General features: G+C 62.7%; 103 protein-coding genes and 2 pseudogenes (2 of these 105 cut by a window edge). 41 read left to right on the forward strand and 64 right to left on the reverse strand.

The window, feature by feature from the left end; all coding sequences use genetic code 11:
* Positions 1-1835, forward strand: the 3' portion of a protein-coding gene (rep, locus tag H0I86_RS30600) for a DNA helicase Rep (protein ID WP_009046172.1). 175 nt of this gene lie to the left of the window's left edge; the window shows 1835 of its 2010 coding nt (coding positions 176-2010); the start codon falls outside the window, past its left edge; its stop codon occupies positions 1833-1835.
* Positions 1836-1937: 102 nt separating this feature from the next.
* A complete protein-coding gene (locus tag H0I86_RS30605) occupies positions 1938-2507 on the forward strand; it encodes a xanthine phosphoribosyltransferase (protein ID WP_009051549.1) in 570 nt (189 codons plus the stop codon).
* A gap of 104 nt (positions 2508-2611) precedes the next feature.
* Here the strand turns inward: H0I86_RS30605 and H0I86_RS30610 are convergent, their stop codons facing one another.
* The 6 genes from H0I86_RS30610 to dadA all read right to left on the reverse strand — a co-directional run bounded on the left by H0I86_RS30610 (position 2612) and on the right by dadA (position 8740).
* Positions 2612-4537 carry an acetyl-CoA hydrolase/transferase C-terminal domain-containing protein gene (locus H0I86_RS30610; RefSeq protein WP_180923255.1) on the reverse strand — a complete coding sequence of 642 codons (1926 nt, stop codon included), beginning with the start codon at positions 4535-4537 and terminating at the stop codon, positions 2612-2614.
* Between the two features lie 134 nt (positions 4538-4671).
* Positions 4672-5085 (reverse strand): c-type cytochrome, encoded by a 414-nt coding sequence (locus H0I86_RS30615; protein WP_180923256.1) that lies wholly within the window; start codon positions 5083-5085, stop codon positions 4672-4674.
* Positions 5086-5268: 183 nt separating this feature from the next.
* Positions 5269-5817: a cupin domain-containing protein gene (locus H0I86_RS30620; protein ID WP_007932420.1), complete on the reverse strand. Its 549-nt coding sequence runs from the start codon at positions 5815-5817 to the stop codon at positions 5269-5271.
* Between the two features lie 128 nt (positions 5818-5945).
* Positions 5946-7022, reverse strand: a complete 1077-nt coding sequence (gene alr, locus H0I86_RS30625) for an alanine racemase (RefSeq protein ID WP_180923257.1) — start codon at positions 7020-7022, stop codon at positions 5946-5948.
* Positions 7023-7113: 91 nt separating this feature from the next.
* The gene (locus H0I86_RS30630; protein ID WP_009046176.1) at positions 7114-7467 is read right to left on the reverse strand and encodes a RidA family protein; all 354 of its coding nucleotides are present in this window, start codon (positions 7465-7467) and stop codon (positions 7114-7116) included.
* Positions 7439-8740 (reverse strand): D-amino acid dehydrogenase, encoded by a 1302-nt coding sequence (gene dadA / locus H0I86_RS30635; protein WP_023967834.1) that lies wholly within the window; start codon positions 8738-8740, stop codon positions 7439-7441. Before dadA ends, H0I86_RS30630 begins: the two co-directional genes overlap by 29 nt.
* A 156-nt stretch (positions 8741-8896) precedes the next feature.
* On the opposite strand from dadA, the gene H0I86_RS30640 reads away from it, so the two are divergent.
* Complete coding sequence (locus H0I86_RS30640) at positions 8897-9385, forward strand: Lrp/AsnC ligand binding domain-containing protein (protein ID WP_017125528.1); 489 nt, start codon at positions 8897-8899, stop codon at positions 9383-9385.
* An 80-nt stretch (positions 9386-9465) separates the two neighbouring features.
* Here the strand turns inward: H0I86_RS30640 and H0I86_RS30645 are convergent, their stop codons facing one another.
* A complete protein-coding gene (locus tag H0I86_RS30645) occupies positions 9466-9819 on the reverse strand; it encodes a YkgJ family cysteine cluster protein (protein WP_009051553.1) in 354 nt (117 codons plus the stop codon).
* Positions 9820-9967: 148 nt separating this feature from the next.
* Between H0I86_RS30645 and H0I86_RS30650 the strand changes: the two genes are divergently transcribed.
* Positions 9968-11281: an NAD(P)/FAD-dependent oxidoreductase gene (locus H0I86_RS30650; protein WP_180923258.1), complete on the forward strand. Its 1314-nt coding sequence runs from the start codon at positions 9968-9970 to the stop codon at positions 11279-11281.
* A gap of 125 nt (positions 11282-11406) precedes the next feature.
* Here H0I86_RS30650 and H0I86_RS30655 read toward each other — a convergent pair whose 3' ends face one another.
* Positions 11407-11652: a DUF1127 domain-containing protein gene (locus H0I86_RS30655; protein WP_016703163.1), complete on the reverse strand. Its 246-nt coding sequence runs from the start codon at positions 11650-11652 to the stop codon at positions 11407-11409.
* A gap of 180 nt (positions 11653-11832) precedes the next feature.
* Here H0I86_RS30655 and H0I86_RS30660 point away from each other — a divergent pair, with 180 nt between their 5' ends.
* Positions 11833-13263, forward strand: coding sequence for an aminotransferase-like domain-containing protein (locus H0I86_RS30660; protein ID WP_180923259.1), 1431 nt, complete (start codon positions 11833-11835; stop codon positions 13261-13263).
* Between the two features lie 90 nt (positions 13264-13353).
* Positions 13354-14892: a phospholipase D family protein gene (locus H0I86_RS30665; RefSeq protein ID WP_373369394.1), complete on the forward strand. Its 1539-nt coding sequence runs from the start codon at positions 13354-13356 to the stop codon at positions 14890-14892.
* A 97-nt stretch (positions 14893-14989) separates the two neighbouring features.
* On the opposite strand, the gene H0I86_RS30670 is transcribed toward H0I86_RS30665, so the two are convergent.
* Both H0I86_RS30670 and H0I86_RS30675 read right to left on the reverse strand, forming a co-directional pair.
* Positions 14990-16138, reverse strand: a complete 1149-nt coding sequence (locus tag H0I86_RS30670; RefSeq protein ID WP_180923261.1) for an MFS transporter — start codon at positions 16136-16138, stop codon at positions 14990-14992.
* Positions 16139-16279: 141 nt separating this feature from the next.
* A complete protein-coding gene (locus H0I86_RS30675; protein WP_180923262.1) occupies positions 16280-17773 on the reverse strand; it encodes an aldehyde dehydrogenase in 1494 nt (497 codons plus the stop codon).
* A 235-nt stretch (positions 17774-18008) separates the two neighbouring features.
* Here H0I86_RS30675 and H0I86_RS30680 point away from each other — a divergent pair, with 235 nt between their 5' ends.
* A complete protein-coding gene (locus H0I86_RS30680; RefSeq protein ID WP_180923263.1) occupies positions 18009-18371 on the forward strand; it encodes a cupin domain-containing protein in 363 nt (120 codons plus the stop codon).
* A gap of 58 nt (positions 18372-18429) precedes the next feature.
* Here H0I86_RS30680 and rpmG read toward each other — a convergent pair whose 3' ends face one another.
* Together rpmG and rpmB are read right to left on the reverse strand one after the other, a co-directional pair.
* A complete protein-coding gene (gene rpmG / locus H0I86_RS30685; RefSeq protein ID WP_003177274.1) occupies positions 18430-18585 on the reverse strand; it encodes a 50S ribosomal protein L33 in 156 nt (51 codons plus the stop codon).
* Positions 18586-18596: 11 nt separating this feature from the next.
* A complete protein-coding gene (rpmB, locus tag H0I86_RS30690) occupies positions 18597-18830 on the reverse strand; it encodes a 50S ribosomal protein L28 (RefSeq protein ID WP_007921114.1) in 234 nt (77 codons plus the stop codon).
* Positions 18831-19375: 545 nt separating this feature from the next.
* On the opposite strand from rpmB, the gene H0I86_RS30695 reads away from it, so the two are divergent.
* A complete protein-coding gene (locus H0I86_RS30695; RefSeq protein WP_180923264.1) occupies positions 19376-20965 on the forward strand; it encodes an ABC transporter substrate-binding protein in 1590 nt (529 codons plus the stop codon).
* Between the two features lie 6 nt (positions 20966-20971).
* On the opposite strand, the gene radC is transcribed toward H0I86_RS30695, so the two are convergent.
* Positions 20972-21646, reverse strand: a complete 675-nt coding sequence (radC, locus tag H0I86_RS30700) for a RadC family protein (RefSeq protein WP_007921116.1) — start codon at positions 21644-21646, stop codon at positions 20972-20974.
* Positions 21647-21777: 131 nt separating this feature from the next.
* On the opposite strand from radC, the gene coaBC reads away from it, so the two are divergent.
* The 4 genes and pseudogenes from coaBC (at position 21778) to argB (ending at position 26047) form a co-directional block, all read left to right on the forward strand.
* Entirely contained in the window at positions 21778-22986 is a 1209-nt protein-coding gene (gene coaBC, locus H0I86_RS30705; RefSeq protein WP_016703156.1) for a bifunctional phosphopantothenoylcysteine decarboxylase/phosphopantothenate--cysteine ligase CoaBC, read from the forward strand.
* A gap of 5 nt (positions 22987-22991) precedes the next feature.
* Positions 22992-23447 (forward strand): dUTP diphosphatase, encoded by a 456-nt coding sequence (gene dut / locus H0I86_RS30710; protein WP_180923265.1) that lies wholly within the window; start codon positions 22992-22994, stop codon positions 23445-23447.
* 251 nt (positions 23448-23698) lie between these two features.
* A pseudogene (locus H0I86_RS30715) lies at positions 23699-25102 on the forward strand (phosphomannomutase/phosphoglucomutase); the annotation flags it as partial.
* Between the two features lie 39 nt (positions 25103-25141).
* Positions 25142-26047 carry an acetylglutamate kinase gene (argB, locus tag H0I86_RS30720; RefSeq protein WP_007921120.1) on the forward strand — a complete coding sequence of 302 codons (906 nt, stop codon included), beginning with the start codon at positions 25142-25144 and terminating at the stop codon, positions 26045-26047.
* Positions 26048-26140: 93 nt separating this feature from the next.
* On the opposite strand, the gene pyrE is transcribed toward argB, so the two are convergent.
* Positions 26141-26785 (reverse strand): orotate phosphoribosyltransferase, encoded by a 645-nt coding sequence (pyrE, locus tag H0I86_RS30725; RefSeq protein WP_007921122.1) that lies wholly within the window; start codon positions 26783-26785, stop codon positions 26141-26143.
* 81 nt (positions 26786-26866) lie between these two features.
* Here pyrE and crc point away from each other — a divergent pair, with 81 nt between their 5' ends.
* Entirely contained in the window at positions 26867-27646 is a 780-nt protein-coding gene (gene crc / locus H0I86_RS30730; protein WP_003176915.1) for a catabolite repression control protein Crc, read from the forward strand.
* A gap of 61 nt (positions 27647-27707) precedes the next feature.
* Here the strand turns inward: crc and H0I86_RS30735 are convergent, their stop codons facing one another.
* Positions 27708-28076, reverse strand: a complete 369-nt coding sequence (locus tag H0I86_RS30735) for a DUF4870 domain-containing protein (protein ID WP_007921123.1) — start codon at positions 28074-28076, stop codon at positions 27708-27710.
* A gap of 31 nt (positions 28077-28107) precedes the next feature.
* Positions 28108-28830 (reverse strand): ribonuclease PH, encoded by a 723-nt coding sequence (rph, locus tag H0I86_RS30740; RefSeq protein WP_007921124.1) that lies wholly within the window; start codon positions 28828-28830, stop codon positions 28108-28110.
* A 269-nt stretch (positions 28831-29099) separates the two neighbouring features.
* Between rph and H0I86_RS30745 the strand changes: the two genes are divergently transcribed.
* The 6 genes from H0I86_RS30745 (at position 29100) to H0I86_RS30770 (ending at position 34403) form a co-directional block, all read left to right on the forward strand.
* Positions 29100-29963 (forward strand): YicC/YloC family endoribonuclease, encoded by an 864-nt coding sequence (locus tag H0I86_RS30745; protein ID WP_180923266.1) that lies wholly within the window; start codon positions 29100-29102, stop codon positions 29961-29963.
* A 12-nt stretch (positions 29964-29975) separates the two neighbouring features.
* On the forward strand, positions 29976-30596 hold the full coding sequence (gmk, locus tag H0I86_RS30750; RefSeq protein WP_009051568.1) for a guanylate kinase: 621 nt from the start codon (positions 29976-29978) through the stop codon (positions 30594-30596).
* A 167-nt stretch (positions 30597-30763) separates the two neighbouring features.
* The gene (gene rpoZ / locus H0I86_RS30755; protein ID WP_007921129.1) at positions 30764-31027 is read left to right on the forward strand and encodes a DNA-directed RNA polymerase subunit omega; all 264 of its coding nucleotides are present in this window, start codon (positions 30764-30766) and stop codon (positions 31025-31027) included.
* A 57-nt stretch (positions 31028-31084) separates the two neighbouring features.
* Complete coding sequence (spoT, locus tag H0I86_RS30760; protein WP_007921131.1) at positions 31085-33190, forward strand: bifunctional GTP diphosphokinase/guanosine-3',5'-bis pyrophosphate 3'-pyrophosphohydrolase; 2106 nt, start codon at positions 31085-31087, stop codon at positions 33188-33190.
* A gap of 36 nt (positions 33191-33226) precedes the next feature.
* Entirely contained in the window at positions 33227-33607 is a 381-nt protein-coding gene (gene ridA, locus H0I86_RS30765; RefSeq protein WP_007921133.1) for a deaminase RidA, read from the forward strand.
* Positions 33608-33662: 55 nt separating this feature from the next.
* A complete protein-coding gene (locus H0I86_RS30770; protein ID WP_009051569.1) occupies positions 33663-34403 on the forward strand; it encodes a putative periplasmic lipoprotein in 741 nt (246 codons plus the stop codon).
* A gap of 49 nt (positions 34404-34452) precedes the next feature.
* On the opposite strand, the gene H0I86_RS30775 is transcribed toward H0I86_RS30770, so the two are convergent.
* Positions 34453-35310: an SDR family oxidoreductase gene (locus tag H0I86_RS30775; RefSeq protein WP_180923267.1), complete on the reverse strand. Its 858-nt coding sequence runs from the start codon at positions 35308-35310 to the stop codon at positions 34453-34455.
* Positions 35311-35497: 187 nt separating this feature from the next.
* On the opposite strand from H0I86_RS30775, the gene exbB reads away from it, so the two are divergent.
* The 6 genes from exbB (at position 35498) to H0I86_RS30805 (ending at position 42289) form a co-directional block, all read left to right on the forward strand.
* On the forward strand, positions 35498-36457 hold the full coding sequence (exbB, locus tag H0I86_RS30780; RefSeq protein WP_180923268.1) for a tonB-system energizer ExbB: 960 nt from the start codon (positions 35498-35500) through the stop codon (positions 36455-36457).
* Between the two features lie 6 nt (positions 36458-36463).
* On the forward strand, positions 36464-36892 hold the full coding sequence (gene exbD / locus H0I86_RS30785) for a TonB system transport protein ExbD (RefSeq protein ID WP_007921142.1): 429 nt from the start codon (positions 36464-36466) through the stop codon (positions 36890-36892).
* On the forward strand, positions 36889-37635 hold the full coding sequence (locus H0I86_RS30790) for an energy transducer TonB family protein (RefSeq protein WP_009051572.1): 747 nt from the start codon (positions 36889-36891) through the stop codon (positions 37633-37635). Before exbD ends, H0I86_RS30790 begins: the two co-directional genes overlap by 4 nt.
* Before the next feature lie 169 nt (positions 37636-37804).
* Positions 37805-38725: a hydrogen peroxide-inducible genes activator gene (locus tag H0I86_RS30795; protein ID WP_009051573.1), complete on the forward strand. Its 921-nt coding sequence runs from the start codon at positions 37805-37807 to the stop codon at positions 38723-38725.
* A 9-nt stretch (positions 38726-38734) separates the two neighbouring features.
* Positions 38735-40810 carry an ATP-dependent DNA helicase RecG gene (gene recG / locus H0I86_RS30800; protein ID WP_023967816.1) on the forward strand — a complete coding sequence of 692 codons (2076 nt, stop codon included), beginning with the start codon at positions 38735-38737 and terminating at the stop codon, positions 40808-40810.
* Between the two features lie 78 nt (positions 40811-40888).
* Positions 40889-42289, forward strand: a complete 1401-nt coding sequence (locus H0I86_RS30805; protein ID WP_124300755.1) for an aminoacyl-tRNA deacylase and HDOD domain-containing protein — start codon at positions 40889-40891, stop codon at positions 42287-42289.
* A gap of 76 nt (positions 42290-42365) precedes the next feature.
* Here the strand turns inward: H0I86_RS30805 and H0I86_RS30810 are convergent, their stop codons facing one another.
* The 29 genes from H0I86_RS30810 to H0I86_RS30950 form a co-directional block, all read right to left on the reverse strand.
* On the reverse strand, positions 42366-42749 hold the full coding sequence (locus tag H0I86_RS30810; protein WP_009051576.1) for a hypothetical protein: 384 nt from the start codon (positions 42747-42749) through the stop codon (positions 42366-42368).
* Between the two features lie 204 nt (positions 42750-42953).
* Positions 42954-43163 (reverse strand): hypothetical protein, encoded by a 210-nt coding sequence (locus H0I86_RS30815; protein ID WP_180923269.1) that lies wholly within the window; start codon positions 43161-43163, stop codon positions 42954-42956.
* A 103-nt stretch (positions 43164-43266) separates the two neighbouring features.
* Entirely contained in the window at positions 43267-44133 is an 867-nt protein-coding gene (locus H0I86_RS30820) for a tetratricopeptide repeat protein (RefSeq protein WP_180925936.1), read from the reverse strand.
* Positions 44120-44992, reverse strand: coding sequence for a tetratricopeptide repeat protein (locus tag H0I86_RS30825; RefSeq protein WP_258019375.1), 873 nt, complete (start codon positions 44990-44992; stop codon positions 44120-44122). Before H0I86_RS30825 ends, H0I86_RS30820 begins: the two co-directional genes overlap by 14 nt.
* Positions 44973-47159 (reverse strand): phospholipase D-like domain-containing protein, encoded by a 2187-nt coding sequence (locus H0I86_RS30830; RefSeq protein ID WP_180923270.1) that lies wholly within the window; start codon positions 47157-47159, stop codon positions 44973-44975. The genes H0I86_RS30825 and H0I86_RS30830 overlap by 20 nt, the downstream gene beginning before the upstream one ends.
* A gap of 12 nt (positions 47160-47171) precedes the next feature.
* Positions 47172-49532 carry a type VI secretion system Vgr family protein gene (locus H0I86_RS30835; RefSeq protein WP_180923271.1) on the reverse strand — a complete coding sequence of 787 codons (2361 nt, stop codon included), beginning with the start codon at positions 49530-49532 and terminating at the stop codon, positions 47172-47174.
* A 21-nt stretch (positions 49533-49553) separates the two neighbouring features.
* A complete protein-coding gene (locus H0I86_RS30840) occupies positions 49554-50624 on the reverse strand; it encodes a serine/threonine-protein kinase (RefSeq protein ID WP_180923272.1) in 1071 nt (356 codons plus the stop codon).
* Entirely contained in the window at positions 50621-51349 is a 729-nt protein-coding gene (locus tag H0I86_RS30845; protein WP_102676130.1) for a PP2C family protein-serine/threonine phosphatase, read from the reverse strand. The genes H0I86_RS30840 and H0I86_RS30845 overlap by 4 nt, the downstream gene beginning before the upstream one ends.
* Positions 51349-54876 carry a type VI secretion system membrane subunit TssM gene (gene tssM / locus H0I86_RS30850; protein WP_180923273.1) on the reverse strand — a complete coding sequence of 1176 codons (3528 nt, stop codon included), beginning with the start codon at positions 54874-54876 and terminating at the stop codon, positions 51349-51351. Before tssM ends, H0I86_RS30845 begins: the two co-directional genes overlap by 1 nt.
* Positions 54877-54890: 14 nt before the next feature.
* Positions 54891-55760 (reverse strand): type IVB secretion system protein IcmH/DotU, encoded by an 870-nt coding sequence (icmH, locus tag H0I86_RS30855; protein WP_007930266.1) that lies wholly within the window; start codon positions 55758-55760, stop codon positions 54891-54893.
* A gap of 5 nt (positions 55761-55765) precedes the next feature.
* Positions 55766-57097, reverse strand: a complete 1332-nt coding sequence (gene tssK / locus H0I86_RS30860) for a type VI secretion system baseplate subunit TssK (protein WP_009051584.1) — start codon at positions 57095-57097, stop codon at positions 55766-55768.
* 2 nt (positions 57098-57099) lie between these two features.
* Positions 57100-57600: a type VI secretion system lipoprotein TssJ gene (gene tssJ, locus H0I86_RS30865; RefSeq protein ID WP_009051585.1), complete on the reverse strand. Its 501-nt coding sequence runs from the start codon at positions 57598-57600 to the stop codon at positions 57100-57102.
* Positions 57601-57605: 5 nt separating this feature from the next.
* Positions 57606-58799 carry a type VI secretion system-associated FHA domain protein TagH gene (gene tagH, locus H0I86_RS30870; RefSeq protein ID WP_180923274.1) on the reverse strand — a complete coding sequence of 398 codons (1194 nt, stop codon included), beginning with the start codon at positions 58797-58799 and terminating at the stop codon, positions 57606-57608.
* 17 nt (positions 58800-58816) lie between these two features.
* Positions 58817-58957 carry a hypothetical protein gene (locus H0I86_RS30875; protein WP_007930271.1) on the reverse strand — a complete coding sequence of 47 codons (141 nt, stop codon included), beginning with the start codon at positions 58955-58957 and terminating at the stop codon, positions 58817-58819.
* A gap of 95 nt (positions 58958-59052) precedes the next feature.
* A complete protein-coding gene (locus H0I86_RS30880) occupies positions 59053-60570 on the reverse strand; it encodes a sigma-54 interaction domain-containing protein (RefSeq protein ID WP_180923275.1) in 1518 nt (505 codons plus the stop codon).
* Between the two features lie 10 nt (positions 60571-60580).
* Positions 60581-63235 (reverse strand): type VI secretion system ATPase TssH, encoded by a 2655-nt coding sequence (gene tssH, locus H0I86_RS30885; RefSeq protein ID WP_180923276.1) that lies wholly within the window; start codon positions 63233-63235, stop codon positions 60581-60583.
* Positions 63236-63246: 11 nt separating this feature from the next.
* On the reverse strand, positions 63247-64254 hold the full coding sequence (gene tssG / locus H0I86_RS30890) for a type VI secretion system baseplate subunit TssG (RefSeq protein WP_007930277.1): 1008 nt from the start codon (positions 64252-64254) through the stop codon (positions 63247-63249).
* Complete coding sequence (gene tssF, locus H0I86_RS30895; protein ID WP_007930278.1) at positions 64218-66005, reverse strand: type VI secretion system baseplate subunit TssF; 1788 nt, start codon at positions 66003-66005, stop codon at positions 64218-64220. The genes tssG and tssF overlap by 37 nt, the downstream gene beginning before the upstream one ends.
* Positions 66006-66070: 65 nt before the next feature.
* A complete protein-coding gene (locus H0I86_RS30900; RefSeq protein WP_180923277.1) occupies positions 66071-66454 on the reverse strand; it encodes a hypothetical protein in 384 nt (127 codons plus the stop codon).
* A 341-nt stretch (positions 66455-66795) separates the two neighbouring features.
* Positions 66796-67635, reverse strand: a complete 840-nt coding sequence (locus tag H0I86_RS30905; protein WP_180923278.1) for an alpha/beta fold hydrolase — start codon at positions 67633-67635, stop codon at positions 66796-66798.
* Positions 67636-67638: 3 nt separating this feature from the next.
* Complete coding sequence (locus H0I86_RS30910; protein ID WP_180923279.1) at positions 67639-68145, reverse strand: PAAR domain-containing protein; 507 nt, start codon at positions 68143-68145, stop codon at positions 67639-67641.
* A complete protein-coding gene (locus H0I86_RS30915; protein WP_180923280.1) occupies positions 68135-68503 on the reverse strand; it encodes a hypothetical protein in 369 nt (122 codons plus the stop codon). The genes H0I86_RS30910 and H0I86_RS30915 overlap by 11 nt, the downstream gene beginning before the upstream one ends.
* 2 nt (positions 68504-68505) lie before the next feature.
* Positions 68506-68913 carry a type VI secretion system baseplate subunit TssE gene (gene tssE / locus H0I86_RS30920; protein WP_016703136.1) on the reverse strand — a complete coding sequence of 136 codons (408 nt, stop codon included), beginning with the start codon at positions 68911-68913 and terminating at the stop codon, positions 68506-68508.
* Positions 68914-68927: 14 nt separating this feature from the next.
* The gene (gene tssC, locus H0I86_RS30925) at positions 68928-70403 is read right to left on the reverse strand and encodes a type VI secretion system contractile sheath large subunit (protein ID WP_009051592.1); all 1476 of its coding nucleotides are present in this window, start codon (positions 70401-70403) and stop codon (positions 68928-68930) included.
* Between the two features lie 29 nt (positions 70404-70432).
* On the reverse strand, positions 70433-70936 hold the full coding sequence (tssB, locus tag H0I86_RS30930) for a type VI secretion system contractile sheath small subunit (protein ID WP_007930286.1): 504 nt from the start codon (positions 70934-70936) through the stop codon (positions 70433-70435).
* 33 nt (positions 70937-70969) lie between these two features.
* The gene (tssA, locus tag H0I86_RS30935; protein WP_180923281.1) at positions 70970-72526 is read right to left on the reverse strand and encodes a type VI secretion system protein TssA; all 1557 of its coding nucleotides are present in this window, start codon (positions 72524-72526) and stop codon (positions 70970-70972) included.
* Between the two features lie 625 nt (positions 72527-73151).
* Positions 73152-73427 carry an HU family DNA-binding protein gene (locus H0I86_RS30940; protein ID WP_003213368.1) on the reverse strand — a complete coding sequence of 92 codons (276 nt, stop codon included), beginning with the start codon at positions 73425-73427 and terminating at the stop codon, positions 73152-73154.
* Positions 73428-73615: 188 nt separating this feature from the next.
* The gene (locus H0I86_RS30945; protein ID WP_180923282.1) at positions 73616-74764 is read right to left on the reverse strand and encodes an NAD(P)/FAD-dependent oxidoreductase; all 1149 of its coding nucleotides are present in this window, start codon (positions 74762-74764) and stop codon (positions 73616-73618) included.
* Positions 74765-74803: 39 nt separating this feature from the next.
* On the reverse strand, positions 74804-74971 hold the full coding sequence (locus H0I86_RS30950) for a rubredoxin (RefSeq protein WP_007930291.1): 168 nt from the start codon (positions 74969-74971) through the stop codon (positions 74804-74806).
* A 216-nt stretch (positions 74972-75187) separates the two neighbouring features.
* On the opposite strand from H0I86_RS30950, the gene H0I86_RS30955 reads away from it, so the two are divergent.
* Both H0I86_RS30955 and ubiA read left to right on the forward strand, forming a co-directional pair.
* Positions 75188-75751 carry a chorismate--pyruvate lyase family protein gene (locus H0I86_RS30955; protein WP_180923283.1) on the forward strand — a complete coding sequence of 188 codons (564 nt, stop codon included), beginning with the start codon at positions 75188-75190 and terminating at the stop codon, positions 75749-75751.
* Complete coding sequence (gene ubiA / locus H0I86_RS30960) at positions 75751-76641, forward strand: 4-hydroxybenzoate octaprenyltransferase (RefSeq protein WP_180923284.1); 891 nt, start codon at positions 75751-75753, stop codon at positions 76639-76641. The genes H0I86_RS30955 and ubiA overlap by 1 nt, the downstream gene beginning before the upstream one ends.
* A 69-nt stretch (positions 76642-76710) precedes the next feature.
* On the opposite strand, the gene H0I86_RS30965 is transcribed toward ubiA, so the two are convergent.
* On the reverse strand, positions 76711-77094 hold the full coding sequence (locus tag H0I86_RS30965) for a COG4315 family predicted lipoprotein (protein WP_180923285.1): 384 nt from the start codon (positions 77092-77094) through the stop codon (positions 76711-76713).
* A gap of 151 nt (positions 77095-77245) precedes the next feature.
* Between H0I86_RS30965 and phoB the strand changes: the two genes are divergently transcribed.
* The 3 genes from phoB to H0I86_RS30980 all read left to right on the forward strand — a co-directional run bounded on the left by phoB (position 77246) and on the right by H0I86_RS30980 (position 80765).
* Positions 77246-77935 carry a phosphate regulon transcriptional regulator PhoB gene (gene phoB, locus H0I86_RS30970; protein ID WP_007896474.1) on the forward strand — a complete coding sequence of 230 codons (690 nt, stop codon included), beginning with the start codon at positions 77246-77248 and terminating at the stop codon, positions 77933-77935.
* An 80-nt stretch (positions 77936-78015) separates the two neighbouring features.
* Entirely contained in the window at positions 78016-79308 is a 1293-nt protein-coding gene (gene phoR, locus H0I86_RS30975) for a phosphate regulon sensor histidine kinase PhoR (protein ID WP_258019478.1), read from the forward strand.
* Positions 79309-79424: 116 nt separating this feature from the next.
* A complete protein-coding gene (locus H0I86_RS30980; protein ID WP_009051600.1) occupies positions 79425-80765 on the forward strand; it encodes a hemolysin family protein in 1341 nt (446 codons plus the stop codon).
* A gap of 210 nt (positions 80766-80975) precedes the next feature.
* On the opposite strand, the gene H0I86_RS30985 is transcribed toward H0I86_RS30980, so the two are convergent.
* The 10 genes and pseudogenes from H0I86_RS30985 to H0I86_RS31030 form a co-directional block, all read right to left on the reverse strand.
* Positions 80976-81872 (reverse strand): peptidoglycan DD-metalloendopeptidase family protein, encoded by an 897-nt coding sequence (locus H0I86_RS30985; protein ID WP_180923287.1) that lies wholly within the window; start codon positions 81870-81872, stop codon positions 80976-80978.
* 61 nt (positions 81873-81933) lie between these two features.
* Positions 81934-82248 carry a helix-turn-helix domain-containing protein gene (locus H0I86_RS30990; RefSeq protein WP_180923288.1) on the reverse strand — a complete coding sequence of 105 codons (315 nt, stop codon included), beginning with the start codon at positions 82246-82248 and terminating at the stop codon, positions 81934-81936.
* 7 nt (positions 82249-82255) lie between these two features.
* Positions 82256-82576, reverse strand: a pseudogene (locus H0I86_RS30995) (type II toxin-antitoxin system RelE/ParE family toxin); the annotation flags it as partial.
* 566 nt (positions 82577-83142) lie between these two features.
* Positions 83143-84099: a response regulator gene (locus tag H0I86_RS31000; RefSeq protein ID WP_180923289.1), complete on the reverse strand. Its 957-nt coding sequence runs from the start codon at positions 84097-84099 to the stop codon at positions 83143-83145.
* A 168-nt stretch (positions 84100-84267) separates the two neighbouring features.
* Positions 84268-85029, reverse strand: a complete 762-nt coding sequence (gene phoU, locus H0I86_RS31005; protein ID WP_009041366.1) for a phosphate signaling complex protein PhoU — start codon at positions 85027-85029, stop codon at positions 84268-84270.
* Positions 85030-85147: 118 nt separating this feature from the next.
* Positions 85148-85981 (reverse strand): phosphate ABC transporter ATP-binding protein PstB, encoded by an 834-nt coding sequence (pstB, locus tag H0I86_RS31010; protein ID WP_009051604.1) that lies wholly within the window; start codon positions 85979-85981, stop codon positions 85148-85150.
* A 90-nt stretch (positions 85982-86071) separates the two neighbouring features.
* Positions 86072-87742 carry a phosphate ABC transporter permease PstA gene (pstA, locus tag H0I86_RS31015; protein WP_180923290.1) on the reverse strand — a complete coding sequence of 557 codons (1671 nt, stop codon included), beginning with the start codon at positions 87740-87742 and terminating at the stop codon, positions 86072-86074.
* Between the two features lie 15 nt (positions 87743-87757).
* The gene (locus H0I86_RS31020; protein ID WP_180923291.1) at positions 87758-90043 is read right to left on the reverse strand and encodes an ABC transporter permease family protein; all 2286 of its coding nucleotides are present in this window, start codon (positions 90041-90043) and stop codon (positions 87758-87760) included.
* 156 nt (positions 90044-90199) lie between these two features.
* Positions 90200-91198 (reverse strand): phosphate ABC transporter substrate-binding protein PstS family protein, encoded by a 999-nt coding sequence (locus H0I86_RS31025; RefSeq protein ID WP_016703125.1) that lies wholly within the window; start codon positions 91196-91198, stop codon positions 90200-90202.
* Positions 91199-91380: 182 nt separating this feature from the next.
* Positions 91381-92679 (reverse strand): MFS transporter, encoded by a 1299-nt coding sequence (locus tag H0I86_RS31030; RefSeq protein ID WP_028683641.1) that lies wholly within the window; start codon positions 92677-92679, stop codon positions 91381-91383.
* 389 nt (positions 92680-93068) lie between these two features.
* Between H0I86_RS31030 and H0I86_RS31035 the strand changes: the two genes are divergently transcribed.
* The gene (locus H0I86_RS31035) at positions 93069-93473 is read left to right on the forward strand and encodes an acyl-CoA thioesterase (RefSeq protein WP_003229628.1); all 405 of its coding nucleotides are present in this window, start codon (positions 93069-93071) and stop codon (positions 93471-93473) included.
* 72 nt (positions 93474-93545) lie between these two features.
* Positions 93546-94445 carry a D-hexose-6-phosphate mutarotase gene (locus H0I86_RS31040; protein ID WP_180923292.1) on the forward strand — a complete coding sequence of 300 codons (900 nt, stop codon included), beginning with the start codon at positions 93546-93548 and terminating at the stop codon, positions 94443-94445.
* A gap of 140 nt (positions 94446-94585) precedes the next feature.
* Here H0I86_RS31040 and H0I86_RS31045 read toward each other — a convergent pair whose 3' ends face one another.
* The 5 genes from H0I86_RS31045 to H0I86_RS31065 form a co-directional block, all read right to left on the reverse strand.
* The gene (locus tag H0I86_RS31045; RefSeq protein WP_023967784.1) at positions 94586-95122 is read right to left on the reverse strand and encodes a DUF3299 domain-containing protein; all 537 of its coding nucleotides are present in this window, start codon (positions 95120-95122) and stop codon (positions 94586-94588) included.
* An 86-nt stretch (positions 95123-95208) separates the two neighbouring features.
* Positions 95209-95454, reverse strand: a complete 246-nt coding sequence (locus H0I86_RS31050) for a GlsB/YeaQ/YmgE family stress response membrane protein (protein ID WP_007928514.1) — start codon at positions 95452-95454, stop codon at positions 95209-95211.
* A gap of 107 nt (positions 95455-95561) precedes the next feature.
* Positions 95562-96644: a 5-(carboxyamino)imidazole ribonucleotide synthase gene (locus H0I86_RS31055; protein ID WP_180923293.1), complete on the reverse strand. Its 1083-nt coding sequence runs from the start codon at positions 96642-96644 to the stop codon at positions 95562-95564.
* Between the two features lie 11 nt (positions 96645-96655).
* Positions 96656-97147 (reverse strand): 5-(carboxyamino)imidazole ribonucleotide mutase, encoded by a 492-nt coding sequence (gene purE / locus H0I86_RS31060; protein ID WP_020298262.1) that lies wholly within the window; start codon positions 97145-97147, stop codon positions 96656-96658.
* A 539-nt stretch (positions 97148-97686) separates the two neighbouring features.
* Positions 97687-98604 carry a LysR substrate-binding domain-containing protein gene (locus H0I86_RS31065; RefSeq protein WP_180923294.1) on the reverse strand — a complete coding sequence of 306 codons (918 nt, stop codon included), beginning with the start codon at positions 98602-98604 and terminating at the stop codon, positions 97687-97689.
* Between the two features lie 181 nt (positions 98605-98785).
* Between H0I86_RS31065 and aspA the strand changes: the two genes are divergently transcribed.
* From aspA to H0I86_RS31110, 9 genes are all read left to right on the forward strand, one after another.
* Complete coding sequence (gene aspA / locus H0I86_RS31070; RefSeq protein WP_007928510.1) at positions 98786-100210, forward strand: aspartate ammonia-lyase; 1425 nt, start codon at positions 98786-98788, stop codon at positions 100208-100210.
* Positions 100211-100673: 463 nt separating this feature from the next.
* Positions 100674-101399, forward strand: coding sequence for a hypothetical protein (locus tag H0I86_RS31075; RefSeq protein WP_180923295.1), 726 nt, complete (start codon positions 100674-100676; stop codon positions 101397-101399).
* A 75-nt stretch (positions 101400-101474) separates the two neighbouring features.
* Positions 101475-102134 (forward strand): hypothetical protein, encoded by a 660-nt coding sequence (locus tag H0I86_RS31080; protein ID WP_180923296.1) that lies wholly within the window; start codon positions 101475-101477, stop codon positions 102132-102134.
* 710 nt (positions 102135-102844) lie between these two features.
* On the forward strand, positions 102845-104290 hold the full coding sequence (locus tag H0I86_RS31085) for an alanine/glycine:cation symporter family protein (RefSeq protein ID WP_180923297.1): 1446 nt from the start codon (positions 102845-102847) through the stop codon (positions 104288-104290).
* Between the two features lie 99 nt (positions 104291-104389).
* Positions 104390-105391, forward strand: coding sequence for an asparaginase (locus H0I86_RS31090; RefSeq protein WP_180923298.1), 1002 nt, complete (start codon positions 104390-104392; stop codon positions 105389-105391).
* Between the two features lie 211 nt (positions 105392-105602).
* Positions 105603-106595, forward strand: a complete 993-nt coding sequence (locus tag H0I86_RS31095) for an AraC family transcriptional regulator (RefSeq protein ID WP_180923299.1) — start codon at positions 105603-105605, stop codon at positions 106593-106595.
* A 71-nt stretch (positions 106596-106666) separates the two neighbouring features.
* A complete protein-coding gene (locus tag H0I86_RS31100; protein ID WP_180923300.1) occupies positions 106667-108586 on the forward strand; it encodes an ankyrin repeat domain-containing protein in 1920 nt (639 codons plus the stop codon).
* 161 nt (positions 108587-108747) lie between these two features.
* Positions 108748-109779, forward strand: a complete 1032-nt coding sequence (locus H0I86_RS31105; RefSeq protein ID WP_180923301.1) for a histone deacetylase family protein — start codon at positions 108748-108750, stop codon at positions 109777-109779.
* A gap of 14 nt (positions 109780-109793) precedes the next feature.
* A complete protein-coding gene (locus H0I86_RS31110) occupies positions 109794-110894 on the forward strand; it encodes a polyamine ABC transporter substrate-binding protein (RefSeq protein WP_180923302.1) in 1101 nt (366 codons plus the stop codon).
* A gap of 40 nt (positions 110895-110934) precedes the next feature.
* Here the strand turns inward: H0I86_RS31110 and H0I86_RS31115 are convergent, their stop codons facing one another.
* Both H0I86_RS31115 and pdxR read right to left on the reverse strand, forming a co-directional pair.
* Complete coding sequence (locus H0I86_RS31115) at positions 110935-112146, reverse strand: YeeE/YedE family protein (RefSeq protein ID WP_180923303.1); 1212 nt, start codon at positions 112144-112146, stop codon at positions 110935-110937.
* 39 nt (positions 112147-112185) lie between these two features.
* On the reverse strand, positions 112186-112826 hold the 3' portion of the coding sequence (gene pdxR / locus H0I86_RS31120) for a MocR-like pyridoxine biosynthesis transcription factor PdxR (protein ID WP_180923304.1). The gene runs 922 nt beyond the window's last position; only the last 641 of its 1563 coding nucleotides appear in the window; its start codon lies off the right edge, out of view; its stop codon occupies positions 112186-112188.

Here is a 112826-nt window from a genome sequence, read left to right on the forward strand (position 1 = left end):
AGGCCGCGCGGGAGATGAAGGAGCGGGTCGGCACCCTGCTGCGCAGTGGCGAAGGCCGCGGCCTGACCGTGTCGACCTTCCACAACCTGGGGCTGAACATCATCCGCAAGGAGCATGTGCGGCTGGGCTACAAGCCGGGCTTCTCGATCTTCGACGAGACCGACGTCAAGGCCCTGATGACCGACATCATGCAAAAGGAATACTCGGGCGACGATGGCGTCGACGAGATCAAGAACATGATCGGCGCCTGGAAGAACGACCTGATCCTGCCGGCCCAGGCCCTGGAGAATGCGCGCAATCCCAAGGAACAGACCGCGGCCATCGTCTACACCCACTACCAGCGCACGCTCAAGGCGTTCAACGCGGTGGACTTCGACGACCTGATCCTGCTGCCGGTGAAGCTGTTCGAGGAACACGCCGACATCCTGGAGAAGTGGCAGAACAAGGTGCGCTACCTGCTGGTGGACGAATACCAGGACACCAACGCCAGCCAGTACCTGCTGGTGAAAATGCTCATCGGCAAGCGCAACCAGTTCACCGTGGTGGGCGACGACGACCAGTCGATCTACGCCTGGCGCGGCGCCCGCCCGGAAAACCTGATGCTGCTCAAGGAGGACTACCCGTCCTTGAAGGTGGTGATGCTCGAGCAGAACTACCGCTCCACCAGCCGCATCCTGCGTTGCGCCAACGTGCTGATCTCCAACAATCCCCACGAGTTCGAGAAACAGCTGTGGAGTGAGATGGGCCATGGCGACGAGATCCGCGTGATCCGCTGCCGCAACGAGGACGCCGAGGCCGAGCGGGTGGCCATGGAAATTCTCAGCCTGCACTTGCGCACCGACCGCCCCTACAGCGATTTCGCGATCCTCTATCGCGGCAACTACCAGGCCAAGCTGATCGAGCTGAAGCTGCAGCATCACCAGATTCCCTATCGCCTGTCCGGCGGCAACAGCTTCTTCGGGCGCCAGGAAGTGAAGGACCTGATGGCCTACTTCCGCCTGATCGTGAACCCGGACGACGACAACGCCTTCCTGCGGGTGATCAACGTGCCGCGCCGGGAAATCGGCTCCACCACCCTGGAAAAGCTCGGCAACTACGCCACCGAACGCAAGATCTCGATGTACGCCGCCACCGACGAGATCGGCCTGGGCGAGCATTTGGACAGCCGCTTCACCGACCGCCTGGCGCGCTTCAAGCGCTTCATGGACAAGGTGCGCGAGCAGTGCGCCGGCGAAGACCCGATCTCCGCCCTGCGCAGCATGGTCATGGACATCGACTACGAGAACTGGCTGCGCACCAACAGCTCCAGCGACAAGGCCGCCGACTACCGCATGGGTAACGTGTGGTTCCTGATCGAGGCGCTGAAGAACACCCTGGAAAAAGACGAAGACGGCGAAATGACCGTCGAAGACGCCATCGGCAAGCTGGTATTGCGCGACATGCTGGAGCGTCAGCAGGAAGAGGAAGACGGTGCCGAGGGCGTGCAGATGATGACCCTGCATGCCTCCAAGGGCCTGGAATTCCCCTATGTATTCATCATGGGCATGGAGGAGGAAATCCTCCCCCACCGCTCCAGTATCGAAGCCGACACCATCGAGGAAGAACGCCGCCTGGCCTACGTGGGCATCACCCGCGCGCGCCAGACCCTGGCCTTCACCTTCGCCGCCAAGCGCAAGCAGTACGGTGAAATCATCGACTGCGCCCCCAGCCGCTTCCTTGACGAACTGCCGCCGGACGACCTGGCGTGGGAAGGCAACGACGACACCCCGACCGAGGTCAAAGCCGTTCGCGGCAATAACGCGCTGGCGGATATACGGGCGATGTTAAAACGCTAGAATTGAACACTTTTTAGCCGCAGCATTTTCAACCCAAGCATTTTTAACCGAACATCTTTTATCAGAGCTCAGGCGCACAAGGCGTCAAAAGAGGAAAGCTTCATGGAAGCACTGCACAAGAAAATTCGCGAAGAAGGCATCGTGCTTTCCGACCAGGTCCTGAAAGTCGACGCCTTTCTGAACCACCAGATCGACCCGGCCTTGATGAAGCTGATCGGCGACGAATTCGCCACGCTGTTCAAGGATTCGGGCATCACCAAGATCGTCACCATCGAAGCCTCGGGCATCGCTCCGGCGATCATGACCGGCCTGAACCTGGGCGTACCGGTGATCTTCGCGCGCAAGCACCAGTCCCTGACCCTGACCGAAAACCTGCTGTCGGCGACCGTGTATTCGTTCACCAAGCAGACCGAAAGCACCGTGGCGATTTCCCCGCGTCACCTGACCAGCAGCGACCGCGTGCTGATCATCGATGACTTCCTGGCCAACGGTAAGGCGTCCCAGGCGCTGATCTCGATCATCAAGCAGGCGGGCGCCACCGTGGCCGGCCTGGGTATCGTGATCGAGAAGTCATTCCAGGGCGGCCGCGCCGAACTGGACGCGCAAGGCTATCGCGTGGAATCCCTGGCCCGGGTCAAGTCCCTGGCCGGTGGCGTGGTGAGCTTTATCTAAAGAGGCGTTGCCTCTTCAATCGCAAGCAAGCCTCGCACCCACAGACGTCGCCCGCTTCTGCAGGAGCGAGGCTTGCCCGCGATGACGCTGCCCAGGCGTCTACCTTATACCTGCGCCGTCTCGCGTAAGGCGGCCAGCAGCAAACGCTGATAGATCTCCTCGCGCCAGCCATCGGGCTTCACCAACTGCATCCGCTGCAGATGCGCCGGGAAAGCCTCGGGCGGCGGCGCATCCAGCGCAGCCTTGCCCAATTCGAGAATCTCGCTGAGCTTGAACTTGCTCTTCAGCCAGTTCAGCGCCCGCAGCAAATCCCGCTCCTCTGCACTGAAGTCGCTGCCCAACGGGTACTCCGGGAACAGGTGCCGGTGCTGCGCCTGGATCGCCAGCAGGCGTTGTGGGTGGTTGTCGGTGAAGCGCGGATCGAGGCGGAAATCCTTGGGCAGCTTGCCGGCCTTCTGTGCCTGTTCGATCAGGCCCGGCTGAAACCGCGAGTCGCTGATATTGAGCAGCGCTTCGATCACCTTCGCATCGGTCTTGCCACGCAGATCGGCGATGCCGTACTCGGTGACCACGATGTCCCGCAGGTGTCGCGGGATGGTGCAGTGGCCGTATTCCCAAACGATATTGGAACTGACCAGGCCCGCGGATTCGCGCCAGCTGCGCAGGATCAGGATCGAGCGCGCGCCTCGCAGCGCATGGCCCTGGGCGACAAAGTTGTATTGCCCGCCGACGCCACTGAGCACCCGGCCGTCTTCCAACTGATCCGCGACCCCGGCACCCAGCAAGGTGACCATGATCGAGCTGTTGATGAACCGCGCGTCCTGGCGCTGCAGGCGCTTGAGCTCTTCCTGGCCATACAGCTCGTTGATGTAGCTGATGGCGGTCATGTTGAACTCGCCGAGCTTGCTCTTGGGCAGGTCCCTGAGACGCTGGTAGAAACTGCGCGGCCCGAGGAAAAAGCCGCCATGCACCGACACCCCGCCCAGCGCCTGGTCTTCATCCAGGGTCCCGGCGTTGGCCTGTTGCTGCAGGGCCACCGAGGGATAGACCTTGCGCCGCACGATGCCAGCATCGGCCAGGGCCAGCAGGCCGTTGACGAACATCTCGCTGCAGCCATACAGGCCCTTGGCGAAAGGCTCCACCCCGCCTTCGCGCTCGATCAGCGGCTTCCAGCACTGGATCTCCAGGTCCGCCAGCAGCGCCCGATAACCGTCGTTATCCGCCTGGCGCGCCAGTAACGCCGCCGTCAGCGCATCGCCCATGGCGCCGATGCCGATCTGCAGGGTGCCGCCGTCGCGCACCAGGGTGCTGGCGTGCAGGCCGATAAAATGATCCTGGAACCCCACCGGCATGTTCGGCGTGGAAAACAGTGTACTGCTCTCCTCTTCGTCGATCAGCAGGTCGAAGGTGGCGGCGTCGATCTCGGCGTCGCCCGGCATGTAAGGCAGGTCGCGATGCACCTGGCCCAGCAGCAGGATGGTTTCGCCGGCGGCACGTCGCTCGGCGATCATCGGCAGCAGGTCGAGGGTGATGTCCGGGTTGCAACTCAGGCTCAGGCGGTCGGCCTGTTGCGGGTCCCGGGCCACCAGTTGCGCGACCAGGTTCAGGCCGGCTGCATTGATGTCGCGCGCGGCGTGGCTGTAGTTGCTGCAGACGTAATCCTGCTGCGCCGTTGCGCTGTTGAGCAGGCTACCGGGCTGCATGAAGAACTGTTCGATATGGATATTGGCCGGCACCTGGTTGCGGTGCAGGTCGGCGAGGAATTCCAGCTCGGGGTAGTCGCCGAAGACCTGCTCGATAAAGGGCTCGAGGAAGCGCCGTTGCAGGCCATCGCCCAGTGGCGGACGGCCCAGGCTCAGGGCGGTGTAAATGGTCAGTTGGCGTTCGGGCAACTGCGCGACCCGACGATACAGGGCATTGGCGAAGCGATTGGGTTTACCCAGCCCCAGCGGCATGCCCATGTGAATATGCGCCGGCAAGCGTGCCAGGACCTCATCGACCGCCCGCTCGATAGAACATGACTGCACCATCCGATCCTCCAGAACCTTCCATGAATTGAGGTTGGATCGAGCTTGCCGGGTCTTTGCTGCAATGAACAGTCCCGGCCGGATCGCAGGCATGAAAAAAGCCGCTCGTAAGCGGCTTTTTTGCGGAAGATACGCGCTTACTTCAAGCCGGACATCTTCTGGATGGCACCCTTGAGCTCTTCGTCGGAGCAGTCGGCGCAGGTGCCTTTAGGCGGCATGGCGTTGATACCGGTAATGGCCTTGGCCAGGATGCCATCGAGGCCGCCCTGGTGATCCGCACGCTCTTTCCAGGCAGCGGCGTCGCCGATTTTCGGCGCGCCCAGCAGGCCGGAGCCGTGGCAAGCATTGCAATGCTTGGCAATCACTTCGTCTGGAGTCTTCGCACCACCGCCACCGGCGGCAACAGCGACTTCCATGCCCTTGCATTCCTGACCCTGGACGCAGACCTGGCCAACCGGCTCGAGGCGCTTGGCAATGTCGTCGTTGGTCGCAGCTTGAGCGCTGACAGCCCAGAGGGCCAATATGGTTGCTGGTGCAGCCAGCATTTTCATAATTAGGTTCACGCGTACACCCTCAATGGTGGCTAGTCACGCCCACGGCCACGGTTTCGCGGGCGGGCGCAAGTATAGCGGTTAGCCCGCCACTCTGAAACAACCCTAGATTCAAAGGGGGATTAGAGAGGGGCGAAATACTGCTTCGGGCACCGCCGCAATCCTTGCAGGACGCCTCTTCTATTAGAAGTTCGCGGGCGTGGCTGCGCTGATTAGTCGCGCGGGCGCATCGAAAGGATTACGGAAACGGTGCGGCTTGGTGCTTTCGAAATAGTAGCTGTCACCGGCTTCGAGCACGAATGTCTCAAGGCCCACCACCAGCTCCAGGCGTCCTTCCACGAGAATCCCGGTTTCCTCGCCTTCGTGGGTGAGCATCTCTTCACCGGTGTCGGCGCCCGGCGGATAGATCTCGTTGAGAAAAGCGATCGCCCGGCTCGGATGCGCCCGGCCCACCAGTTTCATGGTCACCGCGCCATCGGAAATATCGATCAACTCGTTGGCTTTGTAGACGATCTGGGTGGGTTTTTCCTGGAGGATTTCTTCCGAGAAAAACTCGACCATCGACATGGGAATGCCGCCAAGAACCTTTCTCAGCGAACTGATCGAGGGGCTGACGCTGTTCTTCTCGATCATCGAAATAGTGCTGTTGGTGACGCCCGCGCGCTTGGCGAGTTCACGCTGGGAAAGGCCTTTGAGTTTACGGATGGATTGCAGTCGTTCACCGACGTCCAATGCGGCAGCCTCCTAGGGATCAGGCGTTGTTGTAGTTGAGCGTTATCATGGCGATAGCGTTCAGTATTTACAACACTTGGGCCCCAATCCCGGGGGGCAAGGCGACTTTCGGCAGTGCGCTACGCTGTTCAGCCCCCGGAATAGACGCGTGGCACCCGGCGCAGGTTGCAGAACAGCTGGTAAGGGATGGTATCGGCGGCGGCCGCCAGCTCGCTGGCGAGGATGTTCTTGCCCCACAGCTCGACGGTAGAACCCAGCCCGGCCTCTGGCACGTCGGTCAGGTCGATGCACAGCATGTCCATGGAAACCCGGCCGAGCAGTTGGGTACGCTGCCCCGCCACCAGCACCGGCGCACCGGTCGGCGCATGCCGCGGATAACCGTCGGCGTACCCCATGGCCACCACGCCGATCCGCATTGGCCGCGGCGTAACGAATTTGGCGCCGTACCCCACCGGCTCGCCAGCCGGCAATTCGCGCACGCAGATCACCTTCGACTCCAGGGTCATCACCGGTTGCAGGCGCGCGGCCAACGGATGCGGCTCTTCGAACGGAGTCGAGCCATACAGCATGATGCCGGGGCGTACCCAGTCACTGGGGATATTCGGCCAGCCGAGCACGGCCGGCGAGTTGCGCAGGCTGATCTCGGCGGACAAACCCTGGCGCGCCGCCTCGAACACCGCGACCTGCTCGTCGCTGCGGCTGCAGCTGAGCTCGTCGGCGCGGGCGAAGTGGCTCATCAGCACGATCTTCGCCACCTTGCCGCTGGCCAGCAGCCGTTGATAAGCCGGCTGGTAATCCTTGGGATGCAGGCCGACGCGGTGCATGCCCGAATCCAGCTTGAGCCATACCGTCAGCGGCTTGGCGACGCTGGCCTGCTCGATGGCTTCCAGCTGCCACAGCGAATGCACCACGCACCAGAAATCATGCTCGACGATCAGGTCCAACTCGTCGGCCTCGAAAAAACCTTCAAGCAGCAATATTGGCGCGCGAATCCCCGCCGCCCGCAGTTCCAGGGCTTCTTCGATACAGGCCACGGCAAAGCCATCGGCTTCGGCTTCCAGCGCCTGGGCGCAACGCACCGCGCCATGGCCATAGGCATCGGCCTTGATCACGGCGAGCGCACGGGCGCCCGGCGATGCTTCCCGGGCCAGTTGGTAGTTGTGACGCAGGGCTTGAAGATCGATCAGGGCACGGGCAGGACGCATGGCGGCAGACTTCTAGGCGGTCATGTGGGAAGAAAAAACCGGCGCCGGCCGACAGCGTTAACCATTGGTGGCGCCGGGAGAGGGATCTTGCTTAAGGCAGAGCGGCCACGACGGACAGCTCGACCAGGATTTCCGGTTCGCAGAGCTTGGCTTCGACGGTTGCGCGGGCGGGGGCGACGCCTTTTGGCAGCCACTGGTCCCATACGCTGTTCATTCCGGCGAAGTGCGCATCGATGTCCTTCAGGTAGATAGTCACCGACAGCAGGCGCGACTTGTCGGTGCCGGCCAGGTCCAGCAAACGCTCGATGTTGGCGAGGGTTTCACGGGTCTGCTGCTCAATCCCGGCGTTCAGGTCGTCGCCGACTTGCCCGGCCAGATACACGGTACCGCTGTGAACGACGATCTGGCTCATGCGCTCATTGGTGAGCTGGCGCTGGATTGACATGTTTTGCAGGCTCCTGAGGATTACCGTAACGAGAAATATCGAGACCTTCGGCGCTGATCTGCGGCTTTTTCTTCGCCATCAGATCGGCCAGCAGACGACCGGAACCACAAGCCATGGTCCAGCCAAGCGTGCCATGCCCGGTGTTCAAGAACAGGTTGCGCATGGGTGTGGCGCCAACGATCGGCGTGCCGTCCGGAGTGGTAGGACGCAGGCCGGTCCAGAAACTGGCCTGGGACAGATCGCCGCCCTGAGGATAAAGATCGTTGACGATCATCTCCAGCGTTTCGCGCCGACGCGGGTTCAGCGAGAGGTCAAAACCGGCGATTTCCGCCATGCCGCCAACGCGAATACGGTTGTCGAAACGGGTGATCGCCACCTTGTAGGTTTCATCGAGGATGGTCGAAGTAGGGGCCATGGCCGGGTTGGTGATCGGCACGGTCAGCGAGTAACCCTTGAGCGGATACACCGGGGCCTTGATGCCCAGCGGCTTGAGCAGTTGCGGCGAGTAGCTGCCGAGGGCCAGCACGTAGCGGTCGGCGGTCTCCAGCTTGCCGTCGATCCAGACGCCGTTGATGCGGTCGCCGGCGAAGTCCAGGCGCTGGATGTTCTGGTCGAAGCGGAATTCCACACCCAGCTTGGTGCACATTTGCGCCAGGCGCGTGGTGAACATCTGGCAGTCGCCGGTCTGGTCGTTCGGCAGGCGCAGGGCGCCGGCCAGGATGTCGGTCACGCTGGCCAGGGCCGGCTCGACGCGGGCAATGCCTTCACGGTCCAGCACTTCGAAAGGTACGCCGGATTCCTTGAGCACGGCGATATCCTTGGCCGCGCCATCCAGTTGCGCCTGGGTGCGGAACAGCTGGGTGGTCCCCAGGCTGCGGCCTTCATAGGCGATGCCGGTCTCCAGGCGCAGTTCGTCGAGGCAGTCGCGGCTGTACTCGGACAGGCGGACCATGCGCTCCTTGTTCACGGCATAGCGGGCAGCGGTGCAGTTGCGCAGCATCTGCGCCATCCACAGGTATTGATCGATATCGGCGGTGGCCTTGATTGCCAGCGGCGCGTGGCGCTGCAGCAGCCACTTGATGGCCTTGAGCGGCACGCCCGGCGCGGCCCAGGGCGAGGCATAACCCGGCGAAACCTGGCCGGCGTTGGCGAAACTGGTTTCCATGGCAACGGCCGGCTGACGGTCGACAACCGTCACTTCGAAACCGGCACGGGCCAGATAGTAGGCACTGGTGGTACCGATCACGCCGCTACCCAAGACCAGAACGCGCATTTTCATATCCCTCATCGCGGATAACCGCTGACGTTTGTTATTCAGAGCGAAGATGCGCGCAGTATAAAAAGCAATGACCAGTGCTTTTCACTATATAAACGCCTATATTTGGCGAGAATTCTCGGCAAAAACCCTTTTCACGGAGGCGCATCCCCTATGCGTACCAACCATCAGACAAAGCGTGAGCTGGACAAGATAGATCGCAATATCCTGCGCATCCTGCAGGCCGATGGGCGCATCTCCTTTACCGAGCTGGGGGAAAAGGTCGGGCTGTCGACCACGCCGTGCACCGAGCGGGTCCGCCGCCTGGAGCGCGAAGGCATCATCATGGGCTACAACGCCCGGCTCAACCCGCAGCACCTCAAGGGTAGCCTGCTGGTGTTCGTCGAAATCAGCCTGGACTACAAGTCCGGCGACACCTTCGAGGAGTTCCGGCGCGCGGTGCTGAAACTGCCGCACGTATTGGAATGCCACCTGGTGTCGGGGGACTTCGACTATCTGGTGAAGGCGCGGATTTCCGAAATGGCCTCGTACCGCAAACTGCTGGGCGACATCCTGCTCAAGCTGCCCCACGTGCGCGAATCCAAGAGTTATATCGTGATGGAAGAAGTGAAAGAGAGCCTGAACCTGCCGATTCCGGATTGATTACCCCTTGCCCTCACGGCAATCGCTTTCGCGGGCAAGCCTCGCTCCTACAGATGATGCATGTCCACGATGGCCTCGGGTCAGACCAGCACCTGCCGCGTGCTGGCCATGTATTCATGGATCTGCTTCTCCACCCGCGGGTGGATCAGCTCCACCGGGCGCCGGCCGTTGGGGCATGGCAGGCTCGGCGTGGTCCCGAACAGGCGGCAGATCAGTGGCCGCTCGTCATACACCGTGCAGCCGTTGGGCCCCAGGTGCACACAGTTCAGCTCCTCCATCGCCGCGTCCTGCTCGGCCCGGGTCTTGCGCGGCAGGCGCGACATCTCTTCGGTCGAGGTGGTGACCGGACCGCAGCAGTCGTGGCAGCCAGGCACGCACTCGAACGAGGGGATCTGCTGTCGGAGCATGCGGACTTTCTGGCTGTTGCAGCTCATCGAAGCGCTTACCGGGAGTATGGAGAGGCGGCGATTTTGCCCTAAAAGCCCTGTTCCAGACAGCGCTGGCCGACCAATGTTGCCGCGCCGGAAAGGTCCGGCTTATGCTCCGTCAAATTTTCCAAACACACGAATCAGGATGATCCACATGAACACCCGTGTTCAGCCGTCGGGGCCAGGCCATTCGCACCCCGCCTCCTACTATGCCGCCAGCAGCCTGCCCCAGCCCGATTATCCGGCGCTGGCCGGCGAGCATCAGGCGGATGTATGCGTGGTCGGCGGCGGCTTCTCCGGGCTCAACACCGCGATCGAGCTGGCCGAGCGCGGGCTCAGCGTCATCCTGCTGGAAGCGTGCAAGATCGGCTGGGGCGCCAGCGGGCGCAACGGCGGGCAACTGATTCGCGGAGTCGGTCACGGCCTCGAGCAGTTCGCCCCGATAATCGGCGAGGACGGCGTGCGCCAGATGAAACTGATGGGCCTGGAAGCGGTGGAAATCGTCCGCCAGCGCATCGAACGCTTCCAGATTCCCTGCGACCTGACCTGGGGTTATTGCGACCTGGCCAACAAGCCGCGCGACCTCGAAGGTTTCGCCGAAGATGCCCAAGAGTTGCGCGACCTGGGCTATCGCCATGAAACCCGTCTGCTGCAAGCCCATGAGATGCACAGTGTGGTGGGTTCCGACCGCTACGTCGGCGGCCTGATCGACATGGGCTCGGGACACCTGCACCCGCTGAACCTGGCCCTGGGCGAAGCCGCGGTCGCGCAGCAATTGGGCGTGCGCCTGTTCGAACACTCGGCCGTGACCCGCATCGATTACGGGCCGCAGGTCAAGGTCCATACCGCCCAGGGTTCGGTGCGCGCCAACACCCTGGTGCTGGGCTGCAACGCCTACCTCAACGACCTCAACCCGCAACTGGGTGGCAAGGTGCTGCCGGCCGGCAGCTACATCATCGCCACCGAGCCCTTGAGCGAAGAGCTGGCCCACGCCCTATTGCCCCAGAACATGGCGGTCTGCGACCAGCGAGTGGCCCTGGACTACTACCGCCTTTCGGCCGACCGTCGCTTGCTGTTCGGCGGTGCCTGCCATTATTCCGGCCGCGACCCGCGGGACATCGCCGCTTATATGCGGCCGAAGATGCTGCAGGTGTTCCCGCAACTGGCGGCGGTGAAGATCGACTATCAATGGGGCGGCATGATCGGCATCGGCGCCAACCGCCTGCCGCAGATCGGCCGGCTCGAGGACCAGCCCAATGTGTATTACGCCCAGGCCTATTCGGGCCACGGCGTGAATGCCACGCACCTGGCCGGCAAGCTGCTGGCCGAAGCCATCAGCGGCCAACAGAGCGGCGGTTTCGATCTGTTCGCCCAGGTCCCGCACATCACCTTCCCGGGCGGCAAACACCTGCGCTCGCCCCTGCTGGCGCTGGGGATGCTCTGGCATCGGTTGAAAGAGCTGATCTGATAGCCGTAGCCGCCACACGACAGGCATGAAAAAGGCCGCATCCGGTGAAGTTGGATGCGGCCTTTTTGCGATTGCTCCGCAACCGATCGCAGGCTGCGCCAGCGGCTACCGGTCAGCGAAGGCTTTCACAGCCGCCAGAACGGCTTGAGCCCTTCCTGCCGCGCCTGTTCGCGGCTCAGGCCGATATCGCGCAGCTGTTCGGTGCTCAACTCAAGCAGTGCCTTGCGTGTACGCAGTCGATGCCAGTACAGGCCCCAGAGACCGAGGCCGGACGGCGCATTGCGGGCGGACGTCGCCCCTGCTGCCCGCTCCTGCCCAGCCGCCAGTTCCTGACTGTGTAACGACAGACGCACATCGCTCAAGCCGTTCATGTTTGCTGCTCCTGTTTACTTGGGTCGCTATGAGCAGACATCATGCGCGGGAGCTAAAAACCATTACAGATTCAAAGCACCGCTATTATTTCCATACAGAATTTCCCCTATCCGGGCTGAATCCTGTAATTTTGCGCCATCTGTACTGGTTACCCGATTAAATCACCCCGAGGCTGCGCCATGACCCTGTACGTCAATCTCGCCGAACTGCTGGGCACACGTATCGAACAAGGCTTCTATCGCCCCGGCGACCGACTGCCATCAGTACGGGCCTTGAGTGTCGAACACGGGGTCAGCCTGAGTACCGTGCAGCAGGCTTATCGGGTGCTGGAGGACAGCGGCCTGGCGACGCCCAAGCCCAAATCCGGCTACTTCGTGCCGGTCAGTCGCGAGCTGCCGGCACTGCCCGTGGTGGGCCGCCCGGCGCAGCGGCCAGTGGAGATTTCGCAGTGGGACCAGGTGCTGGAGCTGATCCGCAGCGTGCCGCGCAAGGACATCGTCCAACTGGGCCGCGGCATGCCCGACGTCACCAGCCCGACCCTCAAGCCCCTGCTGCGCGGGCTGGCCCGCATCAGCCGGCGCCAGGACATGCCCGGCCTGTATTACGACACCATCTACGGCGTGCACGAACTGCGTGAGCAGCTGGCGCGGCTGATGCTCGATTCCGGCTGCCAGATCGGCGCCAACGACCTGGTGATCACCACCGGCTGCCATGAAGCCCTGTCCACCAGCATCCGCGCCACCTGCGAGCCCGGGGATATCGTCGCCGTCGACTCGCCGAGCTTCCATGGCGCCATGCAGACCCTCAAGGGCCTGGGCATGAAGGCCCTGGAAATCCCCACCGACCCGCTCACCGGCATCAGCCTCGATGCCCTGGAACTGGCCCTGGAGCAATGGCCGATCAAGGCCATACAGTTGACCCCCAACTGCAACAACCCGCTGGGCTATATCATGCCGGAGTCGCGCAAACGGGCCCTGCTGACCCTGGCCCAGCGCTTCGACGTGGCGATCATCGAAGACGATGTGTATGGCGAGCTGTCCTACACCTACCCACGCCCGCGGACCATCAAGTCGTTCGACGACGATGGCCGGGTGCTGCTGTGCAGTTCCTTCTCCAAGACCCTGGCACCGGGGCTGCGCATCGGCTGGGTCGCCCCCGGGCGCTACCTGGAGCGGGTGCTGCACATGAAATACATCAGCACCGGCTCCACCGCGCCGCAGCCGCAGATCGCCATCGCCGAGTTTCTCAAGAGCGGCAATTTCGAGCCGCACCTGCGGCGCATGCGCACCCAGTACCAACGCAACCGTGACCTGATGATCGACTGGGTCAGCCGCTACTTCCCCACCGGCACCCGCGCCAGCCGGCCGCAAGGCGGGTTCATGCTGTGGGTCGAACTGCCGGAAGGTTTCGATACCCTGCGCCTGAACCGCGCGCTGCTCGGCCAGGGCGTGCAGATCGCCGTGGGCAGCATCTTTTCGGCCTCGGGCAAATACCGCAATTGCCTGCGGATGAACTACGCTGCCAAACCAACGGCACAGATCGAGGAAGCCGTACGCAAAGTCGGAGCCGCGGCCATCAAGCTGCTGGCTGAAGAGTGCGCAACGGACTGACCTTTTCCTGTGAGACCAGCGTCACAGCTAGAACACCGCTGCGATTCGAGATGAGCTGACTTGAGATCCCGACAGGCCTTGGCCTTCCTTATGCTGATCGCGCTGTGCCTGGGCGGCTGCGTCAGCCTCAATGTGCCACGCGAGCCCAGCCAGGTACTGCCAGCCACCAACTCGGCCTTCGGTCGCTCGATCCAGGCCCAGGCCGCGGCCTATCAGGGACGCTCCGGCTTTCGCCTGCTGTCCGACAGCAGCGAAGCCTTCATCGCTCGCGCCGAGCTGATCCGCAACGCCCAGAGCAGCCTCGACCTGCAGTACTACATCGTCCATGACGGCATCAGCACCCGGATGCTGGTGGATGAACTGCTCAAGGCCGCCGACCGCGGCGTGCGCATCCGCATCCTGCTGGACGACACCACCAGCGACGGCCTGGAACAGACCATGGCCACCCTCGCCGCCCATCCGCGGATACAGATCCGCCTGTTCAACCCCCTGCACCTGGGGCGCAGCACCGGCGTGACCCGTACCATGGGGCGCCTGTTCAACCTGTCGCTGCAACATCGGCGGATGCACAACAAGCTGTGGCTGGCGGACAACAGCGCGGCCATCGTCGGTGGGCGCAATCTGGGGGACGAGTACTTCGATGCCGAACCCAACCTGAACTTCACCGACATCGACATCCTCGGTTTCGGCCCGGTGGCCGAACAGCTCGGGCACAGCTTCGACCAGTACTGGAACAGTGCCCTGAGCAAACCCATCGGCGAATTTCTGTCACGCCTGCCATCGGCCAGGGAACTGGCCAACACCCGACTGCAACTGCAGCAATCGCTGGACGACGTCCAGCAGCAGGATCATGCGCTGTTTCAGGAGCTCAAGGCCTATCGGACCCAGCCGCGCATGAACGTCTGGCGCAAGGAACTGATCTGGGCCTGGAACAAGGCGCTGTGGGACGCCCCGAGCAAAGTCTTGTCCGACGGCGAGCCCGACCCGCACCTGCTGTTGACCACCCAGCTGGCGCCGGAGCTACAGAGCGTCAGCAAAGAGTTGATGATGGTTTCGGCCTACTTCGTCCCCGGCCAACCGGGCCTGGTTTACCTCACCGGACGCGCCGACGCCGGGGTTGCGGTGAGCCTGCTGACCAACTCCCTGGAAGCCACCGACGTACCAGCGGTCCACGGCGGCTACGCACCGTATCGCAAGGCGCTGCTGCAACACGGCGTGAAACTCTACGAACTGAGGCGTCAACCCGGTAACGGTGGCGGCAGCGGCCCTCATCTGTTCCACAGCGCGTCGTATCCTGCCTCGGACTCCAGCCTGCACAGCAAGGCGATGATTTTCGATCGCCAGAAGTCCTTTATCGGCTCCTTCAATTTCGACCCGCGCTCGGTGCTGTGGAACACCGAAGTCGGGGTACTGGTGGACAGCCCGGAGCTGGCCGAACGCGTTCGCAGCCTGGCGCTGCAAGGCATGGCGCCGGCCCTGAGCTACGAAGCGAAGCTGCAGGACGGCAAGTTGGTCTGGGTCACCGAAGACAACCAGCAATTGCACACCCTGACCCGCGAGCCAGGCAGCTGGTGGCGGCGCTTCAATGCCTGGATGAGCAATACCATCGGCCTCGAACGGATGCTCTGAGCCCAGCCCTTGTAGGAGCGAGGCTTGCCCGCGATAGCGGAACCACATTCAATCAAGATGTTGACTGTCAGCCCCTCATCGCGGACAAGCCTCGTTCCTACAAAGCTTGTGGCTGGACCGCGCCAAACGCGCCTTCACGCAACAACAGCACAATCAGCCCCAGGGCCCCGGCCGCCATCAGCAACAGCAGGGCATGCCCACTGATCCACTGGCTGCCCGCCCCCGCCACCAGCGGCCCGATCAGGCAGCCGATGCCCCACAGCTGGGCGACATGGGCATTGGCGCGCACCAGCGCATCGTCGCGGTAGCGTTCGCCGATCAGAATCAACGACAAGGTGAACAGCCCCCCGGCGCTGGCGCCGAACAGCACCCACAGCGGCCAGATCAGCAGGGTGTCGAGCAGCAACGGAATGGCCAGGCTCGACAGCAGCAGGATCACCGCGCAGCCGGCGAACAAGGCGCGCCGCGATACGCGATCGGCCAGGGCGCCGATTGGCAACTGCAACAAGGCATCGCCCACCACCACGGTGCTGACCATCGCCAGGGCGATTTCCTCGGTAAACCCTTGGCGCAGGCAGTAGACCGGCAGCAGGGTCAGGATCATCGCTTCAAACGCGGCGAACAGCGCCACCGCCCAGCCAATGGCCGGCAGGCCACGGCAGAACCGCCATAGGTCACCGAAGGTCACGCTGCAGGACTCGCTGCTCGGCGCGCCGCTGCGGCCCATCAGCAGCAGAGGCGACACCACCAGTAGCACGACGCCCACCCAGAAACCGTAGTCATGCTCGGTGCCCAAGGCCCCCAGCAGCAGCGGGCCGGCCAACTGGCTCAGGGCATAGCTGCTGCCGTACAGCGCCACCAGGCGACCGCGCCACTGCTCCACCACCAATTGGTTGATCCAGCTTTCGCCAAGAATGAAGACGATGGTCAGCACCACGCCGATCATCAGCCGCAGCACCAGCCATAGGGGATAACTCGGCAACAGCGCCAGCAGGCCAATGGAGATCGCCCCGCCCCACAGGCACAGGCGCATCAGCCCCGCCGTGCCAAAGCGCGCCGCCAGGCGGCTGGACACCTTGGCCCCAAGCAAGACGCCAATCGCCGGCATCGAGGCCATCACCCCGATTGCAAAGGGCCCATACCCCCAACTCTCCAGGCGAAACGACACCAGCGGCATACTCACGCCCAGGGCCAGGCCCACACTCAGGACAGCCGCCAAAACGGCGAAATAAGTTGCCCAGCGCATTTCCACGCTCCTGTGGATGTTTTTTCATGACAGAGACAACGCAGCCGGACCTCCCTGGCGGAAAGTCCGGCTGCGATATGGATCGGCTAACGGTGCGCGGGACGGCGCCTGTTCAGACGCCCGATATCCGCGCCCCTTGAATTACAGCTTGATCCAGGTCGCCTTCAGTTCGGTGTACTTGTCGAACGCGTGCAGCGACTTGTCGCGACCGTTGCCCGACTGCTTGAAGCCGCCGAACGGCGCGGTCATGTCGCCGCCGTCGTACTGGTTGACCCAGACGCTGCCGGCACGCAGCGCCTTGGCGGTCAGGTGGGCCTTGGAGATATTGGCCGTCCATACCGCCGCGGCCAGGCCATACGGCGTGTCGTTGGCGATCTGGATGGCTTCTTCCACCGTGTCGAAGGCGATGACCGAGAGCACCGGGCCGAAGATCTCTTCCTGGGCGATCTTCATCGCGTTGCTGACGCCGTCGAAGATGGTCGGCTCAACGTAGGTACCGCCGGTTTCCTGCAGGGTGCGCTTGCCGCCCACCACCAGCTTGGCGCCGTCGGCATGGCCGGACTCGATGTACGACAGCACGGTGTTCATCTGCTGGGTATCCACCAGCGCGCCGACGTTGGTGGCCGGGTCCAGTGGGTTGCCCGGCTTCCAGGCCTTGAGGGCCTCGATCACCAGCGGCAGGAATTTATCCTTGATCGAGCGCTCCACCAGCAGGCGCGAACCGGCGGTGCAGACTTCGCCCTGGTTGAAGGCAATGGCGCTGGCCGCGGATTCGGCCGCGGCCTGCAAGTCCGGGGCGTCGGCGAACACGATGTTCGGGCTCTTGCCGCCAGCCTCCAGCCAGACGCGCTTCATGTTCGATTCGCCGGAGTAGACCATCAGTTGCTTGGCGATCTTGGTCGAACCGGTGAACACCAGGGTATCGACGTCCATGTGCAGGGCCAGGGCCTTGCCTACCGTGTGGCCATAACCTGGCAGCACGTTGAGCACGCCGGCCGGAATCCCGGCCTCGACAGCCAGCGCAGCGATACGGATAGCGGTCAGCGGCGATTTTTCCGATGGCTTGAGGATCACCGAGTTACCGGTGGACAGTGCCGGACCGAGTTTCCAGCAGGCCATCATCAGCGGGAAGTTCCACGGCACGATGGCGCCGACCACGCCCACCGGCTCGCGAGTCACCAGGCCCAGTTGATTGTGGGGCGTGGCGGCGACTTCGTCGTAGATCTTGTCGATGGCTTCGCCGCTCCAGCTCAGCGCTTGCGCCGCGCCTGGAACGTCGATGCCCAGGGAGTCGCTGATCGGCTTGCCCATGTCCAGGGTTTCGAGCAGGGCCAGCTCTTCGGCGTGCTGCTTCAGCAGGCCGGCAAAACGAATCATGGTGGCCTTGCGCTTGACCGGCGCCAGGCGCGACCAGACACCGGAGTTGAAGGTGGCGCGGGCGTTTTCCACGGCACGTTGCGCGTCGACGGCGTCACAACTGGCAATACTGGCCAGCAGACGGCCATCGACCGGACTGATGCATTCGAAGGTTTCGTTGGAAACGGCGGCGGTGTATTCGCCATTTATATAGGCGCGGCCTTCGATTTTCAGTTCGCGGGCGCGTTGTTCCCAGTCGGCTCGAGTCAGGGTGGTCATGCGAGTGTCCTCCTCTTGTTGGATACAGGCGCCACGCGATCGATGCCGGCACCTTCAGGAATTCTGCCCGGCCAGCCTGCTTCGGCCCATGGCATTCGCCACCCTAAACCAGCGGCACCCGAAGTTTCAATATATTTGACAGAGGCCGGGCAAACGCCATTGCTATGTTCATTTTAATAAACATAGACTTTGGGCTTTCCAGCCACTCGCAGTGCAACCAGGGGGGAATACCAGCATGAGCATCCAGGACATCGTCGACTTCAATCAGGCCAACACTGCGGCCGAGCGGTATCGCCCCGCCCAGGAAAAAGTCCTCAAGGGCGACCCTGAGCAAACCGTGTTCAACCACTACAACAGCCCGTGCGGCCAGATGAACGCCGGAGTATGGGAAGGCGAGGTCGGCCAGTGGACGGTGAGCTACACCGAGCATGAGTATTGCGAGATCGTGCTGGGGGTTTCGGTCCTGCGTGACGGCGAAGGCAATGCCAAGACCTTGCGCGCCGGTGACCGCTTCATCATTCCCGCCGGTTTCCGCGGCACCTGGGAGGTGCTGGAGCCGTGCCGCAAGATCTATGTGATCTTCGAACCGAAAGCCTGAACCCCAGGCACAAAAAAACCCGCTTGAAGGCGGGTTTTTTTGTCAGAAGAAAAATCAATTACTTGATTTTGCCTTCCTTGTAGATCACGTGCTTACGAACAACCGGATCATATTTCTTGATCTCGATTTTGTCCGGAGTAGTGCGCTTGTTCTTGTCGGTAGTGTAGAAGTGACCAGTACCGGCGCTCGAAATCAAACGAATCAATTCACGCATGATTAGCTCCCTTAAACCTTGCCATCGCGACGAAGTTCGGCCAGCACGACATCAATGCCACGCTTGTCGATGATACGCATGCCCTTGGCAGATACGCGCAGACGCACAAAACGCTTCTCGGACTCAACCCAGAAGCGGTGATGCTGCAGGTTCGGCAGGAAACGACGACGGGTTTTGTTGTTTGCGTGGGAAATGTTATTCCCAGTCACCGGACCCTTACCGGTAACTTGACAGACTCTCGACATGCCTCAGCCCTCTAAAACCACATGCCCAACCCGGCATGGGTTGGCCGCTTAATCTCTCAGTCATTTGGCGCCAGGCGCCGCGTTTCTTTAGGGTCTTACCGGCTACACCTACAAGCGAAGGAACCGGGCCCCTAGAAAAGAGCGCTGCTTTATACCAGAAAGACCCCGTAGCAACAACAGCCGGTGTACTTTGGATTTCGAAAAGTCCCTGTTTTCTTGCTCCGGATGCCTGCACCAAAGGCTGGGGCCATGACTGACCGCTCGTCGCAGAATAAATTTTCCGTGGACGAAACAGACGGCAAAACCAGCATGAACAGCCGCTGTGCCGGTGACTCCAAGTCAATATATGGAAAAAACCTCTGTCAATTTATGCCTAGTGTAACCATGGCAGTTGGCCGCAGAGAGGCTTGGCGCAGCAATAAACGCAAACCTTTCCGGCCCGCAGCCCCAAAAAGGGGATAGTCATTTTCCAGTGAGGCCACTAGGGTAAGCCTTTTCCAGACTGCACTCGCAGATGGGCCTTCGATCTGCAAAGGAAGCCAAACATGCGCCTCGCTGCCCTCCCGTTCCTGTTCGCCCCTCTTCTTCTGAGCCCGCTGGCCCACGCCGCCGCGTTAAGCGTGTGCACCGAGGCCAGCCCGGAAGGTTTCGACGTGGTGCAGTACAACTCGCTGACCACCACCAACGCCTCGGCCGATGTGCTGATGAATCGCCTGGTGGACTTCGACGCCAGCAGCGGCAAGGTGGTACCGAGCCTGGCCGACAGCTGGGAAGTCTCGGCCGACGGCCTGACCTATGTGTTCAAGCTGCACCCGAAAGTGAAGTTTCACCGCACCGCGTACTTCAACCCGAGCCGCGAGCTGACCGCCGAAGACGTGAAGTTCAGCTTCGACCGCATGCTCGACCCGGCCAACTCCTGGCATAAAGTGGCGCAGAGCGGCTATCCCCATGCCCAGTCGCTGCAACTGCCGGCGCTGATCAAGAAGATCGACGCCCTGGATCCGCTGACCGTGCGCTTTACCCTCGACCACGCCGATTCGACCTTCCTCGCTACCCTGAGCATGGGGTTTGCGTCGATCTACTCCGCCGAATACGCCGACCAGTTGCTCAAGGCCGGCACCCAGGACAAGCTCAACAGCCAGCCAATCGGCACCGGCCCCTTCGTTTTCGGCCGTTTCCAGAAAGACGCGTCGATCCGCTACAAGGCCAACCCCGACTACTTTGCCGGCAAGCCGGCGGTGGACTCGCTGATCTTCGCCATCACCCCGGACGCCAACGTGCGCCTGCAGAAGCTGCGCCGCAACGAATGCCAGATCGCCCTGTCGCCCAAGCCGCTGGACGTGACCGCCGCGCTTGAAGAGCCGGCGCTCAAGGTCGAGAAAACCGCGGCCTTCATGACCGCGTTCGTCGCGATCAACAGCCAGCACCCACCGCTGGACAAACCTGAAGTGCGCCAGGCCATCAACCTCGCCTTCGACAAGGCCAACTACCTGAAAGTGGTCTTCGAAAACACCGCGGAACCCGCCAACGGCCCCTTCCCGCCCAACACCTGGAGCTACGCCAAGGAGTTGCCGGGCTACGCCCATGACCCGGCGAAAGCGCGCCAGCTGCTGGCCAAGGCCGGCCTGAAAGACGGTTTCCAGACCACGATCTGGACCCGCCCTTCCGGCAGCCTGCTGAACCCCAACCCGAGCCTAGGCGCGCAACAGCTGCAAGCGGACCTGGCGGAAGTGGGGATCCAGGCGGAGATCCGCGTGATCGAATGGGGCGAACTGATTCGTCGGGCCAAGGCCGGCGAACACGACCTGCTGTTCATGGGCTGGGCCGGCGACAACGGCGACCCGGATAACTTCCTCACCCCGCAGTTCACCTGCGCGGCAGTCAAGTCCGGGACCAACTTCGCCCGCTACTGCGACCCGGGCCTGGACAAGCTGATCACCGCCGGCAAGACCACCACCGAGCAGGGCGTGCGCAGCAAGCTTTACCAGCAGGCGCAAACCCAGATCCAGCAGCAGGCCCTGTGGCTGCCGCTGGGCCATCCGACCGCCTTCGCCCTGACGCGCAAGGATGTCCATGGATACCAGGTCAGCCCATTCGGTCGCCAAGACTACTCGAGGGTCAGCCTCAAGCCCTGAGCCCGGCTACATCCAGCCGTATTCGGCCATCGACAGCGGCTCACCCTCGCCGACGATGAAATGGTCGAGTACGCGCACATCCACCAGGTCCAGCGCTTCCGTGAGCCTGCGGGTCAGCACCCGATCCGCCTGGCTCGGCTCGGAAACGCCCGAAGGATGGTTGTGACACAGGATCAGCGCGGCGGCGTTGTGCGCCAGGGCACGCTTGACCACCTGCCGCGGATAGACGCTGGTGGTGTTGATGGAGCCCTGGAACAGCGCCTCGAACGCCAGCACCCGGTGCTTGGAGTCGAGGAACAGGCAACCGAAGACCTCATGCGGCTCATGCCGCAACATCGCCTTGAGGTAGTCGCGGACCGCCACCGGGCTTTCCAGCACCGAATTGCGGCTGAGCTTTTCCGCCAGATGCCGCCGCGCCATTTCCAGCACCGCCTGCAATTGCGCGAACTTGGCCGGGCCCAGGCCCAGTTGCCGGCTGAAGGTCAATTGGTCCGCCTCGAGCAGGCCACGCAGGCTGCCGAACTGATGCAACAGGTGTCGCGCCAGGTCGACCGCGCTTTTTCCGGCGACCCCGGTGCGCAGGAAGATCGCCAGCAACTCGGCATCGGAAAGGGCCAGCGCGCCCTGCTCGAGAAGCTTCTCCCGCGGGCGCTCCGCCGCAGGCCAGTCGCGAATGCTCATAGCACCTCCATGTGTGTGGGCGCCGCTGTTCCATAGCGGTCGCTGTGCTATCTTAGCCCATCTTTTTGCGTGGGATTTCCCCTGGGGAGGGGGTGTTACACGCAGCAATCATTGAACTGAAAGGCAGGCCTATGCAGCGGCTGTATCGGAAACGCATCGTTCTCGGCGTCGGCGGCGGCATCGCTGCCTATAAGAGTGCCGAGCTGGTTCGCCGACTCCTCGACCATGGCGCGGAAGTGCGTGTGGTCATGACCCGTGGCGGCAGTGAATTCATCACCCCGCTGACCATGCAGGCCCTGTCCGGGCACCCGGTCCACCTGGACCTGCTCGACCCCGCGGCCGAAGCCGCCATGGGCCATATCGAACTGGCCAAATGGGCCGACCTGGTGCTGATCGCCCCGGCCACCGCCGACCTGATCGCCCGTCTGGCCCAAGGCATCGCCGACGACCTGCTGACCACCCTGGTCCTGGCCACCGATGCCACCGTCGCCATCGCCCCGGCCATGAACCAGGCCATGTGGCGCGACCCGGCCACCCAGGCCAACACCCAGTTGCTGCAAAGCCGCGGACTGAAAGTCTTCGGCCCGGCTTCCGGCAGCCAGGCCTGTGGCGACGTCGGCCTGGGCCGCATGCTCGAAGCCAACGATCTGGCGCTGTGCGCCGCCGACTGCTTCCAGCACCTGGCGCTGACCGGCAAACACGTGCTGATTACCGCCGGCCCGACCCAGGAAAACATCGACCCGGTGCGCTACATCACCAACCACAGCTCCGGAAAAATGGGCTTTGCCCTGGCTGAAGCCGCGGTCGAAGCCGGCGCCCGGGTGACCCTGATCACCGGTCCGGTGCACCTGCCGACCCCGGATCGCGTGACCCGGATCGACGTGGTCAGCGCCCGCGACATGCTCGCCGCCTGTGAAGCCGCCATCCCCTGCGACCTGTTTATCGCCTCGGCCGCGGTCGCGGACTACCGCCCGGAAGTCGTCGCCCCACAGAAACTGAAGAAAGACCCTACGAACGGCGACGGCCTGCTGCTGCAGATGGTGCGCAACCCGGACATCCTGGCCAGCATCGCCACCCGCCCCGACCGTCCGTTCAGCGTCGGCTTCGCCGCTGAAACCGAACACTTGCTCGACTACGCTGCGCGCAAACTCAAAGACAAGAACCTCGACCTGATCGTCGCCAACGACGTGGCCAACCCGAGCATTGGCTTCAACAGCGAGGAAAACGCCTGCAGCGTGATTGACCGGGAGTTGCACGCAACTCTCTTCGCCCAGACCAGCAAGGGCAAGATTGCCCGCCAACTGATCTCTTTCATCGCCGAACGGCTGAACCAGGTTTAACTCGCATGCACGCTTTACAAGCCAAGATCCTCGATCCACGTATCGGCAACGAATTCCCTCTGCCGCAGTACGCCACGCCAGGCTCCGCCGGCCTCGACCTGCGCGCCATGCTCAAGCAGGACACTATCCTGGAACCAGGCCAGACCCTGCTGATTCCTACCGGCCTGTCCGTCTACATCGGCGACCCTGGCCTCGCGGCGCTGATCCTGCCGCGCTCCGGCCTGGGTCACAAGCACGGCATCGTCCTGGGCAACCTGGTCGGCCTGATCGACTCCGATTACCAGGGCGAACTCATGGTCTCCTGCTGGAACCGTGGCCAGACCACGTTCAACATCGCGGTGGGCGAACGCATTGCCCAGTTGGTGCTGGTGCCCGTGGTCCAGGCGCACTTCGAAGTGGTCGAAGCCTTCGTCGAAAGCCAGCGCGGCGCGGGCGGTTTCGGTCACTCCGGCAGCCATTGAGCAAAAAAACGGGCCGAGCCAACGGCTCGGCCTGAGATTGGCGGGTTGTGTTTCAACGCTAAAGTTCAGCTGCTTTACTCAGAGACTGAACCGCCCGGAATCAAGGCTGAAGGTGGTCGAAAAAGAGCTGACGCTCATCAGATGGCATTTTTGCACCATGAACCCAAGGGCAAAAACGCCGTCATACCCTTCAGTTTGAGCCTTCCGGTCAGTATTCCGACCTGTCCTGCCCCCTTTTAGACGGAGCACCCCCAGTGATGAGCAATGCAGCCCAAGTCGTACCCAAGTTCCCTGAAAGCATCTTTCGCGCTTACGACATTCGCGGAACCGTTCCGGAAACCCTGAACGCAGAAACCGCCTACTGGATCGGTCGCGCCATTGGCTCCGAGAGCCTGGCCCAGGGCGAACCCAACGTTTGCGTAGGCCGTGACGGTCGCCTGTCCGGCCCCGAGCTGGTGGAGCAACTGATCCAGGGCCTGCACGACAGTGGTTGCCACGTCAGCGATGTCGGCCTGGTACCGACACCGGCGCTGTATTACGCGGCCAATGTGCTGGCTGGCAAATCCGGGGTGATGCTCACCGGTAGCCACAACCCGTCGAACTACAACGGCTTCAAGATCGTCATCGCCGGCGATACCCTGGCCAACGAACAGATCCAGGCCCTGCACGATCGCCTCAAGACCAACAACCTGAGTAGCGGCCAGGGCAGCATCACCAAGGTCGATATCCTCGATCGCTACGGCAAGGAAATCACCGCCGACGTCAAACTCGCCCGGCGCCTGAAAGTGGTGGTCGACTGTGGTAACGGCGCGGCCGGCGTCATCGCGCCTCAGCTGATCGAAGCCCTGAACTGCGAAGTCATCCCGCTGTTCTGCGAAGTGGACGGCAACTTCCCCAACCACCACCCGGACCCGGGCAAGCCCGAGAACCTGGAAGACCTGATCGCCAAGGTCGCAGAGACCAACGCCGATATCGGCCTGGCCTTCGACGGTGATGGCGACCGCGTGGGCGTCGTGACCAACACCGGCAGCATCGTCTTCCCCGATCGCCTGCTGATGCTGTTCGCCAAGGACGTGGTAGCCCGCAACCCGGGTGCGGAGATCATCTTCGACGTCAAATGCACCCGCCGCCTGATCCCGCTGATCAAGGAATACGGCGGTCGCCCACTTATGTGGAAGACCGGCCACTCGTTGATCAAAAAGAAAATGAAGCAGACCGGCGCGTTGCTGGCCGGTGAAATGAGCGGGCATGTCTTCTTCAAGGAACGCTGGTTCGGTTTCGACGACGGCATCTACAGCGCCGCGCGGCTGCTGGAGATCCTCAGCAAGGAAAAATCCAACGCGGAAGAGCTGTTTGCCACCTTCCCGAACGATATTTCTACACCGGAAATCAATATCCATGTGACCGAAGAGAGCAAATTCAGCATCATTGATGCGCTGCACGACGCGCAATGGGGCGAAGGCGCCGACCTGACCACCATCGACGGCGTACGAGTCGACTACCCCAAAGGCTGGGGCCTGGTTCGCGCCTCCAACACCACGCCGGTGCTGGTGCTGCGCTTCGAGGCCGATGACGAAGCCGAACTGCAGCGCATCAAGGATGTGTTCCACACCCAGCTGAAACGTGTTGCACCTGACCTCCAACTACCGTTTTGATTTTCTTCAAGCGCCTTTATTGAAGTGCCGGAGCCCTGAATGACCCTCGAACGCGATGCCGCCGCCAATACCGCCAAGGTCCTGTCCGAAGCGCTGCCTTATATTCGCCGCTATGTCGGCAAGACCCTGGTGATCAAATACGGCGGCAACGCGATGGAAAGCGAGGAGCTGAAGACCGGCTTCGCCCGCGACATCGTGCTGATGAAGGCTGTCGGGATCAACCCGGTGGTGGTGCACGGCGGCGGTCCGCAAATCGGTGACCTGCTCAAGCGCCTGTCCATCGAAAGCCACTTCATCGATGGCATGCGCGTCACCGACGCGGCGACCATGGACGTGGTGGAGATGGTCCTCGGTGGCCAGGTGAACAAGGACATCGTCAACCTGATCAACCGCCATGGCGGCAGCGCCATCGGCCTGACCGGCAAGGACGCGGAGCTGATTCGCGCGAAGAAGCTCACCGTCACCCGCAAGACACCGGAAATGACCACCCCGGAAATCATCGACATCGGCCACGTCGGCGAAGTGGTCGGCATCAACACCGACCTGCTGAACCTGCTGGTCAAAGGTGATTTCATCCCGGTAATCGCTCCGATCGGCGTCGGCGCCAACGGCGAGTCGTACAACATCAACGCCGACCTGGTGGCCGGCAAGGTGGCCGAGGCGCTGAAAGCCGAGAAGCTGATGCTGCTGACCAACATCGCCGGCCTGATGGACAAGTCGGGCAAGGTCCTGACCGGCCTGACCACCCAGCAGGTCGATGCCCTGATCGAAGACGGCACTATCTACGGCGGCATGCTGCCGAAGATTCGCTGCGCGCTGGAAGCGGTACAGGGTGGCGTGGGCAGCTCGTTGATCATTGACGGTCGCGTACCCAATGCGATTCTGCTGGAGATCTTCACCGATACCGGTGTCGGCACCCTGATCAGCAATCGCAAGCGTCCTTAGGCGCTGCAAACAAAAAGCCCCTGCCTGGCCAAGCCAGGCGGGGGCTTTTTTATTACGTCTCTATTAGGAGCGAGCCTGCCCGCCCCTACGTAGTCAGACGCCGAATTGTGCGCGGTAGGCTTCCACCGCTGGCAGATGCTGCTTGAGCGCCGGATCGTCCGCCAGGAACTGCAGGACCTGGGTCAGGGAAACGATGCTCACCACCGGAATGCCGAAGTCGCGCTCGACTTCCTGGATCGCCGACAACTCACCGTTGCCACGCTCCTGACGGTTCAGGGCGATCAACACACCCGCCGCCTTGGCGCCTTCCTGGGATTCGATGATCTGCATCACTTCGCGAATCGCGGTGCCCGCGGTGATCACGTCGTCGATGATCAGCACGTCGCCAGTCAATGGCGCGCCGACCAGGCTGCCGCCTTCGCCGTGAGCCTTGGCTTCCTTGCGGTTGAAGCACCATGGCAGATCGCGCTGATGATGCTCGGCCAGGGCCACGGCCGTCGCTGCCGCCAAAGGAATACCTTTGTACGCAGGACCGAAAAGCACATCGAAAGAAATGCCGCTGTCGACGATCGCCGCGGCATAAAAACGCCCCAGCTGCGCCAGGGCCGAACCGCTGTTGAACAGGCCGGCATTGAAGAAGTAAGGACTGGTACGCCCGGACTTCAGGGTGAACTCACCGAAGCGCAAAACCCCGCGATCGATGGCAAAACGAATGAAATCGCGCTGATACGCCTGCATGAAAAAGCCCCAAATACCACGGATTTAGCTAATTAGGTAGACCTCGGGTATCATACACGCACGTGATTTTTGGGGCCATTTATGCGGATCATCAGTGTGAACGTCAATGGTATTCAGGCTGCAGTGGAGCGAGGTTTGCTCAGTTGGCTGCAAGCACAGAATGCCGACGTCATCTGCCTGCAGGACACCCGCGCCTCCGCCTTTGAACTGGACGATCCAGCCTTCCAACTGGATGGCTACTTCCTTTATGCCTGCGATGCCGAAGTTCCCGCCCAAGGCGGTGTGGCTTTGTACTCGCGGTTGCAACCGAAGGCTGTCATCAGCGGTCTCGGCTTCGAGACGGCCGACCGCTACGGGCGCTACCTGCAAGCCGATTTCGACAAGGTCAGCATCGCGACCTTGCTGCTTCCTTCCGGACAGAACGGCGATGAAGACTTGAACCAGAAGTTCAAGCTTATGGACGACTTCGCCCGTTACCTGGATAAACAGCGGCGCAAACGTCGCGAGTACATTTATTGTGGCTCGCTGTACGTGGCGCAACAGAAGCTGGATATCAAGAACTGGCGTGACAGCCAGCAATCTCCGGGCTTCCTGGCGCCTGAGCGTGCCTGGATGGACGAGATTGTCGGCAACATGGGTTATGTCGACGCCCTGCGCGAAGTCAGCCGTGAAGGCGATCAATACAGCTGGTGGCCAGACAACGAACAGGCCGAGATGCTCAACCTGGGCTGGCGCTTCGACTATCAGCTGCTGACTCCGGGCCTGCGTCGCTTCGTGCGCAGCGCACGCCTGCCACGCCAGCCGCGCTTCTCGCAGCACGCGCCGCTGATCGTGGACTACGACTGGACGCTGACCATCTAAGCGTCTTTTCGCAGCCACAAAAAAGCCGACATCACTGTCGGCTTTTTTGTGGGCGCCCGGCCTACTTGATCAATCGCCAGGTGAATGGGTAACGATACGCCACCCCTTCATTGGCCTTGACCCCGGCGATGATGGTCAGCACCAGGGCGCCGATCGCCAGCAGACCGAAAAGCAGGAAACCCACCAGCACCACCATCAGCAGGAAGCAGACCAGCGAGGCAAGGGCCACGGTGATCTGAAAGTTCAGCGCCTCCTTGCCCTGGGCATCGATGAACGGGTCCGTCTCGCGCTTCATCTGCCAGAGAACCAGCGGGCCGATCAGGGTCCCGAACGGAATCCAGATGCCCAGCAAGGCCGACAGGTGACAGAACATCGCCCACTGACGCACCTCATGGCTCGGAACAGGTTGCGGAAGCTGGTCGTCGTTCATGCTGCTCTCCTTGCTGAAAGCTACCGGGCAATCAGTCAGCCAGGGCTGCCTGTTGCAATTCAAAGATCTCGCTCATGCCTTTCTTGGCCAGCGCCAGCATCGCGTTCAGCTCTTCCGGCTGGAATGGCGCGCCTTCGGCAGTCCCCTGGACTTCGATGAAACCACCAGTGCTGGTCATGACCACGTTGAGGTCGGTCTCGGCCGCCGAGTCTTCCAGGTAATCCAGATCCAATACCGGCTCACCCTGGTACATGCCCACGGACACCGCCGCGATCATTTGCTTGATCGGGTCGCCGCCCTTCAGGCCGCCACGCTTCTTGATCACTTTCAGCGCATCCACCAGGGCCACCATGGCACCGGTGATCGACGCGGTACGGGTACCGCCATCGGCCTGGATCACATCGCAGTCGACATACAGGGTGACGTCGCCCAGCTTGGTCATGTCCAGCGCAGCGCGCAGGGAACGACCGATCAGACGCTGGATCTCCAGGGTGCGACCGCCTTGCTTGCCGCGACTGGCTTCACGCTGGTTACGCTCGCCGGTGGCGCGCGGCAGCATGCCGTATTCGGCGGTCAACCACCCCTGGCCCTGGCCCTTGAGGAAGCGGGGCACGCCGTTCTCTACGCTGACCGTGCAGATCACTTTGGTATCACCAAACTCGACCAGTACAGATCCCTCGGCGTGTTTGGTGTAGTTGCGGGTGATGCGGATCGAGCGAAGCTGATCGGCAGCGCGACCACTTGGACGTTTCATAGGGAATACCTGTACGGGGACGGAAAACTGCCGATCATTATAGAGCCCACGGCCTTGCCTGGGCAGTTCTAAAAACCCCGGCCCGTCGGCGATACCTCTGGAACGGCCCTCCGGTCGCTTTGCAGTGCTTTGTCACACCCGCAGTTTGGGAGCATCCACCGCACTGCGCTACAATCCTGCGCCTTCGCAGCCTGTCGGCTTCAATTCATTCATATCGGGCCCGTGCAACCCTTCGCGGTTGGTGGCGGACCTGTATCGGAGGTACCTCCATGGTGCACAGCATGACCGCCTTCGCCCGGGTAGAACGGGCCGGCACTCAGGGCACCCTGAGTTGGGAACTGCGCTCGGTCAACAGCCGTTACCTGGAACCGCACCTGCGCTTGCCGGAATCCTTTCGCGACCTGGAAGGCGCGGTCCGCGAGGCTTTGCGCCAGGGACTGTCGCGCGGCAAGCTCGAATGCACCTTGCGCTTCACCGAAGAAACCACCGGCAAACCACTGCAGGTCGACCGGGAGCGCGCCGCGCAACTGGTGGCGGCAGCCGAGTCCGTTGCCAGCCTGATCAAACAGCCGGCGGCGCTGAACCCGCTGGAAGTCCTGGCCTGGCCCGGCGTCCTGGTGGCCGATGCCAGCGACCCGCAGGCGCTGAACAATGAAGCCCTGAGCCTGTTCAACCAGGGCCTGAAAGAGTTGAAGAGCGGTCGCGAGCGCGAAGGCGCGGAGCTGGCCCGACTGATCAACGAACGCCTGAGCTCCATCGAGGAAGACGTCGTGACCCTGCGTGAACTGGTCCCACAGATGCTCGCGACCCAGCGCCAGAAGGTTCTCGATCGCTTCTCCGACATGCAGGCCGAACTGGACCCGACGCGCCTGGAACAGGAAATGGTGCTGCTCGCCCAGAAGAGCGACGTCGCCGAAGAACTGGACCGCCTGAGCACCCACATCATCGAAGTGCGCCGCGTACTCAAGTCCGGCGGCGCCGCTGGCCGGCGCCTGGACTTCCTGATGCAGGAACTCAACCGCGAAGCCAACACACTGGGCTCCAAGGCCTTCGACCCGCGCAGCACCCAGGCTGCGGTCAACCTCAAGGTGTTGATCGAGCAGATGCGCGAACAAGTACAGAATATTGAGTAAGGCTACCCAGACATGAACCACAGCACCGGCACCCTCTACATCATTTCCGCCCCCTCGGGCGCGGGCAAGACCAGCCTGGTCAAGGCCTTGATCGACGCCGACCCGTCGATCCGCGTTTCCGTTTCCCACACCACCCGCGCCATGCGCCCGGGCGAAGTGGACGGCGTGAACTATCACTTCGTCTCCCGCGAAGCATTCGTGAAGATGGGCGAGCACGGCGACTTCCTCGAGCGCGCCGAAGTCTTCGGCAATCTCTATGGCACCTCCCAAAGCCACTTGCAGCAAACCCTGGACGAAGGTCACGACCTGATCCTGGAGATCGACTGGCAAGGTGCCGAGCAAGTGCGCAAGCTGATGCCCCAGGCGCGTTCGATCTTCATCCTGCCGCCGTCCCAGCAGGCCTTGCGCCAGCGCCTGACCAACCGCGGCCAGGACAGCGACGAGATCATCGAAGGCCGGATGCGCGAAGCCGTCAGCGAAATGAGCCACTACGTCGATTACGACTACCTGATCATCAACGACGATTTCGCCCATGCGCTGGACGACCTGAAGGCGATTTTCCGCACCAACCAGCTGCACCAAAAGCATCAGCAACAGCGTTTCGGCAAATTGCTCGCCGAATTGCTGGGCTGAATAGCACTTCCCAAAACCGCTGCAAGGGCTTTACATTGGCGCTTGTAGCGCATCGGAAAGCTTGGTTAAAAAATCAGCGCTTCCCTAATCGCTGGTGATTTTTTAAACTGTTGAGTCCGCTCGCCCATCCGGGCAGCGCGCATATTGCATTTGCTACGAGGAAGACCATGGCCCGCGTAACCGTTGAAGACTGTCTAGAACACGTGGATAACCGCTTTGAGCTGGTCATGCTCTCTACCAAGCGTGCCCGTCAACTGGCAACCGGCGGCAAAGAGCCGAAAGTAGCATGGGAAAACGACAAGCCTACCGTCGTCGCCCTGCGTGAAATCGCTGAAGGCCTGATCGACTACGCAGCTATCGCCGAAGCCGAAATCGTTGAAGATGAACCGCTTTTTGCTGCTTTCGAGGACGAGTCCAACGAGGCCGTCTAAGCCTATGCCTGGTCGACGTAGCACGGCGCGGGATCACAGCCTACGGCAGGAGTCATCATGCCGAGCATAGACGCCCTCGCCGATCGCTTATCGACCTATCTCGGCACGGACCAGGTCAATCTGGTCCGCCGAGCGTATTTCTACGCCGAACAAGCCCATGACGGTCAGCGCCGTCGCAGCGGCGAGGCGTACGTCACGCACCCATTAGCGGTCGCAAACATTCTTGCCGACATGCATATGGACCATCAGAGCCTGATGGCGGCCATGCTGCATGACGTGATCGAAGACACCGGTATCGCCAAAGAAGCGCTGCAGGCGCAGTTCGGTGAAACCGTGGCCGAACTGGTCGACGGGGTCAGCAAACTGACCCAGATGAATTTCGAGACCAAGGCCGAAGCCCAAGCGGAAAACTTCCAGAAGATGGCCATGGCCATGGCGCGCGACATTCGCGTGATCCTGGTCAAGCTGGCCGACCGCCTGCACAACATGCGCACCCTGGAAGTACTGTCCGGTGAAAAACGCCGGCGGATCGCCAAGGAAACCCTGGAGATCTACGCGCCCATCGCCAACCGCCTGGGCATGCACAGCATCCGCATCGAGTTCGAAGACCTCGGGTTCAAGGCCATGCATCCGATGCGTTCCGCGCGGATCTACCAGGCGGTCAAGCGCGCCCGGGGCAACCGCAAGGAAATCGTCAACAAGATCGAAGAATCCCTGAGCCACTGCCTGGCCATCGACGGCATTCAGGGCGAAGTCAGCGGCCGCCAGAAGCACTTGTATGGCATCTATAAAAAGATGCGCGGCAAACGCCGGGCCTTCAACGAGATCATGGACGTCTATGCGTTCCGGATCATCGTCGACAAGGTCGACACCTGCTACCGCGTGCTCGGCGCCGTACACAACCTGTACAAGCCGCTGCCGGGTCGCTTCAAGGATTACATCGCGATCCCCAAGGCCAACGGCTACCAGTCGCTGCACACCACGCTATTCGGCATGCACGGCGTTCCGATCGAAATCCAGATCCGCACCCGCGAAATGGAAGAGATGGCCAACAACGGCATCGCCGCCCACTGGCTGTACAAATCCAGCGGCGACGAGCAGCCAAAGGGCACTCATGCCCGGGCCCGCCAGTGGGTCAAGGGCGTGCTGGAGATGCAACAACGCGCCGGCAACTCCCTGGAATTCATCGAGAGCGTGAAGATCGACCTGTTCCCGGACGAGGTCTACGTGTTCACGCCGAAGGGCCGGATCATGGAGCTGCCCAAAGGCTCCACCGCAGTGGACTTCGCCTACGCGGTGCACACCGACGTCGGCAACAGCTGCATCGCCTGTCGTATCAATCGCCGTCTGGCGCCGCTGTCCGAACCGCTGCAAAGCGGCTCCACCGTGGAAATCGTCAGCGCCCCGGGCGCGCGCCCCAACCCGGCCTGGCTCAACTTCGTGGTCACCGGCAAGGCTCGCACCCACATTCGCCACGCCCTGAAACTGCAACGCCGCTCCGAGTCCATCAGCCTGGGCGAGCGCCTGCTGAACAAGGTACTCAACGGTTTCGACAGCGCGCTGGAAAAGATCCCCGCCGAACGCGTGCAAGCGATGCTCACCGAGTATCGCCTGGAACTGATAGAAGACCTGCTGGAAGACATCGGCCTGGGCAACCGCATGGCCTATGTGGTCGCCCGCCGCCTGCTCGGCGAAGGCGAACAGCTGCCAAGCCCGGAAGGTCCGCTGGCCATTCGCGGTACCGAAGGCCTGGTCCTGAGCTATGCCAAGTGCTGCACGCCGATCCCGGGCGACCCGATTGTCGGCCACCTGTCCGCGGGCAAGGGGATGGTGGTGCACCTGGACAACTGCCGCAATATCAGCGAAATCCGCCACAACCCGGAAAAATGTATCCAGCTTTCGTGGGCCAAGGATGTCACCGGCGAATTCAACGTCGAGCTGCGCGTCGAGCTGGAACACCAGCGTGGCCTGATCGCCCTGCTGGCCAGCAGCGTCAACGCGGCCGACGGCAATATCGAGAAAATCAGCATGGACGAACGGGATGGTCGCATCAGCGTGGTCCAACTGGTGGTCAGCGTGCACGACCGCGTGCACCTGGCTCGCGTGATCAAGAAACTGCGCGCCCTGACCGGGGTCATTCGCATCACTCGCATGCGTGCATAGCTCGCTATACAGCCCGCCCATTACAAGGAGTCATTCATGACCAAGACCGTTATCACCAGCGACAAGGCACCCGCCGCGATCGGCACCTATTCCCAGGCGATCAAGGCGGGCAACACCGTCTACATGTCCGGCCAGATCCCGCTCGATCCAAAGACCATGGAACTGGTGGAAGGCTTCGAAGCCCAGACCGTCCAGGTATTCGAGAACCTCAAGTCCGTGGCCGAGGCCGCCGGTGGTTCGTTCAAGGACATCGTCAAGCTCAACATCTTCCTCACCGACCTGAGCCACTTCGCCAAGGTCAACGAGATCATGGGCAAGTACTTCCAGCAGCCTTACCCTGCCCGCGCCGCCATCGGCGTTGCCGCCCTGCCAAAAGGCGCGCAGGTTGAAATGGATGCCATCCTGGTCATCGAGTAACACGTCCGGCGCGGCTACCCAGGCCGCGCCGTCTTCGTTCTGAAAGGATTTCCTCATGCGCAAAGCGCTAGCCCTCTCGTTGTGCGCCCTGTTCCTCGGCGGCTGTGCCAGCGATCCCGCCGACCGTGACATCAGTGGCACCTGGATCAATCAGGTCGCCATCGACGCCGCCGCCAAAGGCGGACCGCTGCGCGAAGCCCTGCAAGGCTACGGCCCGAACCTGGAATGGGACGTCAACACCAAGGCCAGCCAGGCGCGCTACACCAACGGCTTCGAAAACGTCGAAGGCAAGGTGCTGGCTGAAGAGTCCGGCTCCTGGAAAATCGATTTCTACGGCAGCTCCGCCAGCGAATTGAAACGCGACGGCAAACAATTGCTGCAAGAAGCCAACGACAACGAGCCGGAACAGGTCTTCGATCGTCCCAAGGACCCGGCCCCGGAAGGCGCGCCACTGGGCGCCAACTTCGAGCGCGCACTGTACTCGGCCTACCTGGGCGGCGAATGGAAAATCGTCAATGGCCCGGGCCAAGGCGGCACCGTGCTGTTCCAGTCCAACGGCCAGGTCATGGGCCTGCCGGGCGCCGATCGCTACGCACTCTGCCTCGCCGGCGACTGCGCGTCGATGAGCGGCGGCTATGACAACCTGTGGCTGCAGCTCAACGGCCAGGGCAACCCGTGGATCTTCGCGCGTAACGGTGAGCAACTGGAGATCTTCCAGACCATCAACACCGCCCAGGCGGATGAGGTACCTTCCCTCACCCCAGGTACGCGCCAGTGGCTACTGGAAAAACAGTGATCCAGCAAAAAGGAGCCCAAAGGCTCCTTTTTCTTTATCTATCTGCAACTCAGCCCTGCCCCTGGATAATCTCCGCATACCCCTCGCGAAAACTCGGATAACGCGGCTCCCAGCCCAGGGCCCTGGCGCGGGCATTGCTGCAGCGCTTGCTGCCAGAACGCCGCACACTCGAATTGTCCGCCCACTCGGTCACGCCCAGGTACTCGCGTAGCCAGCCCACCACCTCCGCCAGAGGCACCGGCGCGTCGTCGACCCCGATGTAGCAGTCCTCAAGCGGCACGCCACGCCGATCGGCCTGGAGCAGGAAGGCCAGCAACCCCGCAGCGTCGTCGGCGTGGATGCGGTTGCCATACAACGGTGGATCGATGGCCACGCGATACCCCTGGCGCACTTGGTTCAACAGCCATTCCCGCCCTGGGCCATAGATCCCGGTCAGGCGCACCAGGCTGGCTGGAATGCCGCTCTGCAACGCCACTTGCTCGGCCTCGAGCATCAGCCGGCCGGAATAGCTGTCAGCCTGCGCGGGCGAAGCCTCATCGATCCACTCGCCGTCTTTCTGCCCATAGACGCTGCTGCTGGAAACGAACAGCAGTCGCTTCGGCGACTGCCCGTTCTGCTTGAGCCAGCCCAGCACGTGGGTCAACCCCTCGACATAGGCCGCGCGATAGCCCGCCTCGTCATGCTCGGTGGCGGCCGCGCTGTACACCAGGTAATCCAGCGGCGCGGTGGGCCAGGCAGCCGGACACTGCTCACTGAAAAGATCGCCCGCCACGCCGATCACAGCTTCCGGCAATTGCGAAACCGTGCGCCGCAGGCCGTAGACCTGCCAGTTTTCAGCCAGCAGTTGCTTCGCCAGACGGCTGCCGACATCACCGCAGCCAGCGATCAGAACAGAAGGGGCGGACATCGGAAAACTCCTATCAGAAAGGCACAGACTAGCGTCGGCAATGGACGAGCGGCTAGCAATCAAAGAAAAAAAGATACTCTATTACTTCTGTTAACAAGAATTAGTTGCAATAATGACGACCCATTTGTTCTCGGCCCTGCGAGGCCTAGAAGGACACTTACCCTTTTCCCTCTCAGGTCCGGCCAGCATGACACGCAATCCATTCTCCGCTTCGCCAACCCAACGCCCAAGCCCGCTGCGCGCCATGAGCGCGGCCGCAGCGTTGCTGTTCAGCCTGCTGCTGGCACCGACCGCGGCCTTCGCCGATGAGCAGGCCCCGACTGGCGCCTCGACACCTGCGGCAGCCCACGCGCCGGCCGATGCCGCGGCGCCGGCACCTGCCGAAGGCGAGCCGGCCGAAGACGCACCTGAAGTCCTCGAAGCGGACAACAGCCTGGGCATGGCCCACGACCTGTCCCCTTGGGGCATGTACCAGAACGCCGACATCATCGTGAAGCTGGTGATGATCGGCCTGGCCATCGCCTCGATCATCACCTGGACCATCTGGATCGCCAAAGGCTTCGAGCTGATGGGCGCCAAGCGTCGCCTGCGCGGTGAGATCCTCGCCCTGAAAAAGGCCACTACCCTCAAGGAAGCCAGCGTCACCGCCGCCAAAGAAGGCACCCTGGCCAATCTGCTGGTCCACGACGCCCTGGAAGAAATGCGCCTGTCGGCCAACAGCCGCGAGAAAGAAGGCATCAAGGAACGCGTCAGCTTCCGCCTCGAGCGCCTGGTAGCCGCCTGCGGCCGCAACATGAGCAGCGGCACCGGCGTGCTCGCCACCATCGGTTCCACCGCGCCCTTCGTCGGCCTGTTCGGTACCGTGTGGGGCATCATGAACAGCTTCATCGGCATCGCCAAAACCCAGACCACCAACCTCGCCGTCGTCGCCCCCGGCATCGCCGAGGCCCTGCTGGCCACCGCCCTGGGTCTGGTCGCGGCCATTCCGGCTGTAGTCATCTACAACGTCTTCGCCCGCTCCATCGCCGGCTACAAGGCCCAGGTCTCCGACGCTTCCGCGCAAGTCCTGCTGCTGGTCAGCCGTGATCTCGATCACCTGCCGACCGCCGAGCGCTCTGCGCAACCTCATGTGGCCAAAGTAGGGTAAACCGCCATGGGCCTGCATTTGAAAGAAGGCGCAGAAGACGATCTCGCCGAAAACCACGAAATCAACGTCACGCCGTTCATCGACGTGATGCTGGTGCTGCTGATCATCTTCATGGTCGCGGCGCCGCTGGCTACCGTGGACATCAAGGTCGACCTCCCGGCCTCGACAGCCAAACCGGCGCCACGCCCCGAGAAACCGGTGTTTCTCAGCGTCAAGGCCGACCAACGCCTGTACCTCGGCGACGACGAAGTGAAAGCCGAAGCCCTCGGCGCCACCCTCGACGCCAAGACCCAGGGCAAAAAAGACACGACGATCTTCTTCCAGGCCGACAAAGGCGTGGATTACGGCGACCTGATGAGCGTGATGGATGCCCTGCGGGCCGCCGGATACCTGAAGGTCGGCCTGGTCGGACTTGAGACGGCTACCAAGAAATGATCACGACGCGCCAAAAACTGACGCGTTACAGCGGTAGCCTGGCCATCGTACTGGGGGTCCATGCGGTCGCGATCCTGCTCGCGCTCAACTGGAGTTCCCCCACGCCGGTCGAGCTGCCACCCCAGGCGATGATGGTCGAGCTGGCGCCGCTTCCGGCACCGCCTCCTCCCGCACCGCCCAAGGTCGTGACGCCACCGCAGCCACCGGCTCCGGTCGAAGAGCTGCCGCTGCCCAAACTCGCGGAAGCGCCGAAGCCGACGATTTCCGTGCCCAAGCCGGTCAAACCCAAGCCCAAGCCACAACCGCCCAAGCCGGTGGAGAAAAAGCCGGAACCGCCGAAGGAAAAGCCGAGCGAAGAGAAGCCCAGCGACGCTCCGCCGACACCCACCGCGGCACCGTCCTCGGCCCCTGCTCCGGGCCCCTCGCCAGCCCAGATCGCCGCCAAGGAAAGCTGGCAAGGCACGCTGCTGGCGCACCTGGCCAAGTACAAGAAGTACCCGCCGGGCGCTCAGGCACGCGGCAAGGAAGGCCTGAACCGGCTGCGCTTCGTGGTCGACGCCCAAGGCAACGTGCTGTCCTATGAGCTGGTGGGACGCTCGGGCAACGCCGATCTGGACCGGGCCACCCTGGAAATGATCCGCCGCGCCCAGCCGCTGCCCAAGCCACCGGCGGACATGCTCAACAACGGCTCGATCGAGATCGTCGCGCCCTTCGTTTACTCCCTGGAGAAACGTCGCCGCTGAGCATGACCCACAGGCGATCCCCAGCAAAAAGGCACCCCAAGGTGCCTTTTTGCTTTTCCAGGCATGACCCGCATGCATTGCCCGGTGTCACAGCGCGCATTGAGTCTGATAACGTGCGTCTATCGATTGCAGCCGGTATGCTTGGCCCGCAACCTCATGGACGTCCGCTATGACTCTTACTGAATTACGCTACATCGTTACCCTCGCCCAAGAGCAGCACTTCGGCCACGCGGCCGAGCGTTGCCATGTCAGCCAGCCGACCCTGTCGGTGGGCGTGAAGAAGCTTGAAGACGAACTCGGTGTGCTGATTTTCGAGCGCAGCAAGAGTGCGGTACGTCTGACGCCGGTCGGCGAAGGCATTGTCGCCCAGGCGCAAAAGGTCCTCGAACAGGCCCAGGGCATTCGCGAGCTGGCCCAGGCCGGCAAGAACCAGCTGACCGCCCCGCTGAAAGTCGGCGCGATCTACACCGTCGGCCCCTACCTGTTCCCGCACCTGATCCCGCAACTGCACCGGGTCGCCCCGCAGATGCCGTTGTACATCGAAGAGAACTTCACCCACGTGCTGCGCGACAAGCTGCGCAACGGCGAACTGGACGCGATCATCATCGCCCTGCCGTTCAACGAAGCCGACGTGCTGACCCTGCCGCTGTACGACGAACCCTTCTACGTGCTGATGCCAAGCACCCACCCCTGGACCCAGAAAGAGAGCATCGACGCCAACCTGCTCAACGACAAGAGCCTGTTGCTGCTGGGCGAAGGCCACTGTTTCCGCGACCAGGTACTCGAGGCCTGCCCGACCCTGGCCAAAGGCAACGACGGCGCCAAGCACACCACGGTGGAATCCAGCTCCCTGGAAACCATTCGCCACATGGTCGCTTCCGGCCTTGGCGTCTCGATCCTGCCGCTCTCGGCGGTGGACAGCCATCACTACGCTCCGGGCGTGATCGAAGTGCGGCCGCTGAGCGCGCCCGTGCCGTTCCGCACCGTGGCGATCGCCTGGCGCGCCAGCTTCCCGCGGCCGAAAGCCATCGAGATCCTCGCCGACTCGATCCGCCTGTGTTCGGTGGCCAAGCCGCCTGCCGCGAGTTAAACCGTCGCGATGACTGAGCTGTCGAAAGTGCCGGTCACGGCACTCAAGGGCGTCGGCGAAGCCATGGCCGAAAAGCTGGCCAAGGTCGGCCTGGAGAACCTGCAGGACGTGCTGTTCCACCTGCCCCTGCGTTATCAGGACCGCACCCGCGTAGTGCCGATCGGCGCGCTGCGCCCCGGGCAGGACGCGGTGATCGAAGGCACCGTCAGCGGCGCCGACGTGGTCATGGGCAAGCGCCGCAGCCTGTTGGTGCGCCTGCAGGATGGCACCGGCGGGCTCAGCCTGCGCTTCTACCATTTCAGCAACGCGCAGAAGGAAGGCCTCAAGCGCGGCACCCGCGTGCGCTGTTATGGCGAAGCCCGTCCCGGTGCCTCGGGGCTGGAAATCTACCACCCGGAATACCGCGCCATCAGCGGCGATGAACCGCCGCCCGTGGACCAGACCCTGACCCCCATCTACCCGCTCACCGAAGGCCTGACCCAGCAACGCCTGCGCATGCTGTGCCAGCAGAGCCTGGCCCTGCTCGGCCCGCGCAGCCTGCCGGACTGGCTGCCGCAAGAGCTGGCGCGGGATTACCAGTTGGCGCCGCTGGACGATGCGATTCGCTACCTGCACCACCCGCCGGCCGACGCCGATGTCGACGAACTGGCCCTGGGTCACCATTGGGCACAGCATCGCCTGGCGTTCGAGGAACTGCTGACCCATCAGCTGTCCCAGCAGCGCCTGCGCGAAAGCCTGCGCTCGCAACTCGCCCCGGCGCTACCCAAGGCCACCCGGCTGCCAGCGCAGTACCTGAAGAACCTCGGCTTTCCGCCCACCGGCGCGCAGCAGCGGGTCGGCAACGAGATCGCCTACGACCTCAGCCAGCCCGAACCGATGCTGCGGCTGATCCAGGGCGACGTGGGCGCCGGCAAGACCGTGGTCGCCGCCCTCGCCGCCCTGCAGGCGCTGGAGGCCGGCTACCAGGTGGCGCTGATGGCGCCGACCGAGATCCTCGCCGAGCAGCACTTCATCACCTTCAAGCGCTGGCTCGAGCCGCTGGGGCTGGAAGTCGCCTGGCTGGCCGGCAAGCTCAAGGGCAAGAACCGCACAGCGGCCCTGGAACAGATCGCCGCCGGCGCGCCGATGGTGGTCGGCACCCACGCGCTGTTCCAGGACGAAGTGCAGTTCAAGAACCTGGCGTTGGTGATCATCGACGAACAACACCGCTTCGGCGTGCAGCAGCGCCTGGCCCTGCGCCAGAAAGGCGTGGGCGGGCGCCTGTGCCCGCACCAGCTGATCATGACCGCCACGCCGATCCCGCGGACCCTGGCCATGAGCGCCTACGCCGACCTGGACACCTCGATCCTCGACGAACTGCCCCCTGGCCGTACGCCGGTGAACACCGTGCTGGTGACCGACTCGCGGCGGGTCGAAGTCATCGAACGGGTGCGCGCCGCCTGCGCCGAAGGGCGCCAGGCCTATTGGGTGTGCACGCTGATCGAGGAATCCGAAGAACTGACCTGCCAGGCCGCGGAAACCACTTACGAAGACCTGAGCAGCGCTCTGGGCGAACTGCGGGTCGGCCTGATCCACGGGCGCATGAAACCGGCGGAAAAGGCCGAGGTCATGGGCCAGTTCAAGGCCGGTGAGTTGCAACTATTGGTGGCCACCACCGTGATCGAGGTCGGCGTCGATGTGCCCAACGCCAGCCTGATGATCATCGAGAACCCCGAACGCCTGGGCCTGGCCCAGCTGCATCAACTGCGCGGTCGCGTTGGTCGGGGCAGCGCCGCCAGCCATTGCGTCATGCTCTACCATCCTCCCTTGTCGCAGATCGGCCGCCAGCGCCTGGGCATCATGCGCGAAACCAACGACGGTTTTGTCATCGCCGAAAAGGACCTGGAACTGCGCGGTCCCGGCGAGATGCTCGGCACCCGCCAGACCGGCCTGCTGCAATTCAAGGTCGCCGACCTGATGCGTGACGCCGACTTGCTGCCGGCCGTGCGCGATGCCGCCCAGGCCTTGCTGGAGCGCTGGCCGCATCACGTCAGCCCGCTGCTGGAACGCTGGCTGCGCCACGGGCAGCAATACGGCCAAGTGTGAGCAGCGTCTCAGTTAAGGGGCGAATGCCCCGATCAAGCTGGTTATACTCCTGAAATTGTTTGAAAACGGATACAGACCATGACAGAAGTTGCCCTCGCCACCGCAGCCCCGCACGCTCCGTCTGTAATCCGGCTGCTGCTCGGCAAACTGAACATCGGCTTCACGGAAGTCCTCGACCACCCGGGCCTGCCAGCCGCGCGCAAGGTACAGGCCGTCCTGCTGGACGACGCCGTCGGCGCGCTGATGGTGCTGTTCCCGCAGAGCCAACTGCTGGACCTCAATCGCCTCGCCGAACTGACCGGCCGCCGCCTGACCGCTGTCTCCACGGAACGCCTGGAGCGCATGCTCGGCAAACACAACCTGAGCCTGCTGCCCGGCCTGCCGGCGCTCACCAGCTCGCCCTGCCTGTATGAAGAAAGCCTGCTGCGCGAGCCGCACCTGCTGATCAACTCCGGCGAGCCGGGCCTGCTGCTGGAAATCACCAGCGACGCCTTCAAGAGCATGCTGAGCAAGGCCAGCGCCGGCAACTTCGGCGAAGCCCTGAGCAGCATCCGCCCGAACCTCGACCGCCCGGATGACGACCGCGAGGAAATCACCCAGGCCATGCAGGCCTTCACCGCCCGGCGCATCCAGCAACGCCTGGAGGCGACCATCGAGATTCCGCCGCTCGCCGAAACCGCGCAGAAGATCATCAAGCTGCGGGTCGACCCCAACGCCACCATCGACGACATCACCGGCGTGGTGGAAACCGACCCGGCCCTGGCCGCGCAAGTGGTGAGCTGGGCGGCTTCGCCCTATTACGCTTCGCCGGGCAAGATCCGCTCGGTGGAAGACGCCATCGTCCGCGTGCTGGGCTTCGACCTGGTGATCAACCTGGCGCTGGGCCTGGCCCTGGGCAAGACCCTGAGCCTGCCCAAGGACCACCCGCAACACAGCACGCCGTACTGGCAGCAGTCGATCTACACCGCCGCCGTCATCGAAGGCCTGACCCGCGCCATGCCGCGCGCCCAGCGCCCGGAAGCTGGCCTGACCTACCTCGCCGGCCTGCTGCACAACTTCGGCTACCTGCTGCTGGCCCACGTCTTCCCGCCGCACTTCTCGCTGATCTGCCGCCACCTGGAGGTCAACCCGCACCTGTGCCACAGCTACGTCGAACAGCACCTGCTGGGCATCAGCCGCGAGCAGATCGGCGCTTGGCTGATGCGCTACTGGGATATGCCGGACGAGTTGTCCACCGCCCTGCGCTTCCAGCACGACCCGAGCTACGACGGCGCCTACGCCGAATACCCGAACCTGGTGTGCCTGGCCGTACGCCTGCTGCGCAGCCGTGGCATCGGTTCCGGCCCCGTCGAAGACATCCCTGACGCCCTGCTCGAACGCCTCGGCCTGTCCCGCGACAAAGCCGAAGACGTGGTCAGCAAAGTCCTGGAAGCCGAAGTGCTGCTGCGCGAACTGGCCTCGCAGTTCAGCCAGCACTAACCCCCAGAAAAAAGCCCCGCTCCCGTAGGAGCGAGGCTTGCCCGCGATGAATCCACCTCGGTCTACCTGACCGGCCTCACGCCTTCGGCTTGGCCTTCTTCGGCTTCAGGTACTTGGTCAGCCCCTGGAACCAGATCACCAGCGCCGGGTTGCCCTTGATCTGGATCGACTTGTCCTGAATCCCGGTCATAAAGGCCAATTGCTTGTTCTTCGCCTGCATCGTGGCAAAACCATAGGCCGCGTCTTTAAAGGCAATGGCGAACGCCGGCTCGGGATAGACACCGGACTTGCTGGTAATCCGCTGGTCCTTCACCCGGAAATGCCGCGCCACCTTGCCGTCCAGCGTCTGCAGCTGGAACACCAGTTCCTTGTCACCCAACTGCTGCTGGAACGCAGGATTGGTCCGGCTGGCCTTGCCCATCAACAGCCCCATCATCCACAGCAGAAAACGAAATTTCATGCGCAAAGCCCCAAAGAAAAAATGAACGGCTGGCGCAGTGTAGCGGCTTCGGAGGGGAACGCCACCGTTATGCAGCGTTAAGGGAAGATGAACGCGTTATTGGTGATTATGACTGCCAAGTCACGCTCGTTTGCGAGCAGCCTTTATAAGTCGTCACGAAGAGACCTGCTCATAATCCTGTGAATCCTGAAACCTGCTCCAGCCTCATCCACTCCTGGGCCAGACAATAGCCAGCACTCCAGACAACAGGCTCAAGGCGAGCAGCACTTTGGCAACCAGGAACGCAACGTCGACGGAGTCGGAAATGCCCCCACTGCCGCTTGCCCCACCAGCAATGCCAGCCAGCCCGAGCAAAGCGCTGAATATCGAGATGGCAAGCAGCAAAATCGCCAGTACCGTGAATATCTTATGCATTGTGCGGCTCCTTTCTCGGGACAGCTCATCAATCCGTTTTGATACTTCGCATAGGCTCGTTGACGCTATTTTTTTCGGGATATTTCTCGTTGTGGGTTTTCCCCTAATAATCGTCATCACGTCCAGTTGGCTTCCAGTTGATGTCTTTGTCGGCGTGATAGCCCTGCACAGGGTTCGGTGGCAGCGGGTGATCTTTGGCCAGATTGGGAAAGCGCAAATCTGGATTTTTAGCAAGTTCCCTGGATACTTTGTAGTATGCATCTTCAGTCTTCTTGTCTTTATTATAAGAAAACTTACCATTTTGAAATACATCTTCTATTTCCATGGCACCTTTCCGCTCACCTAGAGCTGCAGCTCTTTGATAGTAATGCATGGAAACAGGATAGTTCTCATCCGCAATTTCATAATAAGACCCCAGTTTATAAGCTGCATCCGCATAACCCTGTTTCTCCGCGCACCTCAAGTACCCAAGCCCTACAACATCCTTTCTCTTATCATAGATATAAATATATCCGATTCTGGTTTGAGCTTGAGGACTTCCCAAATCTGCAGCCCTAATCAAGAACTGCACAGCGCTCCTGTCCGATCGCACAACACCAACCCCTCTTTGTGTCATTACGCTCATGTCGTAGTAACCCAGAGGAGCTTGCACCTGTATCATTTTCAGGTATAAATCAATCGCCTTGTTCGTATCCTTAGCAACCCCATCGCCACGCAAATATAGCTCTGCAAGATTGTGCATCGCTTTCCAATGGTTCTTTTCTACAGCCTGTTGGTACAGGCTGGCCACTTTGCTCCAGTCGGCCGGACGCTCTTTGCTAAGCACCCGAGCTTGTTTAAACCATTGGTCTGCTTGCTGGTCCAAGGGTGGAGCAGTGTCTTTTTCATGAACACACTTGAAATCGTATGCCATGGAAAAACCACTGCTGCCCAATAGCACAGCAGCCAGCAGTGCTTTAATAGTCGTCATCACGTCCGGTCGGCTTCCAGTTGATGTCTTTGTCGGCGTGATAGCCTTGAATAGGATGCGGTGGAAGTGGGTAGTCTTTGGCCAAATTAGGAAGTCGGAGATCAGGATCTTTATATAGCCGACTAGAGATATCACTGTAAGCACTTGCTATTTTTTCATTCTTCGCATAACCAAAGTCACCATCCCTGAAAGTATTTTCAATCAATAAAGAGCCTTTTTTCAAACCTAGAGCCGCAGCATTTTGATAATAGTGCATCGCAACAGGGTAGTTTTTATCTACTACTTTATAGTACGCAGCAAGCTCGTAATTCGCCTCAGCATCATTCTGATGCGCTGCGCAACGCAGATAGGACTCGCCGAGTTTATCTTTGTTTAATTCATATATATATATATTACCCAATCTAGTCTGCGCTAACGGGCTACCCAAGTCACTCGCCTTGAGCAAAAAGTTCATGGCATCTCTGTTTGACTGAACTACCCCAACACCTCTCTGAGTCATTACGCTCATATCATAATAACCTAGCGGAACCTGTAGTTTGACCATATGCAAATATAGATCGATGGCCTTGTTTGTATTTTTGGTTACGCCATCACCACGGAGATATAGCTCTGCCAAGTTATGCATTGCTTTCCAATGATCTTTATCTACTGCTTGCTGATAGAGACCAGCAATTTTTACCCAGTCAGGAAGTCTCTCTTTACTCATGCCCCTTGCCTGCTTGAACCATTGATCGGCCTGCTGATCAAGAGGGGGAGCCGTATTAATTTCATGGACACACTTGAATTCATCAGCCATAGCCGCTGCTCCAAAAAAACAAAAGAACAAAAAAGATAAATATTTAATCAAGGGCTTTTGCATAAGGTGTCACCACGTCCCAAAATCTGACCAAATTTCCATTAAGCGGTAAGTTTTTCTTCTGATTTCTCCAGTTATCAGTTACCACTTGTTCCCAATTTTCATAATCAAATGCAACGTTCTCACTTAAGCTGCTTTTACTCGTATTGATTGCTTTCCCCGAATGCATCCCCCACAACCGCTCCCGCCAGGTCCGGGTGGTTTGCGGGCTTGGCATGGCGATATTCAGTTCGGAGTCGGAGTTCAGACTGCGTTCGTTGATGTTGGCGGAGCCCAGGGTGAAGAACAGGTCGTCCACCAGCAGCAGCTTGCTGTGTACATAGATGGACTTGTACTGCGCCATGCCTTGTTCCGGGCCGAGGTGTTCGGTGATATCGCGTTCGGTCTGGCGTTGCTCGCGTGTCTTGGCAGTCGCAGTTTCGCCGCCGTCCTTGCAACTGACCAGGGTCGCGACAATGATTTTCAACCCCTTGGGCGGCAGCATCTCCGGCTCCAGCTCGCGAGCCGCGGCCTGGTTGTAGTGTTTGTTGGGGTCCATGGCCAGGAGTTCATCCGCACGACTCGGATCGATGCCCTGCTCATTCATTTGCGTCTGTACCTTGGCCAGTTCCTGATCGCGCGTCGGTGATGCGTCGCGGGCCTTCAGTTCGCGCTGGCGATAGGCAAGCTGGCGTTGATCGTAGAGCAGGTCGCGGTGGGCCAAAGGCATCAGTTCACCCTGACCAAGGGTGTCGAGCATCTCGTAGGTGGAACTGGAGAAGTGCCCGCTCTCCGGGTTGTTGGTGACCACGAACAGGTGCAGGTCCTGTTGTTTGCCGGCGGCGACGTAATCGGCGGCAACTTTCTTCAGGCGTTCGGCCAGCGGTTTGTAGCGGAAGTACTGGTTCTCGATATAGGCGTACTGATGCACATTGCCCAAAGCCTTTTCATATACCTCGAGAATGGTTTTTTCCGGGCCTTCTTCCGGTTGGGTCCGGCAAATCTGCGCGGGCTCTCCACCGTCACGAATCAGGCTCAGTGGTTTGACCGACGAGCGCTCGTGATTCAGGGTGCCCTTGAAGACCCGGCGTATCCAACTGCTGCTCTTGTCCCAGGCATTGCAGAAGTTGTGATTGAGGTCGAACAGCACCGGGCCGAGTACGTGCAGTGAGAGGTCCTGCCAGGGGCCGAAGCCCAGGTCGCGCTTGCCGGCTGCATCGTCGTAGGCGTGGGCGGTGGTGTCCCAGTAGTTGCGCTGCAGGTTGTGGCCCATCACGAGACCTTCCGCCTTTTGCGGGTCCATGTAGTCGACCACCAGGGTTTTCTGGTGATGACTGGGAAACAGGCTCAGGGCCAGCATCTGCATGAAGGGCACATCATGAGACTCGTCCTTGAGCAGTCGCCACAGGATGGCAAGGCGTCCCCAGTGCATGCGCAGGCCATTCTGATCGTCGTAGGTCAACTGTCCTATGAACTCGAAATCCCGTGTACGAAACTCGATATTGCGGGCTTCGCGGCTGTGGACCCAGCGATACCAATCTCGGGTCTCGATCTGTTCGTTCGGGGCTTGAACCGTCCCTCCCGAATCACGGCCCTTGGTGTAGCCGCTGTCCAGGGCATCCAGGCTTTGCTGGATGTCGATCAGACGGTCGCGCGAGGCTCGTCGGCCGGCCTCGTCGTTTGCCGGAAGTTTTTCCAGTCGTGCCTGCTCCTGCTGTTGTTTTTCCAGCAGCTTTTTCCGTTTTTCACCCAGGGCGCTAGTGTCAGCCGGCTTGCCCGCGGTCATTCCGGAACCCATCGATGTTCCGCCGGCGCCGCTCCAGCCCTCGCCGATCACCGAGTTTTCACCGAGCTGGGCCAGTCGATTGTTCCAGATCAGTACCCGTACCTCGACACCACTTTCGGCCTTCTGTCTGAGCAGTTTTCCCAGACTGGGGCTGTCGGTCGAGGCCCGGTCGAGACGCAATCCCGGGTCGAAGCCCCAACTGATGAGGTCGATGCTTTTCGTAGCTGCCTGGATGCATTCATAGACCTTCTTGAAGGCCTCCTCGCCACACACCAGCGGCGTCACTACGTTGCCTGCCGGACGTGGCGGGCTTAGCGGATTGTTCTTGTGGGCGAACCAATCCGAGGTCAGGGTTGCGGCGCTTTCTTCAAGCGAGATCGACAGTTTCTGATCGAGGTATGTCATGGAGTGCTTCCTTTACTCTTTCTGCTCGCTTTGATCCGCCCACAATTGGCGGAACGCCTCACTGCTGCTCAACGCCTCCAGAGAGGCAGCCGCGCCCGGGAAGTCGCGATATCCCTCACGCCCCAGGCGCTCACTGCGTTGGCGCGTCTGTTCGGTCGAGGTTTCGCTCATGTCCAGGTTGAAACGGTGTCCGTTCACCGTTTCCACCGAATAGTTGCGGGTACCGGGAATATGCTGGAAAAGCACATTGCCCTTCTCGTCGCTGAAGCCTTTGTCGATAAGTGCGCCATCGGCGTAGAGCTGATAGGGCTCATCCGGATACCCCGGCATGTTGGGCAACGGGGAAATACGGATGCACAGTTGACCCGGCACGGTTTCTTTCGCCGGGTTGGCCAATGCCTCCTCCATCAGGCTGCCGGCCTTGTCCGCATCGGCCGCCCCCGGCAGGCCCGGCATCAGAATGCCGATCCCCGTCCCACTCCCCGGCGCTCCCCCGGCATTGATCTTCACCACCGGCCCCACCACCGTGACGCCGCCGGCATCGAGTTTGATAAAACTCCCCCCGGCCTTGATCGTCAGTTCGCTGCCGGCTTCGATCACCATCTTGGCGCCGGCCTTGAGGTGGATTTCCTGGCCGGCTTTCGTCAGTTGCGCGGTGCCGAGTTTGATGTGCTGGTTTTCGCCCACGGTCAGGTGGTCGTCGACGCGAGTCTCGGTCTTGCGGTCGACGTGGGTGATGCGGTGTTCTTCGGCCTTGAGTTCGGTGTAGGTGTTCTTCTCCACCGTGTCGTGGCGTTCGTGGCCGATGCGGATTTTCTGGTCGTGTTCGATGTTTTCATCCCAGTCGCGCTGGGCGTGGATGAAGATCTGTTCGGCGCCTTTTTTGTCTTCGATGCGCAGTTCGTTGTAGCCGGCGCCACCCGGTGAGCTCATGGACTTGAAGACGGTGCGGGTCTTGTTCGCCGGCAGGGCGTAGGGCACCGGGTGTTCCTTGTGGTACAGGCAGCCGGTGATCAGCGGCTGGTCGGGGTCGCCTTCGAGGAAGGTCACCAGCACTTCCATGCCGATACGCGGGATGACGATGGCGCCGTAGCGGTCGCCGGCCCAGCTGGAGGACACGCGCAGCCAGCAGCTGGTCTTGTCGTCGGCCTTGCCTTCGCGGTCCCAGTGGAACTGCACCTTGACCCGCCCGTACTGGTCGCAGTGGATTTCCTCGCCCTTGGGCCCGGTGACCACCGCGGTCTGGCTACCGAGCACGCGCGGTTTCGGGTGGTTCAGGGCCGGACGGTAGAACACCTGCCAGGGCGTGGCGAGGAAACGGTTGCGATAGCCCTGGTGGAAGTCGTCCTTGTTGTCGGTGGTGTCGCTGGTCACCGACTCTTCCAGCACCTGCGGCTGCTTGCCTTCGTGGACGATATGGGTCAGCAGCCAGAGGTCGTTCCACTCGCTGCGCGGGTGCTCGGACAATTCCAGGAAATGGCCGCTGACCAGTCGTGTCTGGTCGCCCCAGCCTTCGGCCTGCTGGTAGTCGGCGCGGTGGCGTTCGAGGGCGCGCTGGCTGAGGAATTTGCCGCGCGCGCGGTCGGTGAAACGGCCCGGGTAATCGTAGTCCTCCAGGTCCGGTTCTTCGCTTTCGGCCTCGGGTCTATAGGCCGCTTCCAGTTGCAGGCGCGGTTTCTCGAAGTCGTAGTCGCGGCGGGTGGTACGACTGGTGCGGGTTTCCAGGCGCAGGTTGAAACCCTTGATCACCGGCTCGTCGGCGACCATGCCGCTGCCCTGGATATAGGCGGTGGGCTGGCCGAGCTTGGGGAACACGGTCTGGTCGTCGCCGAATACCAGCAGGTGGCCTTGCGGGCTGTGCTGGAAGTGGTAATGCAGGCCTTCCTCTTCGCACAGGCGCTGGATGAAGTGCAGGTCGGTTTCGTCGTACTGCACGCAGTAGTCGCGGTCCGGGCACGGCGTGCCGAGCTGGAACCGGTAGGCGTTGCCCTGGATGCCGTGCTCTTCGAGGATCAGGGCGATGATCTTCGGCGCCGACAGCTGCTGGTAGATGCGCTGGTTGGTACGGTGCTCGAGGTAGGCCAGCTGCGGCACCAGCGACACCTTGTAGCGGGTCAGGCGCTTGCCGGCATCGCCCTGGGCCACGCGGTAGATCTGGCCGTGGATGCCGCTACCTTGCGGATCAAACGCTAGAAAAGCCTGCTTGTGCAGCAGCGTCTCCAGGTCCAGGTCGGGGTTCTCGCTGACCAGCTCCAGATCGAAACGGAACGGCTGGCTGATGCCTTCGATCCCTTCGAAAGACAGCACCTGCAAGTCACCCTGGAAGTCGTCGACCGTCAGGCTGAAGTGGGTTTCATTGGAAGGATTGAACATAGCTTGCTCCCTGTTCGGTGGTCATCCGTTACGCCGATGGAACCAGCGTTGCAGCCAGGACGAATCCGCGCGCATGGCGTCGCGCAATGCTTGGGCGCAGATGTTGCGTTGCGCCGCGTCGAAGGCCAGCGCCGCGCGCAGGGCTGGCCAACAGTGTCTGGGAAGGTTCTTGGGCGCCTGCAGCGTGCGGTCCAGGCGTTCGTCGCGGGCCTGGGTCGACGGCAACCGGCGATACGGGTGTTTGCCGCAGGCCAGCTCAAAGATCACACAGGCCACCGCGTACAGATCGGCGCTGGCCGACAAGGCCCCGCCCTCCAGCAATTCGGGGGCGGCATAGCCGGGCGTCCAGGCGTTGAAGCGGCTGCGGCTGAGTTGCGGCAGGCCGGGCAGCACGCCCTCCTCGGCCTGGCTCAGGCCGAAGTCGAACAGCCGCACGCCGTCTTCGCAGAGCATCACGTTGCTCGGCTTCAGGTCGCCGTGCAGCACACCGCGAGCGTGGCTGTACGCCAGGGCATCGAGCAGTGGCCGCACCACATCGCGCAGCTCTTTCCACGGCAGGCCCAACGGCCGCTCGCAGAGCAGTTTGTCCAGGGTCAGGCCGCGCATCAGCTCCATGGTGATGAAGGCGCGCTGGCACTGGGTGTCCACCTCGAAGCTGTGCAAGCGCACGATGTTCGGGTGGCGCAGGCGTCGGGTCAGGGCGAACTCGCTGTAGAGCAAGGCGCTGGCATCCGGCGTCTCGGAGAATTCTTCGCTCATGACTTTGAGCGCTATGTAAGGGTCGGGATCGCCGAACTGCTCATGCAGCAGGTCCCGCGCGCGGTAGACCGCGCCCATGCCACCGGCCCCGAGCAGGCGCTCGAGGCGGTAACGTCCGGCCAGCACATCCGGCAGCCCGCCCACAGGCACCACGGCCTTGGCCTTGGAGCGGGAGCGGTTCCTGAAGCGATTGCGACCCTTGCCCTTGGCCTTGGCCTTGGGCGCCACGGGACGCGGCGCCTCATTGGCCTTGGCGAAGGCGAAATAGGTCAGGTTGCTGGCCTCTTCCTCGCTCATCAGGATGTTATCCAGACCGGATTTGAGATCACTCATTGGCGGATCACCACGGCTGTCAGGTTGTCCCGTGCCGAGCCACGCATGGCGCCGTCGAACAGACGCTCCAGCGCCACCTGCGGCGAAGCCAGGCTCAAGGCGTTGCCCAGCGCGTCGCTGGTCAGCCCCTGGTACAGGCCGTCGCTGCACAGCAGGAAGGCATCGCCGGGGTAGACCTGCAGCTCCAGCACATCCAGGGTCAGCTGCTCGCTGGCGCCCACCGCCCGGGTCAGGGCATTGGCCGCCGGATGGGCCCGCGCCTGCTCGACGCTCATCTGCTGCTCGTCGATCAGTTGCTGTTGCAGCGAATGGTCCTTGGACAGCTGGTACAGACGCTGCCCGCGCCACAGGTAACAGCGGCTGTCGCCGGCCCAGATGCACGCCGCGCGGTCGCCTTCCAGCAACAGCGCGACCACGGTGCTGCCCATGATGCTGTCGTGGCGCTCGGCGGTGACAGTCAACTCCTGGCCCAGGCGCCGGTTGAGCCAGTGCAGGCACTGGCGCAGACCCTTGAGCCGCTCGTCGAAACTGTCCTGCGCCGGCAACTCGGCCAGGCTGGCGACGATCAACTGGCTGGCGATGTCGCCACCCTGATGCCCGCCCATGCCGTCCGCGACCACCCAGAGCCCCTGCTCCGGACAGTCGAGGAAGGCATCTTCGTTGCGCGCCCGAACCTTGCCCGGGTCGGTGCGCGCCGCGCTGCGCCAGGTACTGGCAACCAGCATCAGAGCTGCACCGGCATGCGGAAGGTGCGCAGCACGCCCATGTCGAACGGGTTCGGCGTGCGCTGGCTCATCAGCAGGTAGTTGGCACGCAGGCCGCCCAGGTCGGCCTTGAGCACCAGCACGTCACGGCCGGTCAGGTACTCGGTCTGCATCAGGTCGAACAGCCGGAACAGCGACCAGGGGCCGGTGTTCTTTTCGATGCCCACCGGGCGCCCGGCCATCTTGTCCAGCACCAGGCTGGTGCGGCCGTCTTCGGCATCGGTCGGCCACTTGAAGGACACCGGCACGATCGGGCCGTGGCGGTATTCCATGGTCTTGTCGCCGAAACGGAACTCGGAGCGGCTCACCGCCGGGTCCAGGGTGTAGGGCTCCAGCTTGAACTGCACCTGCGGCTCCGCCGGGTTCTCCGAGAAGAAGCTCTGGCGGATCACCTGGGCCGCGGCCATCTGATCGAGGTAGACCTTGGACATCGGCAGGCTGTGGCCATCGATGCTGCGCAGGCGGTAGTTGCCCGGATCGCCGCTGACGAAAGGCCGCATGTAGGTTTCGAAGAAGCGATCGGCGATACCCTGGGCCTTGAAGAACTCGCGGAAATCGCTGATGGCGACATCGCTGGTGCTGTGGGCGCTGAACGGGTAACGCTTGCTGATGGCCTTGCCGTAGAAGCTGTACAGCTCGCTCTGATAACGCTGGTTGAGGTACTGGTAGGAGTCGTTGAGCACCAGGCGCCAGGTGTCTTCCGCCAGCACGTTGAACCATACGCTCACCGGACGCGGCAGGCGCACCGAGGCGTTGCGCAGGCTGCTCAGGGCATCGCGCTGGCCGCTCATGCGGGTCTTGGCCATTTCGAACGCCGCCTGCTCGGGCGCGCTGGCACGGGCCAGGCCGGCCAGTTGCAGTTGCAGGTCGTTCAGCGCTTGCAGCGCCGGCGTCAGGTCAGCGGCCGGGCCATTGTTGTCGTCCAGCAGACGGTGCAGCGGTTCGAAGCGACGTTGCAGCGACTTCTTCGCGGTGTCCGGCAGGTTCTTGGCCAAGGCTTCCTGGGCCTTGCCCGCGGCAGCCGCCGCGACCTTGCCCAGCGCCCCGCCCTTCTCCGCGGCCTTGTCCGCCGCGGCGGTCACGTCTTCGGCGCTTTCGGCGATGGCCTGGAAGCGGGTGTTCTCACGCACCTCCACCAGCAGTTGCAATACAGGCGAGTTGGCCGAAGTCAGGCCGGCGACCTGATCGGCGCCTTCGCCAGCGTCGTTGAACGGTTGCAGGCCGACCTGGCCGACCGCTTCGCTCCAGAAGTTGGCGTAGTCACGGAAGTACAGCTGTTCCAGCTCCACCATCAGGCGGCGCAGGTCCATGCCGCTGATGCCGCTGCCTTCGCCCAGCACCCAGTTGTCACGCAGGATATCGGTGACCAGCGCCGTGCCCTGGACCGAGAAATACTGCTGGTAACCCTGTTGGGTGTAGAAACCCGGGATCGCGTAGTCGGTGCCGACGAACAGGCTGCCTTGCGGCCCCAGGTGCTGGCTCAGACGGTACTCCGGCAGGCTCCGCGCCTGTTCGCGCAGCACGCGGTAGACCACGTTGGCCAGCGACTCGCTGCGCAGCACCTGGCGCGCCTGGGCCACCAGCGTGTCGTTGAGCGGGTAGCTGAATGGCAGCTTGAGCAGGCGTTCGAAGTGCGCGTTCAGGCCGTTCTGCACCGCGGTGTTGCCGGCGTAGCGCGTCGACCAGTCGCTGGCTACCCAATCCTTGAGCCAGGACGGATCGCGACGGTCCTGCATGTTCAGCATCAGGTACGCCCGCAGGCTGTTGAGCAGGCGGTCGCGGTCGCGCATGTTGCTGCGGATCTGCCCTTCCAGCATCTGCGCTACCCGTGGCAGCAGCTGCGCTTGCAGCTCACGCTCGTAGGCGCTGAGCACCACCGGGTTGCTTTCCTCGCCCTGGTACAGGCCGACCCGCTCGTGCAGCGAGACGTCGCCCTTGGCCGGAAACACCTTGGTGGCTTCGAAGCTGGTGTCGAGGGTCTTGAGCGCCGCCATCGCGTCGTCGCGGGCGGTCAGCGCGGTGCGCTGCTGGTTCCAGTTCTGCGCCAGGGAGCGCAGGCTTTCCAGGCGCTCGTAGTTGGCGGAGAAACCGCCGGCCCAGAGCAGGCCGAACAAGGCCAGGGCCACCAGCGCGCCAACGTACAGCGCACGCTGGCCCCAATGGATGCGATTGCGCTCGCGCTTGTCCAGGCCAGCCAGGTCGGCCTCGGGGAAAATCACCCGGCTCAGCAGGTGGTGAATGAAGCGCGAACGACCGCTGCGCAGGGTCGGCAGCACACCGGCCGCCATGCCCAGGCTGGCGCCGATGCCGGCGGTATCGGGGTCGAGTTTTTCCGTCAGGTGCGGCGCGCTGGTCAGGTAGAAACCACGCAGCTGGCTGGCCCGCTGGTAGCGGTTGCCGGTGAACGCCATGTCGACGAACAGGCACAGGCGCTCGCCGATCTGGCCCAGCTGGTGCGGGAAATCGAGGATGCGACCACGGCGCTGGGTGTCGCGCTCCTGATGCATGCGCATGATCACCTGGCTGTTCAGGCGGCGCAGCAGCTCTTCGAACTCCTGGCGCAACACCGCGACGTCGGTGCCGTTCTGTTCCTTGCGGAAGCTGGTGCCGAGCACCTGGTCGCTTTCCTCGCGGCTCAGTTGGTCGAAGAACTCGTCGAAGCCCAGCAGCTGGTCGGCCTTGCTCAGTACCAGGTATACCGGTACGTCGACGTGCAGCTTCTGGTGCACGTCCTGCAGGCGCGCGCGTACCTGGCGCGCCAGGGTGTCGAGGTCCTGCTCGTTGCCGCTCAGCAGCAGTTCCACCGGAATGGTCACCAGCACGCCGTTGAGCGGACGCCCGCGACGGCGCTTGCGCAGCAGGTTGAGCAAGGTGCCCCAGGCGCTGCCGTCAACTTCCGCGTCGGGCTGGGTCAGGTAGCGGCCGGCGGTGTCGATCAGCACGCCGTGGTCGGCGAAGTACCAGTCGCAATGCCGGGTGCCGATGGTGTCGCGGGTCAGCTTGCGGTCAATCTTGTTGATCGGGAACTCAAGGCCCGAGAAGTCCAGCAGGCTGGTCTTGCCACTGCTCTGCGGGCCGATCAGCAGGTACCACGGCAGGTCGTTGCGCCAGCGCTCGCTGCGCCCACGGTACAGGCTGGAGGTCTTGAGGGTGCGCATGGCTTCCTTGAAGCGGCTGCGCAGCTCTTTCTGTTCCTCGTCGATCAGCTCTTCACGGCGCAGGCGTTCCTGGCCGTCCTCGCTGTCTTCCATTTCTTTCTTGCGGATCCCGGCGCGCCAGCTGACGAAGACCATGGTCAGGCCCCAGATCAGGAACAGCACGCTGATGGTCAGCAGGCGCGAGGTCGCGCTTTCCCAGAACTTGTAGTCGTTGACCGCCAGCAGCGGCCCGACGAACCACACCAGCAGTGCCACGAACAGCACCAGCAACAGCGTCCAGACCCATGTCTTGCGCAGGAAGGCGCCGACTTTCTTGAAGAAGTTTTTCATCACACGTCCCTGTATTACGGCTGGGGCTGGACCACGGCCGGGTCAAGCTGCTGATAAGGTTGCAGAACGGTCTCGCGCTGCTCGCCCAGAACCCAGGCGAACCCCGAATACATCACCACCAGGCAGACCACCGTGAACAGCGCGACCATCCACCACGGCACGATGCGCACCAGGCTGCGGCGCTTGTCGTGCAGGCCTTCCCAATGCGGCGACAGCTCGCGCGGCACGTCGCCACGCAGCTGGCGGATCTGCCGGTACAGCGCATCGCGGATGCCTTCGAGTTCGAGCATGCCACGGGCCATGACCCGGTACTTGCCCTCGAAGCCCAGCGACAGGCACAGGTACATCAGCTCCAGCATCGGCAGGTGCTTGACCGGGTTCTTCGACAACCGATCCAGCAGCTGGAAGAACTTCTCGCCACCAAAGGTCTCGTTGTGGAAGCTGCTGAGCAGGCTCATCTGCGACCACTCGCTTTCATTACCCCAGGGGGTGGTGACCACCGCCTCGTCGACCACGGTGCACAGCACGTAGCGGGCGGCCATGACCTGGCTGCTTTCGGCGCCGTTGTGCAGGGCGCGCACCTCGAACAGTTTCAGGGCCGAGGTCAGGCGTTCGTTGAGCGCGTACAGGTCTTCGCGGGTGTCGCTGTGCTTGAGGCGCACCACTTCCGACAACAGATCGGAGGCCGCCGCTACCAGCGCGTTCAGGCTGATGTTGAAGGCCTCGGCCGGGCGCAGGCGCGCGGCGTAGATCATCCGTTCTTCCAGTTGCTCGAAGCGTGGCGGCGCGGCGAAATCGGTCAGCGGACTCTGCGCCGGGCCATGGCCCTGGCGATCGAGCAGGACGGTCTTGTCGTCCTGGTTGTGTTCCATGTCCTTGATCATGTCGGTCAGTTCCTGATGGCCCAGAATTTCAGTTCAAGCTCGGCGAATTCGCCGGACACGTGGAAGGCGAAACCGCCGGAACGCTCCAGTTGCGCCAGGTCTTCGGAACTGAGTTCGAGGATGAAATAGGTTTTGTTGGAGTGGAACGCGATCTGCCGTGGCGCCACCGGCAAGGGTTTGACCTTGATCCCCGGCAGGTGCAGGTTGACCAGCTGGCGAATCCGCTCCACCGGGCCGACCTTGAGGTGCGCCGGCAAGCGATGGCGCAGTTCTTCGGAGTCGCAGTTGGCGCTGGCGGCCAGGACGAACGAGGCCGAGCCCAGTAGCTTGTGGTCGTGCAACGGCGACACGATGATCCCGTACTGGCGCGCCTGCAGCACCAGCTCGATGGCGTGCTGTTCGAGCACCATCGACAGCACCTGGCGGATCGCGTCCATCAACTTGCGAAAGCTCGCGCCCTGGTCGCTGTGCTGGTAGCGGCTGTCCAGGCGCGGCCGCTTGCTGTCGCTGGCGAAGGTCGCCAGATCGCCGAGCATGGTCAGCAGCGTGCGGTACAGCTCTTCCGGGTGCACCTGCTCCAGGCCCAGGTAGTGGCGCAGCAGCAGCTCGGTGCGGTTGATCAGTTGCAGCATCATGAAGTCGCCGACTTCGGCGCCGCCGACCTTGCCGTTGGAGCGGATCCGGTCGGCAATGGTGTCGCCGCGGTGGCTGAGCATGCTGATCACTTCCTTCAGGCACGACAGCAGGTAGCTCGAGGCATGGGCGTGGATGAAGGTCGGCACGAAGTCCGGGTCGAGGCTGATCACCCCGTCGGGCGTGGTGTCGAGGACTTCGCAGAGCTTGAGCTTCACATAGGCCTGGTCGCTCTGTTGCTCGCCGAGCAGCAGGCGGAAGTCCGGCCGGGCGCAGCTGACCTGGCTGCTGGAATCGTCGCCGGCGTTGGAGTCGGCCACTTCCGCCTCGTAGGTGGTGTAGCGCGCCAGCACATCGGACTGCTCCGGACGGCGCGCCTCGATGTGGTTGCCGGTCACCAGCGGCAAGGCCAGGTAGACCGGGGTATTACCAGTGTTCGGCGGCACGTCGAGGGCCAGCGGCTCGGTGTTGCCACCCAACTCGAACAGGCTGCCGTCGGGCAGGATGCCGGAGGCCTGGCTGATCACCAGCTTGCCCATGTTGAGGAACTGCAGGTCGATCTCCAGGCTCAGGAAACCCCAGGAATAGCTGCCCAGCAACTGGGTGCGGGTTTTCATCTGGTAGTCGTAGTAGCGATCGTTGTGCTGGAAGTGCTGCGGACGCAGCAACATGCCTTCCTGCCAAATGACTTTATGCACATTCATGATTACTTGTCCGCCTTGGCGAGCGTTGCGTTGCTGGTGCGGATACCGGCCTGGTCGAGGGTCAGATCGGCTTCGGTCAGCTCCACCGGAGTGAGCTGGACCACATAGCGCCACTGGGTTTCCGACAGGTCGCGGTAGGCCGCCAGCACGCCGACGTAGCGGCTGCCCTCTTCGACGCTGAGCTTGAGTTCCACGGTTTCACCCGGGCGCAGTTCCAGTTCTTCGCTGGCCACCATGTCCGGTGCCAGGGACTCCTTGGCGCGCTCGTAGAGGCTGAAGAAATCGGCGTTCTCGAAGGCCACCGGATGCTTGAGTTCGATCAACCGCACCACGATCGGCGAGGGGCGACCGTTGAGGTCCGGGTTGAGCTGGTCGCTGGCGGTCAGCTTGAGGTTGAGCTTGGTCATGGTCGAGTACGGCGACAGCGACGAGCAGCCGGCCAGCAACGCCAGGGCGGTCAGCGCAGCCAGCGTCTTGAGTAACAGGGTCGAGCAGCGAGACATGCGCATCATCCTTGGTGTTCGGTGTGAAGGGTGGAGATCAGGCGGATCTGTTCTTCGTAGGCCTGGGCGAAGTCACGGGCCAGCAGGCGTTCGCTCCAGTCATCGTCCTGGAGCAGGGCCTGGTGATAACGGTTGTAGGCTCTCCAGCGGCTGCCGGACGTGGCCAGCAACGGCTTGTTGTCGCGCTCGAAACGCAGGGTCAGCTGCTGCGGCGAGAAATGCTCGAGGGTGCCGCGTACAGCTGCGCGGCTGGCGGTCAGCAGCGCCACCTGGTGCGCCTGCAGATCGCGGAAAGCGCGGGAGATCGCCTGCTCGGCCGGCAACTGGCCGGGCTTGTTGCCCTGCAGCAGGATGCCCAGCGCTTCGCTGGCGTCCACGGCGAACTTGAGCGGGTTCTTGCTACCACCCTGGGCCGTGGTCAGGGCCAGGCGCAGTTCGTTTTTCAGCTCGCTGCGGGTGCGCAGGCTCTGCTGCAGGCCGCCGATGCTTTGCTTGAGCAGGCGCGCGGCATCGATCGCCAGGGCTTCGCGGGCGTCGTGATCGAGACCTTTGAGGTCCACCCCCAGCGCCGCGCCGAAATGCTCCCAGAAGCCTTCGCGCTGGCGCTCCACCGGGGCCGGCTCGACGGCGACCGGCGCCTCGGGCTGGGCCACCAGTTCTGGCACCAGCAGGCTTTCCATGTCGATCCGCGCATAGTCCGCGCGCTGCCGTGGTTCCTGGCGCGGCGTGTTGAGTGCGGTCAGCTCGTCGATTTCCGAATACACCCGCTCCTGCTGGTCCAGCGCGTTGAGCGGGTCGAGGTCGAGGAATGCGTCATCGGGAATGATGCTGCCAGCGGCTTGCGGACGCCCGACTTCGGCGTCGAAGGTCGCCGGATCGCGCACCAGGCGCGCTCGGATCTCGAAGTCCCCCAGCACATAGACGCTGCCGTGCTCGATACGCTGCGGCTCGCCCTTGCGCAAGCGCGCGCCGCTGTCGCTGGCCTGGATACCGTTGCTGCTGGTATCGGTGAGGAAAAACATGCCATCGCGGTAGCTGACGATCGCGTGGTGATTGGACAGGTGACGCTTGCGGTCCGGAATGATCCAGTCGCAATCCTCGCCCCGTCCGATCACCCCACCGGCCTGCTTGAAGGTTTTGCTACTCAACTCCGTGGGCACGAACTGCTTGGTGTTCAGCATTTCGAAAACCAGTTCCATGATGATGCTCCTTGCGGTCACTTGCCGCGATTGACCGCCTGCGGATCACCCAATGGGCGATAGGTGTTGTCGTTGAATTTGTAATTGCCGCTACAGCCGCCGAGGCCGCTGAGAACGATCAGAGCCAGCAGGGCGGCTTGCCAGTGACGAACAGACATCAGAGGGTCTCCATGGGTAGACAATGCACAAAGCGCCGACCCTGGCGGGCGACGCTTGGCGAAACGAAAAAGGCGCTGGGGAAAGTCATGTCGCGCTAACCCTCGAAGTCGCCAAGATTGATGTTCAACCGCCCGAGGCGGTACAGCAGCGTGCGCCTGGGCAGCCCCAGCTCGCGGGCCGCCAGGGTCTGGTTGCCGTCGTTCTTGCGCAGGCAATCGAGCAGCAGGTGACGCTCGACCTTCTCCAGCCGTTCGCGCAGGTTCAGGCCGGGTTCTTCCGGCAGCGCTTCACTGCTCAGGGAGAAATGCTCGGCCAGCAGCTCACCGCCTTCGCACAGCAACACCGCCCGCTCCACCAGACCCTTGAGCTCGCGCACGTTGCCCGGGAAGGTGTAGCCCGACAGATGATTGAGGGCGGTTTCCGACCAGCTCACCGGGTCGCGCTGCAAGAAAGCGCAGGCCTTGTCGGCGAAGTGCCGGGCCAGGTCGAGGATGTCGCCTTCGCGCTGGCGCAAGGCCGGCAATTCGATCGGGAACTGCGCCAGACGGTAGTACAGGTCCTCGCGGAACTTGCCCTCGCTGACCAGCACCGCCAGGTCGCGGTGGGTCGCGGCGATGATGCGCACGTCGATCTTGTGGGTGTCGTTGGAACCCAGCGGACGGATCTCGCCCTCCTGCAACACGCGCAGCAGCTTGGCTTGCAGGGACAGCGGCATGTCGCCGATCTCGTCCAGCAACAGGGTGCCGCCATTGGCCGCGTCGAACAGCCCCGGACGGTCGCGATCGGCGCCGGTGAAGGCGCCCTTGCGGTAGCCGAACAGCTCGCTCTCCAGCAGGTTCTCCGGGAAGGCCGCGCAGTTCTGCACGATGAACGCCTGAGAGCGCCGCGGACCGTAGTCGTGGATGGCCCGCGCCACCACTTCCTTGCCAGTGCCGGTCTCGCCACGCAGCAACACGGTGTAGGGACTGTGCAGCACCTTGCTGATCAACTGGTAGGTCTGGCGCATGGCCGTGCTGTTGCCGATCAGCCCGTAGCCGCTGGCGCTGACCGGGGTGCTGGCCACGGGCGCTGCGTCGCCCACCGGACGGCGCAGGCGTTGCAGCAGGTGCAATTGCCCAAGCACGAACGAGCCCAGCTGGCCCATGGAATCGGCGAAACCCTGCAGGTCGATATGCTCGCGACTGGCGCACAGCAGCAGGCCCTCGACGGCCTTTTGCGTGTTCACCAGCGGCACGCACAGCAGCGACTGCCAGGGCGTGTCCCGGGCCGGCAGGAAACTGGTTTCGTGCAGGCTGCCGCTCAGCCCCACCAGGCTCACCACGCGGTTCTGGCACAGGGCGAACTGCAGCAGCTGCTCACCGTTGTAGTCCGCCGGCAGGCTCGCCGCTTCCCGCGGTTGCAGGATGCCGCCCAGGCATTCGGCGCTCAGGCCCAGCCGGGTATGGGTGGCATCCAGCAGGTACAGCTGGCTCAGCTCGCAACCGCTGAGCCCGGCCACGCCGCGCACGAAATCGCCCAGCAGCGCGCCACCGTCGGCCGCCCGCGACAGGCTGGCGAACTGCGCCAGCAGCGCCTCGGCATAGATCAGCGGTTGCGGTACACGAGTGAACATCACACCCACCTCAGGCGAACTCGCAGGTCACGCCGCCGCCGCTGTCGAGCGTCGCGTGTACGCGCTTGAGGTTCTCGCCGGTGGCCATGGCGTCCAGCAGGCGGTCGGCCACCAGCGGCAGTACGTGCAGGTCGAGCAAGTGGTCGATCAGGCGCGCGCCGCTTTCGCTCTGGGTGCAGCGCTCGGCCAGGTGGTCGACCAGGTTCTGGCAGTAAGTGAAATCCAGCTGGCGACGGTTCAGGCGCTCGCCCAGGCGGCCCAGCTTGATTTCGATCAGCTCGCGCAGCACCGGGCCGCCCACCGGGTAGTACGGCACCACGCGCATGCGCGCCAGCAGCGCCGGCTTGAAGTGCTTGCTGAGCACCGGGCGGATGGTCTCTTCCAGGATCTCGGCGCTCGGCCGCTCACCGTTCTCGCACAGGGCGCTGATGCGGTCGCTGGCCAGGTTCGAGGTCATCAGGATCAGCGTGTTGCGGAAGTCGATCTCGCGCCCTTCGCCGTCGTTGGCCACGCCCTTGTCGAAGATCTGATAGAACAGATTGAGCACGTCCGGATCGGCTTTCTCGACCTCGTCGAGCAGCACCACCGAATACGGCTTCTGCCGCACCGCCTCGGTGAGCATGCCGCCTTCGCCGTAGCCGACGTAGCCTGGCGGCGCGCCGATCAGGCGCGATACGGTGTGCTTCTCCTGGAACTCGGACATGTTGATGGTGGTGATAAAGCGATCGCCGCCGTACAGCAGGTCGGCCAGGGCCAGGGCGGTTTCGGTCTTGCCGACGCCGCTCGGGCCGACCAGCAGGAACACACCGACCGGCGCATCCGGCTTGTTCAGGCCAGCGGCGGTGGCGCGCATCGAGCGGTCCAGCGCATGCACCGCCTGCTCCTGGCCACGAATGCGCGCGCGCAGGTCGGTGGCGAAGCTCGCCACCTTGGCGTTGTGTTCACGGGCCAGTTGCGTCAGCGGCACACCGGTCCAGGCGCTGATCACTTCGGCCACCAGGCGCGGGCAGACTTCGAAGCTGACCAGGCGTTCCTGGCTCTGGGCATCGCTCAGGGCGCGATGGGTTTCGTTGAGGGCAGCCTCCAGCGCCTCGACGCTCTGCCCTTCTTCCACTTCAGCGGCGAGGGTTTCGATCACTGTGCCTTCGGCGTCTTCTTCCACCGACACCCGCGGCGGCTGGTTGGCCGCGTCGCGAGCCTTGGCCAGTTGCTGGCGCAGTTCGAGCAGACGCTCGGCCAGGGTGCGTTGTTCGCTCCACAGGGTTTCCAGGGCTTGCTGCTCGGCCTCGGCGTCGGCCAGACGGGCTTCCAACGCGTCCAGCGCTTCCTGGTCGATCACCAGGCCGGCTTCGGCATCGCGGCGCAGTGCCTGGCGCTGACGGCCGCCTTCGGCCAGCTCGCCACGCAGGCGTTCCAGGCTCTCCGGCGCCGCCGCCAGGCTGATGCGCACCCGGGCACAGGCGGTATCGAGCACGTCCACCGCCTTGTCCGGCAGCTGGCGGCCAGCCAGGTAGCGGGCCGACAGTTCCGCCGCGGCCACCACCGCGTCGTCGCGCAGGTAGATACCGTGGCTCTTCTCGTAGACCTGAGCCAGGCCACGCAGGATAGTCACCGCCTCGCTGACGGTCGGTTCGTGCAGCTGCACCGGCTGGAAGCGACGGGCCAGGGCCGGGTCCTTCTCGAAGTACTTCTTGTACTCGGCCCAAGTGGTGGCGGCGATGGTGCGCAGCTCGCCACGGGCCAGCGCCGGCTTGAGCAGGTTGGCCGCATCGGAACCGCCCGCGTTGCCGCCGGCGCCGATCAGGGTGTGGGCTTCGTCGATAAACAGAATGATCGGCTTAGGCGAAGCCTTGACCTCGTCGATCACGCCCTTGAGGCGGCGCTCGAACTCGCCCTTCACGCTGGCGCCGGCCTGCAACAGGCCCATGTCCAGCGACAACAGCTCGACGCCCTTGAGCACCTGCGGCACTTCACCGGCGGCGATGCGCGAGGCCAGGCCTTCGACCACCGCGGTCTTACCGACGCCGGCTTCGCCGACCACGATCGGGTTGTTCTTGCGACGACGGGCGAGGATGTCGACCATCTGGCGGATCGCGCCATCGCGGCACAGCACCGGGTCGAGCTTGCCCTCGCGCGCCTGCTGGGTCAGGTTGTGGGTAAAGCGCTGCAACAGCGATTCGCCCGGCGCCGCCGGCTTGCCGCTGGCCGGCTCTTCCTTCTGCGACAGGGCGAAATCCTTCAGCCGTTCGATGTTCAGCTTGGCCAGCAGCGACTGGTAACGGCTACCGGCGTAGCGCATCGGGTTACGCAGCAGGGCGAGGATCAGCGCCGCCTGCTCGACCTGGCTCTGGCCCAGTTCGAGGTTGGCCACCAGCAAGGCGTCCTGCAGCCACTGCACCAGCTCCGGGGCGAACACCGGGTTGCGCGAGGCGCTGTGCTCGACCCGCGATTGCAGTGCCGCGCTCAGCTCGCCGGCATCCACTTCGGCGTCCTGCAACGCGCGTGCGAGCAGGCCTTGCGGACGCTCCAGCAGGCCCAGCAACAGGTCTTCGACCAGGATCTTGCTGCCGCCACGGGCGACGCAGCGTTCGGCGGAGCTTTCCAGGTCGCGGCGGGTTTCGGCGTCCAGCGCCTGGATCAGTTGCTGCAGGTCTACGTTGATCATGTCATCTGTCCTTAATGAATTTTGCTGCCCAGGGTCACCACGCCGTCCGCGCGTTCGCGGCCGAGCCAGCTGGTCCACCCCAGGCGACAGGCGTTCTGCTCACCGATGCGCAGTTCGCGGATTTCTTCCTGGCGCAGGACCAGGCGAATGTCGTAGTCCAGCGGGTCACGCAGGGTGAACCGCACCAGCGCACACAGCGGCTGGTAGCCGAAACCGATCGGCAGGAACTCGTGGAAGCGTTGCCAGTCGAGCTGGCGGATATGGATGCGGAACTTGCCGCTGCGGTCGCGCACCCGCTCGCCCAGCACCAGGTCTTCGCCGAGCTGGCTGTTGGCGCGACCCAGGCGGTTGCGTTGCTCTTCGAGAATCTCCACCCGCCGCTCGATGCACTGCTCGATCACCAGGTCCGCATGCTTGAAGTAGTAACGCAGCACGGCCTCGATCAGCGCCGCCGAGTGGGCCCGCAGGCTGAGCAGGCCGAGGTACGGCAGCAGGCGCTTCCAGTTCAGTTCCTTGGCCTTGCGGATGTCTTCGCCGCCGAGGCCGATCAGGGCGAACAGCTGGGCGGAAAACGGGTCGAGCGCGCCGCTCTTGAAGCTGGCGCGGTAGCGATACTTGCGCCAGATCGGCAGCATCAGCCGCTGCAGGCGATGGTGGAACAGGTCGAGGAAATTGCGGGTCGGGTTGCCGTCCTCGCTGTCACCCAGGGCCTGCTCACCGTAGAACGCCGGCAGCGGCGAGCCGGAGCCGAACAGCCCGATCAGGTTGAACCGCAGGCGCGCGCGCATCTGCCCGTGCTCTTCGAAAAACTCCACGCGATCGACGTCGCTGCCAGGGAAACCCAGGCTCGGATTGGCCTGGAATTCCAGCTGGTCGTAGAGATCCTCTTCGCTCAGGCCCGGGTGGGAATCGCGCAGCCGGTCCACCACCAGCAGCACGGCCTGGAACAGCGAGTACTCGCGGATGACCCGGGTCAGCCCGCTTAAAGCAGGGGCTGTAGACCCATACGTGGTGTCCATTGGTACACCTCTCCCTGTGTACTTTTTACCCGCAGCTCGTGGTACGAGTTGAGACTGGCGTAAAGAGCGAAAAACTCGTTGAGAACCGAAGCGAAGACGAACATGTCGCCTTCACCGATATAACCTTCCGGATCGATGGTCAGCTCGGTGCGCAGACCGCGCAGCGGCAGGCCCCGATGCAGCCGGTCGACATGTTCGTGGCGGATCGACTTGAGCCCGCCCAGCAGGCGCTTGCTGACCTTTTCCAGGTGCTGGTCGTAGTAGCGCGGCAAGTCGTAGGTTTCGAGAATCACCTTGAGCGCGTCGACGTTGGCCAGCGACAGGTAGTTGAGCGACATGTTGCTGATCAGCTTCCACAGGAAGTCACGATTCAGCGGTGGCGCGTAGCTCGAAGTGGCCGGGGTGATGTTGCGGAAACTGAGGAATTCCGGGGTTTCCTCGCACGCCTGGTTGATCTCGCCGAGCTTGAGCCGGCGCGGCAGGTTCTGGTTGGTGCAGGTCAGCTCGATGGACAGGGTTTCGTGGGCCTCGGTGTGGCGGATGCCGAAGCTCAGGTAGGTGTCCAGGCCGTCGTGCAGCAACGAGGAGCGCTGGCGGATGCTGTAGTGCGGGCGGCTTTGCGGGACGTCGAAACTCGGGTCGTGCTCGAAGGATTCGAACGGCACATATTCCTGGTAACCCAGGCCGCCGGGCTTCCAGCCGGTGACGGTTTCCACCGAGAACACGCCGCAGTTTTCCAGGTCGTACTCGGCCGGCAGCAACAGGTACTCGTCCTGCTTGCCATCGAGGCGGATCGGCAGCGCGTCGTGCTTGAACAGGTTGGCGATCGGCGTGCAGTACAGCTTCACGTTGTCCAGGGTCGGCCGCAGGCGCTGGATGCCGCTCTTGCGAATGTCGAAGCGCACCTCAAGGCCGTGCAACTGCTTGAGGGTGTCCTCCGGCAGCGACTTGAGCAGGTCCAGGCCGTTCAGGTCGACGAACAGGAACTTGTCCTGGAAGGCGAAATACTCCTGCAGGTAGCGATAGCCACGGAAGGTGTTCAGCGGGTACGGGATCAACGCTTCTTCTTCGGCAAAGCCCACCGGCTGCACGCGGTTGCCGGGCATCTTGAACGACATGGCATTGCCACTGACACCCGGGAACGGCTTGCCGTCCATGCCCAGCGGCACCAGCTCGATGCCTTCGAGGTTGCGCAGCAGGCTCAGGTAGAGCATCTGGCTGATATAGCGCTCGCCCGCCAGGTGCAGGCGCAGGCGGCTCAGGTTCAGCTCGCCGAGGTGACCGTCGCAGCTCATCTCCAGGCGCAGGCTAAGCAGTGCGCCGTCGCCTTTCACCGAGTAGTTCAGCGCCGTCAGGTCCAACGGCAGGACTTCGGTCGGATAGCAGGTACGGAAGCGGCAGCGCACGTCATCGATGGGCTTGCTCTCCACCGGCGTATCACGCTCCACACGCAGGGCCGGCCCGGACTGCTTCAGCGGGTCGAACTGCAAAATGCTGAACGCCGGCAACGGCCGCATGTAGTTCGGCCACAGCAGGTGCATCAACGAATGGCTCAGCTCCGGCAGCTCGTCATCGAGCTTCTGCCGCAGGCGACCGGTGAGGAACGCGAAACCTTCGAGCAGGCGCTCCACATCCGGGTCCCGCCCGGCCTGCCCGAGAAACGGTGCCAGGGCCGGACTACGCTCGGCGAAACGGCGACCCAGCTGGCGCAGCGCGGTGAGTTCGCTTTGGTAGTAGTGGTTAAAGGACACGAGTGCTTACCTGCTTATCGTTTTTGAGAAAATTTCAGCGCCAGGACATTCAACAACCGCACAGGTCAAGGACAGAAAGCGCGGTCATCGATAGTCCATTCGCGCTGGGTCCCTTCACTGATCTTCTTCACGCCACTCAGATGCTGTTTCAACTGGGCACCGTCAATGGTTTTGCTACCGTTGGCATCGCTGATCGTCAGCAGATAATTGGCCGGGATCTGCTCGATCACGTCTTCGCCATAAGAGGCAAAGCTCGCCACCAGTGCGCGAGAGCCGGCCGCGGAAGTCAGCGTGCGCTCCAGCGAATGCATGTTGGAGCTGTTGATCACCTTCATCTGCAAGGGCTGGCCGCAACGGTTCGCGACATACACATAGTTGTTGTAGACCTGTTGCGCCGCGCAACCGCTCAAGGAAACAAAAAGCAGGATGAAGCCGGCGAACCTAGTCATCGAATTCGATCCCAATCGATAGTTAAAAAAATTCATAAACAACCCAATCGCCGAACCGGCTCAAACTCACCACAATGAGCGCAAACAAAATAAACGGCTCGAACCCACCCCTGAAATCTCGAAACTTGACCAAACGAACTGCACTTTTTACAAAATAATAAAAACCGACAACTATCATCGGAAGATAAAGAAAAATACAAACCACGAAAAAAAATGTATACACCGCCTGAGGGAGTAATAAGCCCATAAAGTCGATACTAACCTCCCACGGGGCTTTGGGATCGATAAAGCTCAAAGACAGCATGACAAGAGAAATGAAGATAACGAAATATCGCATCACTTTATCGAAGCCCTTCGTCATAAAGCCGCTTTGCAAGTTCCCGATGCCTTAATTGACCGTCCGCATCATCCCCTGAATAGTAAAAGTGTCCCTGGTTAGCGCCTGACATCTGCCCCGCAAGCTCGGGTGCAACGCCAACCAATTCGGCGTCCGTCATCCCGGCATAAATCGGATCGCCCTTATCTGTCAGGTCAATAATTATTGTTTGGATTATTTTCGGATGCCCGGTTACCGCATCCTTCAAGTCCTGATTGATCGGCGCACCGATGAGAACCAAGTGATCGACGATAATATCCTTGCGCGCATGATACATAGCGCTACGCGCCGCAATTACCGCCCCCCATGAGTACCCGACAATATTGAACTGCCCAGAAGTCGGAATCTTTTTTGATATGCCAATGGCAGCAAGGGAGAAATCCGCAGGTTGGCTTTCTATAACCGGCATAGTGCTTTTAACAGCGACCAAACCATACAAATCGGTTTTTTCTTTTACAACGCCCAACTGATCATATTCAAACTCTGCCGGCCGACTACTATCCTGATTGTAAAAAATAACCGCCGATGCGTCGGCGAGCATATCAACCATTGGATGGACATACTCATCCGCCCCAGTGATCAGGGATGAATAGTTTCCGTAAACAGAATTGGCGATGCCTACCTCAGTAAATGCATTGATCATGTCGGCGTTATAACCACCAATCATCCCAGCGCCACCCAAAAATACGGTCAGCCCTTGCTCAACTACAACCGGCTTAGGGACAAGCTCTTTGGTAGGGGAACTTTGCACCGTAGCGACTTTTTTGAAAGTACCACTTGAAGTGCTGATGGTATCAGTGGCCATTCATCAACTTCCCGCTGCTACGTAGACTTCGACTTTCTCTGCTCGCTCATGTCGAGCAAGCCGATGAGTAAGCCCTGCATCATTGGTAATCCCCTCTTCCTGCGTGCCATCTTCGCGAACAAGCAGATATCGGCGATTGGCAATCGGAGCTCCCGCCTCATCTGTCAGCGCAAACTGCTCATCAAGTCCAGGAATAATCAGCGGTAATGGAGGAACAAACGGCGCCGCCGAGTGGGAATTTCCGATAACCACCGTCCCCGACCCACCGATAACGATATTTCCATGAGTCCCGACCGAATCAACCGTGGCCGCCGGCTTGCCATTGATCAGCACGGTGGTTGCCAGGGCGCCGGACATAGTGCCGCCACAGGCCGAGGCATCGCCTTGGCGGGCAGCCGGAAGTCCGTCGAAAAACACATCGCCGGAACCGGCGGCGATCGGGTTGGTACCGTGACCTGGCAATGGGCAAGCGGTCGGGTCTGAAACACGAGCGGCAGGTTTACCGGACATGTTCACCTCCCATGGGCAAGAGGGGTGGCGTGAGCGTTGGTGACGCTGCCAGCTTTGCCGAGGGAACAGGTTTCGCCGGGTCATGCAGCAGTACCGCTTGGGTAGCGGCGATGATAGAAAGACGCGCGCCTTTCACTTCAACGGCTTTGTCATTGGCCTCGATGGTTACGCTGTGGCCACTTTTGAAGGTCAGTCGGTGAACCTGCCGGCCTTCTTCCTGAACGATTTCATGAGTGTCCAGATCCAGCAGGTTGGTCAGCCCTATCGTGGCATCGGGCGTGCCGAATGAAACATGGTTGACTGGCTCAACGGCGCGACTTGTCGCCTCGCCCAAACGAATGAAATGGTCTTCGCTCATCTTCATGTCACCTTGACCTGTCCGCTGCCATCCAGGCGCGCGGAAAAACTGACCTGGCGCTTGAACCCGTCCACCTCAAGCAGGCCTTCGATATTGAAAGCCAGCTTGAGCTGGTCGTGATCACGCGGCAGGGAAACGACACGCACATTGCTCAGACGCGGCTCGTAGGCTTCGATGAAGCTTTCGATGGCCAGGCGAGCCTGGCTCAGGGCGTCGTGCAGACTCAGGCGCATGTCGTTGAGATCGGGCAACCCGTAATCGGACAGCGTCTGCACGCTGCCCGCACGGGTGCTGAGCATCTTGCCCAGATGGGCAGCCACCGACGCCATGGCGGAAACCTCGCGGCTCCAGCCGACACGCTTGTCGGCCTCGCCACTCAGGCGTTCGAAAAGGCTGCCGTATCCGGTCATGACCTAGCTCCTGGTTACTCTTTGTCCAGCTTGCCAACCAGCGACAGGGTGAAATCGGCACCCATGTACTTGAAGTGCGGGCGCACGTTCAGACTGACGCGGTACCAGCCCGGCTCACCTTCCACATCGCTGACGATGATCTGCGCGGCGCGCAGCGGACGACGGCCACGGACTTCGGCGCTCGGGTTTTCCTGGTCGGCGACGTACTGGCGGATCCACTTGTTGAGTTCCAGCTCGAGGTCGGTACGTTCTTTCCACGAACCGAGTTGCTCGCGCTGCAGCACTTTCAGGTAGTGAGCCAGGCGGTTGACGATCATCATGTACGGCAGCTGGGTGCCGAGCTTGTAGTTCAGCTCCGCAGCCTTGCCTTCGGCGCTGATGCCGAAGAACTTCGGCTTCTGCACCGAGCTGGCGGAGAAGAACGCCGCGTTGTCGCTGCCTTTGCGCATGGTCAGGGAGATGAAGCCTTCCTCGGCCAGTTCGTATTCACGACGGTCGGAAACCAGGACCTCAGTCGGGATCTTGGTTTCGATTTCGCCCATGCTTTCGAAGTGGTGCAGCGGCAGGTCTTCTACTGCGCCACCGCTCTGCGGGCCGATGATGTTCGGGCACCAGCGGAACTTGGCGAAGCTGTCGGTCAGTTTGGTACCGAAAGCGTACGCGGTGTTGCCCCACAGGTAGTGCTCGTGGCTGTTGGCAACGGTTTCCTTGTAGACGAAGGATTTGACCGGGTTCTCTTCCGGATCGTACGGGTTGCGCAGCAGGAAGCGCGGTACGGTCAGGCCGATGTAGCGCGAGTCTTCCGACTGGCGGAAGCTCTGCCATTTGGCGAATTGCGGGCCTTCGAAGTGATCTTTCAGATCCTTCAGGTCCGGCAGGCCGGTGAAGCTTTCCAGGCCGAAGAATTTCGGACCGGCCGCGGCGATGAACGGCGCGTGGGACATGCAGGCAACGCTGGACACGTACTGCATCAGCTTCACGTCTGGCGAACTTGGCGACATGAAGTAGTTGGCGATGATCGCGCCCACCGGCTGGCCACCGAACTGGCCGTATTCAGCGGTGTAGATGTGCTTGTACAGGCCAGACTGCATCACTTCCGGCGAATCTTCGAAGTCGTCCAGCAGGTCCTGCTTGGAGACGTTGAGGATTTCGATCTTGATGTTTTCGCGGAAGTTGGTGCGGTCGACCAGCAACTGCAGGCCACGCCAGGCCGATTCCAGGGACTGGAAGTCTTCGTGGTGGAGGATTTCGTCCATCTGGCGGCTGAGCTTGGCATCGATCTCGGCGATCATGCGGTCAACCATGGCCTTCTTGACCGGCTCACCGTCGTTCTGAGGCTTGAGCAGCTCTTCGATGAAGGCCGACACGCCGCGCTTGGCGATGTCGTAGGCTTCGTCGTCCGGAGTCAGGCGGGTTTCGGCGATGATGCTGTCGAGAATGCTGTACTCGCCGTTCTCGTTGCTTTTCTGTTGTGCTGCACTAGTGCTCATAGTGTTTGGCTTCCTTGACTGATGGAGACTCAGGCTTCGGTGGCTGCGGCGTTCAGGCCCAGCTCACCGAGTACACGACCGCGCGATTCGTCGTCGGCGAGTACGCCTTCGATGGCTTTACGGAATGCAGGGGCGTTACCCAGCGGACCCTTGAGGGCCACCAGCGCGTCGCGCAGTTCCATCAGTTTTTTCAGCTCAGGCACTTGCTCGACCAGGCTGGCCGGGTTGAAGTCCTTCATCGAGTTGACGCGCAGCTTGACCGCCAGCTCTTCGGTGTCGCCCTCTTCCTGAAGACGGTTAGGCACGCTCAGCGTCAGGCTCAGCTCCTGCTTGGCCAGCACTTCGTCGAACGTCATTTTGTCGATGCTGATCGGCTTGCGGTCTTCCACTTTGCGCTCGTCCACGCGCTGGGTGTAATCACCGATTGCCAGTAGCTTCAACGGCAGTTCAATCTCTTCCTGAGCACCGCCGGTGGCGGGTTTGAAGGTGACGTTGATGCGTTCCTTGGGGGCTACCGAGCCTTCTTTGGCCATGGCTTTTCTCCTTGCGGTTGTTGGCCCTGGGGCCTATTCGAGTACCACTTCGAGGTCGAGGTGGCACAGCCTGCGATAAATCTCTTCCTTGCGTTCTCGCACTGCGTGGTTCTGCGGCAACAACTCACAGCAGCTATGCAGGAGGTGCAGCACTTCCAACGCAAGATCCGGCTCCCAGGCATGCAGGCCCGAGCTCAGTAATTCTTGATCGAGGGTTTCGAGCTGGGTCTTGGCCAGTTCGTATTTCTTGGCCATGAAGCACAGCCGCGCCAGGCTGAACTGCCAGAAGAACCGCACCCGCCCGCCGTGGGCGTTCTGCAGGCCTTGCTTGAGGACCTGCACGGCGGCCTTGAGGCCGTCCTTGCGCAGGATCGGCAAGACCTCTTCGAGGGCTTCTTCCCAGGCCGGCTGGCTGGTGGTCGCTTCGACCTTGCGCGGCGCACTGGCGCTTTGCAGATGGGGCATGACGTGAGCGCTGATCCAGCTGCGAGTGGCCGGATCGGCAAAAGGCGCGCCGTCATGGAAACGCAGCTCGACCACCCCCGGCAGGCGCTGCAACAGGAGTGCGAAGTGAAACTCCACTTCGCGCATCGCCTGGTCGGCGTTCAGCCCCTGCAGGCATTCCCAGACCATGCGCTGGCCGTCGAACCAGAATGGCGCCCTGGCCAGGCTGGCTTCGAGCTCCACCAGCAGGTCGGCGTACTGCCCGTTGGCAAAACGTTCCTGATAGGTCTTGAGCTTGTCGGCCGGCAGCCCGCGCAACGCGGTGATCTGCTCGGCATTGCGCTCCGGGACGGCATCGATGGGCAACCACAGCATGGTGCGGTTCAAGCGCAGGGCGCGCACATCGGTGGCCTTCTGCTTGAGCCACCAGGCGCTCAGCGGGCGGGCGTTTTCCTGCAACGCGCGCAGGGCCTTCTGCGCTTCCTTCTCGTTGTCGATCGGCGCGCCGGGCGTGAACAGCTGGGTCGCGGCCTGCTTGACCTGGGCCACCACCGCGCCCACGGCGCCGGGTTCCGGCTGGTTGTCGGCGGCGCGCTGGACCATGGTCGACAGCCGCCGGCAGATCGGCAGCAGCAAGGGCGCGTTGTCGCCCAGATGCTCGGTGAGCACGGTATCGAGCCCTTCCAGGTGTTCCACCAGGCGGCGGAACAGCGGCAGTTGCTCCTTGATCGCGATGTTTTCGCCCAGCACCTGCTCGAGACGCGGCACCAGCCAGCCGATGGCGGCAGCCCGGGTACGCAGTTTGGCGGGGTGGATCTGCACCCAATGCTGTTCGCACAGGTGCTGCAGAAGACCAAGGCCGGCCAGCAGGCCAGGGAAGGATTCACGCTGATACAGCGCCCAGGTGAGCCAGGCGGCCACCCGCAGATCCTTGGACTGGGTACGCAGCAGCGTTTCACTGTTTTCGAGGATTTTCAGCCAGTCGATCTGACCACTTTCGTGCATGGATTGGGCTTTGCCCAGCTCACTTTCCAATGCCTCGTATTCGCTGGAGAAGCGAACGTCCTCGCCCGCAAAACTCTCTTTGGAAACAGAGGCCTTGGCGAGTTCGAGGTAATGGGCAGAAAGTTTACTTGAGTAGGACATCCATGGCCTTTTTGAGATTACGGTCTATACGCACGCGAGACTTTTTTCACGTGCGGGACAGTATCGAAGAGCGTACTCATCCAATTGAGCCTGCTCTTTCAAGAGCGCGCATCGTAATCAGTATGATGGCCACTAGCAAGCATCCCCTCAAACGACAAGACGAACTGTCATCGGCTGCTCGTAAGAGATTGCCTTATATATGACAGGGGTTCCCCTTAGACAGTCAGCTGAATCCCTATTCCAACCAGAGTCGCCAGGATCCGCGGGCCAGAGCCTTGCGCGATATGAACCAGAGAACGATTCAATGACTAAGGGACAATGCCAGGCAGAGTAGAAAAGTGCCGGATACGGGAACAATCTTAATTTTGAACTTTTATAAAAAAGTGCAGTCCGCGTACAACACCCAACTTCGAAAAGTGCCATTAATATGATGGCACTTGAGACGATAGTTTGCTATCGAACAATCTGTATGATTTCTGAACAGTACAGATGGAGTTCTAACGAAACTTGCTTCATGCATGCTCTTTATATGCCGAACAGCCACCCATAAAAAATGGGCATCCGAGTTATCGGCTTGCCCATTTTTCGATACGGTTCTCCCCGCTATCGAGGGAGTTCGCAACAGTTATGGATTGACGCTGTCTTTCAGCGATTTGCCTGGCTTGAAGGCTACGGTGTTGCTGGCCTTGATCTTCACCGGCTCACCGGTTTGCGGGTTCTTGCCGGTACGGGCGCCACGGTGACGCTGCAGGAAGGTTCCGAAACCTACCAGGGTGACGCTGTCTTTACGATGCAGGGCGCCGGTGATTTCTTCGAGAACAGCGTTGAGAACGCGGTTGGCCTGTTCTTTGGTCAGATCCGCTTTTTCAGCAATTGCAGCGGCGAGTTCTGGTTTACGCATAGTGAAGCCTCTTTGACGGTTTTTTGTTGTTATGTCCGTGCTGTTCTTCCGGAACAGCGCCCAAGGCGCCGCAGGCTCTACTCTGCGGCAGACGGGTGTGAGGATGGCACGCGGTTAGGAGTGGCGCCAGTCTCTGCGCGACCTTTGTAGTGGCAAACGCATGATTATTCCGACAGAACGACCGGTATTTAGGCCAACAAGCCGGGAAGCTCCTTGTTCAGGGCCAATTTCTCCATGACCGCGGCCCCGGTCAGGGCATAACCCAGCAGCTTGCCGCCGGCATCGCGGCACAGCGCCTTGATGTCGGCGCCCTGCCCCTCGACCGTCCACACGCCTTCCAGGCCGCGTGGCGGTGGCGAAACCACCAATGGGCAGACAGGGGTTTTCACGGTGATCGGCATCGGGCCGTAGCTGACTGCCGTCGGGTTACCCGCCAGGGTCTGCGCCAGCGCTCGCGCACAGCTCATGAGGGGCATGACGTACAACAGATTCAGCCCGTCGACCTCGGCGCAGTCGCCCAAGGCATAAATGTTGGCGTGGGACGTCTTGAGATGCCGGTCCACCACCACCCCACGGTTGACCATCAACCCCGCGGCGGCGGCCAGGTCGATGCGTGGGCGCAGGCCGATCGCCGACACCACCAGATCGCAGGCAATCACCTCGCCATCGGACAGATGCGCCTCGAGGCCATCCGCTGTGCGCTGCAGGCGATTGAGCACCGGCCCCAGGTGGAAGCCCGCGCCCAGGCTTTCCAGCCCGGCTTGTACCGCGGCGGCGGCCGCAGGGTGCAACAGCGTCGGCATGACCTGCTCGCAAGGCGCTACCAGATCCACCTCATAACCGCCGAGGATCAGGTCGTTGGCGAACTCGCAGCCGATCAGGCCGGCGCCCAGCAGCAACACCCGGCGCTTGCCGGCCGCGGCCGCGCGAAAGCGCGCGTAATCTTCCAGGTCGTTGATCGGGAAGATCAGTTCGCCGGCATCGCCCTCCACCGGTACGCGCACGGTTTCCGCGCCCCAGGCGAGGATCAGGTCGCGGTAGTTCACCGCTTCTTCACCAATCCACAGGCGCTTGTGGCCAGGGTCGATACCGCTGATGCGGGTATGGGTGCGCACCTCGGCCTTCAGTTGCTCGGCCATGGCGCCGGGTTCGGCCATGCTCAGGCCGTCGGCTTCCTTGTTCTTGCCGAAGCCGGTGGAAAGCATCGGCTTGGAATAGGAACGTCCGTCATCTGCGGTAATCAGCAGCAGCGGCGTTTCGCTATCGAGCTTGCGAAACTCTCGGGCCAGGTTGTAGCCGGCCAGCCCGGTGCCCACGATGACGACAGGTGCGTTCATTCCTTACTCCTTCAGGTTCAGGGGATCACCAGGTTGTGATCAGCCGATTTCGATCATTTCGAAATCCATTTTGCCGACTCCGCAATCCGGGCAGAGCCAATCTTCAGGCACATCTTCCCAGCGGGTACCGGGCAAGATTCCGTCGTCCGGCCAGCCGTCGGCTTCGTTGTAGATCAGGCCGCAGACCACACATTGCCACTTTTTCATTTACGCGTTTCCTCAGGTTCTCAGGCTGTTGCCGGCGGGATGGTCGATGAATCGACTCTGGATGACGCCAGGGGGCGCGTCCGGCCCAGCGCGTTTTGTACTGATGAGCACCGACGGATGCAAGCACGTTCGCTGCGGGCGGCCGCTCCATTGCGGCAAAATCGCCTGTCGCCATGCTAAGCTCGCGGCCTCATTTGCTGCCAATAATGACCCACTGTGCCGCACTCAATCGCTCCATTTTCCACCCCGGACTGGCTCTCGCAAAGCCGGCTGACGCCCCTCCCCGACGCACAGACCCTCGACTGGCTGTTCGATGAAGGTTCGCTGACCCGGCGCCTGACCCGTCTCTCCAATGACGGTTTCAGCGTGACGCCGCTGGTCGAGGACTGGCAGACCCTGCGCGCCGACGAATGCACCGCGCTGGACCTGCCGCCGGGCAGCCAGGGCTGGGTACGCGAGGTGTATCTGCGCGGCCATGGCCAGGCCTGGGTGTTCGCCCGCAGCGTGGCGGCCCGCAGCGCCCTGCAGGATGGCGGGCTGAACATGGACGAACTGGGCAGCCGCTCGCTGGGCGAACTGCTGTTCTGCGACCAGGCTTTTCAGCGCCGCCCCATCGAGGTCTGCCATTACCCACGCCCGTGGCTGCCCGACGAAGTGCAAGCCGATGACCTCTGGGCGCGGCGCTCGCGCTTCGATCGCGCAACCCTGAGCGTGCTGGTCGCCGAAATCTTCCTGCCGTCCCTGTGGAGCGCCGTCAGCGCCCAGCCGGAGAACCGCTGATGTATCAGAGCCTGCTCAAATCCCTCAACCGCCTGAATCCGCGCGCCTGGGACTTTATCCAGCTGACCCGCATGGACAAGCCGATCGGCATCTACCTGCTGCTCTGGCCGACCCTCTGGGCCCTGTGGATTGCCGGCGAAGGCTCGCCATCGCTGGCCAATATCGTGATTTTCGTCCTCGGCGTGACCCTCACCCGGGCTGGCGGCTGCGTGATCAACGACTGGGCCGACCGCAAGGTCGACGGCCACGTGAAGCGCACCGAACAGCGCCCGCTGGTCAGCGGCAAGATCGGCTCCAAGGAAGCCTTGGTGTTCTTCGCCGTGCTGATGTTCATCAGCTTCCTGCTGGTGCTGTGCACCAACGCGGCGACCATCTGGCTGTCGCTGGGCGGCCTGGCCCTGGCGGCCACCTACCCCTTCATGAAGCGCTACACCTATTACCCGCAAGTGGTGCTGGGCGCGGCGTTCTCCTGGGGCATCCCGATGGCCTTCACCGCCGAGACCGGCGAGCTGCCGGCCACCGCCTGGCTGTTGTACATCGCCAACCTGCTGTGGACCGTGGGTTATGACACCTATTACGCGATGACCGACCGCGACGACGACCTGAAGATCGGGGTGAAATCCACCGCGATCCTGTTCGGCGAAGCCGACCGGGTGATCATCCTGACCCTGCAGGGCCTGGCGCTGGCGTGCCTGCTGCTGGCGGGCGCACGCTTCGAGTTGGGTGTCTGGTTCCACCTGGGCTTGCTGGTGGCGGCCGGGTGTTTTGCCTGGGAGTTCTGGTACACCCGCGATCGCGACCGGATGAAGTGCTTCAAGGCCTTCCTGCATAACCACTGGGCAGGGTTGGCGATTTTCCTGGGGATAGTCGTGGATTACGCGGTTCGCTGAGGATCGTGATCGCGAGCCAGCCTCACTCCTGCGCAGGAAAGAGGCTGGCCCGCGATGAAAGCACCAAGGTCAATCAGGCTTGGCCACTTTCCAGGCGCCGTCCATCTTGCCGTCGCCGGTCATGTCACCGGCTTTCTTGTCCATCACGAAGGTGTACAGCGGCTTGCCGTCGTAGGCCCACTGCATGGAGCCATCGTCACGCTTGATGACGGTCCACTCGCCCATGGCCTTGTCGTCGCTGGCGGCCATCAGCGGCGGCCAGTTGGCGGCGCACTTGTCGTTGCACATGGACTTGCCGTCGGCGTCCTTGGCAAAGGTGTACAAGGTCATGCCCTTGTGATCGACGAACATACCGTCTTTGACCATTGCCGGTTCTGCGGCGAACGCCAGCCCAGGCAGGGCCAGCGCAGCGCTCAGCAACAGGGCTTTCCAGGATTGCGTGAGTTGAGTCATAGAAACCTTCTTTGGTGGTTGTCAGGATTCGGACCCAAAGCTTAGTCCACGAATGCAGCCCTCGCTCCAGCACCTAAAATACTGTCACACGACTGCAATAATTCCGTTATCTAATGCGGCGCAAGACAGTTAAATGACAAGAGGATTAAGCATGGTTGGCAGGAGCATTCTGATCGTTGACGACGAAGCGCCCATTCGCGAAATGATCGCCGTTGCGTTGGAAATGGCCGGCTACGACTGCCTGGAGGCGGAGAACTCCCAGCAGGCCCATGCCATCATCGTCGACCGCAAGCCCGACCTGATCCTGCTCGACTGGATGCTGCCCGGCACCTCCGGCATCGAGCTGGCCCGACGCCTGAAACGCGATGAGCTGACCGGCGACATCCCGATCATCATGCTCACCGCCAAGGGCGAAGAGGACAACAAGATCCAGGGCCTGGAAGTCGGCGCCGACGACTACATCACCAAGCCGTTCTCCCCTCGCGAGCTGGTCGCGCGCCTCAAGGCCGTGCTGCGCCGCGCCGGCCCGACCGACGGCGAGGCGCCGATTGAAGTCGGCGGCCTGCTGCTGGACCCGATCAGCCACCGCGTGACCATCGACGGCAAACCGGCCGAGATGGGCCCGACCGAATACCGCCTGCTGCAATTCTTCATGACCCACCAGGAACGCGCCTACACCCGCGGCCAGTTGCTGGACCAGGTCTGGGGCGGCAACGTCTACGTCGAAGAGCGTACCGTCGACGTGCATATCCGCCGCCTGCGCAAAGCCTTGGGCGATGCCTACGAGAATCTGGTACAAACCGTGCGCGGCACCGGCTACCGTTTTTCCACCAAGGCCTGAAGCCGGCCCCTTATTCGCCAGACGCTTACAAGGACGCGTGTTAAGTGAACCAGAACTGGCATGGCACCCTGATTCGCCACATGCTGCTGTTGGTCACCGGCTGCCTGCTGGTCGGCCTGATCAGCGGTTACTACGGCTGGAGCCTGGCCCTCGGCCTGGGGATCTATCTGGCCTGGACCCTCAAGCAACTATTGCGCCTGCATGAATGGCTGCGCCTGCACCAACCCGATGAAGCACCGCCCGATGGCTACGGCCTGTGGGGCGAGGTGTTCGACAGCATCTATCATCTGCAACGCCGCGACCAACGGGTGCGCGGGCGCCTGCAAGCGGTGATCGACCGGGTCCAGGAGTCCACCGCGGCGCTGAAGGACGCGGTGATCATGCTCGACAGCGACGGCAACCTGGAATGGTGGAACCGCGCCGCGGAAACCCTGCTGGGCCTGAAGACCCCGCAGGACAGCGGCCAGCCGGTGACCAACCTGGTGCGCCATCCGCGCTTCAAGGAATATTTCGAGCAGGACAATTACAACGAGCCGTTGGAAATACCCTCGCCGACCAACGACCGCGTACGTATCCAGCTGTACATCACCCGCTACGGCAACAACGAACACCTGATGCTGGTGCGCGATGTGACCCGCATTCATCAGCTGGAACAGATGCGCAAGGACTTCATCGCCAACGTCTCCCACGAGCTGCGTACGCCGCTGACGGTGATCTGCGGCTACCTGGAAACCCTGCTCGACAACGTCGAGGAAGTGAACCCACGCTGGAGCCGCGCCCTGCAGCAGATGCAGCAGCAAGGCGGGCGCATGCAGACCCTGCTCAACGACCTGCTGCTGTTGGCCAAGCTGGAAGCCACCGACTACCCGTCGGACAACCAGCCGGTGCCGATCGATGCGCTGCTGCAATCGATCAAGAGCGATGCCCAGGCGCTGTCCGGGGAGCGCAACCAGCGCATCACCCTGGAAGCCGACGCGCAGGTCCAGCTCAAGGGCAGCGAGGCGGAACTGCGCAGCGCCTTTTCCAACCTGGTGTTCAACGCCGTGAAATACACCCCGGCCGAGGGCAACATCCGCATCCGCTGGTGGGGCGACGAGCAAGGCGCACACCTGAGCGTGCAGGATTCGGGGATCGGCATCGACAACAAGCACTTGCCGCGCCTGACCGAACGCTTCTATCGGGTCGATTCCAGCCGCAACTCCAACACCGGCGGCACCGGCCTGGGCCTGGCCATCGTCAAGCATGTGCTGCTGCGCCATCGGGCGCGCCTGGAGATCAGCAGCGTACCGGGCCATGGCAGCACCTTTACCTGCCATTTCGCCCCGGCCCAGGTGAAAAGATTCCGTGCCGACACCCTGACCGACCAGCGGTGACAGCCACGCGCCACTAGGCAATCGCCCTGCCAGCCGCTACATTGGCTGGCTTGCGCCTGCCATTGCGCCGCGCATTTCTCTCTTTTTCGAATACACGGAACCCGCAAAACTCCATCATGGACCCTTCTCCTGGTTTTACCCTCGCGTCTCTTTTCGCCGACTTCGGCATGATTCTTTTTGCACTGCTCCTGGTTCTGCTCAACGGCTTTTTCGTAGCCGCCGAGTTCGCCATGGTCAAACTGCGCTCGACCCGGGTCGAGGCCATCGCCCACAAGAACGGCTGGCGCGGGCAGATCCTGCGCACCGTACACAGCCAGCTGGATGCCTACCTTTCCGCGTGCCAGCTGGGCATCACCCTGGCCTCCCTCGGCCTTGGCTGGGTCGGTGAGCCAGCCTTCGCGCACCTGCTGGCGCCGCTGCTCAGCGCCGTGGGCGTGGACTCGCCGGAAGTGGTCAAGGGCGTGTCGTTCTTTACCGCCTTCTTCATCATTTCCTACCTGCACATCGTGGTCGGCGAGCTGGCGCCCAAGTCCTGGGCGATCCGCAAGCCCGAGCTGCTGTCGCTGTGGACGGCGGTGCCGCTGTACCTGTTCTACTGGCTGATGTACCCGGCGATCTACCTGCTCAACGCCAGCGCCAACACCATCCTGCGCATCGCCGGCCAGGGCGAGCCCGGCCCGCATCACGAGCACCACTACAGCCGCGAAGAACTGAAGCTGATCCTGCACTCCAGCCGGGGCCAGGACCCCAGCGACCAGGGCATGCGCGTACTGGCCTCGGCCGTGGAAATGGGCGAACTGGAAGTGGTGGACTGGGCCAACTCCCGGGAAGACCTGATCAGCGTGGAATTCAACGCGCCGCTGAAGCAGATCCTCGCCCTGTTCCGCCGCCACAAGTTCAGCCGCTACCCGGTCTACGACAGCGAGCGCAACGAGTTCGTCGGCCTGCTGCACATCAAGGACCTGCTGCTGGAACTGGCGGCGCTGGACCACATTCCCGAATCGTTCAACCTGGCCGAGCTGACCCGCCCGCTGGAGCGCGTTTCCCGGCACATGCCGCTGTCGCAGCTGCTGGAACAGTTCCGTAAAGGCGGTTCGCACTTCGCCCTGGTGGAGGAAGCCGACGGCAAGATCATCGGCTACCTGACCATGGAAGACGTGCTGGAAGTACTGGTCGGCGATATCCAGGACGAACACCGCAAGGCCGAGCGCGGCATCCTCGCCTACCAGCCCGGCAAACTGCTGGTGCGCGGCGATACTCCGCTGTTCAAGGTGGAACGCCTGCTGGGCATCGACCTGGACCATATCGAGGCCGAAACCCTCGCCGGCCTGGTCTACGAGACCCTGAAACGGGTACCGGAAGAAGAAGAGGTCATGGAAGTCGAAGGCCTGCGCATCATCATCAAGAAGATGAAAGGCCCGAAAATCGTCCTGGCCAAGGTGTTGATGCTCGATTGAGCACGGTCTGACACCTCATCGCGAGCAGCCGGTCGACGCTCGACTGCTCGCGATCACCCTCCCCCGATTACCACCTACTCCACCGATCACCCTGTAGCCGCTGCCGAAGGCTGCGATAAGGCCGAAGGCCTTCAGCGATCTCAAGCTCCTGCGCCTGCTTCGTCGGAGTGCCGCCCAGGTCGATCGCAGCCTTCGGCAGCGGCTACACGGCTACTTTTTGCCTAGCGCGAAATTCGGCAGGCTGCCGATGGGCTGGTTGAACTGATAGGGAATCGACACCAGCCCCAGCCCCGTATTGCGCTGCACCACGAAGTGCAGGTGCGGGCCGCTGCTGTTGCCGGTGTTGCCCGACAGTGCCAGCGGGCTGCCCACCACGACCTGCTGGCCTTCACGCACCCTTACCGAGCCGCGCTTGAGGTGCAGGTACACCCCCATGGTGCCGTCGTTGTGCAGCACCCGCACAAAATTGCCGGAAGGGTCGGTGCCGCGCCCGCTCTGGCGGTTCTCGGTCTTCACCACCACCCCGCCCCGCGCCGCGATGATCGGCGTGCCCTCGGGCATGGCGATGTCCATGGCATAACGGCTCTTGGGGCCGAAATGGCTGTACCGGCCGTTGGCGCCCTGGGTCAGGCGAAAGGGGCCGCCACGCCAGGGCAATGGGTAACGATAGGCCTGGGCGGCGCCTGCAGGGTCGCCCAGGGAATAACGGAACTGCGGGATATAGATCAGCGGCTTGCCCGCCTGCATCGCCGTGAGCTGCGCCAGGCGCTGTCGGCTGCGGGCCGGCAGTACCCGGCGAATCGGCTGCCTGGGGGCGCTGCGGATGTTCTTCAGGCCGGTAAACCCCAACTCGATCTCCACCGGCGCATACAGGTCGTTACGCACAAAGACGCTGTCCACGCCCCAGCTCTTCTCGACGTCCAGACGCACCTGGCGCTCCAGGTGCTCGACCATGCGATCGCGAAACACGAACACCTGAGCGCCCGGCGACGGACGGTCGCTGTAGGACACCACGCCATTGGCGTCGGTGGACTTGTAGATGGTCATGGCCATGGCCGAGGTAGCAGCCAGCAACAGACCGCAGGAAATCAGCAAGTGCGTGAACATGGGCAAGATTCTGAAGAAAGCCTGAAGTCAGGCTAGCAGCCCGACGTGGACTTTGTATGAATCAACCCTGCGCCAGAGGTTCCACCGCCGACGAACTGAAACTGATATCGACGCCCAGTTGCGCGGCGTCGGAGAGGTTGACCAGCGCATCCAGGGAAAACTTGTTGATCTTGCCGCTGAGCACGTCGCTGAGTCGCGGCTGGGTGATATTGAGCCGCCGGGCGGCCTCCTTCTGCGAAACGCCCCAGGCCTTGATGGTCTTGCCCAGTTCCAGCATGAGCCTGGAGCGCAGGCGCATATTGGCGGCTTCCTGGGGCGAACCTTCGAGCGCGTCCCAGACACTGGCGAAACGCTCGGTATGCATGTGATCGGTCATGGCGTGCACTTATCTCCTGAAGTCTGACCCGAGCCTGCTCGATGTCCCGCGCTTCGGTCTTGCGGGTGGTCTTGCGCATGGCGTGCAGCACATAAATGGCCGCGGGCCGGTTGGCCACGTAAAACACCCGAAACGCCCCTGAATCCTCACTGATCCTGATCTCGAACACCCCCGGCCCCACGCCTTTCATCGACCGGCAGTCATAGGGCTGCTCGCCCTGCTGCAACAGATCCAGTTGAAAACCCGCGGCCCTTCGCGCATCCAGCGGAAAAGCCCGGAGGTCCCGGAGCGCGCTCCCGACAAACACCACATCCTTGTGCCTAGGCATCGAACCTCTCCCGTGACTGACCCCGGAGAGGTTAAACAACCCGGTCGCCACAGCGCGCGGCCGGGTTGTTTCAAAGCGTGGCCAGGCACAAGAAAAGCCGGAAGCACAGACCACAACCTATATCAGTACAGATATAAATCAACCTGAAAAACCGAGAATCGGACACACGGCATCAAACCACCGTCTCTCCCCCAACGCCTTGCACTGCGTGGCCTGCAAGACATCACAGCCATCATCCAGCAACGGATACAACGGCTGAGCGACACGCCCCAGGTCCACCTCGGGTCCACCTCGTCAGCGTGCAAAAGCGTGGTACAGGAAAGTGTTTGCAGCAGGTTTCACGCCGCATTCAAACGCAGACTGGCGCTGGAGTGGGGCGGCACTCCGACGAAACGGGTGCTGGGGTTTGAGATTGCTGAAGGCCTTCGGCCTTATCGCAGCCTGCGGCAGCGGCTACAGGGGTCGGGCCAGCGGTCCGGAGAATGCAGCGTCAGAACGGACGCTATCGCGGGCAAGCCTCGCTCCTACAGAGGCGTGGTTGCCCGCGAAACAGGGGCGGGAACCCGTCAGGCGCCGGGGACGAAGTGTTTCTGCGCCGTGCCGCGGGCGATCAGGCGGGAGATGTAGTCGAGCTTCTGCGCATCCTGGTCGACGAAGCGGAAAGTCAGCTGCAGCCACTCGCTGTCCGGCTTCGGCTCATAGGCCACCACCGCATGCAGATAGCCATTCAGGCGTGCCACTTCGGCATTGTCACCCTGTTCCAGGTCCAGCACGGCACTGTCCAGTACCTGCGGCAGCGTATCGGTGCGCTTCACCACCAACAGCGCCTCCTTGATGCTCAGCGCCTTGATCACGCACTGCTGGGTACCGCTGGGCAGGCGCAACTGGCCCTGCCCGCGACCACCAGCGGACGCAGCGGCGGCGGGAGCCGGCGCCTTGACCGGCGGGCTGTTGAGCAGGCCACGGGACGGCGCAGCAGCGGGAGCAGAGACGACAGCAGGCTTGGCAAACGGATTGACCGCCGCAGCCGCCGGCGCGGCGCCGATGACTTCGGCCTTGCCACCGGTCAGGGCACTCAGGGAGTCGTTGCCGAACGCCGAGTTCATCTTGGTCGGCGCGCTGTTCATCAGGGTGTCGAGCTTGCCGACCTTGTTCAGCGCCTGTTTGACCTTGGTCAGCAGCTGTTCGTTGGTGAACGGCTTGCTGACGTAGCCGGAGACGCCGGCCTGGATCGCCTGCACCACGTTCTCCTTGTCGCCGCGACTGGTGACCATGATGAACGGCATGGCCTTCATCGCCTCCTGGCCGCGGCACCAGGTCAGCAGCTCCAGGCCGGACATTTCCGGCATTTCCCAGTCGCACAGGACCAGGTCGAAGGCTTCACGGGCCAGCAGGGCCTGGGCTTTACGGCCGTTGATGGCGTCCTCGATCTTGATGCCAGGGAAGTAGTTGCGCAGACACTTCTTCACCAGGTCACGAATGAACGAAGCGTCATCCACCACCAACACACTTACCTTACTCATCGACCACCCCTTTAAAAATCCCGGCTAGCATAACGCTTTACTGATGGCACTTTGCCAAAACTCTTCAGTCACGCCAGGACTTTTCGTTCGCGGGCGCTGCTTTTCAAGTTCGATCCCCATAAACGAAAACGCCCGGCCAAAAGGGCCGGGCGCTTCTCTCGGGCAACCTTACTTATCGTCAGCTTCACCCGGAACATTAGCGGTTTCGGCACTTGTGCCTTCAACTTCTTCCTTCATCCGCTTGAGCCCCAGATGGCGCACATCGGTGCCGCGCACCAGGTAAATCACCAGCTCCGAGATGTTGCGCGCGTGGTCGCCAATCCGCTCCAGGGAGCGCAGCACCCAGATGATGCTCAGAACGCGCGAAATCGAGCGCGGATCTTCCATCATGTAGGTGGCCAGCTCGCGCAGCGCGGTCTTGTACTCGCGGTCGATGATCTTGTCGTACTGGGCCACCGACAGCGCCAGGTCGGCGTCGAAGCGGGCAAAGGCGTCCAGCGCATCGCGCACCATGTTGCGCACCTGGTCGCCGATATGCCGCACTTCCACGTAGCCGCGCGGGGCCTCGCCTTCTTCGCACAACTGGATGGCGCGCCGGGCGATCTTGGTCGATTCGTCGCCGATGCGCTCCAGGTCGATCACCGACTTGGAGATGCTGATGATCAGGCGCAGGTCGGAAGCCGCCGGCTGGCGACGGGCGAGAATGCGCAGGCATTCTTCGTCGATGTTGCGTTCCATCTGGTTGATCTGGTCGTCGATCTCGCGCACCTGCTGGGCGAGCCCCGAGTCGGCTTCGATCAGCGCGGTGACGGCGTCGTTGACTTGTTTCTCGACCAGCCCGCCCATCGCCAGGAGGTGGCTGCGCACCTCCTCGAGTTCGGCGTTGAACTGCTGGGAGATGTGGTGAGTAAGGCCTTCCTTCGAAATCATCTTGTTCACTCCGCGAAAGTTGCAAGCTTCAAGCTGCAAGCTTCAAGCAGTTAAATGTTGATCCGGTACCGCACCATTTCTGCCTTGCCGCTTGAGTCTTGCGGCTTGCAGCTGCTTCCTAGCCGTAACGACCGGTGATGTAGTCTTCGGTCTGCTTCTTCGCCGGATTGGTGAACAGCGTGTCGGTGTCGCCGAACTCCACCAGTTTGCCCATGTACATGAACGCCGTGTAGTCGGAGACGCGCGCGGCCTGTTGCATGTTGTGGGTCACGATCACGATGGTGAACTTCGATTTCAGTTCGTAGATCAGTTCTTCGACCTTCAGGGTGGAAATCGGGTCGAGTGCCGAGCAGGGTTCGTCGAGCAGCAGCACTTCCGGTTCCACGGCGATGGTACGGGCGATCACCAGACGCTGCTGCTGACCACCGGACAGGCCGAGCGCCGAATCGTGCAGGCGGTCCTTGACCTCGTCCCACAGCGCCGCGCCCTTGAGGGCCCACTCGACGGCCTCGTCGAGGATGCGCTTCTTGTTGATGCCCTGGATGCGCAGGCCGTAGACCACGTTCTCGTAGATGGTCTTCGGGAACGGGTTGGGCTTCTGGAACACCATGCCCACACGGCGGCGCAGCTCGGCGACATCTTCGCCCTTGCGGTAGATGTTGTTGCCGTAGAGGTTGATCTCGCCTTCTACGCGGCAGCCGTCCACCAGGTCGTTCATCCGGTTGAAGGTACGCAGCAGGGTCGACTTGCCGCAGCCGGACGGACCGATGAAGGCGGTCACGCGCTGCTTCGGAATGTTCATGCTGACGTCGAACAGCGCCTGCTTCTCACCGTAGAACAGGCTCAGGCCCGGGACTTCGATGGCCACGGTTTCCTGCTCCAGGCTCAGGCTCTGCTTGTCGCGGCCCAGGGCCGACATGTTGATGCCGTGGGTATGTGCTTCTTGCTGCATGGGTAACTCCCTACGCTAACAAATTCGTTTCAGTGAGCCGCTGGCCGCGTCGATCGGGCCAGCGGTACGCCGTACAGGGGACGGCGGTAATCAGCTATCCAGTGCCTTGTATTTCTCGCGCAGGTGGTTGCGAATCCACACTGCCGACAGGTTGAGCGTCGCGATCACCAGCACCAGCAGCAGCGCCGTGGCGTACACCAGCGGTCGCGCGGCCTCGACGTTCGGGCTCTGGAAGCCGACGTCGTAGATGTGGAAGCCCAGGTGCATGATCTTCTGGTCCAGGTGCAGGTACGGGTAGTTGCCGTCCACCGGCAGCGACGGTGCCAGTTTCACCACACCCACCAGCATCAGCGGCGCCACTTCACCGGCGGCACGGGCCACGGCGAGGATCATGCCGGTCATCATCGCCGGGCTGGCCATCGGCAGCACGATCTTCCACAGGGTTTCCGCCTTGGTCGCGCCAAGGGCCAGGGAACCTTCACGCACGGTGCGGGGAATCCGCGCCAGGCCTTCCTCGGTGGCCACGATCACCACCGGCACCGCCAGCAGCGCCAGGGTCAGGGAGGCCCAGAGCAGGCCCGGAGTACCGAAGGTCGGCGCCGGCAAGGCTTCCGGGAAGAACAAGCGGTCGAGGGAGCCGCCCAGCACATAGACGAAGAAGCCCAGGCCGAACACGCCGTAGACGATGGCCGGAACGCCCGCCAGGTTGTTCACCGCGATGCGGATCACCCGGGTCAGGGTGTTCTGCCTGGCGTATTCACGCAGGTACACCGCGGCCAATACGCCGAACGGGGTCACGATCATCGCCATGATCAGGGTCATCATCACCGTACCGAAGATCGCCGGGAAGATGCCGCCTTCGGTGTTGGCTTCACGCGGGTCGTCGCTGAGGAATTCCCAGACCTTGCTGAAGTAGAAACCCATTTTGGTCAGGGTGCCCATACCGTTCGGCTGATAGGCATGCACCACCTTGCCCAGGCTGATTTCCACTTCCTTGCCGTTGGCATCGCGGGCGGTGAGGCTGTCGCGATTGAACTGCGCGTGCAGGTCGCTCAGGCGGGCCTCGACGTCCTGGTAACGGGCATTCAGCTCGGCGCGCTCGCTTTCCATGTCGGCCTGGGCGGCGGCATCGAGCTTGCCGTCCAGTTCCAGCTTGCGACCGTGCAGGCGGATACGCTCGAGGCCGGCGTTGATCGCGCCGATGTCGACTTTCTCCAGGGTCTTGAGCTGGGCAGCCAGCTTGTTCACTCGCTCGATCCGCGCCTGCAGTTCCGGCCAGGCCCCTTCGCCTTCGGCGATGACCTTGCCATCCTGCTTGACGTTGACCAGGTAGCCGTAGAAGTTGCCCCACTCGCGCCGCTCGATGGCCATCAGCTCCGGCGGCGTGGTCTGGTTGGTCAGCCAGTCGCCGACGATCCAGGTGAAGTCGTTGCCGTTCAGGTCACGGTTGCCGACCTTGATCAGCTCGCGGGTCATGAACTCGGGGCCTTCGTCCGGCACCGGCAGGCCGGCGCTCTTCAGGCGTGCCCGCGGCACTTCTTCTTTCTGTACCACTTCGCCGATGACCAGGTGGTTGGCCTGGCCCGGTACGTCGTAGTGGGCATGCACCAGGTCCGCCGGCCAGAAGTGGCCCAGGCCGCGCACGGCGATCACCGCCAGCAGGCCGATGGTCATGATGACCGCGATGGACACCGCGCCACCGCTGATCCAGACGCCCGGGGCGCCGCTCTTGAACCAGTCTTTTAGGGAGTTCTGTTTCACAGACTTCTACCTTTCTTAAAGCGACGAGTATTTCTTGCGCAGACGCTGACGGATCAGCTCGGCGAGGGTGTTCATGACGAAGGTGAACATCAGCAGCACCAGCGCCGAGAGGAACAGCACGCGGTAGTGGCTGCCGCCGACTTCCGACTCCGGCATTTCCACCGCGACGTTGGCCGCCAGGGTGCGCAGGCCTTCGAACAGGTTCATTTCCATGACCGGGGTGTTACCGGTGGCCATCAGCACGATCATGGTTTCGCCGACCGCGCGGCCCATGCCGATCATCAGCGCCGAGAAGATGCCCGGGCTGGCGGTGAGGATCACCACGCGGGTCATGGTCTGCCACGGGGTCGCGCCCAGGGCCAGGGAGCCCAGGGTCAGGCCGCGTGGAACGCTGAACACGGCGTCTTCGGCGATCGAGTAGATGTTCGGGATTACCGCGAAGCCCATGGCCAGGCCGACCACCAGGGCGTTGCGCTGGTCGTAGGTAATGCCCAGGTCGTGGGAGATCCACATGCGCATGTCGCCGCCGAAGAACCAGTTCTCCATGAACGGGCTCATGTACAGCGAGAACCAGCCCACCAGGATGATCACCGGGATCAGGATCGCGCTTTCCCAGCCGTCCGGCACCTTGAGGCGTACCGACTCGGGCAGGCGGCTGAAGATGAAACCGGCCACCAGGATGCCGATCGGCAGCAACATCAGCAGGCTGAAGATGCCCGGCAGATGGCCTTCGACATAAGGCGCGAGGAACAGGCCGGCGAAGAAGCCGAGGATCACCGTCGGCATCGCCTCCATCAGTTCGATCACAGGCTTGACCTTGCGGCGCATGCCCGGCGCCATGAAGTAAGCGGTGTAGATCGCCGCGGCAACCGCCAGCGGCGCCGCCAGCAGCATCGCGTAGAACGCTGCCTTCAACGTACCGAAGGTCAGGGGCGAGAGGCTCAGCTTGGGTTCGAAGTCGGTGTTGGCCGCGGTCGATTGCCAGACGTATTTAGGCTCGTCGTAGTTCTCGTACCAGACCTTGCTCCACAGCGCGCTCCAGGACACTTCCGGGTGCGGGTTGTCGAGCACCAGCGGTTGCAGCTTGCCGCCGGCTTCGACGATCACCCGGTTGGCCCGTGGCGACAGGCCGAACAGGCCTTCGCCCTCGACCACCTGGTCCACCAGCAGGGTGCGGTGCGCGGTGCTGTGGAACACGCCGAGCTTGCCTGCGGCGTCCAGCGCGACGAAGCCTTTGCGGCGCTCTTCGGCGGTGATCTCGATGATCGGCGTGGTGCCCATCTGGAAGGTGCGGATCTGCTTCAGGCGCAGTTCGCCGTCCGGGTCGCGGGCCATGAACCACTGGGCCAGGCCGCCCTTGGAGGTACCGATGATCAGCGAGATGCCGCCCACCAGCTGGGTGCTGGCCGTCACTTCGCTGTCGGCGTCTTCCAGCAGCTTGTAGCGACCGTTGAGGCTCTTGTCGCGCAGGCTGAACACGTCGGCCTGGGCACGCCCGTTGATCACGTACAGCCACTGCTGGCGCGGGTCGATGTACATGGCCTTGACCGGTTCGGTCATCTGCGGCAGCTCGATGCGGTTCTGCTCGCTGGTGACCTCGCCGGTCATCATGTTTTCTTCGCGGGTCAGCTGCAGCACGTGCAATTGCGCGCCGCTGGAACCGGCCACCACCAGCGCCGAATCGGTGGCGTTGAGGTTGACGTGCTCCAGGGCGCCGCCCTGCTCGTTCAGCACGATCGGGGTTTCGCCGTAGGGGTATTCGATGGCCGGCGAGATGGTTTTCTTGCCTTCCGGGTAGCTGACCTTATAGGTGTGGCGGAACACCAGCGCCTGGCCGTTGGACAGGCCAACCACCACCAGCGGGCTGCCCGGCTGATCCTTGCCGATGGCGGTCACGGTAGCGCCAGCCGGAATCGGCAGGTCGACGCGGCGCAGCTCGGCGCCGTTGTCGATGTCGAAGAACAGCGCCTGGCCCTTGTCGGAAACCCGCATGCCGACCTGGTTCTGCTCTTCCAGGGAGAACATCAGCGGCTTGCCGGCGTCCTGCATCCAGGCCGGGGTCAGCGGGTCCTTGGCGGTCAGGTCGGCGCCCTGGAACAGGGGCAGCACGACATAGGCGAGGAAGAAGAAGATCAAGGTGATCGCGGCCAGCACGGCCAGACCGCCAACGAGGACGTACCAGCGGGTCAGGCGATCTTTCAGCGCGCGGATGCGGCGCTTGCGTTGCAGCTCAGGCGTATTGAAGTCAATGCGCTTGGGGGGAGAAGTCGGAGTCATGGTGGAGTTGGCCAGATCATTCATGCGCACACCCTAGCGATCCTGTATGACAGAAAGATGACAATGCAGTGACGCAACAAATCCGCCGCGTAGCAGAGCTGGCAGCGGATCGAAAATGGGGGGTGTAGGAGCGAGCCCGCTCGCTCCTACAAGGTCCGGGACAGGCCCGGACCTAGGGTGTTACTTTTTTACGACAGCAGAGCCTTCCTGCAGGCCCAGGTCAGCCAGTGCCTTGGCGGCGACTTTGGCTGGCAGTGGGATGTAACCGTCTTTCACCACGACTTCCTGGCCCTGTTTCGACAGAACCAGTTTCACGAACTCGGCTTCCAGCGGGGCCAGAGGCTTGTTCGGGGCCTTGTTGATGTACACGTACAGGAAGCGGGACAGCGGGTACTTGCCGTTCAGGGCGTTTTCTTCGGTGTCTTCGATGAAGTCGCTGCTGCCTTTCTTGGCCAGGGCCACGGTCTTCACGCTAGCGGTCTTGTAGCCGATGCCCGAGTAGCCGATGCCGTTCAGCGAGGAGCTGATGGACTGGACCACCGAAGCCGAACCTGGCTGTTCGTTGACGTTAGGCTTGTAGTCGCCTTTGCACAGGGCTTCTTCCTTGAAGTAGCCGTAGGTGCCGGATACCGAGTTACGGCCGAACAGCTGGACCGGCTTGTTGGCCAGGTCGCCGGTCACGCCCAGGTCGCCCCAGGTCTTGACGTCGGCCTTGGCGCCGCACAGGCGGGTCGACGAGAAGATCGCATCAACCTGTTCCATGGTCAGGTGCTGGATCGGGTTGTCCTTGTGCACGAACACGGCCAGGGCGTCCACGGCAACCGGGATGGCGGTTGGCTTATAGCCGTACTTCTGTTCGAAGGCCGCCAGTTCGGTGTCCTTCATCTTGCGGCTCATCGGGCCCAGGTTGGAGGTGCCTTCGGTCAGCGCAGGTGGCGCGGTGGCGGAGCCAGCGGCCTGAATCTGGATGTTTACGTTCGGGTATTCTTTCTTGTAGTGCTCGGCCCACAGGGTCATGAGGTTGGCCAGGGTATCGGAGCCGACGCTGGACAGGTTGCCCGACACACCAGTGGTCTTGGTGTAGCTCGGGATAGCAGGGTCAACAGCGGCAACCGCGTGGGCAGTCGCAACGCCAGCAGCGACAAAAGTCATTGCCGCCATCAAACGCTTCAGTTTCATGCCTTACTCCTAGCAGATAGGGTGTGTTAAGTCGGGCCAAGTATCTGTAGGCCGTGTGAACACTCTATGGCTGAAATATGACAATTAGATGAAAGGCCAGCATTCGCGATGGAAGGCTGGCCTTTCTTTAATAGAGCACTTTGTAGCCGCTGCCGAAGGCTGCGGCTACAGGATGGCCGGGATCAGCGATCCTTTTTCCACAGGTACAGGCCGACCAGGATCCCGATGCTGCAAATAATTGCAACATAATAGGCCGGGCCCATCGGGCTCTCCTTGAGCAGCGCGGTCACCACCATCGGCGTCAGGCCACCGAAGATCGCGTAGGCCAGGTTGTAGGAGAACGACAGGCCACTGAAGCGCACCACCGCCGGGAACGCCTTGACCATCACATAAGGTACCGCGCCGATGGTGCCCACCAGCAGGCCGGTCAGTGCGTACAGCGGGAACAGCCAGTCCGGGTGATCCAGCAGGCTGTGGTAGAAGGTCCAGGAAGTCGCCAGCAGCAGCGCGCTGCCGAACACGAACACCCGGCCGGCGCCAAAACGGTCGGCCAGCGCACCGGACGCCACGCATCCCAGGCTGAGGAACACGATCGCCAGACTGTTGGCCTGCAACGCGGTGGTCGGGCTGAAGTGATAGACCGTCTGCAGCACGGTCGGGGTCATCAGGATCACCACAATGATCCCGGCGGACAGCAGCCAGGTCAGCAGCATCGAGAGAATGATCGCGCTGCGGTGGTCGCGCAGCACCGCGCGCAGCGGCACCTCTTCGGCCAGGGCCTTGCGCAGTTGCAGCTCGGCGAACACCGGAGTTTCGTGCAGCCAGCGGCGCAGGTACACCGAGAACAGGCCGAACACGCCGCCCAACAGGAAAGGAATCCGCCAGGCGTAATCGGCGACTTCGCCCGGGGTATAAATGCTGTTGATCGCGGTGGCCACCAGCGAGCCCAGGAGGATGCCGGCGGTCAGGCCCGAGGTCAGGGTGCCGCAGGCGTAGCCGATATGCCGCTGCGGTACATGCTCGGAAACGAACACCCAGGCGCCCGGCACTTCACCGCCGATGGCCGCGCCCTGGATCACCCGCATCAGCAGCAAGAGGATCGGCGCCCACATGCCAATCTGCGCGTAAGTCGGCAGCAGGCCCATGATCAGGGTCGGCACCGCCATCATGAAAATGCTCAGGGTGAACATCTTCTTGCGCCCTAGCAGGTCGCCGAAGTGCGCCATGACAATCCCGCCCAGGGGCCGGGCCAGGTAGCCAGCGGCGAAGATGCCGAAGGTCTGCATCAGGCGCAGCCATTCGGGCATGTCCGCGGGGAAGAACAGCTTGCCGACCACCGTGGCGAAAAACACGAAAATGATGAAATCGTAGAACTCCAGCGCACCACCCAAAGCAGACAGCGACAGGGTCTTGTAGTCATTGCGGGTCAACGGACGAGCAGGTTGCGCGGGCTGCGCGACGCTCGAAGGCACAGTGGTCATGGCAAGGGCTTCTCTTATAGTCGGTTCTGGAAGCCGCAACAGAGCTGGTTGTGGCCTGGCAGGTTCGGCACGATAGCAAATTGTTCGAAAAAGCACATAGATGTGCACAATTGACAGTCGAAATCAGATCCGGATGGTCGTCGCGGAGCCTGTCGATCGATATACTCGCAGGCATTGGAGCAAAGCCGCCCCCGGCAAGGGTTGCTGTGCGAAAACGCCGCTGGGCGCCCCAGGCGCCGACTGGGCCAGCCGGTTTCGCAGAGTTTCCCTTTAGTACGCCTTACGAAGAACGTGACGAACGTAGTATGTTCGGGCTGAATCGTTTTTCCTCAAGACGGCTATTCACCTGAAGTACCAATGAAGAGTCACGGGTCAGAGGCACCCCCGGCATGATAGAGCTCGAACAAGAAGATCCGATCCCGCAAGGCGACCTGGCCCTGCAAATCACCGCGCTTCCCCGCGAAACCAACGGCTTTGGCGATATTTTCGGCGGCTGGCTGGTGGCCCAAATGGACCTGGCGGGCACCGCCATGGCCAGTCGCGTGGCCGGCGGGCGTGTCGCCACCGTCGCCATCGACCGCATGGCATTCCTGGTGCCGGTAGCGGTCGGCGCGCAGCTTTCCTTTTATACCCAGACCCTGGAAATCGGTCGCAGCTCGATCCAGATGATGGTCGAGGTCTGGAGCGACGATCCGCTGTCCAGCGAATGGCGCAAGGTCACCGAGGCGGTGTTCGTGTTCGTTGCCATCGACGGCAGCGGCCGCACCCGCTCGGTTCCACCCAGAGCCCGCTGAATTCGGCAAGGGTTAAACCCGGCGGCGGTTACGTGGTCCATAGCAGCCCTGCTTTTGAACGAGAACAGCACCATGCCTACCCCTCACGTTGAAACGGTGAAACTGGATGAACTGAACTGCTGGCGCATCCGCCACGGTCAGGCCGAACTGCTGGTGGCCCAGCAAGGCGCGCACATCCTCAGCTATCAATTGGCCGGGCAACCGCCGCTGATCTGGCTCAACGACGAGGCCGTGTTCAAGACCGGCAAAAGCATACGCGCCGGCGTTCCAGTGTGCTGGCCATGGTTCGGCAATTTCGCGCGCAACCCGCAAAGCGTCCAGGCCATGCGCCAGAGCAGCGAGCCGGCCGGAGCCCACGGCCTGGTCCGCGCCACCGACTGGGAACTGCTGGGTATCGAGGCCGAAGGCGAAAGCCTGCTGGTGGAATTGCAATTGCCGATCCCCGAGGACGGGCTGCCCGGCTGGCCGCATCAGGTCGAGCTGAAGCTGAGCATCCGTCTCGACGACCAACTGCACATCAACCTCACCAGCCACAACCTGGGCGACGACAGCGTCACCATCAGCCAGGCGCTGCACAGCTACTTCGCGGTCAGCGATGTGCGCAAGGTGCATGTCGAAGGGCTGGACGGCCTGAATTACATCGAGACCCTGGATGACTGGAAGACCCGGCAGCAGTCCGGCGACCTGCATTTCACGGGCGAGACCGACCGCATCTACCTCGACCCACCACCACAGCTGAGCATCGTCGACCCGGCCTGGGAGCGACGCATCCAGCTGACCAGCAACGGCTCGCGCTCCGCGGTGATCTGGAACCCGTGGATCGCCCGCGCCGAGCAGTTCAGCGACATGGCCGACGATGGCTGGCAACGCATGCTGTGCATCGAGACCGCCAACGTGATGGATGACGTGGTGACCCTGACACCAGGCGCCAGCCATACCCTGGGTGTGAGCGTTACCAGCGTACCGCTGTAACGCCGGGTTCTTTCTGCTGGAGCAGTCGGGTCGAGGCTCGATTGCTCGCGATGAATGGCCAACATTGATTCAGTGGAACCGCGTAATCATTGACGCCCATCGCGAGCAAGCTTCGCTCCTACAGAAGCAAGTATTCCGTCTTACAGATCCGACTCCTGCACCACCCGCACTTTCTGCGCATCCAGCGCATAGGCCGCGTCGGCCAGGTCGTTGCTGACCGTCTCGATCTTCAGGTGGCCGGTCACCCACAGCGGCGTGTAGATGTCGTCCAGCTTCACGCCCTTGGGGAAACGCACCAGCACCAACTGATTGGGCGGCGGTGGCGGCACATGGATGCAGGCGCCCGGGTAAGGCACGAGGAAGAACAGCGTGCTGCGCCCCTTGGCATCGGACTCCAGCGGCACCGGATAACCACCGATGCGGATGTCCTTGCCGTTCATGGCCGGCACGGTCTTGGTCGAATACATCACCGCCGGCAACCCCTTGCTCTGCTTCAGGCCGCCCTTTTCGGTAAAGGTGCCATTGGCTTCGGGGGAGTTGTGATCGATTTCCGGCATTTGCTCGAGGGCTTTCTGGTCCGACTTGGGCATCAGTTCGAGCCAGTCGGTTTCCGGCAGGTCGCCGGCATGGGCCAGGCCTGAGCCCAGCAGAACAAGAGTCAACAGAAGACGGCGCATGGAGGAGCTCGGCAAGAAAGGGACAAGACAACGCCGGGCATTCTAGCCCTCTCTACCTGCGCAGCAGAGAGGGCTTTGTCGCTAAATCAGTTCTTTTTGACCAGGCCGTAGATCACCAGCAGCACGACCGCGCCAACCAGCGCGCCGATGAAGCCCGCGCCCTGGCCCGCCTGGTAGATGCCCAGGGCCTGGCCGCCGTAGGTGGCCGCCAGCGAACCGCCGATACCGAGCAGGATGGTCATGATCCAGCCCATGCTGTCATCGCCCGGTTTCAGGAAGCGAGCCAGCAGGCCAACGATCAAGCCGATAAAGATGGTTCCAATAATTCCCATGGCATTTCCCTCTGTATGAGTTAGGTATGCCAAAACCTAGTTAGCGCCTTGGCATCCTGCCATCAGAGAACGGCGGCCCCGATTGGTTCCACCGCAGCCCCAGGAAGTTATTCGGCGATCAGCGCTTCGACCTTGAGGATCTGCGCCTCGAGGGTCGCCTTGTCCTTGCAGCGCAGGTTGGCATGACCGACCTTGCGCCCGACCTTGAAGGCCTTGCCGTAGTGATGCAGGTGGCAATCGTCGATGGCGATGACTTCCTCCACCGCCGGCACTTCGCCGATGAAGTTGATCATCGCGCTCTCGCCGACCTTGGCGGTCGAACCCAGCGGCAGGCCGGCGACGGCCCGCAGGTGATTTTCGAACTGGCTGCACTCGGCGCCTTCGGTGGTCCAGTGCCCGGAGTTGTGCACCCGTGGCGCGATCTCGTTGGCCTTGAGGCCACCGTCGACTTCAAAGAACTCGAATGCCATCACACCGACGTAGTCCAGGTGCTTGAGCACGCGGCTGGAGTAGTCTTCGGCCAGGTCCTGCAGCGGGTGATCGCTGCTGGCCACGGACAGCTTGAGGATGCCGCTGTGGTGAGTGTTGTGCACCAGCGGGTAGAAGCGGGTTTCGCCATCGCGGGCGCGCACGGCGATCAGCGAGACTTCGCCGGTGAACGGCACGAAGCCCTCCAGCAGGCAGGCCACGCTGCCCAGCTCGGCGAAGGTGCCGACCACATCTTCAGGGGTGCGCAGGACTTTCTGGCCCTTGCCGTCGTAACCCAGGGTGCGGGTTTTCAGCACGGCCGGCAGGCCGATGCTGGCCACGGCGGCCTCCAGGTCGGCTTGCGACTGGATGTCGGCGAACGCCGGGGTGGGAATCCCCAGGTCCTTGAACATGCTCTTCTCGAACCAGCGATCGCGGGCGATGCGCAGGGCTTCGGCGCTCGGGTAGACCGGGACGAACTGCGATAGGAAGGCCACGGTTTCCGCCGGCACGCTTTCGAACTCGAAGGTCACCAGGTCCACTTCGTCAGCCAGCTGGCGCAGGTGATCCTGATCGCCGTAATCGGCTCGCAGGTGTTCGCCCAGGGCAGCGGCACAGGCATCTGGCGCCGGGTCGAGGAAAGCGAAGTTCATCCCCAGCGGAGTGCCCGCCAGAGCCAACATGCGACCCAGCTGGCCGCCACCGATTACACCGATCTTCATCGTCAAAAACCTCAGGCGACGCGTGGGTCTGGATTGTCCAGGACGCTGTCTGTCTGCTCAGCGCGGAATTTTTTCAGCACGGTATGAAATTGCGGATGCTTGGCGCCGAGGATGCTCGCCGACAGCAGCGCGGCGTTGATCGCGCCGGCCTTGCCGATGGCCAGGGTGGCGACCGGAATGCCCGCGGGCATCTGCACGATGGAGAGCAGCGAGTCCACGCCCGAGAGCATCGACGACTGCACCGGAACGCCCAGCACCGGCAGGTGGGTCTTGGCCGCACACATGCCTGGCAGGTGGGCCGCGCCACCGGCACCGGCGATGATCACCTCGATGCCACGCGCTTCGGCCTCTTCGGCGTACTGGAACAGCAGGTCCGGGGTGCGGTGGGCAGAGACCACTTTCACCTCGTAAGGGATGCCGAGCTTTTCCAGCATATCGGCGGTGTGGCTAAGGGTGGACCAATCGGACTTGGAGCCCATGATCACGCCAACCAGTGCACTCATCGTCGTGCCTCTTCTCTCTGGGCGCCCGCGGGCGCGTCAAAAAACAACAAGCCACGCAGTATGCGTGGCTTGTTGTACGAATTAGTTTCGGTCCAGAACTGCCTACGCTCGATCAGGCTGCACGCTGGGCGCCTGCGGCGCTACGCAGAAACAAACTCGGATGCTCATTGACTGACGTCAACTCCGCTTCCTCGCTTGTTCTTGCCTTGCCTGATCTTCACTCGGCGAGTTCTGAACTCGAAACGTGACCGGACGAACCGGCCGAAGGCCGCGCAGTATACCGAAAAAGGTGAGTTAAACGCACTTTTGCCGACCATCTGTCATACACCATGTTTCAGGCGCAAAGCGGCGGTTTTATTGACTTTGGGGTCAGTCAGCATGGGCCAGGATCGTTGCCAGATTCCTGTAGCCGCTGCCGCAGGCTGCGATCGACGGCGAAGCCGGCGCAAAGGCGGTATTCCCAATCCTTCAGACAGACCGCGTCGCCAGGTTTTGCGGCCCCTGCGGCGCCGAGCGCAGCCTTCGGCAGCGGCTACAGGTCAGGTGTTGCCTGTACCCTGAGCCGCACCGCCTTCCAGCTTGCGCCACAGCAATCGGACGTTGGCCTTGCGCACCAGGGCGCAGCGGTACAGGCGGATCTCCAGCGGCACATGCCATTGCGCGCCGCCGCAGACCACCAGTTCGCCGCGGGCCAGTTCGGCGCGCACGCTCAAGTGCGGCACCCAGGCAATCCCCAGGCCTTCCAGGGCCATGCTCTTGAGGCTGTCGGCCATGGCCGTTTCATAGACCGTGGTAAAGCGCAGGTTGCGCTGGCGCAGCAGCTGGTTCACCGAACGCCCGAGAAACGCCCCGGCGCTGTACGCCAGCAGCGGCACGCTGGCCTCGCCTTCCAGGTCGAACAACGGCTTGCCGGTGGCATCCGCCGCGCACACCGGCATCATTTCGGTCTGCCCCAGGTGCAGCGAAGGAAAGATTTCCGGGTCCATCTGCATCGCCGAATCCGGGTCGTAGAAAGCCAGCATCAGGTCGCAGCCGCCTTCGCGCAGGGCATGCACGGCGTCGCCGACGTTGGTCGCCACCAGCCGCGTGGCGATGTTCAAGCCTTCGTTACGCAGCTGGGCGATCCAGCGCGGGAAGAAGCCCAGGGCCAGGGAGTGCGCCGCGGCGACCTGCATCACTTCGCCCTGCCCGCCTTCGAGGTGATGCAAGTGCCGCAGCACTTCGCCCAGTTGCTCGACCACCGTGCGCGCGGTCACCAGGAACAGCTGCCCCGCCGCCGTCAGTTCGATCGGCGTGCGCGAGCGGTTGACCAGGGTCAGCCCCAGCGCCGCTTCCAGGCTGCGGATCCGCCGACTGAAGGCCGGCTGGGTCACGAAGCGCCGTTCGGCGGCCTGCGAGAAGCTGCGGGTGGCGGCCAGGGCACTGAAGTCCTCGAGCCATTTGCTTTCCAGATTCATCACGTCCTCCCGGGGAACGCACCATTTTAGGTCACACGCTTGCCACGCAAGCGGCGTCACACGGGCATTATGCCGTTTATGCATAGGCCAGTGTTTAACAGCATTGGCCCAAATTTCCCCACAGGCCTAGGATTCGCAGCGTTCCGGCACAGACCGGGTCCATATCGAGATGATTTCTATCATGTCCTCCGCTGCATCTTTCCGCACAGAAAAAGACCTGCTTGGCGTACTCGAAGTACCTGCCCAAGCGTATTACGGCATCCAGACCCTGCGAGCGGTGAACAACTTCCGCCTCTCCGGTGTTCCGATTTCGCACTACCCAAAACTGGTCGTGGCCCTGGCAATGGTCAAGCAGGCAGCTGCTGACGCCAACCGCGAGCTGGGTCACCTGAGCGAAGCCAAGCACGCTGCCATCAGCGAAGCCTGTGCCCGTCTGATCCGCGGCGATTTCCACGAAGAGTTCGTGGTGGACATGATTCAAGGCGGCGCTGGCACTTCGACCAACATGAATGCCAACGAAGTCATCGCCAACATCGCGCTGGAGGCCATGGGCCACAGCAAGGGCGAATACCAGTACCTACACCCGAACAACGACGTGAACATGGCGCAGTCGACCAACGACGCCTACCCGACCGCGATCCGCCTGGGTCTGCTGCTGGGCCACGACGCGCTGCTGGCCAGCCTCGACAGCCTGATCCAGTCGTTCGCCGCCAAGGGTGAAGAATTCAGCCACGTCCTGAAGATGGGCCGTACCCAGCTGCAAGACGCCGTGCCAATGACCCTGGGCCAGGAGTTCCGTGCCTTCGCCACCACCCTGAGCGAAGACCTGGCCCGCCTGAAGACTCTGGCGCCTGAGGTGCTGACCGAAGTGAACCTGGGCGGTACCGCCATCGGTACCGGCATCAACGCCGACCCGCGTTACCAGGCCCTTGCCGTTCAGCGCCTGGCCACCATCAGCGGCCAGCCGCTGGTACCGGCCGCCGACCTGATCGAAGCCACCTCCGACATGGGCGCCTTCGTGCTGTTCTCCGGCATGCTCAAGCGCACCGCGGTCAAGCTGTCGAAGATCTGCAACGACCTGCGCCTGCTATCCAGCGGCCCACGCACCGGGATCAACGAAATCAACCTGCCAGCGCGTCAGCCAGGCAGCTCGATCATGCCCGGCAAGGTCAACCCGGTGATCCCGGAAGCGGTCAACCAGGTGGCGTTCCAGATCATCGGCAACGACCTGGCCCTGACCATCGCGGCCGAAGGCGGCCAGCTGCAACTGAACGTGATGGAGCCGCTGATCGCCTTCAAGATCTTCGACTCGATCCGCCTGCTGCAACGCGCCATGGACATGCTGCGCGAGCACTGCATCACCGGCATCACCGCCAACGAGCAGCGCTGCCGCGAACTGGTCGAGCATTCGATCGGCCTGGTCACCGCGCTGAACCCGTACATCGGCTATGAAAACGCCACCCGTATCGCCCGCATCGCCCTGGAAAGCGGCCGCGGCGTACTGGAACTGGTGCGCGAAGAAGGCTTGCTCGACGACGCCATGCTCGCCGACATCCTGCGCCCGGAAAACATGATTGCCCCGCGTCTGGTCCCGCTCAAAGCCTGACCAACGCCCGCCCTGGCGACAGGGCACCGCTCACCAGGTCGAGGGACTAGACACCTCTCACCTTTTGAGGGCTTGGAGTTCTTCTCCAAGCCCTTTTTTTGCCTGCTGGAAACGGCCTGCCGTTTTCCCATCGACGCTCTTCGTCCTTGAAATCGCCACGCCCGCTTCGCGGCCGATCGCAGCCTGCGGCAGCGGCTACACCAACGCACTTCATCAGCATTAAGATCGCCGCATCCCTCCGACCGATCACTACCCACGACACCATCGATCCTGGATCGACATTGGCCCGTAGCCACTGCCGAGCCCGCGAGGCTGCGATCGCTCTGGGCGGCACTCCGTCGCAGGGGCCGCAAAACCTGACAGCACAATCTGCCTGGCAAACCACTCGCTTTAAACAAGCACACTCCCCCGACGCGGAGGATAATCGGCCTCCCGCCCAATCAGACACCGAGGCACGCCGTCGATGGACCCGACGCAAATCCAGGCGATACAGCAACTGCGCAGCTTGATCCCCGTAAGCCTGCGCCATGCCCAGGCCTTGCTCGAACGCTGTGCAGGCAACCCCCAGCAGGCCGCCGAGCACTACAAGAACGAGCTGCTGCAAGTGCTGGCGAGCAAGTCCGGGCTGCCTCTGGAGCAAGTCCGGGAGCCGCTGCACAACGCCGACTATGACCTGGGCCGCGCCTTGAGCGCTATTGAAGAGGCGCGCTTCACCCTGACCCAACGCATCCTGCGCAAACATCATCGAGACAAGGGCCGGGCCCTGGACCTGATCGCCCAGGCCATAGAAGTCGCCGAGCAACTACAACGACAGTACTGGCTGGCCTTCGAGCAGCTGGAACGGCTGGCACCGGCGCCGCGCTGTTTCATGGTGCTCCACGAGTGGCTGGCCTTTGAGGGCTGGGAAGGCTTTGACAGCGCCCTGCACTTTCACCTGCCCCAGGCCATCGCCCAATTCCGGCACCTGCGACTGGACGCCCTGGCGGACACCCTGGAACAGGCCGATCAGCGACAGAAACACCTGAGGGCGAGCCATGCCGGGAGCGACAGCCCTAGCGCGCTGGCCGTACGAGTCAATCAGGATCCGCTCTTCAACAGCCACCAGGACGCCTACAACCGCTACCGACCGCAACTCGACGAGCGCCTGTTCGAGTGGGTGGAACAGCATGTATGGCAGTTTCCAGCCTGAGCGGCGAGCGGCCGGGCTTTGCCCAAACCGCTAGACTGCCGCCCTTAACCGAACATGGACATCGGAATCAGCCCCATGGAACTGCTGTTCAGCATCACTCCCGCCCACACCGAAATCAGGCTCGCCGAAAAGCTGCGGCAGGAAATGCTCAAGCACGATCAGCAGCAGGCGCGGATCATGGGCCGCGTCGCCCACTGGCAGAGCCGCCTGCTCGGCCCCCTGATGCTCGTCCTGTGCCTGGTCGCCGCCGTCCTGGCGATCTATTTCCCCGAGCGGCGCTTCACGCCAGAGAAGGTCGTCGCCCTGATGCTGTTCGCGCTGATCTTCATCCCGCTCTGGTGGCGCTATTCCGGGCGCTGGCTCCAGCACCTGCAAACCCGTATCGCCGCCAACCAGACCAAGCCGCGCGCATCGTTGCGTGGGCTGAATCAACGCTTGATCGAGTCCAGGTTGCGCGCGCCCCTGAAGGCCGCCGAAGGCACTTATTGCCTGACCTTCGACGACCAAGACTTTACGTTGAGCAATGCCAAGGGAGGCAAAAGTGCGCTGGCCTGGGAGCAGATCGTGCACCTGCGGGAAACTCCCGACTTCTATGCCGTGGCCTGCGTCGAGCTGGAACATAAGGGCCTGGCCTATCGCATCGCCAAGCACAGCGACCTCATGCGGCCCCAGGAGTATCAACAAGGACTGCAACAGTTCTTGAGCAAATGCCCGGTAACCCCCGAGTCGATCTGATCCCACTTGCAGGTACTTTCCTTGAGGACCATAAACGTCCTCAAGGCCTCTTTTTTCCCCTAATAAACCAACATCTGCCTGCGTTTTCGGCTGTAAGAGCCGGCGCCTGGTGCTGGATCTCCAGTCCGCTACGTAATAGCTATGTAACTGTTACGTAATCGCTACGTAATCGTTGCCAGGCACAGGCTGTATGAACGGTATGTAACCGTTGCGTAGCCGCTGCCGAGCTTGCGAGGCTGCGATCGGTACCGTAGGGACCGTAATCCAGGCGTTGCAGCACATCGGCCGAATCGCGCCGGCAGGTTTTGCAATCGCTTCGCAGACTCGCGATAGCCGCAAAGCGGCGCTTCACCAGCCCCGCCGCGTCATCGTTGACGCCCATCCCAGCCCATCGGCCGCGCCTGCGCAAAGCGCGCCGAGGCGCTCGCGCAAGAACCGATTCAGCCCCTTTCCCCGCCTGCCGTTCCTCGGCTCGACGCGCAACATGCAGACGGCGGGCGCGCGCACCGGTATAGTGCGCCCCCTCTTCACGTGGGCAGCCGTCGGTAATGAGGCTCAACCTCACGGGGAACCCGAACTAATAACAACCCGCGAATTGGAACCGGGACGAACACTCGCCCCACCTGTCGTGCTGCCTGCGCGACGGTGTGTAACGCGATATTTCGGACCACCCAGCTTCTGCCTTTACAAAAAACAGCGAGGAATACTCCATGCTCGAAGTCATCAACGACTTCCTCTCAGGGAAAGTACTGATCGTGCTCATTGTCGGGCTCGGTAGCTACTTCACGATCCGCTCGCGTTTCGTTCAATTGCGCCACTTCTTCCACATGTTCGCGGTGTTCCGCGACAGCCTCAAAGGCAGCGCCGGACAACTCAGCTCGTTCCAGGCCCTGATGCTCAGCCTTGCCGGCCGCGTCGGTGCAGGCAACATCGCCGGGGTCGGCATCGCCGTGACCCTCGGTGGTCCGGGTGCGGTGTTCTGGATGTGGGTGACCGCACTGGTCGGCATGTCCAGCAGCTTCTTCGAATGCACCCTGGCCCAGGTCTACAAGCGCGCCGATGGCGACGGCCTGTACCGTGGCGGCCCGGCTTACTACATCCAGCACGGCCTCAAGCTCAAAGGCATGGCGGTGGTGTTCTCGATCCTGCTGCTGGTCACCTACGGCTTCGCCTTCATTGGCCTGCAGTCCTACACCGTGACCCACTCGCTGCAGAACGCCTTTGCTTTTGACCCGCAACACACCGGTATCGTCCTGGCAGTGCTGCTGGCCATCACCTTCATCGGCGGCATCAAGCGCATCGCCTCGGTGTCCGACCTGTTGGTACCGATCAAGACCCTGGCCTATATCGGCGTGACCCTGTACGTGATCGGCACCCAGATCGAACACGTGCCAGCCATGCTGGAAACCATCTTCAAGAGCGCCTTCGGTCTCGACCCGGCCTTCGGCGGCCTGCTCGGCAGCGCCATCATCATGGGCGTGAAGCGTGGTGTGTTCGCCAACGAAGCGGGCCTGGGCAGTGCGCCGAACGTCGCCGCCGTGGCCGCCGTGAAGCACCCCGGCGCCCAAGGTGTGGTCCAGGCCTTCAGCGTGTTCCTCGACACCTTCGTGATCTGCACCTGCACCGCGCTGCTGATCCTGCTGTCGGGCTTCTACACCCCGGGCTTCGAAGGTGACGGCATCGTCCTGACCCAGAACTCGCTGGCCGCCGTGGTCGGTGACTGGGGCCGCATGTTCGTCAGCGTCGCACTGTCGCTGTTCGTCTTCACTTGCATCCTCTACAACTACTACCTGGGCGAGAACAGCCTGCAGTTCCTCACCCGCAACCGCGCTGCGCTGATGACTTTCCGCGGCCTGGTGCTGGCGCTGGTGGTCTGGGGTTCGATGCAGGACCTTTCGACCGTGTTCGCCTTCGCCGACATCACCATGACCTGCCTGGCCTTCGTCAACCTGGTAGCCCTGGCCATGCTGTTCAAGGTCGGCCTGCGCGTAATGCGCGACTACGACGAGCAGCGCCGCGCCGGCGTCAACCAGCCTGTGTTCGACTCCAGCAAATTTACCGATCTGGACCTGGACCTGAAGGCCTGGCCGACCAGCCCGTCGGTTGCTGTCAAGGCTGACGCTCAGCCGCAAGGCATTCCCGCAGCGCAACGCTGATCGGTCAGAGTCGGGCGCGATGCCTCGCGCCCGACGTGACACACCCTGCGGTCGGCGTCATGCTCGACCGCACGCTGTCATCGTTCCGGAGACTCCCCAATGAATGCCAACACCTACCCTGCCGCGCAGAACGTCATGGTGCTCTACACCGGCGGCACCATCGGCATGCAGGCCAGCGCCCATGGCCTGGCCCCGGCCTCGGGTTTCGAGGCGCGGATGCACGAATATCTGCACAGCCAGCCCGAGCTGGTGGTGCCCAACTGGCGCTTTCGCGAGATGGCGCCGCTGATCGACAGCGCCAACATGACCCCCGCCTACTGGCAGCGCCTGCGCGAAGCCGTGGTCGATGCGGTCGACGAGGGCTGCGACAGCGTGCTGATCCTGCACGGCACCGACACCCTGGCCTACAGCGCCGCGGCCATGAGCTTCCAACTGCTTGGCCTGCACGCCCGCGTGGTGTTCACCGGCTCGATGCTGCCGGCCGGCGTGACCGACAGCGATGCCTGGGAAAACCTCGGCGGCGCACTGGTCGCCCTCGGCCAGGGCCTGGCCCCGGGCGTGCACCTGTACTTCCACGGCGAACTGCTGGCGCCGACCCGCTGCGCGAAAATCCGCAGCTTCGGCCGTCATCCGTTCGCGGCCTTGCAGCGCCAAGGCGGCGCAGCCAAGGCGACGTCGATTCCACCGCAGCTGGATTACCGCCAGGGCAAGCAACTGGCCAAGGTCGGCGTATTGCCGCTGGTGCCGGGGATCGCCGCCGAACAGCTCGACGCCCTGCTGGGCAGCGGCATCCAGGCGCTGGTGCTGGAGTGCTTCGGCAGCGGCACCGGGCCGAGCGACAACCCGCAGTTCCTGGCCAGCCTGCAACGCGCCCGGGAACAGGGCATCGTGGTCGTGGCCATCACCCAATGCCATGAAGGCGGCGTGGAGCTGGACATCTACGAAGCCGGCAGCCGCCTGCGCGGCGTCGGCGTGCTGTCCGGCGGCGGCATGACCCGCGAAGCGGCGTTCGGCAAGCTCAACGCCCTGCTCGGCGCCGGCCTGGACACCGCCGAAGTGCGGCGCCTGGTGGAGCTGGACCTGTGTGGTGAACTGAGCTGACCCTTCCCCTCGCTCCTACAGAAATACGCGTTCCTCTGTGGGAGCGGCCGGTCGACGCTCGATTGCCCGCGATAGCCGCAAAGCGGCGGTCCAACAGTCACACCGCAGCGTCGTTGGAATTCATCGCGAGCAAGCTTCGCTCCTACAGAAGATCACGCAGCGCGGCATACAAATTGCTCCGTTTTCAGCATCCCCCGGGCTGGAAACGGACATGCTGCATTCCCACCTCACCACCCTCAACGCCGTCTCGCTGGTGCTCAATACCTTCAAGGACCAGGGCCAGGACAGCGACGCGCTGCTGGCTGGCAGCGGCATCAACGCCGCCGACCTGAGCCGCGCCGACACCCGCATCACCACCAACCAGGAAATGCTGGTGTGCGCCAACGCCGTGGCCCTGCAACGGGATATCGGCCTGGAACTGGGCCGGCGCATGCACGTTTCCAGCTACGGCATGCTCGGTTATGCCCTGCTCACCAGTGCCACCTTAGGTGACGCTTTGCGCCTGGCGCTGCGTTATCCGGCGCTGTTGGGAACACTTTTCGAGCTGAGCCTGGAAGCAGACGGCGAGCTGATCTGGCTGACCGCCGCGGATTACCGCGAGAACCCGGCGCTGGCGACCTTCAATATCGAGTTCTGCCTGGTGTCGATGAAAGTCATCTGCGACGACCTGCTGGGCCATCCGCTGCCCTTGCGCGGCGCCCGCTTCGACTACCCCGCGCCCGATTACCAGCGCCGCTACGCCGAGCGCTTCGACTGCCCGTTGCAATTCGATGCGGTCTCCAACGCCTTCGCCTTCGACCGGCGCTGGCTCGAGCAGCCGCTGCCCCTGGCGGACGCCATCACCCACCAGGCCATGGCCGAACGCTGCCGCAAGCAGAACACCGAATTCACCGGGCGCCAGGCCTGGCTGGGGCGCATCCGCCAACTGCTGGCGGCGCAACTGGACGCCGCGCCGGGCCTGGAAGGCCTGGCCGAACAGATGAACTGCTCGGCCCGCACCCTGCGCCGGCACCTCAAGGACCTGGGTTGCAGCTATCAGGAACTGCTCGACGAGCTGCGTTTCGAGCGGGCCAAGCAGATGCTCTGCGAGGACGACCTGCCGATCTACCGCATCGCCGAGGCCCTGGGCTTCAGCGAAACCGCGAGCTTCCGCCATGCCTTCGTGCGCTGGAGCGGCGTCGCCCCCAGCCAGTTCCGGCCCTGACACAAACCCCGGCATAAAGCCGCCGATTGCATTACATTGCCGGCCTTTCATACCGGCAAGGGACTGCAATCTTGAAACTCTTTACAGGCGCTGTTGCCAGGCACAACCGCTTTTACGGGATCTGCCTGACGCTGCTGATGCTCGCTGTCGCACCCGCCGCCCAGGCATTCGACCTGGACCTGGCCAAGATCAAATGGTGGCAAGTCTCCCGCGGCATTGTCCTGGACGAACCGGAAACCGCCACCCTGCAGATCAAGCCGTTCCCCCTGCCCGGCCTTGTGCAGCTTCCGGCGCGGATCGTGCTCAGCCAGTACCGTGGGCTGTTTTATCTCAATGCCTATCAGGACGCGCAGTATCAGCAGCGCATCTACAAATCGCCGCCCTTGCCGCTGTTCAGCCCCGAGGAACTGCGGGCCTGCGTCTCGCCGGACGACCCGATCCAGGTCTCGGACAACTGGCCACCCAGCAATCAACTCGAAGTCGGGCTGAGCCTGACACCCTTGAGCTTCAACTGCATCAGCCCGGACTGGCAGCTCAGCCAACGTTATCTGTTGATCGACCAACGTTACCCACAACAGCCGATGCTGGCCATCAGTCACCGCCGCGACCTGACCCAGATGGATTTCACCCCGCTGCAACCGATCGGTAGCGAGATCGAGCAACAGTGGTTGTACGCCCTGCAGCGTTTTCCCCAGTGGTTCCGGCCCTTCAGCAGCGGCACGGGCCCGATCACCTTCAATGCCTATTCGCCAGCGGCCACGGCGGATGACGTCTGGACCCGGTTCCGCGAACTCCACGAGCAACTGCGCAAAGCCAAGGACAAAGGGCCAGGCCTTCGCCGGGTGGAAGATTTCTTCGCCGCCCATGACTTTCGCACCATCGCCCAGGACCGCAGCGAATACCCGGGCCTGCTCAACGACATCGCCTACTGGACCAGCGAGGCCGGCCAGCTGAAAACCGCCCGCCCCTGGCTGCTGGAGGTGCTGCGCCGGGAACCCGGGCGCATGCCGACCTACCTCAACCTGGTCGACCTGGACTGGGCCCAGTTCGAACAACGGCCGCTGGACAACATCCACCAGGGCCGCGCCATCGAACGCTATCGGCTGTATTGCGGCATGCGCCTGCAACGCCAGCTGAGCGTGCCGCCGCGGGTACTTCAGCGCCTGGGCCTGAAATCTGCCAACCCGCAGGCATGCCAGGGCTTCTGGCCGCTGGTGGCCGCCGTGGATGCCGGCGACGAAGCCGAGGTCCGGCGCTTGCTGGCCAGCGGCGTCAGCGGCGAAGTCATGGCCGATGACGGGCGCAGCGCGCTGCTGCACGCCCTGGACGCGCCAAACCTGGAGATCGCCCGACTGCTGCTGGCCCACGGCGCCCATACCAGCGGCCAGTACAAATGGACCACCCTGGCCCTGCAGGCCATGGAGCGCGACCTCAAGGACAGCCCTGACCTGAACCAGGGCGGGCGCCTGAAGTTCCTGCTGGAAGCCGGCGTCGCCATCGACGAGCAAAACAGCCGGGGCTACACCCCGCTGATGCAACTGGCCGAGCAGAAGCGCAACCTCGAAGGCTTCACCTGGCTGCTGCAACACCCGCAGAACCTCGAACTGCGGACCGTGGATGACAACGAAACCGCACTGTACCGGGCGTTCTGGGGAAACAACTACACGGCCATGAGGCAACTGATCGAAGCCGGTGCCAATCTCAACCTGAACTACGGTCGTGGCACCTGCTCCAACCAGCAACCCGGCGGCCAGAGCCTGCTGACGTTCGTCGCCGACAAGACCTCCGCCGACGACAAGTCACCCACTGTCAGCCAGCAGGAGACCCTGGACATGTTCACCCTGCTGCTGGAGAAAGGCGCCGATCCGAATGCCGGCCAGCGTTGCGAGAAAAACGGCCGCATCCTGCTACTGGGTATCCTCGCCCGGAAAAAACGCGAAGACATGCTTCAGGTGCTGCAGCGTTTCACTCAAGCGCCGCCCGCAAGCTGAACCCGCTGGCGCCCCGCGATGGGGCGCCGTGCCGTTTCAAGGGGCGAATTTCGGACACAGGTTTTGGCCATATCGATCCCCTTTTGGCCGCTCCTGCCGTTCTCCAAAAGGCCCGGCGCCGCAAGACTGTGAGCACCGAACCAGCCTGCGGAGAACAAGAAATGCTGACGATCTACTCGGACGATCACCACCTGCACCACGGCCGCTGCGAACTGATCGACGGGCAGCTGATGCCCTGCTTCGAAATGCCGTCGCGCGCCGATCATGTGCTGGACCGCGTGAAATATCGCAACCTGGGCCCGGTCGAGGCGCCCAAGGACTTCGGCCTGGGGCCGATCGAACGTATCCACAGCCGCGCCTACCTGGATTTCTTCAAGGGCGCCTGGGACCGCTGGGCGGCCCAGGGCATCGACGGCGACCTGCTGCCCTACACCTGGCCGGCGCGCACCCTGCGCAGCGTGATCCCCACCAGCCTGCACGGCCAGCTCGGCTACTACAGCTTCGACGGCGGCGCGCCGATCACCGCCGGCACCTGGCAGGCGGCCTACAGTGCCGCGCAAGTCGCCCTGACCGCCCAGGCGGTGATCCAGCGCGGCGCGCGCAGTGCCTTCGCCCTGTGCCGTCCGCCGGGACACCATGCCGCCGGCGACCTGATGGGCGGCTACTGCTACCTGAACAACGCGGCCATCGCCGCCCAGGCCTTCCTCGACCAGGGCCACAAGAAGGTCGCGATCCTCGACGTCGACTACCACCACGGCAACGGCACCCAGTCGATTTTCTACGCGCGCAACGACGTGCTGTTCACCTCGATCCACGGCCACCCGGAAGCCGAATTCCCGTTCTTCCTGGGCTACGCGGACGAGCTCGGCGAAGGCGCAGGCGTTGGCTTCAACTTCAACTACCCCCTGCCCGCCGGCAGTGGCTGGGACAGCTGGAGCGCGGCGCTGGAACAGGCCTGCGAGGAAATCCGCCGTTATGGCGCCGACATCGTCGTGGTGTCGCTGGGCGTGGACACCTTCAAGGACGACCCGATCTCGCAGTTCAAGCTCGACAGCCCGGACTACCTGGCCATGGGGCAACGCATCGCCGCCCTGGGCACGCCGACGCTGTTCGTCATGGAAGGCGGCTACGCGGTGGAAGAGATCGGCATCAATGCCGTGAACGTTCTCGAAGGCTTTCAAAGCGCCCAGTGAAGGAAACCCGCAACATGAACAGGCTCAAAAGCTACATCGCGCCCGCGCTCTGCGCGGCGCTGCTGGGCGGTGCCGCACAGGCCGAAGAACGCACCCTGCGCGTCTACAACTGGTTCGACTACATCACCCCCAAGGCCCTGGAAGACTTCAAGGCCGAGAACAGCCAGGTCAAGCTGGTCTACGACATCTTCGACACCAACGAGGCGCTGGAGGCCAAGCTGCTGACCGGCAACTCCGGCTACGACGTGGTGGTGCCGTCCAACGTGTTCCTCGCCAAGCAGATCGAGGCCGGGGTGTTCCAGTCGCTGGACCGTAGCAAGCTGCCGAACTGGAACCACCTCGATCCCAAGCTGATGAAGCTGATCGAGGCCAACGACCCGGGCAATAAGTTCGCCGTGCCCTACATGTACGGCACCATCCTGATCGGCTTCAACCCAGCCAAGGTCAAGGCCGCCCTCGGCGAGAACGCGCCGGTGGACAGCTGGGACCTGATCTTCAAGGAAGAGAACATCAGCAAGCTCAAGCAGTGCGGCGTGGCCCTGCTCGACTCGCCGTCGGAGATCCTGCCGCTGGCCCTGCAGCACCTGGGCCTGGACCCCAACAGCAAGCAGCCGGCGGACTACGCCAAGGCCGAAGCGCTGCTGCTGAAGATCCGCCCCTACGTCACCTACTTCCACTCGTCCAAGTACATGGCCAACATCGCCAACGGCGACATCTGCGTGGCGGTGGGGTACTCCGGCAGCTTCTCCCAGGCCGCCAACCGCGCCAAGGAAGCCAAGAACGGTGTGGTGGTGGACATGCGCCTGCCCAAGGAAGGGGCGCCGATCTGGTTCGACATGCTGGCGATCCCCAAAGGCGCGAAGAACCCGGACGATGCCTACGGCTTCATCAACTACCTGCTGCAACCCAAGGTGATCGCCCCGGTCAGCGACTTCGTCGGCTACCCGAACCCGAACAAGGACGCCACCGAGCTGGTCGATCCGGCGATCCGCAACAACCCCAACCTGTACCCGACCGACGCAGCGATGAGCACGCTGTACACCCTGCAGCCGCTGCCCCGCGATGCGGAGCGGGCCCGGACCCGGGCCTGGACCAAGATCAAGGCCGGGACCTGATTACCGGTTCTTCTGTAGGAGCTAGAAGCTCAAGGACGCTTCAACACCCCGTCAGCCCCTGCGGCTGACGTTCCTCGGCAAAGAACCACGGCCGCAGGCGCACGCCCACGCCGTTGCCGATAAAGGCCGCCACCAGCCACAACCAGCCGTGCAGGCTGCCGGAGGCGATGCCGCTGAAATAGGCGCCGATGTTGCAACCGTAGGCCAGGCGCGAACCGTAGCCCAGCAGCAAACCACCGATCACCGCCGCCACCAGCGAACGCGCGGGTATCTTCAGGCTCGGCGCGAAACGCCCGGCCAGGCCCGCCGCCAGCAAGGCGCCGAAGACGATGCCGATATCCATCACGCTGGTGATGTCCTGCCACACCGGCGCGGCCAGGGCCTTGGCGTTCGCCGCGCCCTGCCAGAACACCCAGCTGCCGGCATCCACCCCCAGCCCGCTGGCGACCTTGGCGCCCCACAGGGCAAACGCCGAGGTGATGCCCCAGGGCCGTCCGGCCAGGGCCAGGGTGGCGAAGTTCAGCAAGGCCAGGGCGACCGCGCCCCACACCAGCGGCCAAGGCCCGCGCAGCAGATGGCGCCAGCCTTGATGCGCGCTGTCGACCGGTGCTTCCAGCGCGCCGTGGCGGTTCTTTTCCAGGCGCACCGTGACCAGGGCAATCAAGGCGAACAGACCCAGGCTGAGCCCCAGCGCCGGCGCCACACCGAAACGCTGCACGATGGAAACCGGCGGCAACGACGGCAAGGCGAACCACCAGTCCACATGGTGGGTGGCGATCAGCGAGCCGCAGATGAAAAACAGCAGGGTCACCAGCATCCGCGCATTACCGCCACCCACGGTGAACAGCGTGCCGGACGCACAACCGCCGCCCAGCTGCATGCCGATACCGAAAATGAACGCACCGACAATCACCGAAACCCCGGCCGGCGCCACCAGACCCGTGACCGGCGAACCGAACAGAGTCCCTGCGCCCAGGGCCGGGAAGAACAGCAGCACCGCCAGCGCCAGCATGACCATCTGCGCCCGCAGGCCGGCTCCGCGCCGATCGCGGATGAACACCCGCCAGGCCGAAGTGAAACCAAAGGCGGCGTGATACAGGGTCAGGCCCAGGGCCGCGCCCAGCAGCAACAGCCACACCTGGCGCGAGCCGACCTGGGCCTGCAGGAATACAGCGCCGGCCAGCAGCACGATCAAAGCGAACAAGGGCACACCGGACTTGCGTTCGGGCACCGCAAAAAGAGTCAGGCTCATAAGGGTTCTCGGCAAAGACAATGGCCGCGAGTATAGCCGTCACACGCCCCAGGCCCGACGCAGACGCTCCAGGGCACAGGCGATAGCGGCCTCGGGCACCGCGGCAAAACCCAGCACCAGCCCGGCGCGCGGGTCCTGTGGCAGCGGCGAATCCGGCAGCCAGTAGTTGCTCAGGCCATTGATCTCGACATCCACCGCCGCGGCCTGCGCCACCAGTTCCTGCTCCCGGGCCAGGCTGTCCACCGGAATCGTCAGGTGCAGGCCCGCCGCCACGTTCGGTAACGTGCCCACCCCGGGGATATCCACAGGCCAGCCGGCCAGCAAGGCATCGCGCCGGCTCAAGGCGGCGCGGCGCATGCGCCGGATATGCCGCTGGAAATGCCCGGCGGCCATGAATTCGGCCATCACCGCCTGGGTGCTGACCTCGGAATGGCGCACATCCACCGCCCGGCGCTGGGCGAAGGGCTGCACCAGCGCCGGCGGCAACACCAGGTAACCCAGGCGCAAGGCCGGGAACGCGACCTTGCCGAAAGTGCCGACATACAGCACCCGGCCCTGCCGGTCGAGGGCCGCCAAGGGTGCCAGCGGTGCCCCGCTGTAGCGGTACTCGCCGTCATAGTCATCCTCGACTATCCAGCCGTTGGTGCGCTCGGCCCAGGCCAGCAGTTCCAGGCGCCGGG

The organism is Pseudomonas chlororaphis subsp. aurantiaca, from assembly GCF_013466605.1.
In the GTDB taxonomy this organism is placed as follows: Bacteria; Pseudomonadota; Gammaproteobacteria; order Pseudomonadales; family Pseudomonadaceae; genus Aquipseudomonas; species Aquipseudomonas chlororaphis_I.

What these genes read in the sequence shown, in the direction of transcription:
- H0I86_RS30605 (WP_009051549.1), top strand. Translation starts at nt 1,938, where the DNA reads ATGGAAGCACTGCACAAGAAAATTCGCGAAGAAGGCATCGTGCTTTCC.
- H0I86_RS30610 (WP_180923255.1), bottom strand. Translation starts at nt 4,537, where the DNA reads ATGGTGCAGTCATGTTCTATCGAGCGGGCGGTCGATGAGGTCCTGGCA.
- H0I86_RS30615 (WP_180923256.1), bottom strand. Translation starts at nt 5,085, where the DNA reads ATGAAAATGCTGGCTGCACCAGCAACCATATTGGCCCTCTGGGCTGTC.
- alr (WP_180923257.1), bottom strand. Translation starts at nt 7,022, where the DNA reads ATGCGTCCTGCCCGTGCCCTGATCGATCTTCAAGCCCTGCGTCACAAC.
- H0I86_RS30630 (WP_009046176.1), bottom strand. Translation starts at nt 7,467, where the DNA reads ATGTCAATCCAGCGCCAGCTCACCAATGAGCGCATGAGCCAGATCGTC.
- dadA (WP_023967834.1), bottom strand. Translation starts at nt 8,740, where the DNA reads ATGCGCGTTCTGGTCTTGGGTAGCGGCGTGATCGGTACCACCAGTGCC.
- H0I86_RS30640 (WP_017125528.1), top strand. Translation starts at nt 8,897, where the DNA reads ATGCGTACCAACCATCAGACAAAGCGTGAGCTGGACAAGATAGATCGC.
- H0I86_RS30645 (WP_009051553.1), bottom strand. Translation starts at nt 9,819, where the DNA reads ATGAGCTGCAACAGCCAGAAAGTCCGCATGCTCCGACAGCAGATCCCC.
- H0I86_RS30650 (WP_180923258.1), top strand. Translation starts at nt 9,968, where the DNA reads ATGAACACCCGTGTTCAGCCGTCGGGGCCAGGCCATTCGCACCCCGCC.
- H0I86_RS30655 (WP_016703163.1), bottom strand. Translation starts at nt 11,652, where the DNA reads ATGAACGGCTTGAGCGATGTGCGTCTGTCGTTACACAGTCAGGAACTG.
- H0I86_RS30660 (WP_180923259.1), top strand. Translation starts at nt 11,833, where the DNA reads ATGACCCTGTACGTCAATCTCGCCGAACTGCTGGGCACACGTATCGAA.
- H0I86_RS30665 (WP_373369394.1), top strand. Translation starts at nt 13,354, where the DNA reads ATGCTGATCGCGCTGTGCCTGGGCGGCTGCGTCAGCCTCAATGTGCCA.
- H0I86_RS30670 (WP_180923261.1), bottom strand. Translation starts at nt 16,138, where the DNA reads ATGCGCTGGGCAACTTATTTCGCCGTTTTGGCGGCTGTCCTGAGTGTG.
- H0I86_RS30675 (WP_180923262.1), bottom strand. Translation starts at nt 17,773, where the DNA reads ATGACCACCCTGACTCGAGCCGACTGGGAACAACGCGCCCGCGAACTG.
- H0I86_RS30680 (WP_180923263.1), top strand. Translation starts at nt 18,009, where the DNA reads ATGAGCATCCAGGACATCGTCGACTTCAATCAGGCCAACACTGCGGCC.
- rpmG (WP_003177274.1), bottom strand. Translation starts at nt 18,585, where the DNA reads ATGCGTGAATTGATTCGTTTGATTTCGAGCGCCGGTACTGGTCACTTC.
- rpmB (WP_007921114.1), bottom strand. Translation starts at nt 18,830, where the DNA reads ATGTCGAGAGTCTGTCAAGTTACCGGTAAGGGTCCGGTGACTGGGAAT.
- H0I86_RS30695 (WP_180923264.1), top strand. Translation starts at nt 19,376, where the DNA reads ATGCGCCTCGCTGCCCTCCCGTTCCTGTTCGCCCCTCTTCTTCTGAGC.
- radC (WP_007921116.1), bottom strand. Translation starts at nt 21,646, where the DNA reads ATGAGCATTCGCGACTGGCCTGCGGCGGAGCGCCCGCGGGAGAAGCTT.
- coaBC (WP_016703156.1), top strand. Translation starts at nt 21,778, where the DNA reads ATGCAGCGGCTGTATCGGAAACGCATCGTTCTCGGCGTCGGCGGCGGC.
- dut (WP_180923265.1), top strand. Translation starts at nt 22,992, where the DNA reads ATGCACGCTTTACAAGCCAAGATCCTCGATCCACGTATCGGCAACGAA.
- argB (WP_007921120.1), top strand. Translation starts at nt 25,142, where the DNA reads ATGACCCTCGAACGCGATGCCGCCGCCAATACCGCCAAGGTCCTGTCC.
- pyrE (WP_007921122.1), bottom strand. Translation starts at nt 26,785, where the DNA reads ATGCAGGCGTATCAGCGCGATTTCATTCGTTTTGCCATCGATCGCGGG.
- crc (WP_003176915.1), top strand. Translation starts at nt 26,867, where the DNA reads ATGCGGATCATCAGTGTGAACGTCAATGGTATTCAGGCTGCAGTGGAG.
- H0I86_RS30735 (WP_007921123.1), bottom strand. Translation starts at nt 28,076, where the DNA reads ATGAACGACGACCAGCTTCCGCAACCTGTTCCGAGCCATGAGGTGCGT.
- rph (WP_007921124.1), bottom strand. Translation starts at nt 28,830, where the DNA reads ATGAAACGTCCAAGTGGTCGCGCTGCCGATCAGCTTCGCTCGATCCGC.
- H0I86_RS30745 (WP_180923266.1), top strand. Translation starts at nt 29,100, where the DNA reads ATGGTGCACAGCATGACCGCCTTCGCCCGGGTAGAACGGGCCGGCACT.
- gmk (WP_009051568.1), top strand. Translation starts at nt 29,976, where the DNA reads ATGAACCACAGCACCGGCACCCTCTACATCATTTCCGCCCCCTCGGGC.
- rpoZ (WP_007921129.1), top strand. Translation starts at nt 30,764, where the DNA reads ATGGCCCGCGTAACCGTTGAAGACTGTCTAGAACACGTGGATAACCGC.
- spoT (WP_007921131.1), top strand. Translation starts at nt 31,085, where the DNA reads ATGCCGAGCATAGACGCCCTCGCCGATCGCTTATCGACCTATCTCGGC.
- ridA (WP_007921133.1), top strand. Translation starts at nt 33,227, where the DNA reads ATGACCAAGACCGTTATCACCAGCGACAAGGCACCCGCCGCGATCGGC.
- H0I86_RS30770 (WP_009051569.1), top strand. Translation starts at nt 33,663, where the DNA reads ATGCGCAAAGCGCTAGCCCTCTCGTTGTGCGCCCTGTTCCTCGGCGGC.
- H0I86_RS30775 (WP_180923267.1), bottom strand. Translation starts at nt 35,310, where the DNA reads ATGTCCGCCCCTTCTGTTCTGATCGCTGGCTGCGGTGATGTCGGCAGC.
- exbB (WP_180923268.1), top strand. Translation starts at nt 35,498, where the DNA reads ATGACACGCAATCCATTCTCCGCTTCGCCAACCCAACGCCCAAGCCCG.
- exbD (WP_007921142.1), top strand. Translation starts at nt 36,464, where the DNA reads ATGGGCCTGCATTTGAAAGAAGGCGCAGAAGACGATCTCGCCGAAAAC.
- H0I86_RS30790 (WP_009051572.1), top strand. Translation starts at nt 36,889, where the DNA reads ATGATCACGACGCGCCAAAAACTGACGCGTTACAGCGGTAGCCTGGCC.
- H0I86_RS30795 (WP_009051573.1), top strand. Translation starts at nt 37,805, where the DNA reads ATGACTCTTACTGAATTACGCTACATCGTTACCCTCGCCCAAGAGCAG.
- recG (WP_023967816.1), top strand. Translation starts at nt 38,735, where the DNA reads ATGACTGAGCTGTCGAAAGTGCCGGTCACGGCACTCAAGGGCGTCGGC.
- H0I86_RS30805 (WP_124300755.1), top strand. Translation starts at nt 40,889, where the DNA reads ATGACAGAAGTTGCCCTCGCCACCGCAGCCCCGCACGCTCCGTCTGTA.
- H0I86_RS30810 (WP_009051576.1), bottom strand. Translation starts at nt 42,749, where the DNA reads ATGAAATTTCGTTTTCTGCTGTGGATGATGGGGCTGTTGATGGGCAAG.
- H0I86_RS30815 (WP_180923269.1), bottom strand. Translation starts at nt 43,163, where the DNA reads ATGCATAAGATATTCACGGTACTGGCGATTTTGCTGCTTGCCATCTCG.
- H0I86_RS30820 (WP_180925936.1), bottom strand. Translation starts at nt 44,133, where the DNA reads ATGACGACTATTAAAGCACTGCTGGCTGCTGTGCTATTGGGCAGCAGT.
- H0I86_RS30825 (WP_258019375.1), bottom strand. Translation starts at nt 44,992, where the DNA reads ATGCAAAAGCCCTTGATTAAATATTTATCTTTTTTGTTCTTTTGTTTT.
- H0I86_RS30830 (WP_180923270.1), bottom strand. Translation starts at nt 47,159, where the DNA reads ATGACATACCTCGATCAGAAACTGTCGATCTCGCTTGAAGAAAGCGCC.
- H0I86_RS30835 (WP_180923271.1), bottom strand. Translation starts at nt 49,532, where the DNA reads ATGTTCAATCCTTCCAATGAAACCCACTTCAGCCTGACGGTCGACGAC.
- H0I86_RS30840 (WP_180923272.1), bottom strand. Translation starts at nt 50,624, where the DNA reads ATGAGTGATCTCAAATCCGGTCTGGATAACATCCTGATGAGCGAGGAA.
- H0I86_RS30845 (WP_102676130.1), bottom strand. Translation starts at nt 51,349, where the DNA reads ATGCTGGTTGCCAGTACCTGGCGCAGCGCGGCGCGCACCGACCCGGGC.
- tssM (WP_180923273.1), bottom strand. Translation starts at nt 54,876, where the DNA reads ATGAAAAACTTCTTCAAGAAAGTCGGCGCCTTCCTGCGCAAGACATGG.
- icmH (WP_007930266.1), bottom strand. Translation starts at nt 55,760, where the DNA reads ATGATCAAGGACATGGAACACAACCAGGACGACAAGACCGTCCTGCTC.
- tssK (WP_009051584.1), bottom strand. Translation starts at nt 57,097, where the DNA reads ATGAATGTGCATAAAGTCATTTGGCAGGAAGGCATGTTGCTGCGTCCG.
- tssJ (WP_009051585.1), bottom strand. Translation starts at nt 57,600, where the DNA reads ATGTCTCGCTGCTCGACCCTGTTACTCAAGACGCTGGCTGCGCTGACC.
- tagH (WP_180923274.1), bottom strand. Translation starts at nt 58,799, where the DNA reads ATGGAACTGGTTTTCGAAATGCTGAACACCAAGCAGTTCGTGCCCACG.
- H0I86_RS30875 (WP_007930271.1), bottom strand. Translation starts at nt 58,957, where the DNA reads ATGTCTGTTCGTCACTGGCAAGCCGCCCTGCTGGCTCTGATCGTTCTC.
- H0I86_RS30880 (WP_180923275.1), bottom strand. Translation starts at nt 60,570, where the DNA reads ATGTTCACTCGTGTACCGCAACCGCTGATCTATGCCGAGGCGCTGCTG.
- tssH (WP_180923276.1), bottom strand. Translation starts at nt 63,235, where the DNA reads ATGATCAACGTAGACCTGCAGCAACTGATCCAGGCGCTGGACGCCGAA.
- tssG (WP_007930277.1), bottom strand. Translation starts at nt 64,254, where the DNA reads ATGGACACCACGTATGGGTCTACAGCCCCTGCTTTAAGCGGGCTGACC.
- H0I86_RS30900 (WP_180923277.1), bottom strand. Translation starts at nt 66,454, where the DNA reads ATGACTAGGTTCGCCGGCTTCATCCTGCTTTTTGTTTCCTTGAGCGGT.
- H0I86_RS30905 (WP_180923278.1), bottom strand. Translation starts at nt 67,635, where the DNA reads ATGGCCACTGATACCATCAGCACTTCAAGTGGTACTTTCAAAAAAGTC.
- H0I86_RS30910 (WP_180923279.1), bottom strand. Translation starts at nt 68,145, where the DNA reads ATGTCCGGTAAACCTGCCGCTCGTGTTTCAGACCCGACCGCTTGCCCA.
- H0I86_RS30915 (WP_180923280.1), bottom strand. Translation starts at nt 68,503, where the DNA reads ATGAGCGAAGACCATTTCATTCGTTTGGGCGAGGCGACAAGTCGCGCC.
- tssE (WP_016703136.1), bottom strand. Translation starts at nt 68,913, where the DNA reads ATGACCGGATACGGCAGCCTTTTCGAACGCCTGAGTGGCGAGGCCGAC.
- tssC (WP_009051592.1), bottom strand. Translation starts at nt 70,403, where the DNA reads ATGAGCACTAGTGCAGCACAACAGAAAAGCAACGAGAACGGCGAGTAC.
- tssB (WP_007930286.1), bottom strand. Translation starts at nt 70,936, where the DNA reads ATGGCCAAAGAAGGCTCGGTAGCCCCCAAGGAACGCATCAACGTCACC.
- tssA (WP_180923281.1), bottom strand. Translation starts at nt 72,526, where the DNA reads ATGTCCTACTCAAGTAAACTTTCTGCCCATTACCTCGAACTCGCCAAG.
- H0I86_RS30940 (WP_003213368.1), bottom strand. Translation starts at nt 73,427, where the DNA reads ATGCGTAAACCAGAACTCGCCGCTGCAATTGCTGAAAAAGCGGATCTG.
- H0I86_RS30945 (WP_180923282.1), bottom strand. Translation starts at nt 74,764, where the DNA reads ATGAACGCACCTGTCGTCATCGTGGGCACCGGGCTGGCCGGCTACAAC.
- H0I86_RS30950 (WP_007930291.1), bottom strand. Translation starts at nt 74,971, where the DNA reads ATGAAAAAGTGGCAATGTGTGGTCTGCGGCCTGATCTACAACGAAGCC.
- ubiA (WP_180923284.1), top strand. Translation starts at nt 75,751, where the DNA reads ATGTATCAGAGCCTGCTCAAATCCCTCAACCGCCTGAATCCGCGCGCC.
- H0I86_RS30965 (WP_180923285.1), bottom strand. Translation starts at nt 77,094, where the DNA reads ATGACTCAACTCACGCAATCCTGGAAAGCCCTGTTGCTGAGCGCTGCG.
- phoB (WP_007896474.1), top strand. Translation starts at nt 77,246, where the DNA reads ATGGTTGGCAGGAGCATTCTGATCGTTGACGACGAAGCGCCCATTCGC.
- phoR (WP_258019478.1), top strand. Translation starts at nt 78,016, where the DNA reads ATGCTGCTGTTGGTCACCGGCTGCCTGCTGGTCGGCCTGATCAGCGGT.
- H0I86_RS30980 (WP_009051600.1), top strand. Translation starts at nt 79,425, where the DNA reads ATGGACCCTTCTCCTGGTTTTACCCTCGCGTCTCTTTTCGCCGACTTC.
- H0I86_RS30985 (WP_180923287.1), bottom strand. Translation starts at nt 81,872, where the DNA reads ATGTTCACGCACTTGCTGATTTCCTGCGGTCTGTTGCTGGCTGCTACC.
- H0I86_RS30990 (WP_180923288.1), bottom strand. Translation starts at nt 82,248, where the DNA reads ATGACCGATCACATGCATACCGAGCGTTTCGCCAGTGTCTGGGACGCG.
- H0I86_RS31000 (WP_180923289.1), bottom strand. Translation starts at nt 84,099, where the DNA reads ATGAGTAAGGTAAGTGTGTTGGTGGTGGATGACGCTTCGTTCATTCGT.
- phoU (WP_009041366.1), bottom strand. Translation starts at nt 85,029, where the DNA reads ATGATTTCGAAGGAAGGCCTTACTCACCACATCTCCCAGCAGTTCAAC.
- pstB (WP_009051604.1), bottom strand. Translation starts at nt 85,981, where the DNA reads ATGCAGCAAGAAGCACATACCCACGGCATCAACATGTCGGCCCTGGGC.
- H0I86_RS31020 (WP_180923291.1), bottom strand. Translation starts at nt 90,043, where the DNA reads ATGAATGATCTGGCCAACTCCACCATGACTCCGACTTCTCCCCCCAAG.
- H0I86_RS31025 (WP_016703125.1), bottom strand. Translation starts at nt 91,198, where the DNA reads ATGAAACTGAAGCGTTTGATGGCGGCAATGACTTTTGTCGCTGCTGGC.
- H0I86_RS31030 (WP_028683641.1), bottom strand. Translation starts at nt 92,679, where the DNA reads ATGACCACTGTGCCTTCGAGCGTCGCGCAGCCCGCGCAACCTGCTCGT.
- H0I86_RS31035 (WP_003229628.1), top strand. Translation starts at nt 93,069, where the DNA reads ATGATAGAGCTCGAACAAGAAGATCCGATCCCGCAAGGCGACCTGGCC.
- H0I86_RS31040 (WP_180923292.1), top strand. Translation starts at nt 93,546, where the DNA reads ATGCCTACCCCTCACGTTGAAACGGTGAAACTGGATGAACTGAACTGC.
- H0I86_RS31045 (WP_023967784.1), bottom strand. Translation starts at nt 95,122, where the DNA reads ATGCGCCGTCTTCTGTTGACTCTTGTTCTGCTGGGCTCAGGCCTGGCC.
- H0I86_RS31050 (WP_007928514.1), bottom strand. Translation starts at nt 95,454, where the DNA reads ATGGGAATTATTGGAACCATCTTTATCGGCTTGATCGTTGGCCTGCTG.
- H0I86_RS31055 (WP_180923293.1), bottom strand. Translation starts at nt 96,644, where the DNA reads ATGAAGATCGGTGTAATCGGTGGCGGCCAGCTGGGTCGCATGTTGGCT.
- purE (WP_020298262.1), bottom strand. Translation starts at nt 97,147, where the DNA reads ATGAGTGCACTGGTTGGCGTGATCATGGGCTCCAAGTCCGATTGGTCC.
- H0I86_RS31065 (WP_180923294.1), bottom strand. Translation starts at nt 98,604, where the DNA reads ATGAATCTGGAAAGCAAATGGCTCGAGGACTTCAGTGCCCTGGCCGCC.
- aspA (WP_007928510.1), top strand. Translation starts at nt 98,786, where the DNA reads ATGTCCTCCGCTGCATCTTTCCGCACAGAAAAAGACCTGCTTGGCGTA.
- H0I86_RS31075 (WP_180923295.1), top strand. Translation starts at nt 100,674, where the DNA reads ATGGACCCGACGCAAATCCAGGCGATACAGCAACTGCGCAGCTTGATC.
- H0I86_RS31080 (WP_180923296.1), top strand. Translation starts at nt 101,475, where the DNA reads ATGGAACTGCTGTTCAGCATCACTCCCGCCCACACCGAAATCAGGCTC.
- H0I86_RS31085 (WP_180923297.1), top strand. Translation starts at nt 102,845, where the DNA reads ATGCTCGAAGTCATCAACGACTTCCTCTCAGGGAAAGTACTGATCGTG.
- H0I86_RS31090 (WP_180923298.1), top strand. Translation starts at nt 104,390, where the DNA reads ATGAATGCCAACACCTACCCTGCCGCGCAGAACGTCATGGTGCTCTAC.
- H0I86_RS31095 (WP_180923299.1), top strand. Translation starts at nt 105,603, where the DNA reads ATGCTGCATTCCCACCTCACCACCCTCAACGCCGTCTCGCTGGTGCTC.
- H0I86_RS31105 (WP_180923301.1), top strand. Translation starts at nt 108,748, where the DNA reads ATGCTGACGATCTACTCGGACGATCACCACCTGCACCACGGCCGCTGC.
- H0I86_RS31110 (WP_180923302.1), top strand. Translation starts at nt 109,794, where the DNA reads ATGAACAGGCTCAAAAGCTACATCGCGCCCGCGCTCTGCGCGGCGCTG.
- H0I86_RS31115 (WP_180923303.1), bottom strand. Translation starts at nt 112,146, where the DNA reads ATGAGCCTGACTCTTTTTGCGGTGCCCGAACGCAAGTCCGGTGTGCCC.